Origin of the sequence: Novispirillum itersonii subsp. itersonii ATCC 12639 (assembly GCF_000381985.1) — a bacterium.
Taxonomy (GTDB): domain Bacteria; phylum Pseudomonadota; class Alphaproteobacteria; order Rhodospirillales; family Rhodospirillaceae; genus Novispirillum; species Novispirillum itersonii.
Genome location: NZ_KB907337.1, coordinates 475,791 through 590,436, shown reverse-complemented (window position 1 = coordinate 590,436; position 114,646 = coordinate 475,791). Strand labels below are relative to the sequence as shown.

Sequence of the window (114,646 nt, the reverse complement as noted above, 5' to 3'; positions counted from 1 at the left end):
TCCGCTGTCCGTGATGCTGGTGGTGCCGCTGGGCTTGCTGGGCGCGGTGGCGGCGGTGATGCTGCGCGACATGCCCAACGATATCTTTTTCAAGGTGGGGATGATTACGGTGATTGGTCTCTCTGCCAAGAACGCCATCCTGATCGTCGAGTTCGCCCGGCACCTGCACGCTCAGGGGAAGGGGCTGTCCGAGGCGGCGATCACCGCAGCACGGCTGCGTTTGCGACCTATCCTGATGACCTCTCTGGCGTTCGGCCTCGGCGTGGTGCCGTTGATGCTTGCCCGTGGTCCCGGTTCGGAAACGCAGAATGCGATCGGCACCGGGGTATTTGGCGGCATGGTCTGCGCCACCGTGCTGGCGGTGTTCTTCGTCCCCATCTTCTTCGTCTTTGTCATCGGCGGCCAGGAGAAGCTGCAAAGCTGGCGGCGGCAGAACGGTCACGCTGTTTCGGCAGGTCAGGATTAAAGCCATGCGTTTGATGATTGTTGCTCTGTCAGTCGCAGTCTCGGCCTGTTCCTTGACGCCCGATCCGGTCACGCCGGATCTGCCGGTCCCGCGCCACTACCCGACCCCAACCCGTGAGGATCAGGCCAGAGAAAATGCCGCCGATCTGGATTGGCGCTTCATGTTCGGCGATCTGCGTTTGCAGCGGATTATTGAACTCGCCCTGACGAATAATCGTGATCTGCGGTTAGCGGCGTTGAACGTCGAGGCCGTACAGGCGCAATATTCCATCCAGCGGGCGGCCCGGTTGCCCGCGGTCAGTGCCACGGGGGGCCTTAACCGTCAGCGGCTGGCCGCCGACCCCAAAGCTGACCCTGCAACAGCGGCACGAACCCAGACCCAGCACACTCTGGACATCGGCATCAGTTCCTTTGAGATTGATCTTTTTGGAAGGGCGCGGTCCCTGTCAGAGGCTGCCTTCGCCCGCTATCTGGCCAGCGAAGAAGGGTATCTGGCGGCTGAAATCACACTGGTCAGCGCGGTCGCGGACGCCTATTTCGCCGAACGTCTCGCTCAAGAGCAGTTGGATCTTGCCACCCAGACCCTGACTGACTGGCGGCACTCGCTGGATCTGGCGCATCGCCTGAAGGCGGCCAACCAAAGCAGTGCGCTGGATGTCGCCCAGGCAGAAGGGCAGGTCGCCACGGCCGAGGCTGATCTGGAAGGGCGTGCGCGTATGCTGGCACGGGCTGGCAACGCCCTGAGGCTCCTGGTGGGGGCTGAGCTGCCTGACGACCTGCCGCCAGCAGGGGGATTGGATGGAAAGGCGGTGAAAACCCGTCTTCCGCCCGGATTGCCATCGGACCTGCTGGTCCGTCGGCCTGATATTCGTCAGGCGGAACGGAATTTGATCGCTGCGAACGCCCATATCGGGGCTGCGCGCGCCGCCTTCTTCCCGAGGCTGTCGTTGACCTCGTCCCTGGGATACGCCAGCCCCGGCCTGAGTAATCTGTTTGACGGGACGCAGCGGGTATGGAGCTTTGCCCCCCAAATCTCTTTGCCCCTGTTCATGGGCGGCCAGCTCGAGGCCGAGCTGCGTCTGGCCGAAATCCGCAAATCCGAAGCCGTTGCTGAATACGAGCGGGTGATCCAAACCGCCTTTCGTGAGGTTGCGGACGGTCTGGCAGGCAGTGCCACCTATGACCATCAGATTGAGGCTCAGGACCGTGCCGTGGCAGCGGCAGAGCAGCGGGTTGCCTTGTCGACCTTGCGCTATCGTGCTGGTCTGGAGGGGCGTCTGGAAGTGCTGGATGCCCAGCGCCAGCTTTACGCGGCGCGCCAGATCCGGCTGGATCTGAAACGCGACGAGATCGGCAATGCCATCAGTCTGTACAAAGCGTTAGGCGGTGGCAGTGCATCAGCCGCCGAATGAAGGTGTACCGACCGGGAGCGAGCAGCAGACACCGGCCACCCCGCCTGACGGTGTCCGGCGAGGGGGCTGGTGTCTGTGTCTTCCCTGCCGTGAATATGGCAAAAATCAGGCGATGCCCTCTCTGATCACGACTCCGGCATGGACAACAGGGGATTCGATCTGTAGATAATGCTCTGGCATTGGTGCGTCTTTTTCTGGAGCAGTGTCACCATGGTCTGGACCGATGAGCGGATCGAGGAACTAAAGGTCTTGTGGGCCGAGGGCTTGACCACCGGCGAGATCGGCAAGCGCCTTGGGGTTTCCAAGAACGCTGTGGTCGGTAAAGCGCACCGGCTGGGGCTGAAGGGTCGCCCGTCCCCGATTAAAAAGGCTAAGCAGCCGCGTCAGGCTGCCGCCCCGGTAAAAGAGCCGGAACCGAAGATGAAAACATTGGTCGATCTGTCGGCCAATACCTGCCGCTGGCCGATCGGCGACCCGCGCGAACCGGGATTCCACTTCTGTGGGGCTCCGGCGATCCCGGGCAAGCCTTATTGTGCAACCCATGCTGCGGTTGCCTATGTCGGCGCGGGCAGCAACAACAAGCAGCAGCCGCAGCAGCCGCGGGATGACGACGCTGCGGAGAGTGCCCCTGCCGCCGTAAAGCCATAAGGCCAGCGGTCACCGACAAAAAGCTGCCATCCTGAGATGGCGGCTTTTTTAGTGTGCCGGATATCCTGTGTCAGCCCCGGTGGTGTCGCCGCCGGTCACGACGGCAGTGCGTCGCGCTCGACCGCTTCTTCCTGATCGAAGCGCAGGACGTCGATCCAGCGTTTGGCTTCCGGGGCGCTTTCAAAGCGTTCCACAAGCGTGCTTTCCCCGGTCGGGTCGATTTTGTAAACGGCCCAGGGGCGATCAGTATCGGAAGCGATCTTGCGGAATACATAGGTGCTCATGGTCAGCGTCCTTCAGTTGCCCTGATCCCATCCCCGCGCCAGAACAGGATGGGGGTAGAGGCAGGCGATTTCCAGCGCCCAAAGGTATAATCCTCAGAGGTCGTAGAGAGATTTCGGGCATTTCCGCCAAAAGCAGCGGTGGGATTAGGTCTGACGGCAAAGCAAAAGCGGCAGCACCGAGGGGAACGTGCTGCCGCTTTGCGGAGAAGGAGTCTTACGGAGGGGTCGACACAGTGATGTTCTGGTCTTCTTCAAATGTAAGGAAGTTTATAAACAGGTCAAGGAGGAAAACAGAAAAGGTGACTGTTTGACTCAGGTACTTGTTTTTCCCGATTATTCCCTATCTCTTCCATCCCGTGATCGGCGTCCGGCTTCAGGCATGCGGTATTGGGGTGATGTGCGGGAGTATCCTATTCCACAGGTCTTCTATTCCAGAGTCGCGGTCACGGGGTATCCTGCTCCTTCAGGGCGGCGAAGGCCGCCAGTGCCCGATCCCGCGCCCGCCCGTGGTCAATCATGGGCGGCGGGTAGGCCGGGCTGCGGAACAGATCCCCGTCTTCCGCCGGACGGTGTACGCCCTGCCGTTTGCGGGCCAGTTCCGGCACCCAGCGGCGGACATAGGCGCCGTCGGGATCAAATTTCTCGCCCTGCAACACCGGATTGAAGACCCGGAAGTAAGGGGCGGCATCGGCGCCGCAGCCGCTGACCCACTGCCAGTTGCCGGGATTGTTGGCCGGGCAGGCATCTACCAGCGTATCCCAGAACCAGTCTTCCCCCGCCGTCCAGGGGACCAGCAGATCCTTGACCAGAAACGACCCGACGATCATGCGGACGCGGTTGTGCATCCAGCCGGTGTGCCACAGCTCCCGCATTCCGGCATCGACGATCGGATAGCCGGTTTTACCCTGACACCAGACGGCGAAACCGGCGGGATCTTCCCGCCACGGAAAGTTCCGGAATTCCGGGCGCAGGGGCTGCAGGTGCAGATCGGGGGCCTGAAACAGGATGTGATGGTTAAATTCCCGCCATGCCAGTTCCCGCAGGAACGGCAGGCCGGAATCGCCGCTGAGGTGTTCGGTCACCTGCCAGACGCGGCGGGCGGAAATCTCGCCGAACCGCAGAAAGGGTGACAGGCGGGATGTGGCGGGGTCAGCCGGGAAATCGCGGCGGGCCCCGTATGTCAGGACCCGGCTTTGCAGAAAATCATGCAGCCGTTGATGGGCACCGGCTTCCCCCGGGGTCCAGGTGGCGCGCAGGCCGCCTGCCCAGTCCGGTCTGGTCGGCAGAAGGGCCCAATCTGATGGCACTGGGGCCGGTGGCACCGGAGCTGGCGGCACCGGGGCAGGGGCGCCGGGCAGGCCGGGGCCCCGCAGGCTGTCCGGTGTTGTCTGTGGGGCTGCCGGGCGGTGACTGGCCTGCAGGGCTTTCCAGAAAGGGGTGAACACCTTGAAGGCGCCACCGCTGCCGGTGCGGATCGCTTCGGGTTCCACCATCAGGTCGCTGGCGGTGATGCGGTGAGGCGTCCCCTGCCGGGCCAGTGCGGTTGCCGCCGTCTGGTCCAGGCGGCGCAGCCACGGGGTGTTGCCCCGGTTCCACACCACGCCCTGCACACCGGCGGCCGCAGCTTCCTGCGCCACCACGGTGGCAGCATCCCCGGCCCGCATCAGCAGGGGGATGCCACGGTCTGCCAGCGCGGCGGAAAGGGCGGTCAGGCTGTGGTGCAGCCACCATCTGGCGGCCCCCCCCAGCGGGCGACCGTCAAGGGCGGGATCAAGGACAAACAGCCCGATCACCGGCCCCTTGGCGGCAGCATCGCAGAGGGCCGGGTGGTCATCCAGCCGCAGATCATAACGGAACCATACCAAAACCGGCGCGGGGGCGGACTGTGTCATGGATCACCCAAAAGCTTCAGCCATATGTGGCAAAGCTTTACGGCATTTCACCGCCTTCGGTTCACTTATTTTGCCGGTTTCCCCTTATTTTGTTCCGGTTTTTTCGCCGGGGTCGCCGCCTTCAGGGTATCCAGAATTTTCCGGGCATCCGGCAGGGTCCGGTCGAAGGTGTCCTGCGGTGCGGTCATGATCCAGACATGCATCACCGGGGCGGCGGGGTTGGGCAGAAAGACCGCCCATTGCCGCAGCGGCACACCATCCAGCATAAAATCGACCACCGCCTGTCGGCCAAGGATGACCGAGTCTTCATTTTCCCACCGGAAGGGGGCTTCGCGCTGAATGACCACAGACTGCGCCGCGCCACGGATTTCGGTGACGTAGCGGGTAGCCATCTCCTGCGCTGCGGTGCCGGATGGGGTCGGTGCCGGTTTGGCATCCTTTTTCCCCTTATCGGCCTTTTCCGCTTTCGCCGGGGGCTCCGGGGCCTTGCGGTTCTGGATGCTGACTGAGGTGACTTCCTCGGCTTCTCCGGCGGGGGGGCGGAAAATCAGGGTGTAGCCTTCTGCCTTTTCCATCCGCCAGCCGTCGGGGTAGGTCAGGGTATAGCCGTAAGAAGGGTCAGCGAACGGTGCGGCCACGGCGGCGGGGGCCGCAGTGGCAAGGGCAAGCAGCAGGGTGGCGGCAGGCAGAGGGCCTGACAGACGGCGGATCATTCCGGGGTAACTCCGGTGGAACACGGTAAACAGGCTGGGGGCGGGGGGATCAGGCCAGCGGCGGGCGCGGCGGGGTCAGCGCGGTGCGCAGCCGGGTCAGCATCGCCTCCAGCGCTTCCGGCGTATAGGGTGTGGCCGGGACGGCCCCCCACACCGGGCGCGGCCATGCCGGATCAGTGCTGAAGCGGGCAATCACATGAATGTGCAGCTGCGGCACCATATTGCCGAGGGCGGCGACATTCATCTTTTCTGCCCCGGTGGCCGCCTGCAGCAGGCTGGAGGCCAGCGCCATCTCCTGCATCAGGCGGTTGCGGTCCGGCGGGGGCAGGTCGTGCATTTCCCGCAGGTCATCCCGCTGCGGGACCAGAATCAGCCACGGATAGGTGCTGTCGTTCATCAGCAGAACGCGGCACAGCGGCCAGACGGCAACAGGGACGGTATCTTTTTCCAGCTGCGGATGAAGCGGGACCATCGGATGTCCTTTTGAACTGGTCTTATAAAGGCAGGCTGCCTATGTTGGGTGCGCCCATGCTGGCGCATCTGCCGCCCGTGTGCAAAAGATTGTTACAGCACCTTGTTTAAAAAGCAGAAAGCCGGACTCCCGGCTGCTTTACAGGAGGGAACGGCCCGTGTCCGCTGCTCAGACGCCCCCATCATCGCAGGCTGCGGGTCTGCTGACGTCTCCGTGGGTGATGATGGTGATTCCGCCGCTGCTGTGGGCAGGCAACGCCGTGGTCGGGCGGCTGGCAATGGCGCAGATGTCGCCCTATGCCCTGTCGTTCTGGCGCTGGAGCTTTGCGCTGCTGTTGCTGCTGCCGTTCACCCTGCGCTCCACGCTGGCGCACTGGGGGGTGATCCGCGCCAACGCCCTGCACCTGATCTCGCTCGGCGTGCTGTCGGTCGGGGCCTACAATACCCTGCTGTACATGGCGTTGCAGACCTCGACAGCGGTGAATGTCACGCTGGTCGGGGCGGTGATGCCGCTGGTGATCCTGCTGCTGTCGCGCATTCTGCTGGGCGAGGCGCTGACGGTCTGGCGCGTCGCCGGGCTGGCGGCATCGTTCTTCGGGGTGGCGGTGGTGCTGGCCCGTGGCGATCTGTCGCGGCTGACCGCCCTTGATCTGCACCGGGGGGACGGGTTGATGCTGCTGGCGGTGCTGGCGTGGTCGGTGTTTTCAGTACGGATGAAGGCCCGGCCGCTGGGGCTGCCGCCGATGGTGTTTCTGACGGTGCAGATGCTGACCGGCCTGTGGGTGGCGGTCGGGGCCTACCTGTGGGATCTGGGCACCGGCGGCGGACAGGTGCCGATGACGCTGGAGGCGCTGTCGATGATCGCCTACACCGCCATTTTTGCCTCTCTCGTCGCCTTTCTGGCGTGGAACCGGGGGATTGTCCGTCTTGGGGCCAATCTGTCAGGCTTTTATGTCAACCTGATTCCGGTGTTTACAGCGGTTCTCGCTGTGCCGGTGTTGGGGGAGCCGCTTCAGGCCTATCACTTTATCGGCATGGGGCTGATTTTTGCCGGGATCGGTCTGGCGGCGGTCCGGGGGAAACAGCAGAAGGCAGAAGGCCGCTGACGGCGGCTTTTCCCCCGTTTAATGGTACAGAACGCCGGGCTGCCCGGGGTTGCTGCCGCCGTTTGACCAGTCAATCACCCGCACATCCTGATCCAGCCCGATCATGGCGATCAGGCCGCGCGGCTGGCCGGGCGGGCAGAAGACGGTCAGGTCATGGCCGGCGGCGCGCAGGCGCTGATTAAGGGCGATCAGAAGGCCGATGGCCGCCGCGTCGATGGTCGGCACGCCGCTGAGGTCGACGCACACATTCTGTTCCGGTGCATCGGAGATATCGACGAAGACCGGCAGGACGTCGTCCAGCGTGGTCATGGTCAGATCACCGTTGAGGACGGCGATCACTTCATCATGGCGGGTGAGGAGAGAGACCTGCATGGGGAAGGCTCCGGTGTCGGCGGGAGAGATGACCGGAGATAAGCAAAGGCCGTGCCATTTTCCCCTGATCCTCAGGGATCATCGGTAAAACACGCCATTTCAGACAATTACGCCCCCGGCTGGTGATCTGGCCGGGGGCGTTGCCGCTTTTGCGTCGCAGGATGCAAAGAAGAACGGATCAAAAATGCGAAAAAGCGATTATGCCGCCGCTCCGGACCCGTCGCGTCAGCGGTCAGGGGTGCGGATAGACCGCAGTGTCTGCAGGGTTTTCAGGCAGGCCCTGGCACATTCTGCCCCCTTGGACAGGAAATGATTGCCGAAGAAATCGAGATGATCGGTATGCCCGTGCATATGGTGCGGCGTCAGCACCATCGAGAATACCGGGATACCGGTATCAAGCTGCACCCGCATCAGGCCGTCGATCACGGCGTGGGCGACAAACTCATGGCGGTAGACCCCGGCGTCGATGATCATCCCCAGGGCGACAATGCCGTCGTAACGGTGGGTGACGGCCAGTTCCTTCACCAGCAGCGGGATCTCGAACGCGCCGGGGGCGTCGATGACCTCAATGCGGGTGGCAGGAATGCCGTTGCGCTCCATCTCTTCCAGAAAGCTGGTGCGGGCGTTGTCGAGCAGATCGCGGTACCACCCGGCCTGAACAAGGGCAAGGCGGGGCAGGTGGACGGTGTCGGTCATGATAGAAACCCGTGCGGAAAGAAGCTGTTGTCCCGGCCCCCATCGCAGCACGCCGCAGGCTGGCCCGCAAGCCGTAACTGCACGGTGGGGCCTGACGGTGGGCGGTGAAATAGTCCATTGGACAAGCACGCCTGCGTTGCCGTAAAGTCCGCAGACTTTTTACAGTGCCAGTCCCGAGTGGTTCAGAGGATTTTCCATGCGCCTGTCCCGTTATTTTCTGCCCGTCCTGAAGGAAACCCCGTCGGAAGCGCAGATCGTTTCGCACCGCCTGATGCTGCGCGCCGGGCTGATCCGCCAGCATGCCGCCGGGATTTATAACTGGCTGCCGATCGGGTACCGCGTGCTGCGCAAGATCGAGCAGATCGTGCGCGAAGAGCAGGACCGTTCCGGCGCCATCGAAATTCTGATGCCGACCATCCAGACCGCCGAAGTCTGGAAAGAGTCCGGCCGTTATGACGATTACGGCAAGGAAATGCTGCGGATCGTTGACCGCCACGACCGCGACATGCTGTACGGCCCGACCCACGAGGAAGTGGTGACCGATATCTTCCGGTCGATGGTCAAGTCGTACAAGGATCTGCCGAAGAATCTTTACCAGATTCAGTGGAAGTTCCGCGACGAGGTGCGCCCGCGCTTCGGCGTGATGCGGGGCCGCGAATTCCTGATGAAGGATGCCTATTCCTTCGATCTGGACGAAGCCTCGGCCCGCCGCGCTTATAACCGTATGTTCGTGGCCTACCTGAACACCTTCGCCCGTCTGGGGATGAAGGCGATTCCGATGCGTGCCGCCACCGGCCCGATCGGCGGCAATCTCAGCCACGAGTTCCTGATTCTGGCCGAAACCGGCGAAAGCGGCGTGTTCGTCCATAAGGGCATGCTGGAAAAGACCGTTCCGGCCAATGTTGATTTCGATGGCGACCTGCAGCCGATCGTTGACGACTGGACCAGCCTGTACGCCGCCACCGACGAAATGCACGACGCCTCGAACGAAGCGGAGCTGGGGGATAATCTGGTCTCCGCCCGTGGGATCGAGGTCGGCCACATCTTCTATTTCGGCACCAAGTACTCCAAGCCGATGGGCTGCAAGGTGGTCGGTGCCGACGGGCAGGATGTGGAACTGCACATGGGCTCTTACGGCATCGGCGTGTCGCGTCTGGTCGGCGCGATCATCGAGGCCAGCCACGACGACGCCGGGATTATCTGGCCGGAAAGCGTTGCCCCGTTCAAGGTCGGCCTGATCAACATCAAGCCGGGCGACGCCGCTACTGACGCCGTTGCGGAAGACCTGTACGCCAAGCTGGAAGCCGCCGGGGTCGAAGTGCTGTATGACGACCGCGCCGATGAACGGGCCGGGGCCAAGTTTGCCACCGCCGACCTGATCGGTCTGCCGTGGCAGCTGGTGGTCGGGCCGAAGGGCGTTGCCGCCGGTGTGGTGGAACTGAAGAACCGCCGCAGCGGCGAAAAGGTTGAGATGTCGGTCGAAGCGGCCCTTGCCAAGCTGACCGCCTGATCTCATCTGCCTTGGGGAAACGGGCCCGGTCAGCATTGCCTGACCGGGCCGTTTTCCTGAGGTCTGCGTTTGGTGTTAACCCCGGCACGACGGAGCGTGCAACCGATGATTTTTAATGCCTTTGAACGGATGGTGGCCGGCCGGTATCTGCGGGCGCGCCGGAAGGAAGGGTTCGTCTCCGTCATTGCCGGGTTTTCGCTGACCGGCATCGCCCTTGGTGTCGCCACCCTGATTATCGTGATGGCGGTGATGAACGGCTTCCGGCAGGAGCTGCTGGGCCGCATCCTTGGCCTGAACGGTCACGCGGTGATCACCGCCGCTGCCGGAACCCTGAGCGAAGCCGAAGTGCGGGAGATGATGCCCCGGATCAAGGCGCTGGACGGGGTGGTCAGCGTTGCCCCGGCGATTGAGGGGCAGGTGATGGCCTCCGCCGCCGGGAATGCCCGCGGGGCGATGGTCCGCGCGATGAGCGCCAAAGATATCGCCGACCGCAAAACCCTGTCTGACCATATCATCGACGGTTCGCTGACCGGCTTTGACAATGGCGACGGCGTGTTGATCGGCAGCCGCATGGCGCGGGGCTTTGACCTGAAGGTGGGGGATAAGATCACGCTGATCTCGCCCAAGGGCAACCCCACCGCTTTCGGCACCGTGCCGCGCATGCGCACCTATCCGGTTGCCGGTATTTTTGATGTCGGCATGTATGAATACGACAGTTCGTTCATCTATATGCCGCTGGCGGCGGCGCAGGCCTACTTCCAGATGCCGGGCCGTCTGTCGCACGTCGAGGTGCTGACCACCAACGCGGACAAGGCGCAGACCGTGCTGCGCGGGCTGTATGACCAGCTTGGGGCGTCGTATTACTTTTCTGACTGGACCCGATCCAACGCCAGCCTGTTCAACGCGTTACAGGTGGAACGCAATGTGATGTTCCTGATCCTGACGCTGATCATTCTGGTGGCGGCGTTCAACATCATTTCCGGCCTGATCATGATGGTGAAGGATAAGGGGCGTGATATTGCCATCCTGCGCACCATGGGGGCCAGCCGGGGCGCGGTGATGCGCATTTTCTTCCTGGCCGGGGCCAGTGTCGGCGTGACGGGCACGCTGGCCGGGCTGCTGCTGGGGGTCGCCTTCTGCGAAAACATCGAGGCGATCCGGCAGGGCCTGCAGAGCCTGACCGGGACCGAGCTGTTCTCGGCAGAGATCTACTTCCTGTCGCGGATGCCGGCACAGATTGACTATCACGAGGTGACGCAGGTGGTGCTGATGGCGCTGGGGCTGTCGTTTGCCGCAACCCTGTACCCAAGCTGGCGGGCGGCCCGCCTCGATCCGGTGGAGGCCCTGCGCTATGAATAACGCCGTACCGGCCCTGCATCTTCAGGGGGTGTGCCGCAGCTTCCAGCAGGGCGGGGCCCGTCTGGATGTATTGGTGGATGCTGGACTGACCATCGCCACCGGCGAGATTGTCGCGCTGGTCGGCCCGTCAGGGGCCGGGAAATCGACGCTGTTGCAGATCGCCGGCCTGCTGGAGCGCCCGGATGCCGGGGATGTGATCGTCGCCGGGCAGGCCTGCGCCGGGCTGAACGATGACCGCCGCACCGCCCTGCGGAAGGAGCATCTGGGCTTCGTCTATCAGTATCATCACCTGCTGCCGGAGTTTTCGGCGGCGGAAAACATTATTCTGCCGCAGATGATTAACGGCCGCAGCCGGAAGCAGGCGCGGGAACGGGCGATGCATCTGCTGGGCAGCATGGGGCTGGCCAAACGGGCCGATCACCGGCCCGGCCAGCTTTCCGGCGGGGAACAGCAGCGGGTGGCAATCTGCCGGGCGCTGGCCAATGCCCCGAAGCTGCTGCTGGCGGACGAGCCGACCGGCAACCTTGATCCGCAGACGGCGGACGGGGTTTTTGCCGAGCTGATGCGTCTGGTGCGGGAAGAAGGGCTGTCGGCCTTGATCGCCACCCACAACCCGGAACTGGCGGGACGGATGGACCGCCGCGTCACCCTGCGCAACAGCAAGGTGGTGACTCTTTAATCACGCGGGGGGAAGGCGGCAGATGGTGACGGTGCGCAAGGGGCTGCTGGCCGGGGTGGTGGTGGTGGCCGGGCTGCCGGGCGCCGCCCTTGCGGATGTCCGGCTGGACGGCACCCTGAAGGCGACGCAGGCCTGTGATGCCCCATCGGCGCGCAGCACCGGGCGGAACCCGGGGGAGATCCGTCTGGAGCCGGGGCGCAGTTACCCGGTGCGCGCCCGGAATAAAGACGGCGGCGACCTGCTGAAAATCCGCGTCGAAGGTGCAGATCCCGAGTTCCGCTGGGTGCCGGAAAGCTGTGGGCAGGTGGCAGTTGCGCCGCCCGCGCCGAAGGGGCAGCCCGCGGTCCAGCCCCCCGTGCAGCAGAAGGCCGATGCAGGGGGGCAGGGGGCCCTTGGCCGCCCGTTTTTTGACGCAAAAGACGAAGGCGCGAAAGATCCCGCCCCGGTGATGCCTGATCTCGATGCCTTTGACCGTGGGCTGTTGACCCTGTGCGGCCCCTGGGGCAGTCACCCGACCGCCGATTCTTTTGCCGCCATGCTGTTGACCGTCTTCCCGGACGAGGTACAGGCCCTGCGGCAGGCGCTGGATTTTGCGGTACGGACGCCGGGGGCGGAACCGGCCCTGTTCGTGCGCGAACTGACGGACCTGTGGTTTAAGGAAGGGGCCTTCCCGCATGTATTCTGCGGCGAGCCGGGCGAAAAAAGTCTGGGCGGGCTGCATTTTCAGGCCCGGTTTTTACAGGCGCAATGGGCCGGATGGGCCGGGCGCGCCGAGACCGGCTGTACGGCGCAGGCGGTATCGCCCCCGGTGTACAGCACCGGCGTCATTTACCGCAAACCCGGCGGTGGGGAAGGCAAGGCCTGCCCCAAAAGTTACCGCTACGGTCAGGGGGGCAGGGAGATTCTCATTGAAGCCACCCGGGCCTGGAAGCAGGCGGCGGACTGGGCAGGCCCGTCGGCACGGCTGGCCTGCCGGGCTAGCACCGCTGAGGGGCAGGCGGCAACGCTGGTGCTGAAAGACGGCGTGATCCGCACCTATTACCCGGTGGCGGTGCCGGATCTGAACGATCCCCGCTGCGACAGATCAGAGTAACCTGTTGGATCTGAAATGAAAAACGCCCCGCACGGAGCCTGCTCCGGCGGGGCGTTTCAGGATGACGGTGCCCTGAAAGCAGGGCCAGAAAAAAAGATGGGGAAGCGACCCCCTAAGTACGCTTCCCCATCGGGCCTGTCACCGGACTCCCCAGAACGATGACGGCGACCGTGAAACTCGTCGGTTTCGGTGCTTCACATCCAAAACCTTATGTCACCTAAGGTATTACATTGCCCTGTCACTGGCAAGCGTGTTTTTGCAGTGCAAACATCCTATGCAATACCTGCATAGGTATAGGTACCATAAAAGTTCCCCTGCCGTAAGGGATTTGTGCGTCAGGGTTGGGGCAGGGCCGGTTGCCTTCGCGGGCGGTCCGTGGCATCGTCCGCCTATGACTGACATGACTGCCGCCCCCGCTCCGTCCGCCTCGCCCGTTGGCATGCCTGCCGGCTTCGTGCATCTGCGCCTGCATTCGGCCTATTCGATGTCCGAAGGGGCGATCCCGCTGAAAAAGCTGGGAAAAACCTGCAAAGAGATGGGCATGCCCGCCGTGGCCCTGACCGATACGCGCAACCTGTTCGGGGCGCTGGAATTTTCGGTGACGGTGGCGGGCGATGGTATTCAGCCGATCATCGGCTGTCAGATTGCCGTGACCCGGGAAGAGAGCGGCGAAAGCCGGGGTGTCGCCGCCCGTGACCTGCGCGGGCCGGAGCCCGATGATCTGGTGCTGCTGTGTCAGGATGATACCGGCTATGCCAACCTGATGAAGCTGGTATCCAAGGCCTTCATCAGCAGTGACGGTATTTCCACCCCGCAGGTGTCGATGGACGATCTGGCCCGTTGGTCAGAAGGGCTGATCTGCCTGACCGGCGGGCTGGGTGGCCCGGTGGGCCGCCTGTTGCTGGACAACGATAAAGCCGGGGCCCGGCAGGCGCTGGAGCGGCTGGCCGGGCTGTTCCCCGGCCGCCTGTATGTGGAGCTGCAGCGTCACGAGCTGCCGGATGAGGAAAAGATCGAGCCTGATCTGATCGATCTGGCCTATGCGCTTGATCTGCCGCTGGTCGCCACCAACGACTGCTACTTCCCCGATGCCGAGATGTTTGAGGCCCACGACGTGCTGATCTGCATGTCGCAGAAGGTGACGATGTCGGTGTCGGAGCGCCGCCGCCTGACACCGCATCACTGTCTGAAGTCTCCGGCTCAGATGATCGAGCTGTTCCGCGATATCCCCGAAGCGGTCGAAAATACGCTGGTGATCGCCCAGCGGTGCGCGGTGATGGTGGAAAAGCGCAAGCCGATTCTGCCGCGCTCCTCCCGCGCCGCCGATTCTTCGGAAGAGCAGGTGCTGCGCCAGATGGCCGAGGACGGGCTGGAAAAGCGCCTTGCCATCCACGTTTACACCCCGGAGATGACCGACGGGCAGAAGGCCGAGGTCGCCAGACCCTACCGCGAGCGGCTGGAGTTTGAGCTGAACGTCATCATTCAGATGGGGTTCCCCGGTTACTTCATCATCGTGGCCGACTTTATCCAGTGGGCCAAGGATCACGGGATTCCGGTCGGGCCGGGCCGTGGCTCGGGCGCGGGATCGGTCGTGGCATGGGTGCTGACCATCACCGACCTTGATCCGCTGCGCTTCCAGCTGCTGTTCGAACGCTTCCTGAACCCGGAACGCGTGTCGATGCCTGACTTTGATATCGACTTCTGTCAGGACCGGCGCGGAGAGGTGATCGACTACGTGCAGGGCGCCTACGGGCGGGACCGCGTGGCACAGATCATCACCTTCGGGAAGCTGCAGGCCCGCGCCGTGCTGCGCAACGTCGGCCGCGTGCTGGAAATGCCGCTCGGCTACGTTGACAAGATCTGTAAGCTGGTGCCCAACAACCCGGCCAACCCGGTCACCCTGAAAGAAGCCATCGAGCAGGAGCCGCAGCTTCAGACCCTGCGCGACAGCGACCCGCAGGTGGCGCAGCTTCTGGCGATCGGTCAGCGGCTGGAAGGGCTGTATTCCCACGCTTCGACCCACGCCGCCGGGGTGGTGATCGGCGACCGCCCGCTGGATGAGCTGGTGCCGCTGTACCGCGACCCGCATTCCGACATGCCGGTGACCCAGTTCAATATGAAGTGGGTGGAAAGCGCCGGTCTGGTCAAGTTCGACTTCCTCGGCCTGAAAACGCTGACCGTGTTGCAGAAAGCGGTGGAGCTGCTGAAGGACCGCAATATCGAGATTGATCTGTCGGCCCTGCCGCTGGACGACAAAATCACCTACGAGATGCTCAGCCGGGGCGAGACAGCCGGGGTGTTCCAGCTGGAATCCCAGGGCATGCGCGATGTGCTGACCAAGCTGAAGCCCGACTGTCTGGAAGACATCATCGCGGTGGTGGCCCTGTACCGCCCCGGCCCGATGGACAACATCCCGTCTTATATTGCCCGTAAGCAGGGGCAGGAGACGCTGGATTACATGCACCCGAACCTGGAGCCGATCCTGAAGGAAACTTACGGGATCATGATCTATCAGGAACAGGTGATGCAGGCGGCGCAGGTGCTGGCCGGGTATTCCCTCGGCGGTGCTGACCTGCTGCGCCGGGCGATGGGTAAAAAGATCAAGGAGGAGATGGATCAGCAGCGGGCAATGTTCTGCGAAGGCTGCTCGGCCCGGGGCATCCCGGTGGAACAGGCGTCGATGATCTTTGATACCATCGCCAAGTTCGCCGGGTACGGGTTTAACAAGTCGCACGCTGCCGCCTATGCCTATGTCGCCTATCAGACGGCCTATCTGAAAGCCAATTATCCGGTCGAGTTCATGGCCGCGATCATGACCTACGATATGCAGAACACCGATAAGCTGGCAGCGTTTAAGGGAGAGCTGCAACGCCTGAAAATTCCGCTGCTGCCCCCTGACGTCAACCGCTCGGTGGTGCAGTTTTCGGTGGAATTCGGCGGGGACACCCCGCAGGGGGCGGTGCGCTACGCGCTGGCGGCGGTGAAAAACGTCGGCGAGGCGGCGATGCAGGCGCTGGTCGATACCCGCAGCGCCGGGGGGGCGTTCAAATCGATTCAGGACTTTGCCAAGCGGCTGGACCCCCGGGCGATTAACAAGCGGCTGCTGGAAAATCTGGTCCGGGCCGGGGCCTTTGACAGTCTGGAGAAAAACCGCGCCCGGCTGTTCGCCGGGATTGAGACCGTGCTGCGTCATGCGCAGGCGGCGGCGGAAGCCCGGTCTTCAGCGCAGGTCAGTCTGTTCGGCGGGGCGGATGAGACCCCGCGCTTTACCCTGCCGGACGGGGTGACATGGACCCGGACGGAAACCCTGAACGAGGAACGGGCCGCGATCGGTTTCTTCCTGTCAGCGCACCCGCTGGATGCCTATGCCACCACGCTGGCCCGTCTGGATGCGGTGAAATCGAGTGACCTGCTGACCTATCTGAAGAACGGCGGACAGTCCCCGGTGAAGATGGCGGCGATTGTCGGTGGCCGGAAGGAAAAGATCGGCAAGAACGGATCCCGCTATGCCTTCGTCACCATGTCTGATGCCGGCGGATCGTATGAGGCGATGTTCTTTTCCGAAGTGCTGTCGGCCAGCCGTGATCTGCTGGACTCCGGTCAGCCGCTGCTGGTCAGTATCGACGCCCGGCTGGACGGTGAGCAGGTCCGCCTGAATGGTCAGCATGTGGAGCTGCTGGACAACGCCGTCTCCCGTGCCACCAAAAAGGTGATGGTCTATTTTGATGCCCCGGAGGCGCTGGAGCCGCTGCGGCAGGTGATTGCCCGCGACGGGCGGGGCCACGGGCGCATCGTGCTGGTGGCCTGTACCGCGACGCAGGAAGTGGAGCTGCCGCTGAAGGATGGGTTCGCCCTCAGCGGGGCCACCATCGGGGCGCTGAAGGATGTCGGCGGCGTGCGGGAGATCCGTGAGATCTGATCCCTCTTGCCAAAGGCGTTTCATCGCGCTATTAACCCCGCCTCAACCACGCACACGGGTGCGCGGGTCGGTGCTTTTGTGCCGATCCATCCGGTGTCAGGGATGGCCCTGATAACACCGCCCCGTGGAGGCTCAACCGGAAAAGAGGACATCATGGCTCTTCCGACCTTTACCCTGCGTCAGCTCGTTGAAGCTGGCTGCCACTTCGGCCACAACACCCGCCGCTGGAACCCGCGTATGGCTCCGTTCCTGTACGGCGTGCGTGACGGCGTGCACATCATCGACCTGCAGCAGACCGTTCCGGCCCTGCAGCGCGCCATGGAAAAGGTCCGTGAAGTGACCTCCGCCGGTGGCCGCGTCCTGTTCGTCGCCACCAAGCGTCAGGCTCAGGAAGTCGTTGCCGAAGCCGCTCAGAAGTGCGGTCAGTACTACGTCAACCACCGCTGGCTCGGCGGCATGCTGACCAACTGGAAGACCATTTCCAACTCCATCCGCCGTCTGCGCGAGCTGGAAGAAATGTTCGCCAGCGGCGCTCTGCAGGGCTTCACCAAGAAGGAACAGCTGAACCTCTCCCGCGAGAAGGAAAAGCTGGACCGCGCCCTGGGCGGGATCAAGGAAATGGGCGGCCTGCCGGACGTCCTGTTCATCATTGACACCGTGAAGGAAGACCTCGCCGTTGCCGAAGCCAAGAAGCTGGGCATTCCGGTGGTCGCCGTTCTCGACTCCAACTCTTCGCCGGACGGCATCGATTTCCCGGTTCCGGGCAACGACGACGCCATCCGCGCCATTAAGCTGTACTGCGATCTGATCGCTGCCTCCGTTCTGGATGGCATTCAGGCTGAAATGTCCGCCGCCGGTGTGGACGTCGGTGCCGCCGTTGAAGCTCCGGTTGAGCCGGTTCTGGACGCTGGCGCCGCCAACTAAGGCGGTCCTGCTCCTGAGAATGGCGGCGGCTCCGGTCGCCGCCATTGCTTTAAGGGGGGGATTGGTGTGCGGATCGCCCGGCCAACCTGCCGGATGCCGGTCTGACAGACGACAAAACGCCCCCTGCAGGCTTTGAATTTTTATGACACTGGATCGGAAGCGGTTCTTTCCCCCGCAAAGGGTGGTAGGGTGCTGGCCGATCTGTCTCTTCAGGTGATCCGCGCGGATCACCGTAACGACCAAACACAAGAGGGTATTCTCATGGCCGAGATCACCGCTGCCCTGGTGAAGGACCTGCGCGAAAAGTCTGGCGCCGGTATGATGGACTGCAAAAAGGCGCTGGCCGAGACCGGTGGCGATCTGGAAGCCGCCATCGACTGGCTGCGTAAGAAGGGTCTGGCTGCCGCCGCCAAGAAGGCCGGCCGCGTCGCCGCCGAAGGTCTGGTCGCCGTTGCCGCCGCCGGTTCCAAGGCCGCTGTTATCGAGCTGAACGCCGAAACCGACTTCGTTGCCCGCAACGATCAGTTCCAGGCGCTGGCCGAAGGTATCGCCAAGGTTGCCCTGACCGTCGAAGGTGATGTCGAAGTTCTGAAGGCCACTGCCTTCCCGGGCTCTGACCGCACTGTCGAAGGCGAAGTCACCAACGCCATCGCCACCATCGGCGAAAACATGAACCTGCGCCGCTCGGTCTCCCTGTCGGTGGCGTCCGGCGTGGTCGCCTCTTACGTCCACACCGCTGTGAAGCCGGGTCTGGGCAAGATCGGCGTGCTGGTCGCCCTGGAATCCGAAGGCGACGCCGCGAAGCTGGAAGAAGTCGGCAAGCAGATCGCCATGCACGTGGCGGCTGCCAACCCGCAGTTCCTGGACGTTGCCAGCGTTGACACCGCGTCTCTCGAGCGTGAGCGCAGCGTGCTGGCCGATCAGGCCCGCGCTTCCGGCAAGCCGGAAGAAATCATCGCCAAGATGCTGGAAGGCCGTATTCGTAAGTACTACGAAGAAGTCTGCCTGCTGGAACAGCTGTTCGTGATCGACGGCGAAACCAAGATCTCCAAGGTCGTCGAAGGTCTGGCCAAGACCGTCGGCAAGCCGGTCGCCCTGAAGGGCTTCGTGCGCTTCGCCCTGGGTGAAGGCATTGAAAAGCAGGAAACCGACTTCGCCGCTGAAGTCGCTGCTGCTGCCGGTAAGGCGTAATCGGTCCTCACGGGCCGGATACCGGGGTGTGTCGCCGCACCCCGGTTTGGAACAAAAGGGGCGACACGGGACCGGATTTGTGTAAAATTCCGGGCCGGTGTCGCCCCTTCCGTACCCGCGGGGCGGCGTGCACCCATGCCGCCTGCGGTTCGGGCAGTGGACCTGTTCCGGTCTGTTGCCTTACCTTTTCAGCGCCGGTGCCGCGTCTGCGGCCCGCCTGTGGGCGCGTGACGCCCGTGGGTGGCATGCCGGCTGCCACATCGATCAGAAGGAATGTCCATGTCTGCACCGCTGGGTTATCGCCGCGTTCTCCTGAAGCTGTCCGGTGAAGGGTTGATGGGCTCCCGCGAGTTCGGGATGGACCGTGCCGTCATCGAAGCCACCGCCCGTGATGTGAAGGCTGTGGTGGATACCGGTGTTCAGGTGTGTCTGGTGATCGGCGGCGGCAATATCTTCCGGGGCGTCTCGGGGGCCTCGCAGGGCATGGACCGGACCAGCGCCGATTATATGGGCATGCTGGCGACGGTGATGAACGCGCTGGCGGTCCAGAATGCGCTGGAACAGATCGGCGTCGATACCCGCGTGCAGTCAGCGATTCCGATGTCGGCGGTGTGCGAACCCTATATCCGCCGCAAGGCGGTCCGCCATATGGAAAAGGGCCGGGTGGTGATTTTCGCCGCCGGGACCGGCAACCCGTTCTTCACCACCGATACCGCTGCCGCCCTGCGCGCGGTTGAGGTGAACTGCGACGCCCTGCTGAAAGCGACGCAGGTCGACGGCGTGTATACCGCTGATCCGAAGAAGGACAAGGACGCACGCCGGTATGAAACCCTCAGCTATACCGAGGTTCTCGCGAAGGATCTGCGGGTGATGGATGCGTCGGCGATTGCGCTGTCGCGGGAAAACCGCCTGCCGATTCTGGTGTTTAACATGCACGGCGATGGTGCCTTTGCCGGCGTGATGCGCGGCGAGGGCCGCTATACCATTATCGAGGAGAAATAATCGTGTCGGGTTCTGCTGCTGATTACGCGTCGGTAAAGAAAGACGTCAAACACCGGATGGACCAGACTGTCGAGGTCCTGAAGAAGGAATTCGCCGGTCTCCGCACCGGCCGCGCCCATGTCAGCCTGCTGGATCCGGTGATGGTTGAGGCCTACGGCCAGTCCATGCCGCTGCAGCAGGTCGGGACCGTCGGCTCGCCGGAACCGCGGATGCTGACGGTCAGCGTCTGGGACAAGGGTATGGTCAAGGCCACCGAAAAGGCCATCCGGGATGCCGGTCTGGGCCTGAACCCGATGGCTGACGGGCAGACCATCCGTGTGCCGATTCCGCCGCTGACCGAAGAGCGCCGTCAGGACCTGACCAAGGTGGCGTCGAAGTATGCCGAAGCCGCCCGCGTTGCCGTGCGCAATGTGCGCCGCGATGGCAATGATGCCCTGAAGAAGATGGAAAAGGACGGCAAGATCTCGCAGGATGAGCTGCATCAGTACTCTGCCGAGATCCAGAAGCTGACCGACGATACCATCAAGCATCTTGATGAGACGCTTGAGCACAAGCAGAAAGAAATCATGCACGTCTGACCTGCTGCCGGGGCAAGCTGTTCCGGCTTCCGGGAAATACGTTTGGCGGGCGGTGGCCATGGTCACCGCCTGTCGCGTCTGACGGGTTTTCCGGGCAGGCGGACTGTTTCGTCCTGCTCTGGGGATCCGGCCTTTTAAGCGTGGTGTAGGGTTCATGACCGTCAAAGCTTCTCTTTCGGTTCCGCCGCCATCTTCGGTTCCGCCGTTGCATGTCGCCATTATCATGGACGGCAATGGACGGTGGGCGAAGTCTCGCGGGCTGCCGAGGGTCGCCGGTCATAAAAAGGGGGCAGATGCGGTCCGGGCGGTGGTCGAGGCCGCCCCGGGCCTTGGGGTAACCCATCTGACCCTTTTTGCCTTTTCTTCCGAAAACTGGCGCCGTCCGGAAGAGGAAGTGTCTGCCCTGATGGGGCTGCTGCGTCTGTATATCCGCTCTGAACTCGGGCGGCTGGCGGAAAATGGTGTCCGCCTCAGTTTCATCGGGGACCGGGCCCGGCTTGATCCGGATCTGGTCAGCCTGATGGCCGATGCCGAGCAAAAGACCCGTAACAATCCGGGTCTGAATCTGATTATTGCTGTCAACTATGGTGGCCGGGCCGACATCGTGCAGGCCGCACGCGCTTTTGCCGCACAGGTTGCCGGTGGCCAGCGGACGGCGGATAGCCTGACGGAAGACGATCTCAGCGGTTTTCTGTTTACCGCCGGGCTGCCTGACCCTGATGTGGTGATCCGCACCAGCGGCGAGCAGCGGATCAGTAACTTCCTGCTGTGGCAGTGTGGTTACAGCGAGTTTGTGTTCACCGATACGCTGTGGCCTGATTTTACGCCACAGGAGCTGTCCCGCTGTCTGTCGCAGTTTCAGACCCGAGAGCGCCGTTTCGGCGCGGTTCCGGCTTAACGGGGACTGGCGATGCTGCGCACCCGAATTCTCTCCGCACTGGTGATGGGCCCGGTGGCTCTTCTGGCCGTCTGGGTCAATTCCCTCCTGTTTTCCTTACTGGCTGCGGTTGCCGCTGCGGTGATGGTGTGGGAATGGGACCGGATGACCCGGGGGCGCTTCAGTGTCGCCGGTCAGATTGCCGCCGCCGCCTCTGCCGCCGCTGCTGTTCTGGCCCCGGAAATGCCGTTCACCGCCCTCGGGCTGGTGTGGGTTTCCACTCTGACCACAGCTGCTCTCAGCCGCTCCGGCTGGCTGGCGATGGGCAGTCTGTATGTCGGGTTGCCGGTGATCGCCCTGTGCTGGGTGCGTGAGGCCGGAGGTGTTGAAACGCTGGTCTGGCTGCTTCTGGTGGTCTGGGCGACGGACAGCGGTGCTTATTTCTTTGGCCGGACCATTGGCGGACCGAAGCTGGCGCCCCGGGTCAGTCCTAACAAGACCTGGGCCGGGCTGCTGGGCGGTATGGCCTGTGCGGCGCTGATCGGTGGCACCGCCCCGCTGTGGGCCGGGGGCGGTAACGCATTGGCCCTGACAGCGTTTGCCGCCGTTCTGGCGGTCACGGCCCAGATCGGGGACCTGTTCGAATCTTCGATCAAGCGGCGGTTTAACGTAAAAGATTCCAGCCGGATCATTCCCGGGCATGGCGGTGTGCTTGACCGGGTTGACGGGCTGATTGCCGCTGCCCCGCTGGTGGCGCTGGCCGTTGTGGCGATGGGCGGCGGACTGGAGATGTGGCAATGAGCGGCGATGCGGATCAACGCAGCGTAACCGTCCTTGGCTGTACCGGGTCTGTCGGCTGCAGCACGGTTGACCTGCTGAAGCGTGACCCCGGCGCATACCGGGTAGAGGCGCTGGTCGGCAACCGCAACATTCCGCTGCTGGTGGAGCAGGCGCGGGCGCTGTCTCCGCGCTGTGTGGTGACGGCAGATGAAACCCAGCATCAGACGCTGAAGGATGCGCTGGCCGGAACCGGCATTGAGGTTGCCTCCGGCCGTCAGGCCGTGATTGAGGCGGCGGAGCGCCCCGCAGACTGGGTCATGTCGGCGATTGTCGGTGCCGCCGGGCTGGAGCCGACGCTGGCGGCGGCCCGCCGGGGTGCGGTGATTGGCCTTGCCAATAAGGAAACGCTGGTCTGTGCCGGTGATCTGATGATGCGGGAAGTTGCCCGTCACGGGGCCACCCTGCTGCCAGTCGATTCCGAGCATTCGGCGATTTTTCAGGTGTTCGATTTTGCGCAGGCCGACAGGGTTGAAAAGATCATCCTGACGGCTTCCGGCGGCCCGTTCCGGACCTGGAGCCGGGAGCAGATGGCTTCGGTCACTCCGGCGCAGGCGGTGGCGCACCCCAACTGGTCGATGGGCGCGAAAATCTCGGTTGATTCGGCGACCATGATGAATAAGGGGCTGGAGCTGATTGAGGCCCATCACCTGTTCGCCATGCCGGAACCGAAGATCGATATTCTGGTGCATCCGCAGTCGGTGATCCATTCGCTGGTATCCTACATCGACGGATCGGTTCTGGCGCAGCTGGGCGCGCCGGATATGCGCACCCCGATTGCCTATGCCCTCGGCTGGCCGCAGCGGATCAGCACGCCGTGCAAACGGCTGGATCTGGCAGAGGTGGCGCAGCTGACCTTTGAACAGCCTGATCCGCAACGGTTTCCGGCCCTGCGGCTGGTCCGCGAGGCCCTCCGCACCGGCGGGGCGGCCCCCACGCTGCTGAATGCCGCCAACGAAGTCGCCGTCGCCCGCTTTCTGGGGGGTGACATCGGTTTTCTCGACATTATCTCGGTGGTCGAGCAGGTTCTGTCCCGTCTGGGGGCCCCGGCGCTCGGGTCTCTCAGCGATGTGCTGGAGGCTGACGCGCAGGCCCGCCATGTGGCGGCTGAGCTCTGCGGTGCGCTTGGCGGGCAGGGATAATCCTTCCTTGGCCTTGCGCTCTCCGGCGGGATAGGCCACGCTGGGGCCCATTCCTGAAATTCCCCTGTGCCCGCTGGCTGTCTGCCGCTGCCGGGCCATAAAACGGATGCCTTAGCCTCATGGATCTGCTGTCCGGTCTGTGGACCTATCTTGTGCCGTTCCTCGTCATCCTGACGGTGGTGGTGTTCGTGCATGAACTTGGCCATTTTCTGGTCGCCCGCTGGAACGGGGTGAAGGTTGAGGTGTTTTCGGTCGGCTTTGGCCGGGAACTGGTCGGCTTCACCGACCGCCACGGGACGCGCTGGCGCCTTAGCCTGATTCCGCTGGGCGGATACGTGAAGTTTTTCGGCGACGCCAACGAAGCCAGCGCCCCCGGTGATGTCTCGCATCTGACGCCGGAAGAGCAGAAGGTTGCCTTTCCCTGCAAGCGGGTGGGGCAGCGTGCGGCGATTGTGTTTGCCGGTCCGGCTGCCAATTTTGTGTTTGCCATTGTGGTGTTTGCTGCCGTGTTCGCCATGTCTGGGCGTCCGTTCACCGCGCCGGTGATCGGCTCCGTCGTTGAAGGCAGCCCGGCACAGCAGGCCGGGCTCCGCCCCGGGGACACCATTGTCGCGATTGCCGGAATCCGCATCACCCGTTTTGAGGAAATCCAGCAGCTGGTGCCGCTGTATGGGGCGGAACCGATGACGGTCACGCTGGACCGCAACGGCGAGGAGGTGACGGTCACCACCCATCCGCAGATGCGTGAAACCAAGGATGGGCTTGGCAATGTCACCCGTATGCCGGTGCTGGGCGTGGCGGTCGGGGCGGGCAGCAGCCGGATGGAACGCCTTGAGCTGCACGAAGCGGTCGGTGAGGCGGTGCTGCAGACCTGGCGCGTCACCTCGGGCACGCTGGTTGCCTTCGGGCAGATGATCACCGGCAAACGGGGGACCGAAGATCTGGGCGGGCCGCTGCGCATCGCGGAGTATTCCGGTCAGGCAGCCCAGCTCGGGCTGATCAATCTGGTGATGTTTGTCGCGGTGCTGTCGGTCAATCTGGGTCTTATCAATCTGTTCCCCATCCCGGTTCTGGACGGCGGCCATTTGATCCTGTATGCCTTTGAGGCCCTTCGTGGTCGCCCCCTTGGGGATGCCGCACAGCAGATCGGATTGAAAATTGGTCTGGTCCTGCTATTAGGGATGATGATTTTTACGACGTGGAACGATATCCTTCGCTTCGTCAGCGGCTGAAGGCTGCGTTTCAACAGTCGCCTGTGATTGTACAAAGGGGGTTCCCTTGACTGGTTCGGGTCGTATCCGCGCGGTTCTTTTCGGTTCAGCAGCGATTTTTGGTCTGGTGTCATCGGCCGTTCCGGCCCATGCCCAGTCTTCGCTTGGGACTGTCTCCGTTGACAGTCGCCCTGTGGCGCAGCCGATGCCCGTCGCCGGCGAGGGGACAATTCAGGCGGTCGAGGTGCAGGGCAGCCAGCGTATCGAAGCGGATACCATCAAGGCCTATATGGGCCTGAAGGAAGGGGACCGCTATTCCCCCGATGCGGTGGACCGTGGGATCAAGGCGCTGTTTGCGACCGGCCTGTTTGCTGATGTCGCCATCGGCTTTCAGAATGACCGGATGCTCGTCAAGGTCACCGAAAACCCGATCATCAACCGCGTTGCCTTTGAAGGCAACAAGCGCATTGAGGATAAGGCCCTTCAGGGCGAAGTCCAGCTGAAGGCCCGTCAGGTTTACACCCGCACCAAGGTGCAGGAAGACGTTAAGCGCATCCTTGATGTTTACCGCCGCAGCGGCCGCTTTGCGGTGACGGTGGAGCCAAAGGTGATCCAGCTGGAACAGAACCGGTTGGATCTGGTGTTTGAGATCAACGAAGGGCCGTCGACCTATGTCCGGCGTATCGACTTCGTCGGCAACAAGCGCTACAGCGATTCCGCGCTGCGGGAAGTTGTGGCAACCCGCGAAGAGCGGTGGTACCGCTTCTTCTCCTCGGTCGATACCTACGATCCCGACCGTACCACCTACGACCGCGAACTGCTGCGTCGCTATTACCTGCGCAACGGTTATTCCGATTTCCGGGTGGTGTCTTCGGTGGCGGAGCTGACACCCGACCGCACCGGCTTCTTCATGACCTTCACGGTCGAGGAAGGGGAACGCTACAAGTTCGGCGATCTGAGTGTTGAGGTGAAGATCCCCGACGTGAAGCCGGAAGATCTGACCCCGTCGATCAAGGCCGTCAGCGGGGACTGGTACAACGCTGATCTGGTGGAAAACACCGTTCAGGCGATCACCGACCGCGTCGGGGCCCTTGGCTATGCTTTCGTTGACGTGCGCCCGCGGGTGAAGCGCGACAAGGCCAACAAGATCGTCAACATCGTCTTTGACGTGCAGGAAGGCCCGAAGGTCTTCGTGGAGCGCATCGACATTTCCGGCAACATGCGTACCCTTGACCGGGTGATCCGCCGTGAGCTGCAACTGGTGGAAGGGGATGCCTTCAACTCCGCCAAGCTGCGCCGGTCGCGGGATAAGATCCGTAACCTCGGGTATTTCGAAAAGGTCGATGTCACCAACGTTCCGTCGGAAACCGCGCCCGACCGCACCGTGGTGCAGGTGGATGTGCGCGAGAAGTCAACCGGTGAACTGTCGTTCGGGGTTGGCTGGTCGTCGTCTGACGGTGCGCTGTTCGACGTGACCCTGCGTGAACGGAACCTGCTGGGCCGTGGTCAGGATATCCGCCTGAAGGCGACCGTCGCTCAGCGGAAGTCAGAAATCGACCTGTCCTTCACCGAGCCGTACTTCCTTGACCGTCCTCTGGCGGCCGGGGTTGATCTGTTCGCGCGGGACCGCGACTACCAGAAAACGTCGTCCTACAACCTGAAGGATACCGGCGCGACCCTGCGCATGGGCTTCAACTATGACGAAAACTGGCGTCAGACTGTGCGGTATACGATCAGCCAGTCGGAAGTCAGCGACGTCAAGTCGACCGCCTCCCGCTTCGTGAAGCAGCGTGAAGGGGAATCCCTGCTGTCGATGGTCGGCCAGACCATTGCCTATGACCGTCGCGATAACGTCATTGAGCCGACGGACGGCTATATTGTCCGCCTGTCGACCGATGCCGCCGGGGTCGGTGGTGATGAAAAGTTTGTCCGTGCCACGCTTGATGCGGCCCATTATACCCCGCTGTTTGATGAAACCGTCCTGATGCTGCAGACGTCCTTCGGGGCGATTCAGGGGATGGGCGATGACGTTATGTTCATCCGCAACTATCAGCTGGGTGGTGAGAACCTGCGTGGCTTCCGGAATGGCGGGGCCAGCCCGCGCGATAAGGAAACCGGCGACGTTCTCGGTGGTAAGTGGCTGGGGACGGTCACAGCGGAAGTCCGCTTCCCGCTGGGTCTGCCGGAAGAGCTGGGCATCTCCGGCAAGGCATTCTCTGATGCCGGTGTGATCGGTAAGCCTGATGGTGTGGTGGATTCCGAGATCAATTTCTCCAGTGCGCTCCGTGCCTCTGCCGGTGTCGGTCTGGTCTGGAAGTCGCCGATGGGCCCGGTCAGCATTGATCTGGCGCAGCCGCTGATTAAGGAAAACTTCGATAAGGACGAAATTTTCCGCTTCAACTTCGGGACCCAGTTCTGATGTTGATGCGTCTGCTGATCGGAAAAGGGCGACCTGAAGGGGTTGCCCGTTTTCGAAGGGTTGCGGTGGTGTTGGCTGTCACGCTGTTGACGTTGCCCGCTGTACCGCAGATCGCTGGGGCGCAACCCAGTGTCGCGTCCCCCTCCGGTGGGATTGCGACGCCGCGCCCGGTGATCGGTGTTCTGGATCAGCAGCGGGTGATGGCTGAGTCTACGGCGGCACGCTCTGTCACCAGTCAGAAAGATAAGTTTCAGGACGTTTATCAGGCCTCGACCGCTGAGGAAGAGAAGCGCCTGCGCCTGCTGGATGACCAGCTTTCTGCTCAGCGGGGAACACTTTCCCCCGAGGCCTTTAATACCCGGATGACTGATTTTCAAAATCAGGTCAACGAGTTCCAGAAGCTGGTTCAGAGCAAGCGCCGCAATCTGGAGCGGGCCTATGCGCAGGCGATGACCGATGTGCAGGGTGCCGTTGTCCGCGTCACCGACGAAGTGGCGGCCGAACGGGGCATGAACATCGTGATCTATCGGTCCCAGGTCTTTTTGTTCGATCCGAAAATGGATATCACCGAAGAGGTCATTGCCCGTCTGAACCGGGTGTTTCCGGCTGCGACGATGACAGATCCGGAAAAATTGGGGGCGGAGAAACCGCCGGCGAAGAAGGGAGGGCGTTAAGTCATGGCGGACAGCCGTTTTTTCCGCAATGAGGGGCCGTTTTCCCTGCAACATCTTGCCGATGCGGTCGGCGCGGAGCTGCGGGCCGCCGACGGGCAGCGCATGGTGGCGGACGTCGCGCCGCTGTCCACGGCCGGGGCTGAGCATATTTCCTTCCTTGATAACCGCAATTACATCCCGCAGTTCGTCAGCAGCGTAGCCGGGGCGTGCATTGTGCACCCTGATCTGGCGGCGCAGGCTCCTGCCGGGATGGATCTGCTGGTGACCACGGAGCCCTACCGGGCTTATGCGATCATTGCCGCCCTGTTCTATCCGCGTCTCGCTGCGGTTCCGGGGATCCACCCGCGCGCGGTGGTCGATCCGACGGCGGTGATCGATCCGACGGCGCAGATTGATGCCGGTGCGGTGATCGGCGCCCGCGCTGAAATCGGCGCCGGGACGGTCGTCGGCCCCAATGCGGTGATCGGCGAAGGCGTGGTGATCGGCCCTGCCGGGTCTGTCGGGGCCAATGCCTCGGTCAGCCATACCGTTGCCGGGTCCAAGGTTCACATCTATCCGGGGTGCCGGATCGGGCAGGATGGTTTCGGCTTTGCCATGGGGCCGAAAGGCCACCTGAAGGTGCCGCAGCTTGGCCGGGTGATGATCGGCGATGACGTCGAAATCGGCGCCAATACCACGATTGACCGAGGTGCCGGGCCGGATACGGTGATCGGGTCAGGCTGCCGGATCGACAATCTGGTTCAGATCGGCCATAACGTGGAACTGGGGATGGGCTGCGTTGTGGTGTCGCAGGTCGGCATTTCCGGCTCGACCCGTCTGGGCCGTTTCGTGGTGCTGGGCGGTCAGGCCGGTGTGGCCGGTCACCTGACCCTTGGTGATGGTGTACAGGTGGCGGCACAGTCCGGAATCATGCGGGATATTGACCCGGGCACCACCGTCATGGGATACCCGGCAAAGCCGATCAAGGAATTCTGGCGGGAAATCGCCGCTCTCGGCAAGCTGGTCGCCCGTAAGCCGGGTGCGCCGAAAGCGTAAACCGGACCCTGAGAGCGTAAGACTGAGACATTTAAAGAAGACTGGTACTGGCGGATGAGCAACGACGTGAACACCGAGACCGCAACCCCGGACAACACCCTGCCGGATATCGGCATTGAGCGGATCATGGAAATGATCCCGCACCGTTACCCGTTCCTGCTGATCGACAAGGTGATCGACGTCCGGCTGAACGAAAGTGCTGTCGGTGTCAAAAACATCACCATCAACGAAAACTTTTTTCAGGGTCATTTCCCGCAGCGCCCGGTGATGCCGGGGGTGCTGATCATCGAAGCGATGGCCCAGACCGCTGCCGTTCTGGTGGTGGGGACCCTTGGCAAGGCGTCCGAAGGCAAGCTGGTGTACTTCATGAGCGTTGACGAAGCCCGCTTCCGCAAGCCGGTTGGCCCGGGGGACCGGCTGGAACTGCATGTGACCAAGGAACGGTCGCGCGGCAACGTCTGGAAGTTCAAGGCGCTGGCCAAGGTCGATGGCACATTGGTGGCCGAAGCGACTTACGCCGCGATGATTCTGGACAACTGAGCCGGTCTGCTCTGCCTGTCCTTCTGTTCTGATCCGGTTTCAGGGTTTTTAATGGCTCACATTCATCCCACTGCGGTCGTAGACCCCAAGGCACGTCTGGCGGATAGCGTCCGCATCGGCCCCTATTGCATTGTCGGCCCCGACGTGGAATTGGGCGAGCGGGTCGAGCTGATCTCCCACGCCGTTGTCGAAGGGCATACGGTTATTGGCGAGGGGACCCGTATTTTCCCCTTCGCTGCGATCGGTCAGATTCCGCAGGACCTGAAGTACAAGGGTGAGGCGGGCCGCCTTGAAATCGGGTCGGATGTGATTATCCGCGAACATGTGACCGTCAACATCGGCACCGAAGGCGGTGGCATGCTGACCAAGGTCGGCAACCGCTGCATGCTGGCGATCGGCTGCCACGTCGCGCACGACTGCATCATCGGCGACAGCGTGCTGGTGATGAACCACGTGCTGCTGGGGGGCCATGTGGTCATCGGTGATTACGCTGTGCTTGGCGGCGGCTCGGCGGTGCATCAGTTCGCCCGCATCGGCAAGCACGCGATGATCGGTGGCCTGTCCGGGGTGGAAAACGATGTCATCCCCTATGGCACCGTCATGGGCAACCGCGCCCGTCTGGAAGGCCTGAATCTGGTCGGCATCAAGCGGCGTGGGTATAGCCGTGAGGAAATCCACGGTCTGCGCAACGCCTATAAAGATCTGTTCCTGTCCTCCGATGATACGGTTCTGTCTGACCGGGTGCAGGCGGTGAAGGTCACCTATGCCGGGCTGTCCGCTGTCAAAGATGTGATCGACTTCATCGAGGCGGACTCTTCCCGCGCTCTGTGTCGGCCGGCGGCAGGGGGCCATGCCTCCTGACCCCGGGCTGCCTGATGCCGCCCCGCGTAAGCTGGGGCTGATCGCCGGGGGCGGGGATCTGCCCGCCCGGGTGATTGAGACCTGCCGGGAAACCGGCAGGCCGATTTTTGTTCTGGCACTGGAAGGCTTTACCGATCCCGGCTGCCTGACCGGGGTGGATCATGCATGGATCCGCCTTGGCGCCGCCGGAGAGGGCTTCCGCCACCTTCATACCCATCATGTGCAGGATATCGTTATGGTTGGTCCGGTCCGCCGCCCCAGCCTTGCCGACCTGCGCCCGGACTGGCGGGCCGCCCGGCTTTTTGCCCGGGTCGGATTGAAAGCGCTTGGCGATGACGGTCTGCTGCGGGCGGTGATCGCCGAGGTCGAGCAGGAAGGGTTCCGGGTCATCGGCGTTGATCAGATTCTGGGCGGGCATCTCGCCCGGCGGGGTGTGCTGGGGGCGGTGCAGCCGGATGAACAGGCGCTGGCCGATTTGCGGCACGGGGCTGCCGTGGCATTGGCCCTTGGCCGTCTGGATGTCGGTCAGGGGGTGGTGGTGCAGCAAGGCATCGTGCTGGCCGCCGAGGCAGTGGAAGGCACGGATGCCATGCTGTCGCGGTGCGCCGATCTGCGGCGGGATGGGCCGGGTGGTGTTCTGGTGAAAATGTGCAAGCCCCAGCAGGACCGTCGGGCGGATCTGCCGACCATCGGGCCGGTAACGGTGACGCGGGCCGCCGCCGCCGGGCTGCGGGGGATCGGGGTGCAGGCCGGTGCAGCCGTGCTGGTTGATATCAACGAGATCCGCCGTCAGGCGGATGCGCTGGGGCTGTTTGTTGTGGGCCTGACCGCAGAGGGAACGCCATGACGTCTGCCGATGATCTGTTGATCTGCATTATTACCGGCGAACCCTCCGGCGATCTGCTGGGCGCGCGGCTGATGGCGGCGCTGAAGCGGCGGTGCGGCGACCGCGTCCGCTTTATGGGCGTTGGCGGTGAAAGCATGGCGGCTGAAGGTCTGCAGACACTGGTCAATCAGTCTGATCTGGCGGTGATGGGCTTTCTGGAAGTGGTGCCGCGTATTCCGCTGGTGCTGCGGCGGGTGAGGGAGGTCGCGGCGGCGATTGCCGCCCGCAAGCCTGCCGTTGTGGTCACGATTGACAGCTGGGGGTTTACCAAGCGGGTTCAGCAGGCTGTGGCCCGTGACTGCCCGCAGATCCCCCGGGTACATTATGTGGCGCCGATGGTCTGGGCATGGAAAGAGAAGCGGGCGGAAGACGTTGCCCGCACGGTGGACCATCTGATGTGTCTGCTGCCGAACGAGCCTGCCTATTTTCAAAAACATGGCCTTGCCTGCACCCATGTCGGTCATTCGGTGATCGAAGGCGGGGCTGACTGTGGTGATGGTGCCGGGTTCCGTGAAAAGCATGGGATTCCGGCCATAGCGCCGGTACTGTGCGTGCTGCCGGGCAGCCGTCGCAGCGAAATCAGCCGCCTTTTGCCCCCCTTCGCCGAGGCGGTGGCGCTGATGGCCAAACGGGTCCCCGATCTGCGGGTGGTGATGCCTACGGTGGCCACCGTGGCGGCGGATGTGGAAAAAGCGGTTAAAGGCTGGGCTGTGCCGGTGACGGTGGTGCGGGGCGAAAAGGCCCGCTATGACGCGTTTGCCGCTGCTGATGCCGCAATGGCGGCATCCGGAACGGTCAGTCTGGAACTGGCGCTGGCGCGGGTGCCGCATCTGGTGGCGTACCGGGTGGCCCCGCTGACGGCCTGGCTGTTCCGGAAGCTCAGTAAGCTCCGATTCGTCAATCTTATCAATCTGCAGTTGGATCGTCTGGCCGTGCCCGAGCTGCTGCAAGAAGATTGCGCGCCGGGGCGTCTGGCTGAAACGGCGTTGCGATTATTGCGGGATGAGGCGGTCCGTACCGAGCAACGGCTTGCATTTTCGCAGGCACTCGCCCATCTGGGGGGCGGTGCTGACCTGCCCAGCGGGCGGGCTGCTTCTGTTGTGCTTGATTTTGCTGAGAAGAGGAAACCGGTATGAGCTTTCAGTTTTTGCACACGATGATCCGGGTGAAAGATCTGGAGGCATCCCTCGATTTCTACACCCGGCATCTCGGCATGCATGTTCTGCGCCGCACGGATTATCCCGATGGCCGCTTTACGCTGGCTTTCGTCGGGTATGGGCCGGAACAGTCCAATACGGTGATTGAGCTGACCCATAACTGGGATCAGCAGGACGCCTACAGCATCGGCACCGGATTCGGCCATCTGGCCCTTGGGGTGCCTGATATCTATGCCACCTGTGACGGCCTGCGGAAGGACGGGGTGAAAATCACCCGCGAGCCGGGGCCGATGAAACACGGGACGACGGTGATCGCGTTCATCGAGGATCCCGACGGATACAAGATCGAGCTGATCGAGAAAAAGTAAGAACAGCGGCGCGGGAGCGCCGCTTTTTTATTCCGGAAAGACGGAACAAACCCTGTTTTAAAGATCCGATTGTTCCTGACAAAGTTGCCTGAAAGGCGAGCGCGGGACTCAGGAATGGGATAGTATGGCGGTGCCCGTCTGGATAACCGCAAGAGGCTGGAAGATGAGAAAATCATATATTGTCATTGGTGTGACCGTGGTTGTCCTGGGCGGGGTGATCGGGTTTGCCAAGTTTCGGGAAAAGATGATTGCCGATTTTCTGGCGAATATGCCGGAGCCGACAATCTCTGTCTCGGCCGCTGCGGTCGGCACTGAAACCTGGATCCGTTCCATTCCGGCCATCGGCACGCTGGAGGCGGTGAACGGTGTGATGATCGCCAGTTCCCAGCCGGGGCTGGTCAAGACGATTCTGGCGCGCTCCGGGGCGACGGTAAAGGCCGGGGAACGGATCGTCGAACTGGATCACGAGGTGGAACTGGCCGATCTGAAGTCGGCGGAAGCCAAGGTCAGACTTGGCAGCCTGACGGTCAACCGCCTGCGGTCGCTGCGGATGTCTGATGCGACCTCTCAGGCCACGCTCGACGAAGCGGAAGCCAACCTGAACATGGCGGCGGCTCAGGCGGACTCGATCCGCGCGACCATTGCCAAAAAGATCATTACCGCCCCCTTCGACGGGGTGCTGGGGATTGTCAAAATTGACAAGGGCCAGTACCTGCAGGCCGGGGAAGCGATTGTGAATGTGCAGGATCTTTCTGAGCTGCTGCTGACCGCCACGGTGGAGCAGTCCGCCCTGCCGTCATTGCAGGTCGGGCAGGTGGTAAAGGCCCATCTGGCGCCGTACCCGCAGGAACAGTTCGCGGGGACCCTCAGCGCGATTGAGCCGCTGGTGGATACCAACGGTCTGGTGAAGATACAGGCCCGCTTCCCGAACCCCGACGGAAAGCTGCGCCCCGGCATGTTCGCCAAGCTGGATATCGAGATGGAAACCCGCGATGCGGTGATCACCGTGCCGCAGACGGCCATCTCCTATTCCCTCTATGGTGATTCTGTCTATGTCATCGGCAAGGATGACAAGGGCGACCTGCGGGTGGAGCGTCGTTCCATTACCGCCGGTCATCGCCAGAATGGCATGGTTGAAGTGCGGACGGGTATCAAGGCTGGCGAACAGGTGGTGACCACCGGCGCGCTGAAGCTGAACAACAAGTCCAAGGTGACGGTTGTCGAAGGGGCGACCCCGGAAGCCACGCCGAAAATCGGCGTGCAGTAAGGAAGGGGCGGCCCCATGCGTTTTACTGATCCATTCATCCGCCGTCCGGTTCTGGCCGTGGTGGTCAGCCTGTTGATCCTGCTGATGGGGCTGCGCTCCATTCAGGATATGCAGGTCCGCCAGTACCCGGAGCTGTCGAACACGGTGATCACGGTCACCACCACCTATGCCGGGGCAGATGCGGCCCTGATGCAGGGGTTCATCACCGATCCGATTCAGGCTGCGGTGGCCAAGGTGAACGGGGTTGATTACATCACCTCGAAAAGCTCGGCCAACATGTCGGTGGTCACTGCGCGCATCCGCCTGAACTTCGACCCCAATGCGGCGATGACAGACGTGATGGCGCAGGTGGCAGCGGCCAAGGCCGACCTGCCCAGCGGCGCTGAAGAGCCGGTGATTGATAAGAAATCCGGTTCCGGCATTTCTAACCTCTATCTGGCTTTTTACAGCTCCAGCCTGACCACGGCGCAGATTACCGACTATGTCAGCCGGGCGGTCAAGCCGCGCCTGTCGACCGTGCCGGGGGTGGCCGCCGTCAATCTGCTGGGGGCCCAGAAGTTCGCGATCCGCATCTGGCTGGATCCTGAGCGGATGGCCCAGCACGGCCTGAGTGCCGAGGCGGTGCAGTCCATTCTGCGCGCCAACAACTTTCAGTCGGCGGCAGGCAGCCTGAAGGGGTATTACGATACCCTGACGATTAAGGCGCAGACCGATATCTCTGACACCACCGCGTTCGAAAATCTGGTGGTGAAAACCACGGCAGACGGCGTTGTGCGCCTGAAGGATGTGGCACAGGTGACATTGGGGGCGGAAAGCACCAATACCACCGTGCTGGCCAACGGGAAGGAAGCGCTGTTCGTTTCGATCGATTCGACCCCGGACGCCAATCCGCTGTCGGTGGTGAAGGGCGTGCGGGAGGTTCTTCCTTCCATTGAAAATGACATGCCCCCGGCGATCAGTCTGGAAGTCAGTTATGACTCCACGGTGTTCATTCAGGAATCCATCAAGGAAGTGCTGAAGACCATCGCCGAAGCGGCGGTGATCGTGGTGGTGGTGATTTTCCTGTTCATGGGGTCGCTGCGGTCGGTGATCATCCCGATTGTCACCATTCCGCTGTCGCTGATCGGCGTCTGTGTGGTGATGCTGGCGATGGGGTTCTCGATCAACCTGATGACACTGCTGGCTTTTGTGCTGGCGATTGGTCTGGTGGTCGATGATGCCATCGTGGTGGTGGAAAACGTTCACCGCCATATTGAAGAGGGGAAAACCCCGTTCCATGCCGCCATCATCGGCGCGCGGGAAATTGCGACGCCGGTTATCTCCATGACGATCACGCTGGCGGCGGTGTATGCGCCGATGGCGTTTCTTGGCGGTCTGACCGGGGCATTGTTCAAGGAATTCGCACTGACCCTCGCCGGGGCGGTGACGGTTTCCGGCGTTATCGCGCTGACTCTGTCGCCGATGATGTGTTCCCGCCTGCTGAAGGCCCATGACGACAGCCGGATGGCTCAGCTGATCGACAAGTGGTTCACCGCCCTGTCAGATAAGTATGAACATCTTCTGGAACGGTCGCTGACCCGTCGGGGCAGCACGCTGTTTCTGGCCTTCATCGTGCTGTCGACTCTGCCGGTGATGTTCTTCTTCGCGTCGTCGGAACTGGCCCCGGCGGAAGATCAGGGGATTGTTCTGGCCCAGATGACCGGCCCGGCCACCGCCAACCCGGAATATATGGCTATGTACGGCCGTCAGGCCGGGCAGGTCTTTGACGGGGTGCCGGAGAAGGAAACCTACTTCCTCGTCAATGGCAGCGAAGGGGTCAGCGACGGTATTGCCGGGGTTATCCTTAAGCCGTGGGCCATGCGTGACCGGACCGAGCAGGCGATTTCAGAATCGCTTCAGGGCTCTCTCAATGCGGTGACCGGCCTGCAGATTTCGGCCTTCTCGCTGCCGCCGCTGCCGGGGTCTGACGGTCTGCCGATTCAGTTTGTGGTGTCGACCACCGCTGATTACGCCACCCTGTTCGGGGTGATGTCGCAGCTGGAAGAAGCGGCCCGCGCCAGCGGTCTGTTCATCTTCCAGATGTCTGACCTGCGGTTTGAGAACCCTGAGGTGGTGGTCACCATCGACCGGGACCGCGCCGGGAAGTATGGCGTGACCATGCAGTCGATCGGGAATGCCCTCGGGACTATTTTCGGGGCCGGGGAGGTCAACCGGATTGATCTGGAAGGCCGTGGCTACAAGGTGATCCCGCAGGCGGAACGTCAGTACCGTCTGGATCCGGAGCGGATTAACCAGATCCATGTCACCTCCGGCGATGGGTCTCTGGTGCCGCTGTCCAGTCTGGTGACGCTGGAACAGCGCACCCGCCCGAACAGCCTGAACCAGTTTAACCAGCTTAACGCCGCCACCTTTGCCGCCGTGCCGATGCCCGGTGTGTCGATGGGGGATGCGCTGGCGTTCCTGAACCAGAAGGGGAAAGAACTGCTGCCGGAAGGGTTCGCGGTTGACTATGCCGGTCCGTCGCGCCAGTTCGTCAAGGAAGGCTCGGCGCTGATGCTGACCTTCGTCTTCGCGCTGGTGGTGATTTATCTGGTGCTGTCGGCCCAGTACGAAAGCTTCCGTGATCCGCTGGTGATCATGACCTCGGTGCCGCTGTCGATGGTGGGGGCATTGATTCCGCTGGCGCTGGGGGTTCTGACGCTCAACATTTACACGCAGGTCGGGTTGATTACCCTGATTGGTCTGATCACCAAGCACGGGATTCTGATCTGCGAAGTGGCGATGGAAGAGCAGATCAAGCGCGGTAAGTCGAAGACCGAGGCGGTGGCCCATGCGGCAGCGCTGCGGCTGCGGCCAATCCTGATGACCACCGCCGCTATGGTCGCCGGGGTGATTCCGCTGACCATGGCCGCCGGGGCCGGGGCGGCCAGCCGCTTCTCTATCGGTGTGGTGATTGCCGGGGGCCTGACCATCGGCACCCTGTTCACCCTGTTCGTGCTGCCGGTGATCTACACCTTCCTGGCCGATGACCATCGTGCCAAGTACCGTGCGAAGCAGGAGCGGGAGGCCGGTCTGGGGCTGGAGGATGAGCATGCTCCGGCCGCTGACAAGCCGGAGGCACCGTCTGCGGTGTAAGCCGGGACTGTCTGAGACTGAAACAGAACGGGGTCGCCTGCGGGTGGCCCCGTTTTGCGTTTCCCCGGTGGCAACAGCGGGGTGTTCTGTGCCATACATGCGGCAGGGGGGCACCGGCCCCGGTTGGCTGCTCCTTGAAAAAGCAGGGCGGTTTTTCGGTTAACCGGATGCCCCTGAAACGGAAAATGCCCCAGAGCGGATGTATGATGGACTTCCATGCTGCTGTTGAAGGTTTTGGGCTGGGGGCCAGCCTGATCGTTGCCATTGGGGCCCAGAATGCTCTGGTGCTGCGGCAGGGCCTGCTGCGGGCCCATGTCGGCCCGATCGTGGCCTTCTGCGCTTTGACTGACGCGATTCTGATCGCTGCCGGTGCTGTCGGGCTGGGGGCGCTGATTCAGGCGGTGCCGTCGCTGCTGCTGGTGGTGACGTTCGGGGGCGCGGCTTTTCTGTGTTGGTACGGCATTTCCGCCGCCCGCCGGGCCCTGCGGCCCGGGGCGCTGCTGCCGACCGAAGAACCGGCCAGACCCCTGAAGGCCCTGTTGCTGACGCTGGCCGGGGTGACCCTGCTGAACCCGCATGTCTATCTGGATACGGTGGTGCTGCTGGGCAGTATTTCCGCCCGTTACAGCGGTGATGCCCGTCTGTCGTTCGTCATCGGGGCGATGGTGTCGTCCGGGGTGTGGTTCAGTGCGCTTGGCTATGGGGCCCGCCTGCTGACACCGGTCTTCCGCAATCCTCTGGCGTGGCGGGTGCTGGATGCCCTGATTGCGCTGGTGATGTGGTCTATCGCGGTCGGGCTGGGGGCGGAAGGGTTCCGGGTACTGGCCAGCGCCGGATAATCAGTGCCGGATAATCAGTCAAGGGTCTGCCGGTATCGCCGCAGGGCGATGAGGGTGGTGACCAGCAGAGTTACGGCCAGAATCAACAGTTCCTGCGCACTTTCACTGATGCCATTGCCCTTCAGCATCACCCCCCGGATGATCCGCAGAAAATGGGTCAGGGGCAGGATTTCGCCTAAACCCTGTGCCCACACCGGCATCCCCCGGAACGGAAACATAAAGCCTGACAGCAGGATTGAGGGCAGGAAGTAGAAAAAGCCCATCTGCATGGCCTGCATCTGAGTGCGGGCAATGGTCGAGAACGTATAGCCGATTGCCAGATTGGCGGCGATGAACAGGATGCTGGCCCCGGTCAGCAGCCCTAACCCGCCGAGCAGGGGGACGGCAAACACCCAGCGCGCCGCCAGCAGAATGATTGCGATCTGCAGATAGCCGACAGCGATATAGGGGATGATTTTCCCCAGCATCACCTCTGCCGGGCGCAGTGGCATGACCAGCAGGGTTTCCAGGGTGCCGCGCTCCCGCTCGCGGGTGACGGCAAGGGCGGTCATCATCACCATGGTCATGGTCAGGACCACTCCCATCAGGCCGGGAACGATATTGTACTGGGTGCTGGCCTCGGGGTTGTAGCGCCGGTGGACGCGCAGATCGAACGGGGCGGCCCGGGGGGCGAGAGAGGCCAGCGGACCGGTCAGATCCGGGGTCAGGGCATTTTGACCCAGCACGTTCAGGGTTGCCACCGCACCGGATGTTGCCGCCGGATCGGTGGCATCGGCCTCCACCAGCAGGGCGGGGCGGTCGCCACGCTGAAGCTGGCGGCTGAACCCGGCAGGGATGCGCACCACAAACTGGACCTGCCCGGTTTTCAGCATCATGTCGGCTTCGGCGTCGCTGTCCGGGGCGGCGATGACCGAGAAATAGCGCGATGCTTCCATGGCGGCGATGATGGCCCGCCCTTCCGGCCCGTGGTCGGCATCCAGCACCGCTGTCGGCAGGTGCCGGGGGTCTGAGTTGATTGCAAAACCGAACAGGATCAGCTGCATCAGCGGAATGCCGACCATCATCGCGAAGGTCAGGCGGTCCCGCCGCATCTGGATGAATTCCTTGACCATCATCGCCCACAGCCGGGCGGGGGAGAAGGCCGGGCGGCTCATGGTGCGCCTCCTGCATACGGGTCCTGCGACCGGGCCATCAGGTGGATGAACACATCTTCCAGCGTGGGCCGGTCTTCCTGCCAGATCAGTCCGGGCGTGGATTGCCATGGCGCAATCGCGGCCAGCAGAGCGCTGCGGCTGGCCCCTCCGACGTGCAGGGCTGACCCGAAAGCAGCCACCAGATCAACGCCGGGCAGGGCCCGCAGTGGGGCCGTCAACGTGGAAAGAGCGCGGGGATCGGTGCCGTCGGAGCGGACGGTGAAGGTGGTCAGCCCGGCGGAGGCGATCACATCAGCCACAGACCCCTGCGCCAGCAGATGACCATAGGCAATGTAAGCGATGGCATGGCAGCGTTCCGCCTCATCCATGTAATGGGTGGAGACCAGAACGGTCATTCCATCTGCGGCGAGATCGTGGATATTCTCCCAGAAGGCGCGGCGGGCTTTTGGGTCCACTCCGGCTGTCGGCTCGTCCAGCAGCAAAAGGCGGGGGCGGTGGAGAATGCACGCCGCCAGCGCCAGCCGCTGCTTCCAGCCCCCGGAGAGTTCACCGGCCAGCTGCTTCCGGCGGTCAGCCAGACCCAGCCGGTCAAGGGTGGCGGCGACCAGCGCCCGCCGCTGCGGAAGGCCGTGTACCCGGGCGACGAACTCGAGGTTTTCGGCGATGGTCAGATCCTCATAAAATGAGAATTTCTGAGTCATGTAGCCGATCTGCCGCTTAATCTCTGCGGCCTGTTGACGGATATCTAAGTCAAGGCAGGTGCCGGTCCCCTCATCGGGGGTCAGCAGGCCGCACAGCATCCGCAGGGTTGTGGTCTTGCCGGATCCGTTCGGGCCAAGAAAGCCGGCGATCTGCCCGGCCCCGACGGTCATGGTCAGGCGATCGACAACTGTTTTGGGGCCGAAGCGTTTGGTCAGTCCGCTGACGGAGATGGCGGGGGTCATCTGTTACCCTCCGCTGCGGGAGGGCAGTCTGACCACAACCGGCTGACCGGGGTGCAGCGGGGCGTCCCGGCGGTCAGGCACGGCATCGACCCGGAACACCAGTGTTGCGGTGTTGTCGCGGGAATACAGCACGGGCGGCGCATAACTGGCTTCCCCAGCGATAAAACGCACCCGGGCTGTCAGGCCGTCCGGGCAGCCATCGCAGCGGATGGACAGGGCCTGATCGGGCGACAGCCCGCTGATCTGCTCCGGCCCCAGATACAGGCGGATCTGCAGGCGGGCGGGATCAAGCAGAGTGACCACCGGTGCCGCAGCGGTGACGGTTTCCCCGGCCTGAAACAGCACATCTTCCACCCGTGCGGGGACCGGGGCGGTGGCGGTACGCTGCGACAGGGCCCAGTCTGCTGCCGCCAGATCAGCCTCTGCCGCCGTCACAGCCGCTTCTGCGGCGGCAATGGCGGCACTGCGGGCCCCTTCCTGCGCCTGTGCCAGACGGGCGGTCAGCTCGGCGATTTTGGCCCGGCTGCGGCTGGCGTCAGCTTCGGCTTTTTCCAGCAGGGCGCGGGCGGTGGCTTCAGTGCGGCTTAATCCGCGCTGGCGGGCCAGTTCGGCATCGGCCTGCCGGGCGTCGGCCACGGCCTGATCCCGCTGCGCCCGCAGGGCGTTCAGCTCCTGCGGGCGCAGGCCGGTCAGCAGATCATCCCGCTGGTTGCGGGCCTGCCCCAGACGGGCGGCGGCGGCATTGCGGCGGGCCTGCTCGGCCCGGTCATCCAGCCGGAACAGTGTGGCCCCGGCGGCCACCTCATCCCCGCGCCGGACATCCACCGCTGCCACCTGCCCGGCGGCAGGCAGGCCGACATGGATGCGGTCAGCTTCAACATATCCGGTGACGCTGCCGGTTTCGTCCTGACAGGCGGTGACGGAAAGCAGGAGAACCATCAGCGGGAAGAGGCGGCGCATCGTCATGGCTGGGGCTCCGGCTGTGCGATCAGACCATTCAGCAGCAGATCAACCGCCTGCCGGGCATATGTATCGGGGTCAAGGTGTCGCCCGGTTGCCGGGGCAATCGCTGTGTTCCACAGGGTCATCAGCAGAAAAGGGGAAAACAGGACCACCGGCTCCACCGTCAGCGGGCGGAATTCTCCCCGGCTGATCCCACGGTCCAGCAGGCGGCGGAGCAGGGCTACGGCCCGGCCAATCACTTCCTCCGCCCAGAAGGCCGCCAGCTCCGGGAAGGCTTCCGCCTCGGCCAGAATCAGTTTGGGCAGACGACCGGCGGCGGAATGGCCGAGAGTGACGGCCAGATGCACCAGCACCTGCCGCAGTAGCGTGGCCGATGGGACGGTGCTGTCCGCATGGGCCACCGTGTCATCCAGTGTCGCGACAAGGGGCAGAATGGTCTGGCGGACCATTTCTTTAAACAGGTCTTCCTTGCCGGAAAAATACAGATATAGCGTGCCTTTGGAGACCCCGGCCCGGGCTGCGACGGCATCAAGCCGGGTGGCGGCAAAACCGTTGCGGGTGAACTCCTCCAGCGCCGCAGTCAGGATCTCTGCCGGGCGGGCATGCTTACGGCGGCGGTTGCGGGGGGTGTCGGTCATCGGGCATCTTTTAATAACTGACTAGTCAGTTATTAAGGCGCGCGGCGGACGGACTTGTCAAGGCATGCCGGTTAACTGAACGGGCGGGCAAGGCCGCCGTGACCCCGGTACATAAAAAAACCGGAGGAAGCTGATGCTTCCTCCGGTTGGGGTCAGGTGTGTGTGTGGTGGATTGTTTTAACGTTTGGCGGTCCGGGACGGAATGCCGTTGGGCAGGCCAGCCAGTGTTTTTTCCATCCCGGCCCGGGCCGATTCAAACTTCTTCAGGTCAGCACCGGCAAGCTTGCGACCGGTGGGGAAGCGGACCCCCATTGGGTTAACCTGCTTGCCGCCCTGCAGAATTTCATAATGCAGATGGGGGCCGGTGGAGCGCCCGGTCGTGCCGACAAAGCCGATCACGTCCCCCTGTCTGACCCGGACACCGCTGGAGATGCCCTTGCCGAAGCCCGACATGTGGGCGTAAGCGGTTGCATATTCCGAGGTATGGCGGACCCGGACGTAATTGCCGTAGCTGCCATTGGGAGAGGCCATTTCAATGACCCCATCCCCGGCGGCATAGATCGGGGTGCCGGTGGGGGCGGCAAAGTCGACGCCCTTGTGCATGGTGGTATACCCCAGCACCGGATGATTCCGCGATCCGAAGCCGGAGCTGAGCCGTGCCCCGTTAATCGGGGTGCGCAGCAGCGCCTTGCGGATGCTTTCACCCTTGCTGTTGTAAAAATCTTCGGTTCCGTCCGGCGACTTGAAGCGGAACAGTGTGATGGTGTTGCCCGACAGCGTCATCGAGGCATAGACCAGATCACCGACTTCCACGGTTTCGCCGTTGGCGGTTGCCTTCCGGTTGAAGGCCAGCTCGAAGGTGTCGCCCTTCTGGATGTCGCGCTGAAAGTCGACATCGTAGGAGAAGATGCGGATAAATTCGTTCAGGGCCCCGTGCGGCACACCGGCCCCGATGGCGGCATCAAACAGGCTGCTGTTGATGCTGCCTTTAAAGCGGACCAGCTCTTCCGTCAGCTTGGCTTTCAGCTGGCTGGAGGAGAAGCCGTTATCCTCGCTGCGCGAGGTCAGGATCTGCACGCCGGGATTTGGGGTGAACGAAAAGCCCTGAAAGGCCTGCTCGCCGTCTTCGCCAATGGCAAAGGTCAGGGTCAGTTCGTCACCGGCACGCAGGGCACGGGGATTGTAGATGTCCTGCAGGGCTTCCACGGCGGTCAGGGCATCCTGACGGTCAACGCCCCCGGCGCCGAGAACGCTCATCAGCGTATCGCCGCGGCCGACTGTCACCACCCGGGTGCTGACGCTTTCCGCGTTGGCGGACGGGGCAATGGCAGCATCACCGGCCTGCAGCGAAACGGTCTGGATCGGGCCCTGCTGCTGATTGCGTGTCAGCGGGCGCGGCGGGGTGCGCGGGCCGGTCAGGCTGCGGGCGTCGCCGCTATTCTGGGCATGAGAGGGCGCGTCGGCACTATTGTCGGTCCCGGCGGAAGCGGTCTGCGTTCCTGCCGATTTCGGGCCTTCAGCGGCTTTCGGGGCCGGTGTGTGTTGTGCGGAAGCGGATTCCGGCGGGGAGTGGAGGACCGATGCCAGCAGCGCCACGGAACTGGCACCGCACACCATACCCAGACCCGCAAACAGTATCGGCTTGCAAAACCGCATCAAGGCCCCCGTCTCTGGCCGTCCCTGCCATACGTCTTTCTGGCCGGGCGTCGTGATCCTGGTGTCTGACCCCGGTATGCCGGTTGCCGCATTCAGGGTTCGGCCGGCAGGGGTCAGCTTGCTTGGGTTTGGCGAGTCGACCCGGCAAAACCAGACCAACACGACAGAAGAAGTGCGACGACAGAATGATGGCGTGATCCGGTGGGCTGTCAACCGCGATCGCCGGTAGTTTAGAAAGAAAATTCAGACCATTCAGACACAATCATAATTGTATGATTGCAAACTGTTTTGTAAGTGACTGAAATTTCTTAAAAACCCCCGGCGGGGCGGGCTTTCTGCCCCCGGTCGCCTGCTTTTGGCGTCGGTGCGCGGCATAGTACCGATCACGTCCCCGGTGTCCAGCCTTAATGCCGCCGAGTCTGGGAAAAAATATTCTTGACACTGTTTTTTATGTAACAGTGATGGCCGTCATCGCTTCAGCACAATTCCGGCGCGGTGGGTGACGGCCATCAGGGTATCGCGCATCAGGGCGCGCAGGGTGGAAAACCCACGCCGACGGTCATAGGTGCTTTCGTCCATATACAGGCTGCGGTTTATTTCGATCTGCAGACTGTGGACCCCGTTTTCCGGCTGGCCATAGTGACGGGTGATGAACCCCCCGGCATAAGGGGTGTTGCGCATGACCCGCCATCCGCCGCGCTCCAGCGCGGAGCGGGCGGCATCGGCGAGGGAGCGATGGCAGCTTACCCCATAGCAATCCCCCAGCACGAAGCCGGTCACCGGCGGGCCTGCCGGGACGGTGACAGACGGCATCGAATGGCAGTCAAGCAGCAGGCAATAGCCGAAGCGGGCCCGCGTTTCCTCGATCAGCCGCTGCAGGGCCTCATGATAAGGATGATACAGGCAGCGGATGCGGGCCTCGGCATCGGAGAATGACAGCTTGCCGCGGTAAATCGTATTGCCGTTGCCGACGATGCGGGCGATGGTGCCAAGCCCGGAGGCGACGCGCGGCGATGTGCTGTTGATGCCCGGCGGCAGCGGGGTGTCGAACATCTCGGGGTCGAGTTCCCACGCTTCGCGGTTCAGGTCGAGGTAGGCGCGTGGATAGGTGGCGCGCAGCAGCGGCGCACCAAGATCGGGGGCATCGGCCACCAGCTCATGCACATAACAGTCTTCCGACCGCCGGATCGCGGAGGGATCGAGCTGTGATGAGTCCAGAAAAGCCTGCGGGTAGTAGTCCCCCGAATGCGGGGAGGTGACCACCAGCGGCAGGGTCTGCTGCGCCGGACGGTCCAGCACAAAGGGGGGGCGCTCTTCCGCCGGGTGGAGCTGGGGAGATCCTGTTTCCATATCAGCACGCTACACCAAGGGCGCAATCCCTTCCAAGGGGGCAGCCGGGGAGAGCCTTCCGATTTCTGTCATTTTGAAAAAATACACTTTTTTGAAAAATACCTGTTGCCAGCATCGTTCAGGCTGAGTATAAAGCCGTCCTCGCAGCGACGAACCGCCGGTGACGGCGACGCGGAGCAAAGCGAAACGGGCGTGTAGCTCAGTGGGAGAGCACTGTGTTGACATCGCAGGGGTCGCAAGTTCAATCCTTGCCACGCCCACCATCAAAACCCCGAGGGAAACCTCGGGGTTTTGTCTTTTCCGCCCCACTTTCCATCCCCTTTGTCCGTTGCGCTTTTACGGCAGGCTCTGCCTGCGGGATGCGGCTAAAGGCGGTGGTTTGATAAAAAAATCAAAAAAGTGAAAAACAGGGCTTGCGCAGTTCGGCGAGGCTGGATATAAAGCCGCCCTCACGACGACGCAGACAGCGACCGGATGAAAAAGCAAAGCGCTTTCAGATGGTTGCGGAAAGTGCCGCCGAGAGAAACGGGCGTGTAGCTCAGTGGGAGAGCACTGTGTTGACATCGCAGGGGTCGCAAGTTCAATCCTTGCCACGCCCACCATCAAAACCCCGAGGGAAACCTCGGGGTTTTGTCTTTTGCCCTGAAGGTTTCCGGTGTCTGCTGTTCCGGTGTCTTCCGGGGCTAAGAATTTAACCGGGGCTAAGAATTCAAACAGAAATCCCCCGGCCCGGGGTGGCCGGGGCCGGGGGATGGTCTCGGATGCGCTTCCGGCGTGGACGGGGCAGCATCCGATTGGCTTACAGACCGCGGAACATCGGCCCCTGCGGAAAAGCGGTGATCGCCTCAGGTGGTTCAACGCCGGGCTGCACACGGCTGTCATCTTCCGGGGTGCCCCAGCGGCTGTGCAGTGGCAGGACACCGGCCCAGATCGGCAGGGCGTAATCCTCGGCATCATCAACCGGGGGGCCGTTCCGCACCTTGCAGGATGCCTCATCAAGGTCCAGCGCCAGCACGCCGGTGGCCTTAAACTCTTTCGGGTGCATCGGGCGCAGGGCGTCCCACCGCCCGGGGGTCAGGCTTTCGATCATCGCTTTCAGGGCGGCTTCCTTATGAACAGGGTCGTCGATCAGGCGCGGGCGGCCATGAACGACCACTGAGCGGTAGTTGACGCTGTGATTGAAGGCCGACCGGGCGATCACCAGTCCGTCAAGAATCGACACCGTGACGCAGACATCCTGCCCGGCTGCGGCGGCGATGGTGCGGCTGGTGCTGGCCCCATGCCAGTACAGGGTATTGCCGTCCCGCCATTGCAGGGTGGGGATCACCACTGGGCGACCGTCGATGATGTAGCCGACATGGCACAGGGGCATGGCATCAAGAATGGCGTGCAGCGTTTCCGCATCGTACCGGGCACGCTTGGCCCCCCGTTTTACAGTGGCGTGGGCGGAAGGGGGCAGGGTCTGATCGGTCATCGTCACGGGGTCCTTAAACAGGCAGCCGAAAAACAGGGGCAGGGGGGGGATCCGTCTCTGCCGTCCGCTGACTTTTGATCAAAACTGGCCTGTCAAAAAGATCCACTCTGCAATAATCTTTACAGACCAGTTTGAGCGGGGGGCAACGTGATGGGCGGGGCATGGATCGGGGTTTCTCTGGATCCGCAGGCAGACGCGCCGGTGTATGTGCAGCTGTATGAGCAACTGCGGGATCTGATCCTGCGGCGGGTTCTGCGGCGGGAAGAGCGTCTGCCGTCCAGCCGCCTGATGGCGGCGGAGCTTGGGGTCTCGCGGGCAACCGTGATCGCGGCCTACGATCAGCTGGTGGGGGAAGGCTATATCGCCGGGCGGGCTGGCAGCGGCATGTATGTCTGCCCGCTGCCGGAGGAGACCTTGACCGTTTCCGGTGCGGTGCCGCGCCCGGCTCCTGCGCCTGCCACGCCGCCGCGTGTCCGCCCGTGGGAAGAGGTGCCCGGCTGGCCGCCGCCGCTTCAGCCGGGGGAGCCTGATTGTCGTCTGTTCCCCGCCGCAGAGTGGAGCCGGGCGCTGGCGGGAAGCTGGCGCCGCCCGTCCCCCCGGGTGCTGGGGCATGGGGAAACGGTGTTCGGGGATCCGGCCTTACAGCAGGCACTGGCGCGGCATCTACAGGTGTGGCGGGGGATTGATGTGACCCCGGATCAGATCATCATCACCGCCGGGGCCGGGGATGGCATTGATCTGACCCTGCGGGCTTTCGTCGGACCGGGGGAGGGCGTGGTGCTGGAAAACCCCGGATATGCCCCGGCCCGGAACATGGTGACCGACCGGGGCGGGGTACCCCTTGATTGCCCGGTGGACAGCAGCGGTCTGTGTCTGGAGGGGTTGGCGGCCCTGCGGTGGGCGGCACCGGTGCGTCTGGCGATGGTGACCCCGTCCCGGCATTATCCGCTGGGGTACACGATGCCGTTGCCGCGCCGTCTGGGCCTGATCGACTGGGCCAGACAGCAGGGGGCGATGGTGCTGGAAGATGATTATGACAGCGAATTCCGCTATGGCGGGCGGCCCCTGGCGGCGCTGGCCTCGCTGGATCATGGGGCCCGGGTGATTTACCTCGGCAGTTTTTCGAAGGTCTTTGCCTCCGGGGTGCGGCTGGGCTATCTGGCGGTGCCCTTGGCCTCGGTGGAACGGTACCGGGCCTGCCTGCAGGCCACCGGCCCCCGGGCCTCTCTGGCCCTGCAACCGGCGCTGGCCGACTTTATGGACAGCGGGGCCTATGCCCGGCATCTGCGGCGGATGCGCCGTGTTTATGCCGACCGTCAGGGGGTTCTGTTACAGGCCCTGCAGGAGCACTGCGCAGACTGGCTGACCGTGCCGGAGGTGCAGCCATCGGGGATGCATGTGGTGGCCCGGCTGTCTGACCGGCTGATGCAGCGGTTGATTCAGGCCGGGCCGGTTCCGCCCGATCAGCAGATCGCAGACCGCTGCCGTACCGCCGGGGTGAGTGTCCGCGCTCTGTCCGGGTATTGCCGGAAACCTGTTCGCGAAAGTGGTATTCTTATCGGGTTTGCTGCCTATACCCCGCAGGAAATCAGAAGCGCAGCCGTTAAATTACGAATGATTCTTCTGTCGCTGGATTAAGCGGACTTTACCCGGTCTGTCTGGCGCGGTAGCTTTGGAGAGCTCAGGATATCGGATCCGCTGCTGCCTCTTGGGGCAGGCTGATCCCGTGCCGGGCTGCGCTTTTCGCATCAGGCCGTTCCGGACAGGCTGTGCGATCACGTCAATGGGGTGGGGATGCGGACACTTGATCTGCCGACAATGGCGCTGCTCAGCGTCTGTATCGGTATTGCCACGGTGATTCTGATGGGGGTGATCTGGCGTGCCAATGCGCGTATGCCCGGCCCGGCCCTCTGGTTTGTCGCCAGCCTGCTGTCGCCTGTGCTGGCTGGTGTCACCGTCCTGATCCGGGATGCGGAGACCGGGCCTTATCCCCCCCACTGGGGAATGGCCTATACATCGCTGGCGGCGTTGCTGTTCGTGCTGGTGATTGATGGTCTGATCCGTTTCATGGCAGCCGAGGACCGTCAGGCGGTTCCGGAACGGGCCTATGGGCGGACGTTTGCCTTCTGCACCGCCGCTGCTCTCAGCGGGCCGATTCTGGCCGGGCTGTTCAGCGATCCCGTCCTCCGGCAGACGGTGCAGGATGGTGTGCTGTTGCTGTTGGTGGCGGCAGCCCTGCTGCTGCTGCTGCGCGGGGCGGCGGATGTCAGTATCCCGATCCGTCTGTTCGGCTGTGTGGCCTTCCTGCTGGTGGGGGGGGCTCTGCTGTGGCGCTGGATCAACACGTATCACCTGCTGACCGGCGATCTTATGGTCGGGGACAGCCCGCGGACCCTGCAGGCCATTGATGGCACCGCCCAGTTTCTGTTCACCGTATGGTCGTTCTGGTGGACCTATGCGGTGGTGCTGATGGTGCTGAAGCGGTCTCAGGCCCGCATTGAGGCCCTGAGCCGGGAAGATGCGCTGACCGGCCTGCCCAACCGCCGCGAATTTGACCGGGTCTTTGAAGCGGCGGCGAAGCCGTTGCTGTCGGTGCCGGAACGCTCGGGGATCCGGGGGGCTCCGCTGCCGAAGAGTGTGCCCGGCTTTGCGGTCCTGACTTTTGACCTCGACGGCTTTAAGGAAATCAACGATACGATCGGCCACCTTGCCGGGGATGACTGCCTGATAGAGGTCGGGCGGCGGCTGAAACTGTTCTGCCGGTCCGGCGACCTTCCGGCCCGCTTCGGCGGTGATGAGTTTGTGGTGCTGTTGAAAGAGATTGTCACTGCCGAGGATCTGACTGCGGCGATGACCCGCCTTCAGGCGGCGGTGGAAGGCCCGGCGGTGACCCGGGACGGACAGACTGTGACCGTCCGTCTGAGTATCGGCGGCGCGCTGGTGCCTGCCGATGGCATCAACCAGACGGACGTGCTGCACGTTGCGGATCAGCGGATGTATCAGGCCAAGCAGCAGCGCCGCCGTCAGTCGTGGCCCCGTGCTGCAGCGGAGGAAACCGCATCGTGATCCGGTCGGTGTAAAAGGGGATTAGGGTGTTTTCAGTCGTTCTGCATCCGGCAACCCTTGCCATCACCAATGCGTTTATCAACATCGCATCGGTGGCGATGATGGTGATTGTCTGGCGGACCACCCCGGGAACCCGGGGACCGGGCTGCTGGATGATCGCCTCTATCGTCTGCATGACGGCGTATTCCAGCGGTATGCTCGGTATCTTTGATACCTACATCTGGAATGCGACGGTCAACGTTGCCACCATGACGCTGTTTTCCCTGTATTTTGAAGGGATCCTGCGGTTCAAGGGGATTGGCTCGATCAAAGGGCGCTGGCCGTGGTGGGCGGCGCTGTTTGTGGTGGTGGTGGTGGTGTCGGTGATCACAGCCCCTTACCCGCCCCGGCGCTACATGTTCAGCGACAGCTATTATCTGGTCCTGCTGCTGTCCGGGGCGCTGATTTTGCTGTATCGGCAGGACAGGGCCACCCGGGCGGCGGAAACCCTGTGCGCGGCGGTTCTGTTCTGCCTTGCCATCGGCTTTGCGATGCGCTGGAACTACACCCTGCGTCTGCTGCTGGGGGCGGGCGACCGGCCGCAGGCAGTGAATGAGCCGCTGTTCTTTACCTTCACGGTCTGGACCCTGCTGTGGATGACCGGGGCCGCTGCCCTTGTGCTGTACCGCAAACAGGGGGAGCTGGAAGCCCTGACCCGGCGGGATCCGCTGACCGGGCTGGCCAACCGCCGCCAGATGGATGCTCTGCTGGAAGAATCGTTTCTGGCGCTGGAGCGTAACGGCGAAGGCTTCGGGTTGGTGCTGTTTGACCTTGACCGTTTTAAGCAGGTCAACGACGTCAACGGCCATGCGGTCGGCGATGCCCTGCTGAAGGAGATCGGGGCCCGCCTGCAGGCAAGCTGCCGCGAGGGAGAACATCCGGCCCGTCTGGGGGGGGATGAGTTTGTGGTGCTGCTGAGTGATATCACCACCCGCGACCGCCTCGACCGCTTCATCGAACGCCTGCGGCTGTCGGTCTCCGGCACTGTGCTGCTGGAAGGTCGCCCGTTGCAGATCGAAATGAGTATCGGCGGTGTTCTTGCCCCGCAGGATGGCAGCAGCCAGACCGATCTGCTGCATGTTGCCGATACCCGGATGTATGACGATAAGCGCCGCCGCCGCAGCCAGTGGCAGCAGCTGGACTGGTCTGCCCCGCTGATCAAGTCCTGACCGCTGATGATCTAAAGCCGGGGCGCAAAAAAAGACCGGGCGGTCAGCAGACCGTCCGGTTTTTTCTGTCCTGCTGATCCGGTCAGGATCAGTCGATGCGGATGCCCCACAGGTCATAGTCGTCGGCATGCTCGACCCGCACGGTGACGATATCGCCGGGCTTGACCTCAGTATCCCCGTTGAGGAACACGCTGCCGTCGATTTCCGGCGCGTCGGCGGTGGACCGGCCAATGGCGCCGTCTTCGTCCACTTCGTCGATGATCACTTTCTGCAGGGTGCCGACCTTGGCCGCCATCTTGACTTCAGAAATCTGGCGCTGATGCTCCATAAAGCGGTGCCAGCGTTCTTCCTTGACGTCTTCGTCGATCTGATCGGGCAGATCGTTGGCGGTCGCGCCTTCCACCGGCTCGTACTTGAAGCAGCCGACGCGGTCGAGCTTGGCTTCGCTCAGCCAGTCGAGCATGAATTCAAAGTCTTCCTCGGTCTCACCGGGGAAGCCGACAATGAAGGTGGAGCGCAGGGTCAGGTCAGGACAGATATCGCGCCACTTGTTGATGCGGTCCAGCACCTTTTCCTGATTGGCCGGGCGGCGCATGGACTTCAGCACGTTCGGGCTGGCATGCTGGAAGGGGATGTCCAGATACGGCAGGATCTTGCCTTCGGCCATCAGCGGAATGACGGCGTCAACGCTGGGGTAGGGGTAAACATAGTGCATGCGCACCCATACCCCCATGTCGCCCAGTGCCCGCGACAGTTCCAGCATATTGGTTTTGATCGGGTTGCCTTTCCAGTCCGCCTCGGCATACTTGAGGTCAACGCCATAGGCGCTGGTGTCCTGCGAGATGACCAGAAGTTCCTTCACCCCGGCATTGACCAGCTTTTCGGCCTCGGCCAGCACCCGGTTGATCGGGCGGCTGACCAGATCGCCGCGCAGCGACGGGATGATGCAGAACGAGCAGCGGTTGTTGCAGCCTTCTGAAATCTTCAGATACGAATAGTGGCGGGGGGTCAGCTTGATCCCTTCCGGCGGCACCAGATCAACGAAGGGGTCATGCTGCGGCGGTGCGGCATCGTGCACGGCGGAGACGACAGCCTCGTACTGATGCGGCCCGGTGACGGACAGCACATTGGGGAACTGTTCGCGGATCAGTGTCTCGTCTTTGCCCATACAGCCGGTGACGATCACCTTGCCGTTTTCGGCCAGTGCCTCGCCGATGGCCTCCAGACTTTCCGCCTTGGCCGAATCGAGGAAGCCGCAGGTGTTGACGATCACCGCATCGGCCCCTTCGTAGGTGGGCGACACTTCATAGCCTTCGGCACGCAGCCGGGTCAAAATCCGTTCGGAATCGACAAGGGCCTTCGGACAGCCAAGGCTGACAATGCCGACGCGCGGCGCGGGGGCGATGGTTTTGGTCATCGGTGCGGGGTCCGTATGCTCAACAGGCAAAACCGCCTGCCGGGGCTCGGCGGCGGTGCTGCGGGGGTCAGTCAGATCATTGAGGCAGGAGGTACCCCCTTCCGCCCCGCTTGGCAAGAGGGGATGCGGCTCAGGCCTGTTCCGCCAGCCCGGCGAAGCGGGCCGGGCGGATCCGGGCTTCCTCCAGATCTTCGGCGCAGGCGTCGGATGACAGATAGGCCAGCTCCCGTTCCCGTGGCCAGCTCAGGCCGTCGCGGCTGTGCAGAAGATCGTCGCAGCGCCCGGGGTGGCAGTGGATCAGCGTCCGCCGGGATGGGGCGGTCAGCAGCCGCCGGAACAGCGGGCGGTAATCGCCCGCCATGAAAAAATCATAAAGACCCCGGAAACTGTCATTGCCCGCAAATCCGGCGCGGCGGGTGGCCCGGTCAAACGGCAGGGCCAGAGCCGACAGAATCAGCCCTTTGCCGGTTGCGGCACCATAGCGGCGCAGGCGGGGCGGGGATTCCCAAACCGAACGGATGTAAGGCCGCTGTGCCAGATGGCGGTAGCGCCGGGTCAGTTCATCAAGAAGGATCCCGCCGACCTGCGGGAAGCTGTGCACATGCTGGTGTCCGTCCACATAGTCGGGGGCTGCCCCCCAGACATCCTCAAAGGCGTCAAGCTGGGCGCGGATCTCGTCCCGCAGGGCCGGACCGGGCAGGCGGCGGGTCAGCGCCCGCGACAGCACCGCGCTGACCCCGGGCAGGCGCCCGCTCTCCGCCAGACCGGTGCAGGCGGTCAGCGGCGGCTGTTCGGTCAGGGTCAGATGCAGGCCGATGTCGGCAGGGTGGGACCGGGTCAGGGCCTTAAGCTCTGGCCCCTGCGTCCGCCAGTCCGGCAGGGTGGTCATCACGCTGGTGGCGCTGAGGCGGCCGGCGGCGATCAGCTCTTCAATCGCCCGGCTGACCCCCGGCGACAGACCGTAATCGTCGGCGCAGATGACAACCGGATGAAATCCGGGGGCCGAAATCACTTTTTTGATCATGGGGGGACTTCCGGTCTATGGCGGACGGATCAGGATCAAGGTATTAGAGAGGCCCCCGCCCGATGGCAAGATACCCGATAACAGGGTCAGGGCAGAGGGGGCGATTTTAAGACAGGTGCAACGTGGCTATTGCGTTGGATGGTGCCGTGACTGTGGCGTCTGAATCCTCGGGACAGGGGCCTTTCCTGTCCGTTGTCGTGCCCGTGTATAATGAGGGGGAAGCCCTGCACGCCCTGCACAGCCGCCTGACAGCGGTGCTGCGGCAGATGCCGGTTTCCCGCTGGGAGATCGTGCTGGTCGATGACGGCTCCCGCGATACCAGTTTCGAGGTGATCCGCGATCTGGCGGCAGCCGATCCGGCGGTGCGCGGCCTGCGCTTCGCCCGCAATTTCGGCAAGGAAGCCGGGATGGCGGCGGGGCTGCGGGCGGCGGCTGGCGATGTCGTGGTGTTGATGGACGGTGATCTGCAACATCCGCCGGAGCTGTTGCCTGAGATGCTGCAACGCTGGACTGACGGCGCGCAGATGGTGACGGCGGTCCGGCGGTCACGCCAGACGGACCCGACAACCCGGCGGCTGGCCAGCCGGATGTTCTACTGGCTGTTCCATTATGTGTCAGAAGTGGAGATCCCGGAAGGTGCGGGCGACTTCCGCCTGTTTGACCGGGCGGTGGTTGATGCGATCAACAGCCTGCCCGAACGGAACCGCTTTATGAAAGGCATCACCAGCTGGGTCGGCTTCCGGCAGGTTCTGATTGATTTTGAACCGGCGGAGCGTGTCGGCGGGCAGTCTGCATGGCCGTTCCTGCGGCTGTTCCGCTATGCGCTGGATGGGATTTCGGCGTTTTCGATGGTGCCGCTGCGGGTGTGGTCGATTGCTGGGGTGACGATTGCCCTGCTGTCGGTGATCTACGGCGGGTGGCTGGTGGTGCGGACCCTGATCTGGGGGATTGATGTGCCCGGTTATGCCTCGCTGATGGTGGCCGGGTTGTTTACCTCGGGGATTCAGCTGATCAGTCTGGGGGCTCTGGGGGAATATATCGGCCGTATTTTTAACGAAGTGAAAGGGCGTCCGCTTTACATTGTCGCCGATCGGGTCGGGCAGGACCCGCGATCGGACGCAAAGACGGAGACCCGGTCATGAAAACCCCGGATGGGATTCCCCTGTCCCCCGCCTGGCTGGCTGCTGCCCTGCGCTCGCTGACGGTGCGCGATTGTCTGATGATCGTGCCCTGGCTGGCTGTGGCATTCGTGCTGGCGACGTTTCCCCTGCATGGGGCCAGTAACGACGAACTGGTGCAGCACACCTATGGCGAGCTGCTGTGGCGCTATTATGCCTCCGGGATGACGGATCTGGCGGCGTTTTCGTACAAGAACCTCTACTTATACGGCGGTCTGTTCGACCTTCTGGCGGTGCTGCTGCAAAAAATCTTTCCGTTTGCCGATGTCTGGCATCTGCGGCACCTGCTGTCAGGGCTGATCGGCGTTGTCGGTCTGATCGGGACGTCGCGGGTGGCCCGCCTGCTGATGGGTGACCGCGCCGGGCTGACCGCCATGGGGCTGCTGCTGCTGACCGGCATGTGGTCTGGCGCGATGTTCACCCATACCAAAGATGTGCCGTTTGCCACGGCGATGATGTGGGCCCTGTATTATGCCCTGCGCTGTGCTGCCGTTCTGCCACGCCCGCCGCTGTCGCTGGTGCTGAAACTGGGGCTGGCGGTGGGGTGTGCCATCGGTCTGCGGGTCGGGGCGGTGCTGTCGGTCGGGTTTATCGGCACTGCGGTCCTGGGGGCGGTGCTGCTGCAGGCTGACGGTGTTCTGCCGCGCCTGCGCTTCCTTGGCCGCTCACTGGTGGCCCTGCTGCCGGGGCTGGCGCTGGCCCTGCTGATGATGGCGGTGTTCTGGCCGTGGTCGGTGCTGGCGCCTGACAACATTCTTAAGGCGCTCGGCACTTTCTCGCACTTCGCTTTCAGCATGACCACCATGGTCGATGGCACAGAGGTAGAGCTTGCCAACGTGCCGCGCTATTACCTGCCGATGTATCTGTCGGTAAAGCTGCCGGAAGCGACCCTGCTGGGGCTGGGGCTGGCGGTCGGGGTTTTCGGGCTGTGGCTGCGGCGGAAGGCCTGGCAGGGCCGGGATGGACACGCGACGGTGGCCCTGTGGGCGCCGGTGGTGTTTGCGGCGCTGTTCCCTGTGGTGTATGCCGCCCTCAGCCGCCCGCCGATGTACAACGGGATCCGGCATTTTCTGTTCGTGGTGCCGCCGTTGGTGGTGCTGGCCTGCGCCGGGTGGATGGGGGCTGTCAGCTGGGCCCGCAGCCAGCGTTGGCGTCAGTATGGCCTGCGCGGGGTTGCCGTCAGTCTGTTCCTGCTGGCGGCAGTGCCGCTGGCGATGATGCATCCCTATGGCTATGCCGGGTTTAACGGCTTTGTCGGCTGGCTGCCGGGGGCCTATGGCGCGTGGGAGACGGATTACTGGTCATCCAGCCTGCGGGAGGCCGGGCAGCGGCTGGAGGATATGGTTGAACCCCATACCCCGGGCGAACGCCGTCATCTGGTGGCGGTCTGTGCCGAAGGCTTCCAGATCAACGATGTTCTCGACCGCCGGTTTGAGATCACCCATGTCTGGGATGCGGCGGAATTTTACGTGTCTTCCACCCAGATGGGCTGCGATGACAGCCTGAGCGGAGCGGTGGTGGCCACGGTCAAACGGATGGGGGTGCCGCTGGCTGTGGTGAAAGACCGCCGTCCGCTTCTGGAGCGTCAGCAGCTTGCCAAAAGGGCCCCCGGCCCGTGAAGTGTTAAGGGGTAGGGCCCCCGGCCCGTGAAGTGTTAAGGGGCAGGGCCCCCGGCCCGTGAGGCGTTGATAAGGAACAGGGCGGCCCGTGTGGACCGCCCTGTTTTTACGTGTCTGTCCCGGTCTGCTGTCCGGCAGGAGGGATCAGGCAATCTCTTTCAGCACATCGGCAATGGTGCCGACGATGGTGTCAATCTGCGCCTTATCGACGATCAGCGGCGGGCTGAGGGCGATAATGTCGCCGGTGGTGCGGATCAGCACGCCTTTGTCATAGCACTTCAGGAACGCCTCAAACGCGCGGGCGGTCGGTGCCCCGGGGCGGGGTTCCAGCTCGATCCCGGCGACCAGCCCCATGTTGCGGACGTCGATGACGTGCGGCAGCCCCTTCAGGGAATGGACGGCATCTTCAAAGTACGGGGCCAGATCGGCGCAGCGCTTGAAGAGATCCTGCTCGCGGTAGACATCCAGGGTTGCCAGCGCGGCGGCGCAGGCCAGCGGATGGGCCGAGTAGGTGTAGCCGTGGAACAGCTCGATGGCATTTTCCGGGCCGTTCATGAAGGTATCGTAGATGCCCTTGCGGACAAACACGGCCCCCATCGGCACCGCGCCGTTGCTGACCCCCTTGGCGGTGGTGACGATATCGGGCATCACCCCGAAGTGATCGACCGCAAACGGCGAGCCCAGACGGCCGAAGCCGGTGATGACCTCGTCGAAAATCAGCAGAATGCCGTACTTGTCGCAGATGGCGCGCAGGCGTTCCAGATATCCCTTCGGCGGCATCAGCACGCCGGTTGACCCGGCCATCGGCTCGACAATCACGGCGGCGATGGTTTCGGCGCCATGCAGGGCGACCAGCCGCTCCAGATCATCGGCCAGCTCTGCCCCGTGTTCCGGCTGACCACGGCTGAAGGCGTTGCGGGCCGGGTCGTGGGTGTGGCGCAGATGGTCCACGCCCGCCAGCAGCGAGCCGAAGAAACGGCGGTTGTTGACGATACCGCCGACGGAAATACCGCCGAAGCCGACCCCGTGATAGCCGCGTTCCCGCCCGATCAGACGGGTGCGGGAGGCATCCCCCTTGGCACGGTGGTATGCCAGCGCGATTTTCAGCGCGGTATCAACGCTTTCCGAGCCGGAGTTGGTGAAGAACACATGGTCAAGGTCGCCGGGGATCATCGACACCAGCCGGGCCGCCAGCTCAAACGCCTTGGGGTGCCCCATCTGGAAGGCCGGGGCATAGTCCAGCTCCAGCGCCTGCTGCTGGATTGCCTCGACGATTTTCGGCTGGGCGTGACCGGCGTTGACGCACCACAGGCCTGCGGTCCCGTCGATAACCTGACGGTTATCGCTGGTGGTGTAATACATCCCCTCGGCCTTGACGAGCAGGCGCGGGTTGCTCTTGAACTGGCGGTTGGCGGTGAACGGCATCCAGAACGGGGCAAGATCGTTTGGTGTATTCAGGCTGTCGGGCATGGTGCGCTCCACGGGGTGGAAGAAAAAGGGGCAGACTGCCGGGCGGCGTACAGTCTCAGCCTCCACCTTGCGGTGTCTGCATATGTTTAACAAGACGTTTTCTTCTGGATGCCTAGTGTGTTGAAAAACATGAAAATGCACTGCATCATGTTAAAGATCATCAACGCCTGAAACGGGTCTGTATCAGAGAGAGGGACTGCCAATGGATGCCAGTGTCGGGGCCAGACTGCGGATGGTGCGGGAACGCCACGGTCTCAGCCAGCGGGAACTGGCCCGCCGGGCCGGGGTGACTAATGCCACGATTTCGCTGATTGAATCCGACCGCACCAATCCGTCCGTCGGGTCACTGAAGCGGGTTCTTGACGGCATTCCGATGGGGCTGGCGGAGTTTTTCGCGCTGGAAATGCCGGAAGAGGGGGCTGAGCGGGTGTTTTTTCCCGCCGCCGAACTGGTGGAGATCGGGCGCGGTAAAATCAGCTACCGGCAGGTTGGCACTGATATGACCCGGCGGGCGTTGCAGATCCTGCACGAACGCTATGCCCCCGGCACCGACAGCGGCAAGGTGCTGCTGAGTCATGAGGGCGAAGAGGGCGGCGTTATCATCAGTGGCCGGATGGAGGTGACGGTGGGCGAGCAGCGGCGCATTCTTGGCCCCGGTGATGCCTATCTGTTTGACAGCCGCATCCCCCATCGCTTCCGTAATATCGGGGATGAGGACTGCATCGTGGTTTCGGCCTGTACGCCGCCGTCCCTGTGACCCGTTTTTTCTGCGGTTTTCAGCGGCATCAGCGGTATTTTTCCCGGCGTTACCGCACCCTGTGCGCGGTAACCGGATGCCGGTGAATTTTTTTATCTCAGAGACGAAAATTTAATTTGCAATCAGGGTCGATGGATAATAAATCACCGTCAGTCCGTATTCGCACGTGCCCGTCGCTGCCGGACGCCCCGCTCTTCCGCCGCCTTAACCCGTTGAGGCCCTGCGGAAAATTCACTGTGGGATGGCAGCTTAAAGCAACGACGTAACGCGGCTTTTTTGGTCTCTGTCGGCTCTCCACAGGTCGGCGTTACTGAAGAGGCACTTTACTTCATTGCCAAGCGTGCGGATTGCACTCCCCAATCCGAAAAACCAACGCGCATGGGTAAACGTCCGGCAACCCCCGGGCGTCTGTGCGTTGGCCACGAACAGCAAGCACAACATGCCTTTATTCCGACGGCGCCGGAGCTGTCGGGATCCGGCCCGGTATTCGGCATTTCCACCAGCCGCCCCGGCCCCGGATGGCTTTCCGGTCCCCGACTTATCTTCACTGCTTCGTCAAGGGACGTGCTGCAATGACCGACCGTATTCAACAGTTCCTCGCCACCCGCCGACCGGAAGGCCCCTGCCTTGTGGTGGATCTCGATGTGGTGCGTCAGAACTATCAGGCTTTCGCCAGCTGCCTGCCGGAAACCCGCGTTTTCTACGCCGTTAAGGCCAATCCGGCCCCGCAGATCCTGTCTCTGCTGGCGGAAATGGGCTCGTGCTTCGACACCGCCTCGGTGCCGGAAATCGAAATGGCTCTCGCCGCCGGGGCGACCCCGGACCGTATCTCTTACGGCAATACCATTAAGAAAGAGCGTGACATCGCCCGTGCCTGGGGCATGGGTGTGACGATGTTTGCGTTCGATTCCATCGAAGAGCTGGAAAAAATCGCCCGCTCCGCGCCGGGGTCCCGGGTGTACTGCCGCATCCTGTTCGACTGCGAAGGCGCCGAATGGCCGCTGTCCCGCAAGTTCGGCTGCGCCCCGGAGATGGCGGTTGACCTGATGGAACAGGCCAAGCGTCTGGGCCTGAAGCCCTACGGCATCTCCTTCCATGTCGGCTCGCAGCAGCGTGACGTCACCACCTATGACCGCGCGCTGAGCATTGTCGGCAGCATCTTCCGCACCCTGTCTGACCGTGGCATCGAACTGTCGATGGTCAACATGGGCGGTGGCTTCCCGACCCGCTATCTGCGCGACATTCCCGCCGTGCAGGCCTATGGCGATGCCATCGAAACCGCGCTGCGCCGCCACTTTGGCAATAACCTGCCGGAAACCATCATCGAGCCGGGCCGGGGCATGGTCGGCAACGCCGGTGTCCTGCAGTCCGAAGTGATCCTGATTTCCCGCAAGTCCACCGCCGAAGGTGAACTGCGCTGGGTGTATCTGGATATCGGCAAGTTCGGCGGTCTGGCCGAGACCATGGACGAGGCGATCCGCTACCCGATCCGCACCCCCCATGACGGGGATGCCACCGAGCCGTGCATTCTGGCCGGCCCGACCTGTGATTCCGCCGACGTGCTGTACGAGAAGACCCCGTACCCGCTGCCGGTATCGCTGGAAATCGGTGACAAGGTGCTGTTCGAGGCCACCGGGGCCTACACCACCACCTACTCGGCGGTGGCGTTCAACGGCTTCGCCCCGCTGCAGTCGTTCTACATCTGATCCGACCCGCACCGTTTCTGTCTGCATTTTACGGGCACCCGGCCGCCCAGGCCGGGACTGGGCCAGGGAGGCCCACAGACATGATCCAGATTTCGCACGAAACCGCTGCTGATCACGCCGGTATCGAAACCCTGCTCGACCTCTGCTTCGGGCCGGACCGTCATCTGAAAACCTGCCAGCGGCTGCGCGACAGCCAGACCCCGGTTGACGGGCTGGCCTTCGTCATCCGTGATTCTGCCCAGCAGGTGATTGCCACCCTGCGGTTCTGGGCGATTGAGATCGGCGGCGAAACCCGTTCTCTGCTGCTGGGGCCGCTGGCGATCCATCCGCGCCTGCAAAGCCTTGGTCTCGGCTCGCGCCTGATCCGCTACGGGATCAATCAGGCGGCGTCGCTGGGGCATGGCAGCGTGGTGCTGGTGGGGGATGAACCCTACTACCGGCGTTTCGGATTCGAAGCCGGTCTGACGGCTGATATGGATCTGCCCGGTCCGGTGGACCGCGCGCGGTTTCTCGCTCTTGAGCTACGTCATGGCGCTCTGGCCGGTGCCCGTGGCATGATCGCCCCCGTTGATCAGGGGGCCGATCTGCCGCAGCTGGCGCTGTCGCCGGTGCTGTGCGTGTCCCCTTTCACCCCGTCTCGCTTGTGAGGTGCCCCGGCGGCCGGAACTTTTAAGGTCGCCGTACTTAAGGAGGTTGTTTGAATGAGTGAATGGAAGCGGCTTGTCCGTTTTGGTGGTCCGATTGTCATTATCGGTTTTGGCAGCATTGGTCAGGGCGTCTTGCCCCTGATTTTGCGTCACATCGACGCCCCGCGTGAGGCCATTACCATCATCGCACCCGACGACACCGGTCGGGGAATCGCAGACGCCGAAGGCATCCGTTTCCTTCAGACAGCCCTGACGCCGGAGACCGCGCGTGCCGTGCTGGAACCGCTTCTGGCCGGACAGAACGGCTTCATCGTCAATATGTCGGTGAACGTGTCATCCCTTGACCTGATCCGTCTGGCGCAGGAATGGGGGGCCCTGTACATCGACACCTGCATTGAGCCGTGGGAAGGCGGGTATACCGATACCAGCAAGACCGCGTCGCAGCGCTCCAACTACGCCCTGCGGGAAGAGGCGCTGGCATTGCAGGCGCAGTTTCCCGGCGGGAAGACGGCGGTCATGGCCCACGGTGCCAATCCGGGGCTGGTCAGCCATTTCGTCAAGCGGGCGCTGCTGACGGTTGCCGCCGACACCGGCGTTGCCGTCTCTGCCCCGTCCAGCCGGGCGGAGTGGGCGCAGCTTGCCCGCACACTGGGTATCAAGGGCATCCACATTGCCGAGCGCGATACCCAGACCACCGTCACCCCCAAGGTGCGCGGCGAATTCTGGAATACCTGGTCGATTGACGGTTTTGTCGGTGAAGGCATGCAGCCGGCGGAACTGGGCTGGGGCACCCATGAAAAGGGCCTGCCGGAAGACGGCTTCCGTCACGGCTTTGGCTGTGATGCGGCCATTTATCTGGGCCGTCCGGGTGCCAGCACCCGGGTGCGGACCTGGACTCCGATGGAAGGACCGTTCCACGGCTTTCTGATCACCCATAACGAAGCGATTTCGATCGCCGATTATCTGACGGTGCGTGATGGCGATGCAGTGGTATACCGCCCCACCGTGCATTACGCCTATCATCCCTGCGATGCCGCTGTTCTCAGCCTGCATGAGCTGTCCGGGAAGGAATGGTCGGAACAGCCGGTGTACCGCCTGCTGAATGAACAGTTGACCGAAGGCCGCGATGAGCTGGGCGTACTGCTGTTCGGTCATGCAAAGAATGCATACTGGTACGGGTCGCATCTGAGCGTGGCGGAAGCCCGCGAACTGGCCCCGTATCAGAATGCCACCGGCCTGCAGGTGACGGCAGCGGTGCTGGGCGGCATGGTGTGGGCGATCAACAACCCCGACGCCGGGCTGATGGAAGCCGACGAGCTGCCGCATGAGGATATTCTTGCGGTTGCGGCCCCCTATCTGGGGCCGGTGGTCGGTGAGTATACCGACTGGACCCCGCTGCAGGGCCGCGAAAAGCTGTTCCCGGAAGATGTCGATCACGATGATCCGTGGCAGTTCCGCAATGTCCGCGTCCGCTGACGGCCGCTGACGGAGAGTGTTGGGGCAGGGCGCCGGAGGTCATCCGGCGCCCTGTTCCGTTGTGGGCGGGGGAGTCGGGCGGATTGGTATTCCGGTACGGCATGCCTTCCGGTTTTGCGGATGCGCTGATGCCGGAATGTATAGTAAAGCATTTCAATCAGATATTTTCACTGCGACTGCGAAAATCCGCAACAATACTGGTGGAAAAAGCAGACTGATTTTGTTGTCTATTGCCAAGTCCCGGACAATAAACCCATAATCGTTATGCAAGATGAAATGACTGGCTGCAGACCGGAGCATTGTCTGACCCAAGAGATCCCGCCTGACTGAAGAAAACTCTCTGCCTTGAAAAGCTTAGGGTGCTTTCAGCCGCAGGGCCGGTGTCGAGAGTGTCTGACATGCCCCCTGAATGCTGTGGGGTCGGGCAGATCACTGAAATTTTTTCTGAAACATCAATGGCTTGCTGCGTTTCTCCGACGGTCGGGTGAAGCCTGCGGATCCGCACATCGCTTTCCCTGCCGTCGCCTTTGGGCAAAAGGGGGCTGGGCCGGTTTTTCCGGCACAGCCGCCGCCGGAAAGATCTGTGCCGGGGAGAAAAGATGCCATGAGACACGCTGATGGACTGACCCATGCCGCTGCGGTTCTGATCCGTGGCGGGCTGACCTCCGGGATGGTGGCGCTGCTGCTGGCCCTCAGCAGTTCTCCGGCACTGTCCGACGGGCAGCCGCAGCCATGGCAGGTCACGTTTCAGAAGGCCGCATCGCCGGTGATGGAACGGATAACGGCCCTGCACGATTACATCACGCTGGTGATGATCGGTGTGGTTGTGTTCGTTCTGCTGCTGCTGGCGGTTGTAATTGTCCGGTTCAACGCCCGTGCGAACCCGGTGCCGCGCACGTTCAGCCATAATACGGCGCTGGAAGTGGCCTGGACGGCGATCCCGGTGCTGATTCTGCTGGTGATCGCGGTGCCGTCCTTCAAGCTGCTGTATTACATGGACCGTACCAGCGAAGCCGATCTGACCCTGAAGGTCACCGGGCACCAGTGGTACTGGTCATACGAATACCCTGATCACAATCTCGCCTTTGACAGCTTCATGAAGGATGAGGCCTCGCTGGGGCCCAATGATCCGCGCCTGCTGGCGGTGGATAACGAGGTGGTGATTCCGGTCGGGGCCACGGTGCGGGTGGTGATGACATCGCAGGACGTGATCCATGCGTGGGCGGTTCCGGCCCTGGGGGTCAAGACGGACAGCATGCCCGGTCGCCTGAACGAAACCTGGATCCGCGCTGACCGCCCCGGCACGTATTACGGCCAGTGTTCTGAGCTGTGCGGGGTCAATCACGGCTTTATGCCGATTGCGGTGCGGGCGGTCAGTGATCAGGACTTTAAGATCTGGGTGGAAAAGACGCAGGCCCGCCTTGGCACCGGCGGCGGCAGCCTTCTGGCATTTCTGAAGCCATAAGCCAGCCCCGGGGCCCCGGCGGACAAGAGGGAAAGGAACGGTCATGCACAGCGCCACGCATCATGAGGAAGCCCATGCCGGTCATCCCCCACGGGTGACGGGCTGGCGGCGGTGGCTGTATTCCACCAATCATAAAGATATCGGCACCCTGTATCTGGTGTTTGCGGTGGTGGCCGGGGTCATCGGTGCGGCCATGTCAGTGCTGATCCGCATGGAGCTGCAAACCCCCGGTGTGCAGTTTTTCAGCGATGATTTTCAGCGGTACAACGTGTTTGTCACCTCGCACGGGCTGATCATGATCTTTTTCGTGGTCATGCCGGCACTGATCGGCGGGTTTGGCAACTGGTTCGTACCGCTGATGATCGGCGCGCCGGACATGGCCTTTCCGCGCATGAACAACATCAGCTTCTGGCTGTTGCCGCCGGCCTTTGTGCTGCTGGTGATGTCGGGCCTGACCGGACTGGGGCCGGGCACCGGCTGGACGATGTATCCGCCGCTGTCCACGCTGGGGCATATGGGGGATTCCGCCGTTGATCTGGGCATTCTGGCCCTGCATATCGCCGGGGTGGGGTCGGTGCTGGGGGCGATCAACTTTCTGGTCACCATCATCAATATGCGGGCCCCGGGCATGACCCTGCACCGTATGCCGCTGTTTGTGTGGTCGATGCTGGTGACGGCTTTTCTGCTGGTGTTCAGCCTGCCGGTGCTGGCCGGGGCCCTGACCATGCTGCTGACCGACCGTAATTTCGGCACCACTTTCTTTGATCCGGCAGGCGGCGGAGACCCGATGCTGTATCAGCACCTGTTCTGGTTCTTCGGTCACCCGGAAGTGTACATCATGATCCTGCCTGCTTTCGGGATCATCAGCCATATCATCTCGACCTTTTCGCGCAAGCCGGTGTTCGGCTATCTCGGCATGGCCTATGCGATGGTGTCGATCGGCGGTATCGGTTTTGTGGTATGGGCCCACCACATGTATTCAACGGGTCTGGATGTCAACACCCGGGCCTACTTTCTGGCTGCCACCCTGTGCATTGCCGTGCCGACCGGGATCAAGGTGTTTTCGTGGATTGCCACCATGTGGGGCGGGTCGATCACCTTTAAGACCCCGATGCTGTATGCCGTCGGCTTTATCTTTCTGTTCACCATCGGCGGTGTGACCGGGGTGGTGCTGGCCAATGCCGGGGTCGATATTGCCCTGCATGACACCTATTACGTGGTCGCGCACTTCCATTATGTGCTGTCGCTGGGGGCGCTGTTTGCCATGTTCGGCGGGTTTTATTACTGGATCGGCAAGATGTCGGGGCGTGAATACCCGGAACGCCTTGGTCAGATCCAGTTCTGGATCATGTTCACCGGGGTCAACCTGACCTTCTTCCCGCAGCACTTCCTCGGCCTGTCGGGCATGCCGCGCCGGATCCCGGATTACCCCGATGCCTTTGCCGGGTGGAATCTGGTGTCATCGGTCGGGGCCTATATCTCAGCCGCCGGGGCGCTGGTTTTCCTGCTGGTGGTCTGGCGGACCTTTGCCGCCGGGCGGCCGGTGGCGGCCAACCCGTGGGGCGAGGGGGCAACCACGCTGGAATGGACCCTGCCCAGCCCGCCGCCGGAACACTGCTTTGAAGAGCCGCCGGTTCTGGCGTCAACAGCGCCTCACTGAGGGTATGAGTTTGACAGTATGAATCTGCAACGATCCTGAGGGGATGGTGAAAGGGGCCTGTCATGCAGACCGTAGGTCGTGGCCGCAGCAATGGCCGTATCGCGCTTCTGTTCGCCGGGCTGGCCCTGGGGATGATCGGGGTTTCCTTCGCCGCCGTTCCGCTGTACCGACTGATCTGTGCAGTGACCGGGCTGGAAGGAACCCCGAAAACCGGCCCTCAGACCATGGCCTACATCGGGGTCGGCGGTCAGGCGGCGCAGGTGCGCCTGACCGTGCGGTTTGACGCCAACGTCGCGGGGGGAATGCCCTGGCACTTTACCCCGGAGCATCCGCAGCTTGCCCTGTTCGCGGGGGAGCCGGTGCTGGCGGTGTACCGGGCCACCAATACCGGCAGCAGGCCGGTGACCGGCACCGCCACCTTCAACGTTACCCCGATGAAGGCCGCGCAGTACTTTAATAAGATTGAGTGTTTCTGTTTTACCGAACAGACCCTCCAGCCGGGGCAGACGGCGGATATGCCGGTGCAGTTTTTCATTGATCCGGCCCTGCTGACCGACCCGCTGGTCAATGATGTGCGCACGGTGACGCTGTCTTACACCTTTTTCGAAAAGAAAAGCTGATCCCCGGCCCGTCAGGCCGGGCCGCAGACAGGGGAGACCCGACCATGAGTACAGCCGGTGTCCGCAAGCACCCTTTCCATATTATCGCCCCCAGCCCGTGGCCCGCGCTGGGGTCTCTGGGGGCCTTTGTGCTGGCCGTCGGGGCCGTGCAGTATTTTCATGGCAGCCCGCCGTGGCTGATGCTGGCCGGGGTCGGGCTGGTGCTGCTGACGATGCTGCTGTGGTGGCGCGATGTGATCCGTGAAAGCCGGATCGACCGGGCGCATACCGGGCCGGTGCGGACCGGCCTGCGGATGGGGATGGGGCTGTTCATCGGGTCAGAGGTGATGTTCTTCGTCGCCTTCTTCTGGGCTTATTTTCATAACGCCCTGCATATCGGCCCGGTCACGCAGGGGGTCTGGCCCCCGGCGGGGATTGAAACCGCCGATGCGTTCGGGCTGCCGCTGATCAACACCCTGATCCTGCTGACCTCCGGTGTGGTGCTGATGTGGGCGCGCGGGGGGATTGCCAGCGGGCAGCGGGGGCGGCTGGTCGGGGGGCTGGCGCTGACAGTGGCGCTGGGGGTGTGTTTTCTGGTGTTGCAGGCCATTGAATACGGCCATCTGGCCTTCCGGTTCCGCGATGGGATTTATCCGTCTGTATTTTATATGGCGACGGGGTTCCATGGGTTTCATGTCTTCGTCGGGGTCTGCATGCTCAGCGTGATGACCCTGCGGGCCCTGCGCGGTCATTTCGACGGCGACAGGCATCTGGGGTTCGAGTTTGCGGAATGGTACTGGCATTTTGTGGATGTGGTGTGGGTCTTCCTGTTTGTGTTCCTGTACTGGTGGGTGGCGGCCTGATCCCCTTTCCCTGAGGCGGATCAGAGAGTAAGAGAAAGGGGCCTCCGGCTGGTTCGGGGGCCCCTTTTTCTGTGCAGCGGAACCCGAGGATATGGACACCCGAGATCTGAGCAGCCCGGTGCTGAACTGGGCGGAGGACGGAACCCCGCGATCCGGGGTGTTTGGCGATGTCTATTTCAGCGTCGGTGATGGCATGGCGGAAAGCCGCTATGTCTTTCTTGACGGTGCCGGTCTGCCACAGGCATGGCAGGGGCGGGGCCGCTGGACGGTGGCGGAAACCGGCTTTGGTACCGGGCTTAACTTTCTGCTGACATGGCAGGCCTGGCGGGCTGACCCGCAGCGCTGCGGGCACCTGTCGTATTGCTCGGTGGAGGGGTTTCCGCTGCGGCAGGATGACCTGAGGCGGGCGCTGGCGCTGTTTCCGGCCCTGAGTGGTCTGGCGGAGGAACTGATCCGCCAGTGGCCCGCGCCGGTTCCGGGGGTCCATAGCCTTAGCTTTGACGGCGGGCGGGTGCGGCTTCTGCTGCTGTTCGGGCCGGTTCTGCCGATGCTGTCGGGGCTGATGGCGCGGGTGGATACATGGTTTCTTGACGGATTTGCCCCGTCGAAAAACCCCGACATGTGGGCCGCGCCGGTGCTGCACCGGGTGGCGGCGCTGTCGGCCCCGGGGGCACGGCTGGCGACCTTTACTGCCGCCGGTCAGGTCCGGCGGGATCTTCAGGCCCTTGGGTTTACGGTCCAGCGGCGCAAGGGCTTTGGCTATAAGCGGGAATGCCTGTCGGCAGTGCTGGAGGCCCCCCCGGAGCAGAAGGCCGGTCTGCCGTGGCTGGCCCTGCCGCCCGCCCTGCCGCCGGGGGCGCGGATTGCGGTGATCGGGGCCGGGGTGGCCGGGTGTGCCGCTGCCCGCGCCCTCCGCCGTGCCGGGTTTGATCCGCTGCTGGTTGACCGCCACGGGCAGGAGGGGCGGGAAGGCTCCGGCAATCCCTGCGGCCTGCTGAAGCCCCGGGTGACGCTGGACGGCGGTGTTCACGCCCGCTTCTATGGGGCGTCATTCCGGCACATGAAGCGTCTACTAGGAGATCTGGGGGAGGCGGTCGCCTTCTTCCCCGGCATCCTGACGGTCGCGCGGGAACAGGCGGATGAAGACCATCTGAAAGCGCTGGCGGCGGCGCTGCCGGAAGATATCGGTTATTGGGTCGATGCCGCGCAGGCCGGGGACCTGACCGGACTGTACGGCAGCCGGGGCGGGCTGTGGATGCCCGATGCCGGGGCGCTGCATCCGCCGGCTGTCTGCACCGCCCTGCGTGGCGACATCCCGCTGATAACGGCGGATGTGACCGGCCTGACCCCGGTTGACGGCGGCTGGCGGCTGGAAGCGGAGGGTATCGCCGCCGGTCTGGCCGCCGGGCCGGTCTTTGATGCGGTGGTGCTGGCCGCCGGGGCGATAACGCCGCTGCTGTGGCCGCAGGCTGAGGTGCCGATCCGGTCCAACCGGGGGCAGATCACCCTGATCAGCGATGCCGGTGATCTGCCCGCCGGGGCACTGTCCTTCGGCGGGTATCTGTCGCCCCGGGCCGCGCTGCCGGGCCTGCGGGTGCTGGGGGCAACCTATGACCGCTGGGGTGACCCGCGTCGCCCGGGGTGGGACGGGACGACCGATGCCGATGACGCCCGCAACATGCAGGTGGCGGAAGACAAGGTGCCGTTGTCGGTGCCGTGGGCCGGGCGTCCGGTTGTGGCCAGCCGGTCCAGCCTGCGGGCGACCATCGCCGACCATATGCCGGTGGTCGGCCCGCTGTTTGATGCCGTCCGCTGGCGCCAGATGTATGATGGCCTGCATCATGGCTGGCCGGTCTCGCGCTATCCGGCGGCGGAATGGGTGCCGGGCCTGTACGTGCTGGGGGCGCTGGGGTCACGCGGGTTCCAGACGGCGGCGCTGATGGCGGAAACACTGGCGGCACTGTGCGCCGGTCAGCCCCTGCCGCTGGAGGAGGACCTGTTCGCCGCAGTGTCTCCGGCCCGGTTCCTGCTGCGGGAGATGAAGCAGCCCCCGCAGCGGCGGGCCAGACAGAAACAGAAAACAGGAGGGCAGGCTTAACGCGGAGTGGTCAGGATCGGCAGAAAGTGGATGACGTACAGCACAAAGGCGGCCACCCAGGCAGCCCCGGCCACCAGCATGCCTTCCATATAAAAACCGGGCAGGGCAACCGGCACGACCACCCGCAGCAGCGCTGCCAGTGACACCAGCGCAAAGGCCGAGGTCAGGCCGGGGGAACTGCTGAGGGCCCGGCCGGTATGGCCAAGGGCAGCCCGGCACATCACCCCCAGCACCAGTGTTCCGGCGGCCCCGGTGGTCAGGGCGTGCAGCGATGCGGCTTCGGGCAGGAAGGAAAGGGCGGCCAGACCGCGCAGAAGGTAACCGACCCCCAGCCACAGGGCCCCGAGATGCAGCACCAGCAGCAGCGGCTCTGACCGCACCCGCCAGCCCTGCCACAGGGCCAGCCGCACCAGCAGCGCGACGGCGGCCAGCAATGCACCGGCGGCGGTCAGCATCGGCTGGGCGCTCAGGTCCCCGGCCAGAACAATCAGAATGCCGGTCAGGGCTGCCGGAGTCCACGGGACCATCGGCACCGCCGGGGGCAGCGGCAGCCCCTGGGCTGACAGCCAGTTGCGGGAAAAGGCCGGGGTGATCCGCCCGCCGATGACGGTCATCAGCAGGGTCAGCACATCCAGCGCCATCAGGCGGCCCGCCCGTCCACCATCCGTCAGGATTCCGGCCATGCCGAGATGGCTGAGGATCTGTGCCACCCACAGCAGGGCGATGACGGCAATCACCGCCATGTTCTGGCGTTTGCCACTGCGGATCACCGGCCCGGCAAGGGTGGTGACCAGCGCGGGCAGAAACAGCAGGTCCAGCCCGGCGACCACCGGGCCCGGCAGTGCTGCCGACGCCCATAAGGCGATCCGCCCGGCCAGCCACAGCCACACCAGCGCTGCCAGCCGCAGACCCGCAACCGGACGATGACCGGTCCAGTTGGGCACGGCGGTCAGCAGAAAGCCGCCGACAGCGGCCCCGGCAAACCCGAACAGCATCTCATGGGCGTGCCAGATGTAGGGGGGCGGGCTGACCGACAGGGTGACGAAGGTGCCCCCGGCATGGTGCACCCCCAGCCACACCAGCCAGAAAATCAGCGAAACTGCGGCATGCAGTCCGGCAGCCAGAAAAAACGGGCGGAACCCGCCGCTGAGAAAAGCGGTCAGCGACGGGCGGCGGTCAGCGGTGTAAACGCGGGCAGAGGCAGGCATGGCGGAGGGACCTGTACAGACAGAACCAAAAGTGACCTTCAGCCTGCGGCAGTGGCGCGCCGGTCACCTTGATGACGGTCAAGGCCGGGTTTAGGGTGAGGGGTAGGGTGTTTGTCCCGGCCCGGCGGTTGCCACCCCGCAGAGTCCGGACCGGGGATCTGTTCTGACTGATGCAGGAAGCCGCCATGACCCCGCTGGTGCTGGCCGTTCTGGTCTTTATCGCCGCCCATAGCCTTCCGGCATCGCCGCCGGTGCGGGCCGCATTGATCCGCCGGATCGGAAAACCGGCCTACATGCTGGCCTATTCCGCCCTGTCGCTGCTGCTGATCGTCTGGATCGGGGTGGCGTACCGGCAGGCACCCTATATCGGCCTGTGGGGGCCTGATCCCCGTCTGCACTGGGTGCCGCTGCTGGGGATGCCGGTGGTCTGTCTGTTGGTCAGTGCCGGGCTGGCGACGCCGAACCCGTTATCGCTGACCCTGCGGCGGTCTGCATCCGGTCAGACCGGCCAGACCGGTCTGACAACGCAGGTCCCGCCGTTGCTGCGGCTGTCGCGGCACCCGGTACTGCTGGGGCTGGCCCTGTGGGCCGGTCTGCACGGGGTGGCGAATGGTGACGTCGCCAGTCTGATCCTGTTCGGTCTGATGGGGGGGCTGGCGCTGGGGGGGATGGCGATGATGGATCTGCGCCGCCGCCGCCGTCTGGGGGATGCGGTGTGGTTGCCGCTGGCTGCCGCGGCCCCGCGCCTGAATCTTCTGGCCCTGCCGTCAGCCCTGCGGCCGCGCCGCCCGCTGCTGCTGGCCCTGCTGGCTGCGGCGCTGCTGTATGGCCTGCTGCTTCATGCCCATCAGCCGGTGATCGGTGTTTCCCCACTGCCGTGGTGAGTTTTTCTTGAAGGAACGCACTCCGTGCGCCATAGTCGGGGGCCTTTGCAGGCGCACGGCGTGCCTGTTCTCTGATGAGCTGTGTCGGATGATGTCTTTTCCTGTGGTGCCGCGTTCTCTGATGTCTGCCGCGATATGCCTGTCTGCCGTCCTGACGCTGATGCCGCAGGCGGCACGGGCGGATGATCTGCGTATTCCGGCGATCCGGATCGTCGGGTCGTCCAGCCTCTACACCATGACCACCGATGTGGCGGAACGCTTCGGGAAAGGCACCCGTTATCCGGCCCCGGTGGTGGAAAGCACCGGCACCGGCGGCGGCTTTAAGCTGTTCTGTGCCGGGGTCGGCTCTGACACCCCCGATGTGGCGATGGCCTCCCGCCCGATGACCGGGGCGGAAGAGCGCCGCTGTGCCGAAAATGGGGTGGAGCTGCCGGAAGCCCTGCCGCTGGGCACCGGCGGCGTGATTGTCGCGATGGCGGCAGAGGCCCCGTCTTACCCGCTGTCGCTGCGGCATCTCTGGCTGGCACTGGCGGCAAAAGTGCCGGTGGATGGCAGGCTGGTCGCCAACCCCTACCGCACATGGCGGCAGATTGATCCGGCGCTGCCGGATCTGCCAATTCAGGTCTATGGCCCGCCGCCGACCTCGGGGACCCATGATGCCCTGCTGGGGATGATTTTGGATGTGGCCTGCCATGAAGACCCGGCAATGGCGGCCCAGCCCCTGAAGGAGCGTCTTGCCACCTGCGAAAAGCTGCGCGAAGACGGCGTGTATATTCATGCCGGTGAGTCTGACGAGATGCTGTCGCGCCGCCTGCTGTCTAACCCGAAAGCGGTCGGCATTATCGGCTATCAGGTGCTGGACCAGCACCGGGGCCTTAAGGCGGCGACGCTCAACGGCATCACCCCGACGGCGGCAACCCTGTCTGACCGCAGTTATCCGCTGGTGCGGACCCTGTACCTGTATGTCAAAGGGGCGCACTTCAGCCGGACCCCGGGGCTGGGGCGTTTTGTCTCCACCTACCTGTCAGACCCGATGATCGGGCCCGAGGGTCGCCTGCCGGAACTGGGGCTGGTGCCACTGGCGGCCACGGCGCGGCAGGCTGCGGTGCAACGGGCCCGGGCCCTCGGGCCGGGGATTTAAGGCAGCCGCAAACAAAACGGGGCGGCCTGCGGGCGGGGGAACGCCGTTCTCCGCAGGTCGCCGTTCTGTCTTACGGCTTCAGTTCGTAGACCACGTTGGAGCCCCGGGATTCAAAGGCCACTTTCAGCAGGCGGTTCTGGTCATCAAACCAGAATGTGCGGACCAGATCACCGCTGACAGTGTATTTGCGGGCGCTGAAGCTGCGGCTGCCGATCTCTACCGTTTCTGTCTGCGGGCCGCTGGAACTGACCTTGTAGTCGGTGCCGTCAAAGGCTGACAGCAGCACCGGGGCTTTCAGGTTATCCATGTTCCATTGATTGTGGACCAGCGTTTCCGCCGGGCGGGACGAGGTGGCGCCGTCAGCGGTCACGGCCAGAGAGGTGCCGTCTGCTTTGGCGGTGACGGTATGCTGTTTGCCGTCGTCGTTGGTGCTGGCGGTCAGGGATTGCAGTCTGCCGCCTTTCCATACCTCGTGGGAGGAATGCTCAAACCGGAAAGCGGTGACGAACGCAATCTTCACCGCGATATCGGTCTTGATATCCACCTGAAGCTGGTCGCCCGCCGGGGCGAAACTGATCGAATGGTCGCCGATCGGCGATCCATCGCGGAAGACGGTATAGCGCCAGGTTCCGGCGGCGGGGTCAGCGGCAAGCGCCGGGGCGGCGGACAGGGCCGAAACCCCGATGGCGAAGGCCGTGCAGGCGGCGAACAGGCCGCGCCGGGCGGTGGCGCAGGATGCCATGATCATGGCTGTGTCCTTATTCTGACGGTGTGCCGGGCAGATTGGCCGGGCACTCTCCCTGTGGTGGAACAGGTCATCTTGACGTGACCTGTCACAAAGTGCGCCATAGGGCAGGAAAACCTGTCAAGCGTCAGAAGGGTGACGTAAGGGGATGTTGTGATGGAAAAGCGTTAGGATTTTCTGTCATCACTCTGTTTTGACGGATTTAACTCCGCCACGATCGGGCTGGCGGTCGGCATGGCGACAAAGCTGTTGCGGTCTTCCGGTAACGGTGCAGCCCGGCGCCGGAGTCGCCACTGGGTGAAGCCTGCCACCAGAATGGCGACAGCACCGGAATAGACAAACAGGCCCGACGGGCCCAGCGCCTGCATGGTCACGCTGGCCAGTGTCGGCCCGGCGGCGGAACCGACCGCCCACGACAGCAGCAGACCGCTGGTGGCGGGCACGATCTGTTCGGGCTGGCAGCGGTCTCCGGCATGGGCGACACAGATGGAATAGACCGACATCGACCCCGCCGCCCACAGGCCGAGCAGGATCCACGCCATCCACCCCGGCGCCCCCGGCCACAGCAGCGGCAGGGCTGCGGTGAGCAGACAGGCCAGCGCGGCGGCGATGGTGGCATAAACAATCACCCGGCGGCGGTCGGTGCGGTCAGACAGCCAGCCCAGCGGCCACTGCCCCAGCAGGCTGCCGACCTGAATCGCGGCCAGAAGCCCGGCGGAATAGACCGTGGTCAGGCCGATCTGTGCCCCCCAGGCCGGAACAATATTGATGGTGGCGGTATTGGTCAGCCCGGCGGCAAAGGCCCCGGTCACCGCCGCCGGAGCAATACGGAACAGGGACGGCAAGCCCATCGGCCGGGAATCCGGCAGGGTCGGGCTGCTCGACCGGGTGGAGGCCACCGGGATCATCGACAGAGAGATCAGGGCCGCCATCACCATCATCGGGCCGGGACCGGCAACCGGGGTCACCGCCAGCAGCAGCGGCCCGCCGATCAGGGCGACCTTGGTGGCGACCAGATACAGCGACAGCACCCGGCCCCGCTGGGCGGGCGGTGCCCGGTCGGTGATCCAGCTGTCAGCAACGGTATAGAGGACGGCCATACAGACCCCGGTGACACTGCGCAGGGCTGTCCACAGGGCGGCATCGACGGCGATGGCGAAAGACAGCACCATCACCGACAGGGCGGCAGCGGCAATGGCATAGGCGCGGATGTGGCCGACGGCCCGCACCAGCGTCGGGGCCATCAGGCATCCGGCCAGAAACCCGACCGAATAGCCGGTGGCCATGACGCCGACGCTGATGGCCCCCATCCCTTCTCCCACCATCCGCAGGGGTAAAAGGGCGGTCAGCACACCATTGGCCCCCTGTAGCAGGGTAACCCCAAGGACGACGGCGATGACGGACAGAAAGGCAGAATTCATAATGTATCCAAAGTATGCCGTCGGGTTGCGGGCGTAAAGCCTGAAACGGTGGCGGTAAGCGTCTGAAGCGGGGAGGCTATGCAGATTTACCGATACTCTTCGTTCTGGATCTGACGGTTAATGAAAGAGTTGCCTGCCGGTCGCCCTGCGGCCGGGCCTGCCGCTGTTGCCGACCTGCTGACGGAGATGACGTGAATGCTGTCTGATGCCCGTGCGGACAACCTTTATTACACCGCATCGCTGGCGGCCTTCGCCGACGATTACGCACAGGCCCGGCGTGATTTTCTGTTCGCCGTTGACGGGCAGGGGGCGACTGCGACCCATCACCGCCATCCGCTGACCGGCCCGCTGGCCGAGGCTTTGGCCTGTGACACCGTGTGGATTGGCCCCCGCGCCGCCCGCCGGGTGCTGGTGGTGATCTCCGGGACCCACGGGGCTGAAGGGTTCGCCGGATCGGCGGTGCAGACTGACTGGCTGCTGGGCAAAGGGCCGTCGATCCTGCCTGATGGCTGTGCGGTGCTGCTGGTGCATGCCATCAATCCGTGGGGGTTTGCGTGGCTGCGGCGCACGACCGAAGACGGCATCGACCTTAACCGCAATTTCGTCGATTTTTCTGCTCCCCTGCCGGGCGATGAAGGGTATGCCGAGCTGGCTGATGCGCTGATCCCCGATGCACTGATCGGTGAGCCGGTGTTCGAGGCGCAGGATGCGCTGGACCGTTACAGACTGCTGCATGGGCAGCGGGCCTATGAGAATGCGTTGACCAGCGGTCAGTACACCCATCCTTTGGGGCTGTTTTATGGCGGTGATGCCCCGACATGGTCGCGCCGCACGCTGGAAACCATTGCGCAGGACTACGATCTCGCCGGGCGGGCGGCGCTGTGTGTGATTGACCTGCATACCGGCCTTGGCCCGTTCGGGTATGGCGAGCTGATCAGTGATCACCAGCCGGAAGGGCGGTCGGCCTGGCTGGCCCGCCGCTGGTTCGGCCAGAGTGTGACCGAGGCGTTTCTTGGCACCTCAACCTCTGGCCCCAAGCGGGGGCTGGCAGACTATTTCTGGCATGAGGTCATCGAAGATCACGGCTGTATGCTGACGCTGGAATTCGGGACCTATCCCTTTGATGATGTGTTCGGGGCGCTGCGGGCCGATCACTGGCTGCATGCCCGCGTTGCCCGGGGCGAACAGACGCTGGACTGGTATGACCCCGATGTGCAGGCGGTGAAGAAGCGGATCCGCCGCGCTTTTTACCCCGATACCCCTGACTGGAAGGAAATGGTGCTGTTCCGTGGCCGTCAGGTGCTGCGGCAGGCCCTGACCGGTCTGTCTGTATGGCCGGGCTGACGCCGGTTGGCTGGCCGGGCTGAAATCCTCTGCCGGAGCAGCCATCCAGCAGCCCCTTGTCTTGCCGGGCCGGAGCAGGTAAAGCAGGGGGCAGACGGATACGGCCTGTTCCGCTCCGGCCCCCTCCTGACAACGACGGTCCCCGATGAATTACCGCCACGCCTTCCACGCAGGCAATTTTGCCGACGTGTTCAAACATGCTTTTCTGATGATGGCGCTGGAAACCCTGCGCGCCAAGGATAAGCCCTTTGTGGTGGTGGATACCCATGCCGGGATCGGCCTGTACGATCTGGCCGGAACGCAGGCCGGAAAAACCGGAGAGTGGGAGCAGGGGATCGGCCGCCTGATCGCCCGGGATGATCTGCCCGATCTGCTGAAGCCCTATGTGCAGGCCATCCGCGATCTTAACCCGGATGGTGGGCTGCGCTGGTATCCCGGCTCACCGTGGCTGGAAGCAAAGGCCCTGCGCCAGAAAGACCGCCTGATCGCCTGCGAGCTGCACCCCGAGGATGCCCCGGCGCTGGATCATAACCTGCGCCGCTTCGGCGGGGTGCGGGTGGAGAATGCCGACGGTTACGCCACCCTGAAAGGGCAGGTGCCGCCACCGGAGCGGCGCGGGCTGGTGCTGATTGATCCGCCGTTTGAGCGGACCGATGAAATCGAGGTGATTATCCGTGCCCTGCGCGGTGCGGTGAAGCGTTGGGCCAGCGGCAGCTATGCTGTCTGGTATCCGATTAAAGATCCGGCGGCGACCGCGGCGTTTCATGATGCGCTGGCCGGTCTGGCCGCCGATGGCGTGACTTCCGCCTGGGCGCTGGACCTGATGATCCGCCCGCCACGCTGGGCCGATAAGCTGAACGGTTGCGGCTTTGCCTTCATCAACCCGCCGTGGGGTGTGCTGAAGGCAGCAGAAACGGTAATGCCGTGGCTGACCGATGTGCTGGGGCAGGAACCCGGCGCCCGCTGGACGGCCCGCTGGCTGATCGGTGAAGGCTGAGACCGGCCTTACTCCGCCTGATACATTCCATTCCCCCCGACATCCCCCCTGATCTCTCATATTCCCGGACTGAGGAGGCCGCCATGACCGCCCGCTTTACCGAAACCCTGCACCCCGGCTATGCCCAGTCGCTGGACATCGACGGCGGCATGCTGGTCGATGAACGGTCGGAGTATCAGCATATCCAGATTTTCGACAGTGTGCGGATGGGCCGTACCATGGCGCTGGACGGGGTGGTGCAGATCACCGCCCGCGACGAGGCCAGCTATTCGGAAATGCTGACCCATGTGCCGCTGTTTGAACAGGCCGCGCCGAAGCGGGTGTTTATTGTCGGCGGCGGTGACGGTGCGGTGGCGGAGGAGGCCCTGAAGCATGACGGGGTCGAGGTGGAGATGTGCGAAATCGACGCCGCCGTTGTTGCCGCCTGCAAGACCCATTTTGCCCACGTCAACAACGGGGCTTTTGATCATCCGCGCTTCCGCCTGCACCTGCAGGATGCCTTTGCCTTTATGAAGCAGGCGGAAAACCGCAGCCGCTATGATGTGATCGTCGCCGACCGTCCCGATCCGGTCGGCCCGGCGGAAGTGCTGTTCCAGACCGAATTTTACGAACTGCTGCGGGATTCCCTGACCGATACCGGTGTGGTGGTCTTCCAGAATGGCGCGCCGCTGCTTCAGCCGGAAGAACTGACGGATACCCTGCGCCAGCTGCAGGCGGTGTTCCCCTACAGCGGTGTCTATCTGACCGTGACCCCCACCTATGTCGGCGGCTATATGGCCCTGACGTGGGCATCGAAGGGGACCCGCCTTGGCACCACCGGTCCGGCTGTGGTGGCGGAACGGTTCGCCCGGTCCGGCATCGTCACCGATCACTATACCCCGGCCCTGCATACCGCCTCTTTCGCCCTGCCGGCATGGATTGAACGGCTGCTGCCCTGATAGCGTTACCCTTATAACGTTACCCCGATAACGTTATCCTGATGATGGTGCCCCGGCAGATGGCGCCCCGGCAGATGGCGCCCCGGCAGATGGCGCAACGAAGTTCCGTCTGCCGGGCCCGGATCATGCCATTCCGGTTAAAAACATGTGAAAACTGTATTTAGGGCTTTACCCGGGGGCAGGGGTTGGGCATATACACCCCCTCGAAAGATTGCCCTAAGCACGGCTGCTCATCGGCCCATGGAGAGGTTTCTCCATGCAGAGCACGCACGGCGACCGGCTCTTCGATCGAATTTGTGCCTTGCGGGGCCATAAACCCGCCGGTCCGGTTTGGTTGGGAGTAGGAGCCATGAGCCCAGTGTTCACTTCCGCGCAGGAAGTTGTAAACACTCTTCGTCCCCGGGATCCCGTCCTGTGTGTCCGCCCCGGCGTTCTGGAGCAGAACGCACAGCGGATGATCGCGGCTTTTCCCGGTGATGTGTTGTATGCGGTTAAGTGCAACGCCGGTCAGCCGGTGCTGGATGCGCTGTATGCCGGGGGTGTCCGTCATTTTGACACCGCCACCATTGCCGAAGTGCGGCAGGTTTCTGACCGTTACGCCGATGCGGAATGCCACTTCATGCACCCGGTTAAAAGCCGGGATGCGATAGCCGAGGCGTATTTTGTCCATGGGGTCCGGTCCTTTGTGGTCGATCACCCCGACGAGCTTGACAAGATCCTTGATGTCACCGAAAACGCGGCGGACATGACCGTGTCGGTACGGCTGGAAATTCCCAACCGCAACGCGATGATGTCGCTGCACGGCAAATTCGGCGCGACCCCGGCGGAAGCCTCGGCCCTGCTGAAAAGTGTCGCCGCCAGCGGCAACCGCACCGGCCTGACCTTCCATGTCGGGTCGCAGTGCGTGGACACCGCCGCTTTCGCCCATGCCATCGACCTGTGCGGGACGGTGATCCGTCAGGCCGGAGTGTTGCTGGATGTGCTGGATGTCGGCGGGGGATTCCCCGGCTACTACACCGGCGAGGAGCCCGAGTTTGCTGCCTTTGTTGCCGCCATTGTATCGGGCTGCAAGCGCATCGGCCTGCCGGAAACCTGCCGCCTGCAATGCGAGCCGGGCCGGGCGCTGGTCGCCGATGCGGTTTCGGTGATTGCCCGTGTGGAGCTGCGCCGGGGCAGTAAGCTGTATATCAATGACGGTACCTATGGGTCTCTCGCCGAGCTGAAATATCTCGGCAACTGCTTCCCGATGCAGGTGGTGCGCCCGGAGGATGAAGGGCAGGCCACCGGGCCGCTGGCCGGTTTTGATCTGTTCGGCCCGACCTGCGACACCGTTGATACCATGCCGGGCCCGTTCTGGCTGGCTGATGATATCCGGGAAGGTGACTGGATCGAGATCGGGCGTCTTGGGGCCTATTCCTCGGCCCTGTCCACCCGTTTCAACGGCTGTGCGTCAGCAAAATGGGTCTGTGTCAGTGATGATGTGGTGCTGACCTCAACCCGGGTTGCATCGCTGGAAGAGCTGCGGCGCCGCGCCGCCTGATCCGCTTTTCGCTGAGAAGAGAGAGCCCGCACCGGGAAACCGGGGCGGGTTTTCTTATGGGTAATGGGTATTTTGTTTTTGTTTTGTTCTCATCCCGAATTGCCGGAGCCGGAGAGGTGTGCCATGCTGGCGTAAAGAGTCCTCGGGCAGGGAGTGAGGATAGATGGACCATAACGAGAACACGGCCAGTCTGCCGGAGCGGACGGTGGCAGGGCCGGATGGGCTGCCGCGCTGCCGGTGGTGCGCCGCCGCCCCGGAGTTTTTTGACTATCACGACCGTGAATGGGGGTTCCCGGTCGGGGATGACAGGCGGTTGTTTGAAAAGCTGTGCCTTGAAAGTTTTCAGTCCGGCCTGAGTTGGCGGACCATCCTCGCCAAGCGGGAAAACTTCCGTGCGGCCTTCCACGGTTTTGATTTTCAGAAGGTTGCCGCCTTCACGGAAGAAGACGTCGCCCGCCTGCTGGCCGATGCCGGGATTGTCCGTCATCGCGGTAAGATCGAGGCGGTGATCAACAATGCCCGCCGCGCCTGTGAGCTGGTGAAGGCAGAGGGGTCACTGGCCGCGTATATCTGGCGGTTTGAGCCGAAGGCGGAGGATCTGGGGGAGCCCCAGACGCAAAGCACGTCTCCGGCTTCCGTCGCGCTGTCAAAGGATCTTAAAAAGCGGGGCTGGGCCTTTGTCGGGCCGACCACGGTCTATGCCTTTATGCAGGCGATGGGGCTGATTAACGACCATGTGCCCGGCTGTACCGGGCGACAGGCGGCAGAACAGGCGCGGCAGCTATTTCAGCGCCCGCGATGACCATCGGGTACTCCCCGGGGGTATGTTGTATACCCCGGGGAGTATCTGGGGCCGGATTTTACTTCAGATAAGACCGCAGGACGGAGACCACCTGCTCCAGATCGTCGTGGCGCTGTTGGGGCGTGCGGTCTTCCGCCCCCAGATGGTCACGCATGTGGCCTTCCAGCACTTCAGCCATCAGGCCGTTGACGGCCCCCCGGATGGCGGCAATCTGCTGCAGGATTGCCGAGCAGTCAGTCCCGGCTTCCAGCGCCCGCTCAAGGCCTTCTGTCTGTCCCTTGATCCGGCGGACGCGGGCCAGCAGCTTCTTTTGGTCTTTGACGGTATGGGGCATCGCTTGACGGTCTCTGTGTTATAGGATACTGGGGTATAGTATATTTCGACATACTCCGGACCCGTACCATGCAGACAGAACAGCTTTTCGACAAGAGGCTCCATCACCATCCGGCTCCGGCAGGAACTCCGCTGGCGGAGCGGGCGACCCGCTGGGCACTGGGCCTGACCGTCGCCACCATGGTGGCGGAGATTGTGGGCGGCACCCTGACCGGGTCGATGGCTGTGCTTGCCGACGGCTGGCACATGGGCAGCCATGCCATCGCGCTGGGGATATCCGCGCTGGCCTACGCTCTGGCCCGGCGCTTTGCCGGATCGGGGCGCTTTGCTTTCGGGGCATGGAAGATTGAGGTGCTGGGCGGTTATACCAGCGCCCTGCTGCTGCTGGCGGTGGCGCTGGGGATGGCGGTGCAGTCCGTCGAAAAGGTGATGAGCCCGGATGTGGTGCTTTACGATCAGGCGATGGCGGTCGCAGTGACGGGGCTGCTGGTCAATCTGCTGTGCGGCTGGATCCTGTCCCGTCCCGGCTCCGGGCACCATCACCATCACCATCATGATCACACTCATCATCATGACCATCATCATAATCATGATCATCATCAGGGGGCGGGCGATATCAATCTCCGGTCCGCCTATGCCCACGTGATGGCGGATGCGGCGACGTCGGTTCTGGCAATTATTGCTCTTCTCGGCGGTAAGGTCTGGGGGCTGACGTGGATGGATCCGCTGATGGGCATCATCGGGGCTGCTCTGGTGCTGGTGTGGGCGTGGGGCCTGCTGCGCGATGCCGGGGCGGCGTTGCTGGATACTGCGGATGACAATCCTCTACTAGTAGAAAACTGCCGTCAGAGCATTGCTGCTGTGGACGGCGTGCAGGCGATCCATGATTTTCACCTGTGGCGCGTCGGGGCTGATGACCACGCCTGTGCGGTCTCTGTCGCCGTACAGGCTGGGCAGGGGGAGCAGGTGGTACAGGCAGTACACCGGCGGCTTGCCGCACTGGGTGGGGTGTCTCACCTTACGGTGGAGGTCTGGGGGGCGGGGCGTTGACAGGCCGCAGGTTGGGCTTGACCGGCGGGCTGTATCCGTGATCCTCTGACCCCATGAGCTATGACCTGATCCGCCGCTGGATGCAAACTGCGCTGGGGCCCCTGCTGGGGGCCGCTGGGGTCGCATATTTCCTGTTTCACGCCGTGCAGGGTGACCGTGGCCTGTTCGCCTGGTGGCAGCTCCGGCAGGAAATCACCAAGGCAGAAGCCCTGCACCAGACCGTGGCCGCCCGCCGGAAGGATCTTGAAAACCGGGTGTCGCTGATGCAGCCGGAAGCGATGGACCCCGATATTCTGGAAGAACGCGCCCGGGTGATGCTGAATATGGGCTATCCGGGTGAAAAAGTGATCCTGCTGCCGCCTGACGCCGGGGCAGAAAAAGACACCCCGTGATTCGACCGCCCGTTTCGGGGGCCGCTGAAGATCTTTAAAACCCCGCTCCACACGGCGGGGTTTTGTTTTTTTTCTGTCTGTGTGGATGCGATTGAGGATTTTCATAAAAATTTCCGCACTGCACAGATTATTGTGCATAAGTTTCTGATCTGGTTTCCATATGGATATAAAATTACTTCGCCTGCGGGTAGGTTTTTGCGGAAAGTGTTGGTTTTTCACGCTTTAACCAAAAAGCGGTTAAAATATTATTGTGCATTGCGATACAAGCACTTAGCTGCATTTTCTGACTTGCAACCGACGCCGGTTCGCATACTGTGACGGTGTTGGCACCTGCTGGAGCAGGCTTGCCCCGTTACGCTCGCCCTGACCGGGATCACCGCGTCTTCGGACCGATCCTCCGTCTTTTAATGCAAGCCTGTCGGGGTCTCTGTCTGCTGAGAAAGCCGGGCCATCCAGATCCTGTCCGCCGCGGGCTCCCCGCCGGACGCTGTCGTTGAGTCTCAAGCCCCCAGATACGGAGGGACCATGGCTACCACACCCCGTCGCAAACCCCGTTCCGCAAAATCTTCCGAAGTGCCGGATACTGAAGAGCTGGTCCGCTACTACCGCGACATGCTGCTGATCCGCCGCTTTGAAGAAAAGGCGGGGCAGCTTTATGGCATGGGCCTGATCGGTGGCTTCTGCCACCTGTACATCGGGCAGGAAGCGGTGGTTGTCGGCATGCAGGCCGCAGCGCTTGACGGTGTTGACACCGTCATCACCAGCTACCGTGACCATGGCCATATGCTGGCCTGTGGTATGGACCCGAAGGGTGTGATGGCCGAGCTGACCGGCCGCATCGGCGGCTATTCCAAGGGGAAGGGCGGCTCGATGCACATGTTCTCGCTGGAGAAGGGCTTCTTCGGCGGTCACGGCATCGTCGGCGCGCAGATTCCGCTGGGCACCGGTCTGGGCTTTGCCCATCAGTACTCCGGCGACGGCGGCGTCTGTTTTGCCTACATGGGTGACGGTGCGGTCAACCAGGGGCAGGTTTATGAATCCTTCAACATGGCCGCGCTGTGGAAGCTCCCGGTGGTCTATGTGATCGAAAACAACAAGTACGGCATGGGCACCAGTGTCGAGCGCGCCTCGGCCTCCACCGCCCTGTACCAGCGCGGCACCGCCTACGGCATTCCGGGGGCCCCGGTTGACGGTATGGACGTGCTGACCGTGCGCGACGCCGCCCTTGAGGCCGCCGAGCATGCCCGCTCCGGCAAGGGCCCGTATATTCTGGAAGCCAACACCTACCGTTACCGTGGTCATTCCATGTCTGACCCGGCCAAGTACCGCAGCAAGGAAGAAGTCTCCAAGATGCGGACCGAGCATGACCCGATCGACCAGCTGAAGTCCAAGCTGCTGGAGCTGAACGCGATCGATGAAGCCGGTCTGAAGGAGATCGACCGCGAGGTGAAGGTGATCGTCACCGAAGCTGCCGAGTTCTCGCAGAACAGCCCGGAACCGGATCCGTCGGAACTGTACACCGACATTCTGGTCGACGCCTGAGAACGCTGGCCCCTTCTTCCCAAGGACGAAACACCATGCCGATTACCGTACTGATGCCGGCGCTGTCGCCGACCATGACCGAAGGCAAGCTGGCCAAGTGGCTGAAGAAAGAAGGCGACGCCATCGCCGCCGGTGACATCATCGCCGAAATCGAAACCGATAAGGCGACGATGGAATTTGAAGCCGTCGATGAAGGCGTGCTGGGTAAAATTCTGGTGGCTGAAGGCACCGAGGGCGTGGCCGTGAACGCCGCCATCGCCGTGCTGCTGCTGGAAGGCGAAGATGCCTCTGCCGCGGATACCGCCGCTGCTCCGGCCCCGGCGGCTGCCGCCCCGGTTGCCGCCGCCCCGGCCCCTGTCGCCAGCGCCCCTGTCGCCAGCGCCCCTGTCGCCAGCGCCCCTGTTGCCAGCGTTCCGGTTGCCAGCGCCCCTGCCGCCGCTGCCCCGGTGGTGACCGGTGCGGTTGAGCCCTTCCAGCCGGAAGTGCTGACCACCACCGCGTACACCCTGACCGACATCCCGGAAAAGACCTACGACAAGTTCGTGCGGATGACCGTGCGCGAAGCCCTGCGCGACGCCATGGCCGAAGAAATGCGCCGTGACGATGCCGTGTTCCTGATGGGTGAGGAAGTCGCCCAGTATCAGGGTGCCTACAAGGTGTCGCAGGGCCTTCTGGATGAGTTCGGCCCCCGCCGCGTGATCGACACCCCGATCACCGAAATGGGGTTTGCCGGTCTGGCCACCGGCGCGGCCTTCAAGGGTCTGCGTCCGATCGTGGAGTTCATGACCTTCAACTTCTCCATGCAGGCGATTGACCACGTCATCAACTCGGCGGCCAAGACCCTGTACATGGCCGGCGGCAAGATGGGCTGCCCGATCGTGTTCCGTGGCCCGAACGGGGCCGCTGCCCGCGTCGCGGCCCAGCACTCCCAGTGCTATGCCTCGTGGTATGCCCACTGCCCGGGCCTGAAGGTGCTGGCCCCGTGGTCGGCCGCCGATGCCAAGGGCCTGCTGAAGGCCGCGATCCGGGATCCGAACCCGGTGGTGTTCCTCGAAAACGAGATCCTGTACGGTCAGAGCTTCGATGTGCCGGATGATCCGGATTTCGTGCTGCCGATCGGCAAGGCCAAGATCGAACGCGCCGGGAAGGACGTGACCATCGTCACCTATTCCCGCATGGTCGGGACCTCGCTGGAAGCGGCGGAACTGCTGGCGGCGGAAGGCATTGATGCTGAAGTCATCAACCTGCGTACCATCCGCCCGCTGGACGTGCCGACCATTCTGGCCTCGGTCAAGAAGACCAACCGCTGCATCAGCGTTGAAGAAGGCTGGCCGTATGCCGGTATCGGCTCGGAAATTTCCGCCGTCGTCACCGAATCTGCCTTCGACTACCTCGATGCCCCGGTCCGCCGTGTCACCGGTATCGACGTGCCGATGCCCTATGCCGTGAACCTCGAAAAGATGGTTCTGCCGGACGCCAAGCGCATCGCTGATGCCGCCAAGGCCGTCTGCTACAAGGCCTGAGCGCGAGAGGACTGAAACAATGGCTCAAAACATCCTGATGCCGGCCCTCTCGCCGACCATGACCGAGGGCAAGCTGGCGAAGTGGCTGAAGAAGGAAGGCGACAGCGTCGCCGCCGGGGACGTCATCGCCGAAATCGAAACCGATAAGGCGACGATGGAATTCGAAGCCGTCGATGAAGGCGTGATCGGCAAAATTCTGGTGGCTGAAGGCACCGAAGGCGTGCAGGTCAACGCCCCGATTGCCATTCTGCTGGAAGAGGGCGATGACGCCTCTGCCGCTGTGGCCCCGGCTGCTGCTGCTCCGGCGGCTGCTCCGGTTCCGGTCGCCCCGGCCCCGGTTGCTGCTGCCCCCGTGGCTGCGGCTGCCCCGGTTGCGGCCCAGCCGGTGCCGATGGGCGCTTATGGCACCCGCCTGTTTGCCAGCCCGCTGGCCCGGCGGATTGCCAAGAATGCCGGTCTGGACCTGACCAAGGTTGCCGGGTCCGGCCCGCGTGGCCGTATCGTCAAGCATGACGTTGAAGCCGCACTGGCGGCTGGCGTCGGTAAGGCTGCTCCGGCGGCCCCGGTCGCTGCTGCTCCGGCTGCTGCTCCGGCCCCGGTGGCGGCAAAGCCGGCCCCGGCGCTGAAGCCGATGCCGTGGCAGAGCTACACCGAACATGCCAACACCGGCATGCGCAAGACCATCGCCCGCCGTCTGGCGGAATCGAAGCAGACCGTGCCGCATTTCTACCTGTCGGTGGATATCGAGCTGGACGGCCTGCTGGCCCTGCGCAAGCAGCTGAATGACCGCCCGGGCGCGGACTATAAGCTGTCGGTCAACGACTTCGTCATCAAGGCCTGCGCGCTGGCCCTGAAGAAGGTTCCGGCCGCCAATGCCATGTGGACCGATGAAGCGATCCTGACCTTCGACGAGGTGGATGTGTCGGTGGCGGTGGCGACCGAAGCCGGGCTGATCACTCCGGTGATCCGCAATGCAGACCGCAAGGGCCTGTCCACCATCTCGAACGAGATGAAGGGTCTGGCCAAGAAGGCCCGCGACGGCAAGCTGAAGCCGGAAGAGTTCCAGGGCGGCGGCTTCACCATCTCCAACCTCGGCATGTATGGCATCAAGACCTTCTCTGCCATCATCAACCCGCCGCAGAGCTGCATTCTGGCGGTCGGTGCCGGTGAAGAGCGCGTGGTGGTGCGGGATGGCGCCGTGGCGATCCGTCAGATGATGACCGTCACCCTGTCGGTCGATCACCGGTCGGTTGACGGTGCCGTCGGTGCGGAATTCCTCGGTGCGCTGAAGCCGCTGCTGGAAGATCCGATCCAGCTGATGCTGTGATCCGGGCGTTGAAGGAGATCATTTAATGTCTGATACCTCTTTTGACGTCATCGTGGTGGGCGCGGGCCCCGGCGGCTATGTGGCCGCCATCCGCGCCGCCCAGCTGGGCCTGAAGACGGCGGTGGTGGAGCGTGAGCATCTGGGCGGCATCTGCCTCAACTGGGGTTGCATTCCGACCAAGGCGCTGCTGCGTTCTGCCGATGTGTACCGCACCTTCAAGCACGCCAAGGACTATGGCCTGAGCGTGCAGGGGGCCTCGTTCGATCTGGATGCCATCGTCAAGCGGTCGCGTGGCGTTGCCTCGCAGCTGTCCGGCGGCGTCAAGCACCTGCTGAAGAAGAACAAGGTCACCGTCTTCGACGGTCAGGGCAAGCTGGCGGGCAAGGGCACCGTCGCCGTCGAAAAGGACGGCAAGGTGACGTCGCTGGCCGCGAAGCACATCATTCTGGCAACCGGTGCCCGCGCCCGCGTGCTGCCGGGGCTGGAGCCGGACGGGAACATCGTCTGGACCTACAAGAATGCTCTGGTCCCCAACACCATGCCGAAGTCTCTGCTGGTGGTCGGCTCCGGCGCGATCGGGATTGAATTCGCCAGCTTCTACCACGCCCTTGGCGCGGATGTGACGGTGGTGGAAGTCATGGACCGCATCGTTCCGGCGGAAGACGAGGAAATCTCCGGTCTTCTGAAAAAGTCGCTGGAAAAGCAGGGCCTGAAGATCATGACCAAGGCCGGTGTGAAGGGGATCAAAACCTCTGCCACCAATGCTGTGGTCAGCGTCGAGCAGAACGGCAAGGTGCAGGATATCACCGTTGACCGCGTCATCCTCGCCGTCGGCATTCAGCCGAACGTCGAAGGGATCGGTCTGGAAGGCACCAAGATCCGTCAGGACCGTGGCTTCATCATCACCAACGAGTGGTGTGAAACCGACGAGCCGGGCGTTTATGCCATCGGTGACCTGACGCAGGGCCCGTGGCTGGCCCACAAGGCCAGCCATGAAGGCGTGATCTGCGTCGAGAAGATCGCCGGGGTTAAGGGTGTGCATCCGCTCAACCGGGCGACCATTCCGGGCTGCACTTACTGCCACCCGCAGGTGGCATCGGTTGGCCTGACCGAGAAAAAGGCCAAAGAGGCCGGTTACGAGGTCAAGGTCGGGCGCTTCCCGTTTGTCGGTAATGGCAAGGCCATCGCGCTGGGGGAACCGGAAGGTCTCATCAAGACGGTGTTTGATGCCAAGACCGGCGAGTTGCTGGGCGCGCATATGATCGGTGCCGAAGTGACCGAGCTGATTCAGGGCTATGGCATTGCCAAAACCCTTGAAACCACTGAAGAAGACCTGATGCATACGGTATTCCCGCATCCGACCCTGTCGGAAATGATGCATGAATCCGTACTTGACGCCTACGGGCGGGCCATCCATTTCTAATGCCGGTCGGGGGCGGGGCTGTCTGGCGCCGCCCTCTTCGGCACAGGAATGATGTGCAATAAAAAAGTGCTGCCCTTTGGCAGTAAAGGTGAGGACCGCATGACCACAGTTGATACGCACTCCGCCGAAAAGCCGGTTCAGCGCAAGCCGGACTGGATCCGGGTGAAAGCCCCGACCTCGAAGGAATACGCGGAGACGCGGGCACTGATGCGGTCCAAATCCCTGCATACGGTGTGTGAGGAAGCCGCCTGCCCGAACATCGGGGAGTGCTGGAAGCGTAAGCACGCCACCATGATGATCATGGGCGAGATCTGCACCCGGGCCTGCCGTTTCTGCAACGTCAAGACCGGTAAGCCGAACCTGCTTGACCCGCGTGAGCCGGAAAATGTGGCTGAAGCGGTTGCCAATATGGGCCTGAACCATGTGGTGATCACCTCGGTTGACCGCGATGATCTGGACGACGGCGGCGCAGCCCACTTCGCCAAGGTCATCCGTGCGGTGCGGGCGGCCAGCCCGAACACCACCATTGAGGTGCTGACCCCCGACTTCCGGCATAAGGACGGTGCGTTGCAGGTGGTGGTCGAGGCCCGGCCCGACGTTTATAACCATAACCTTGAGACCGTGCCGCGCCTGTACAACGCCATCCGCCCGGGTGCCCGCTATTTCGGGTCCCTTCAGCTTCTGGCGAAGGTGAAAGAGCTGGATCCGACGATTTTCACCAAATCCGGCATCATGGTCGGTCTGGGTGAAGACCGTCAGGAAGTGCTGAACCTGATGGATGATCTGCGCGCCGCTGACGTCGATTTTATGACCATCGGCCAGTACCTGCAGCCGACCCCGAAGCATGCGACGGTCGAGCGCTACGTCACCCCCGATGAGTTTGCCGATTATGCCACCATGGGGCGGGCCAAGGGGTTCCTGCTGATTTCCTCCACGCCGCTGACCCGGTCATCGTACCATGCGGACCGCGACTTCGCGACGCTGCGGGAAAACCGCCGCAAGCAGCTGGAAGAGAAGGCCGCGCAGGGCTGAAGCCCCGGGGCCGGATGATTAATCCTTGACGGAATCAGGGCTTCGGCGGTATGTCGCCGGAGCCCTTATTCTTTAGACACGACGTTCCGGGACAGGTCATGCCGACACACGCCGAAAAGCGGAAGCTGCCCTATACGCAGGCCCAGTTGTTTGCTCTGGTGGCCGAGGTGGAAAAGTACCCTGAGTTTCTGCCGTGGTGTCAGGCTGCGCGCATCCGCAAGCGGGATGGCGATGTCTTCTGGGCTGATCTGGTGATCGGCTTCAAAATGGTGAAGGAACGGTTCACCTCCCGCGTGGCCCTCAGCGCGCCATCGCGCATTGATGTCACCTATACCGAAGGGCCGTTCCGATACCTTAACAATCATTGGGTCTTTGAAGAGGATCCCGACGGCAGCGGGACCTGGATCGACTTTTATGTCGATTTCGAGTTTCGCTCTGTACTGCTGCAGAAGCTGATGGGGCCGCTGTTTGGCGAGGCTGTCACCCGGATGGTGGCGGCCTTTGAGTCCCGGGCCCGCGCCCTGTATGGATGAGGGAGCGGTGCAAACTGCATATGAAGGTGTGGCTTTGATTCATCTTCATACGCAGTTTGCAAAAAATTAAAGATACGCTGAAACTTTAGAAAAGCTTCGCAATATCCTGAAGAGGATCAATTTTTAATCTTCTAAGACTTCAGCGATGAGGGACAGCGCCATCGCGACGGCCTGAAGCCTGACGCTCTGCCGGTCGCCGGGAAAGACCGGGGCGCAGTGCAGGTGATGACCATCTTCCCGCATGGCGGCGATATGCACCAGCCCGACCGGCTTTTCCGCAGTGCCGCCGCCCGGACCGGCAATGCCCGAGACTGCGACAACCACACCGGCAGAGCTGTTCTGCAGGGCCCCGCGTGCCATCTCCAGCACCACTTCCTGACTGACCGCCCCGTGGCGGCGGATCACGGACGGGGCGACGCCAAGCAGGTTCTCCTTGGCATCATTGGCATAGGTGATGAAGCCGGCCTCAATGACATCAGATGACCCGGCCACGGCGGTCAGGCAGCCGATAATCAGGCCGCCGGTGCAGGATTCTGCGGTGGCCAGCCGGATACCGGCGGCGCGGCACCGGTTCAGCACGGTCTCCGCCTGCTGGATCAATGCATCGGGAAACATGATGTACCCATAGTTTATGAATGGATTATCGGAAGACCATAGCGGACAAAGGCCCATAGGGCCAGTGCCGAATAACCGGCGGCGACCACATCATCCAGCATGATGCCAAGCCCGCCGCCAACCCGGCGGTCCGCCAGACTGACCGGAAACGGTTTGGCGATGTCAAAAAGCCGGAAGGCGAGGAACCCTGCCGTGTAGGCAACCGGATCGAGAGGGGCAACGGCCAGCGTCAGCCAGACGCCGACAACCTCGTCGATCACCACCGCGCCGGGGTCGTCGCGGCCGGTGGCCTGCGCGTAGGCGGCAGAAACCGGGATACCAACCACAAACAGCAGGATGGCTGCGGCGGCGAGAACGGGCCCGGCCAGATCCGGCCCGGCGGCAAAAGCGATCAGCGCCGCAAACGGCACCGCACCGAGGGAGCCGATGGTGCCGGGGGCCTTCGGCGACAGGCCGCAGCCGAACCAGGTTGCCAGCAGGGTGACCGCAGGCCCGGCCTTCCGCTGACTGACCCCGGCGGGCGGTATGGGGTGGGAATCGGGGCTGGCACCAGCGGGCATCAGTGTATCCTGATTAAAAAAGCAGAGTGCAAACGCTTGCGACACAAGCAGGAAACCTTTTTCTTGCGCGCGGCGCTTCAGGAGGGATAGGTTTACCCCGCTCCTCAACTGCGGGGAATAGGGAAAATCGACGGCATCGGCCTGTCTGTGCGGGGTACATTAAGGCACGGATCGGCGCGGGTGCGCGGTTTACATTGGTGCCTGCCTCTGTGCCGGGGGTGGGCGGGGGATGCTGTTTCGCCCTGAACGCCGGTTTTCCGGGCGCAGGGGCCGCAGATGGGTACGTGTCGGTCGCGGGCAGGCAAAAGTCCGCGGAAGTGATAACGGCGACCGGAAAATGCCTTGTGTGCGTGATGCGGGGGTGATCACCCTGCAGGCGTGGGAGCGATGGGGCATGGATGGTCGGCAACAGCAAGGCAATGCATGTCGATTTACGATCCTCGGGACCGCAATGTTGGACGGGTGGCCCTGCTTTTCCGGAGGATGTTTCCGGAACGGCAGATGATCCTGCGGAGCGAAAACGGATTGCGGACGATCCGGCTGTCTCCGGCGGTGCAGGTTATCACGCTGGGCGTGGTCTCTCTCCTGTTGGGCTGGGGTGCTTTTGCAACAACGGCGATGGTGCGACAGCAGACCCTGATCGCACATCATCAGGCTGGTCGTGTGGCGGCGGAAACAGCGTACGAGGGGTTGCTGGCGCAGGTATCCGTTTACCGGAACAAAATTTCCGATGTGACGGCGGATCTGGAGCGGAATCACGCCCGGGCTGTGCAGCTTGCCAAGTCCGACACTGTGGCTGCCCCGGTGAAGGATGCACGGAAACCCGAGGTAAAGCCTGAGGATAAGGGCGCGCGCGCCGATCAAACCCCCGGGCAGACCCCCGGAGCCGTCGATCCCGCCGTCAGCCGCGAACTCTATCAGACCCATGCCCAGCGCGAGCGCGAGGCGCTGTACGGCGAGCTGGCCCGTCTGGATACCGAGATGGCCTCTCTGGCCCAGCGGGCGGCAATGGAAAAGGCGCTGGACGGCGTTGAGGTGCAGCTGAAAAAAGTCACGCTGGAGCGTGATCTGGCCATGGGCGAACGGGATCAGGCCCGGACCCGGGTCAAAGAGCTGGAAGGCCGTCTGGTCGGGATGGAAGAGCAGCAGCTTGCGCTGGTGCAGAAGTTCACCAATCTGGCCACCGACCGCTCTGCCAAGCTCCGCGCTGCGGTCAGCAAGGCCGGACTGAACCCGCAGGATATGCTGGATGATCAGGGCGAGGGACCCGGCGAGAAGGATGGGCAGGGGGGGCCGTTCATTCCGGCTGAGCTGGGGGTTTCCACGAGCAGTCCGGTGGTGAAGGAGACGCTTGGGGCGCTGAACAGCAAGGTGCTGCACATGACGTCCCTGCAGGCACTGGTCGATGGTCTGCCGCTGGCCTCCCCGCTGGAAGCACAATGGCATGTCACCAGCGGGTTTGGGGGCAGGGATGACCCCATCAACGGCTCTGCTGCTATCCATGAGGGAATGGATATGTCAGCGGAGTATAAATCTCCCGTCTATGCAACGGGTTCCGGAAAGGTTATATACGCTGGGTGGCGTGGACGATATGGCCGGTTGGTCGAAATTGACCATGGGAACGGCCTGAAGACGCGGTATGGGCACCTGAACCGGGTGCTGGTGAAGAAGGGGGAGCAGGTGGACAGAACGTCCCTGATCGGGCTCCTGGGGAACAGCGGTCGGTCGACCGGCGCTCATCTTCATTACGAGGTGATTGTTAACGACAAACCGCGCAATCCGGACAGATTCATCAAGGCGGGAAGCAATGTTTTCGAAAGCTAGCAAGTCGCATGCCGTGGACCGTCAACAGGCGTCGGGCCGTCCTGTTCCGTCTATCATCAGCGCCGATCTGTCCATCACCGGGGATCTTGCGAGTACCGGCGAAATCCAGATCGACGGCACCGTCGAGGGCGACATTGAATGTACCGTGCTGATCGTTGGGGTTAACGGCAGCGTGACGGGCGAAATCAAGGCTGAGACGGTGCGGCTGCATGGCCGTGTGACCGGACAGGTGCGGGCCACCACAGTATTTCTGGCCGCAACGGCCCGCATGACCGGCGATGTGATGCATGAAAGTCTGGCAATTGAGCCGGGTGCCTTCATGGAAGGCCATTGCCGCCGGATGACGGATAAGAGCGCTGCGGCGCTGGAAACCCGCAAGGGGGACCTCAAGCTTTCCGACGCCACCAAATCCGGCGATAAGCTGAATGGTCTGCTGAGCGATAAATCGGTTGCGGCTGCCACCTGACCACATCCCTTTTTGTTGTAGCCGGTTTTAGTGTGGCTGGCAGAAGAGCGGTTTTGCCAGCCTGATCCCCTAAGAGATTTTCGGTGGCCTCTGACCCGGTCAGGGTGCCAGGTATTTTTTCTCAAAAACGAAAGGGTTTACCCGGCCGGAGATGACCCCTGTTCTGCTGAAGCGCCTCCTTTTAAGAAAGGGGTGGGCTTCAGCAGGAACAGGCGGTCTGTCATCCGTCAGCGCAGATCGCTGCTCAGACGCAGGCTGCGGTCGCCATGCCCAAGCCGGAAGCGGTACACCTGTACCCCTTCCAGAACGCGCTGGACATAGTTGCGGGTTTCCGTGAAGGGGATCGCTTCAATCCAGTCGATGATGTCGATTTCGCCGACACGCGGATCGCCGAATTCCTTGACCCACTTGGCAGGTCTGCCCGGCCCGGCATTGTATCCGGCGATGGCCATCACGTATGACCCGCCGAAACGGTCCACCAGATCAGCAAGATAAGACGACCCGAGGCGGACGTTGTACCGCGGTTCCGCCGTCAGGCTGGCTTCCTGAAAGCCGACCCCCAGTTTTCCGGCAACGCCCTTGGCGGTAGCGGGCATCAGCTGCATCAGGCCTTTGGCCCCGACGCGGGAAACGGCGGTAGAGGAGAAATTGCTTTCCTGACGGATGATGGCCAGGGTCAGGGCGGCCTCCGGGCTGTCTGGCAGATCGAACCCCGGCAGCGGATAGGCGATATCCAGATTGATATGCCCCTTCAGGGCTGCTTTGCGCGACAGGGCAACGCCGGTCTCAATGCCGCCGACCGCGCGGCCGAGTTCCAGCGCCAGCGTACGCTGGCCGGGGGTCGGGGCGTCTTCCACCAACCGGGTGGAAAACAGCAGAATGTCGCGGTTGCGGTCCAGTTCCCCCAGCGCCTGTACGATCTTCACCAGCGGATTGCGGTTAAAGGCGGCGCGGTCATCGGCAGACGGCAGCGGCGCGGCGGGCAGAGTCAGCGGCTGGCGCAGTTTTTCTGAGGCGAGCTGACCATAGAAGGTGGTGCCTTCGTCTGCGGCCTTCTGATAGGCGGCGCGGGCCTGTTCGGTCATTCCCAGCGCCTCTGCGGCCCGTCCATGCCAGTATGCCCCTCGGCCAACGCTGATGGTGGTGGAGACCGCGCCTTCAAATGCCCGGAAGTGGGCAAGGCCCGCCTTGGCATCCTTCAGATGCCGGAAGACAATCCATCCGGCCAGCCATTCGAGTTCGGCATAGGTGGCGCCGCTGCTCAGGCGGTGGCGGCGGGCAACATCATAGGCCTGAGAGATCAGGCCCTGTTCCAGCAGGTTGCGGCTGATGATCAGCCGCTCCTTCCCCCAGCGTTCGGGGTAGGCTTTATCGGCCCCCGGGCTTTTCAGCAGGGTGACCGCATCCTGATCCATATCTTTCTTCCGCCGCCACTGAATGCGGTCGAACAGCAGGCCGGGATCAGCCGCAAGGGAAGCCGGAACTTTCTTCACCAGCGCATCAACATTGCCCTTGCCGTCCTGAAAGGCGAGCCGGGCCTGAATCAGGGCTTTATATCCGGCGTCCACCTGTTCCATCATCTCGCGGGCGTCGGATGTGCGGCCCTCCCAGAGGGCAACATCAGCGCGCTTCTGGTGGTCTGCCTTAGTAAAATTACCGCCAAACTCTGACAAAAGCTTCTTTTTGTCGGGTGTTGACATAGATTCATTATGCCAGGCTTCCTGCGCGACGGCGATCGCCTGCTGGCGTTTGCCCTGCGTATCCAGCGCGATGGCATACATCAGCTTGCCATGTCCGGTGCGTGGCGGATTGGCGGTGAACCAGTCGATCACCTCGCGGGCGGACTCCTGTCCGGTCAGCACCTCTTCGGCCCGGCGTTTCAGGGTTGCCATTTCCGGCCAGCCGGGATGATCGCCGATGAAGTCACGCAGGGCAGAAAAGGACGGTGTGTTGCCTGCTGCTGCCAGTGACCGCCCGAGGATAACATCCCGCAAAACCGGTGACCGTGCCTGATCGGCCCATTGTTCTGCCCGGCCCCATTGCCCGGACTCAGCCGCGTCAAAGGCATTGGCATAGGCCTGCCGGTCATTGTCCGACAGGACGGCGGCCTGTGCTGTGGCGGTCAGGAAGGCCGGGGCAGCGCCGATGCCGGTGCTCAGGGCGGGTGCGATCAGCAGGCTTCCCCCCAGAAGCGGAATCAACAGGGCCCGGCTGAGGACAGGCCGGGACAGGGTCGGCAAAAACTTGGGGGGCATGGCGCGCAGACGGTCAGTCATGTCAGCTCCGGTTGCAGGGGGCTGCTTCAGTAAAACAGAATAAACTGGCCCGAGTGTACCTGTGCCGCCCCGGCAGGAAAAGGGGGCAGCCGGTCCAGCGGGCCAGTTATGATGGGGCGGGGAAGGCTCAGTGCCGGGCGCGTTCCACGGAATTGACTTCCGGGGCGGCGCGAAGGGCGGCAATGATGTTGATCAGGTGCTTGGCATCCTTCACGTCGATATCCACGATCATGTCGTAAAAATCGGTGGTGCGGTTGGTTACCTTCAGGTTGGTGATGTTGCCCATGTTCTTGGCAATGATCGTCGACAGGGTGCCAAGGCTGCTGGGCTCATTCGACACCACCAGATTAACGCGGCCGATGTAATTGTGGTTGCTGCCGTCCACATCCCACGCCAGATCCAGCCACCGCTCCGGCTGTTCGGAAAACTGGCTGAGCTGGTCGCAGTCGATGGTGTGGATGGTCACACCGCGCCCGGTGGCGACAATGCCGACAATCCGATCCCCCGGCAGCGGATGGCAGCAGCGGGCATAATGCAGGGCCATTCCGGGGATCAGCCCCTTGATCGGCACGGCATGACGGGCAGGCTGCCCATCCTTGTTGCGGGCAACCGGCGAGCGGTTGATGACGGTGTCCGGGGTGGCCGGGGCCGCTTTGGCCATGCGGATGCCGGGATAAACAGCCAGCACCACTTCGCTGGCTGTCAGGTGGCCCAGCCCGACTTCGGCCAGAATATCGTCAGTACTGTCGACTTTGAACTTTTTCAGGACCCCCTGAAGGCCCTTTTCCGTCAGGTCATAACCCTCGGCCTTGAAGGCCTGTGACAGAATTTTCCGCCCAAGATCAATATGCTGGTCGCGCTGCTGGTTGCGGACATACCGGCGGATCCGGGCCTTGGCCTTCCCCGAGGCGACAAAGCGTTCCCATTCCGGGTTGGGGGTCTGCTTCGGGCTGGTGATGATCTCGACCTGATCGCCGTTGCTCAGCTCCGAACGCAGCGGCACCATGCGGCCGTTGACGCGGGCACCGACACAGGTATCCCCGACCTGAGTGTGGACCGCATAGGCAAAGTCAACCGGGCAGGCCCCGCGCGGCAGGGCGTACAGATCCCCCTTGGGGGTAAAGCAGAACACCTGATCCTGGTACATCTCCAGTTTCGTGTGTTCCAGAAACTCTTCGGGGTTGTTGGTATGCTCCAGAATTTCCAGCAGCTCCCGCACCCAGCGGTACTGCTTGCCCTCTGTCTGCGGTCCCCCGGCAGTGGTTTCCGAGTTGCCTTTCTGCTTATAGCGCCAGTGGGCGGCGACCCCCATTTCCGCCACGCCGTGCATTTCCTGCGTGCGGATCTGGATTTCGATGCGGTGCTGCTCCGGCCCGATCACGCCGGTGTGCAGCGACTGATAGCCGTTCGGTTTGGGGGTGGAGATATAATCCTTGAAGCGCCCGGGCACCATCGGAAAGGCCGAATGCAGCACGCCAAGGGCCCGGTAGCAGTCTTCCAGCGATGGCACCATCACCCGGAAAGCCATGATGTCGGAAAGCTGCTCGAACGCCACATCTTTGCGCTGCATCTTGCGCCAGATGGAATAGGGCGTTTTTTCCCGGCCCGACAGGGTAGCCTCCACCCCTGAGTCTTTCAGGGTGGCGCGCAGTCTGTCCATGATCCGGTCGATCAGGCTGCTGCCCTGTTCTTCCAGATACCGCAGCCGGGCCATGATGGAATCGCGGGCATCGGGATGCAGTTCCGCGAAAGCGTTTTCCTCAAGCTCGGTCTTAAATTCCTGAATGCCGATACGTTCGGCCAGGGGCGCATAGATTTCAATGGTTTCCAGCGCAATCCGGCGGCGTTTTTCCGGCTTTTTGATGTAATGCAGCGTGCGCATATTGTGCACGCGGTCTGCCAGCTTGACCAGCAGGATGCGGATATCCTCGCTCATCGCCAGCAGCAGCTTACGGAAATTTTCTGCCTGCTTGGTGTGGTCGGACTGTAGCTGAAGGCGGGTCAGCTTGGTGACGCCATCGACCATCTTCGCCACATGCTCGCCAAACAGCGAGCGGATCTCTTCATAAGTGGCGTCTGTATCTTCGATCGTGTCATGCAGCAGGGCAGTGATGATGGTGGACGCATCAAGCTTATAATGCGTCAGGATCCCTGCCACTTCCACCGGATGAGAAAAATACGGGTCCCCGCTGGCGCGGAGCTGTGCCCCATGCTTCTGCACCGCATAGACATACGCACGGTTGAGGGCATCTTCATCCGCGTTAGGGTCATAGGATCTGACCCGCTCAACCAGTTCGTATTGGCGCATCATTCGTGGGGCATCTCCGTGTTTGTATGCTGTCTGACTCTATAGTGACGGCGGAAAGCGTATCCTGCAAGAGCTTGAAAATAAAAAAGCCGGGCGACATGCACCCGGCTTTTTTCATTCGACCCTGTACGGCGCTGAGCCGGTCAGGATTACTCTTCGGTTTCCATCGGGCCGGAGTCCGGCTCGTCCTGGATGGTCAGGGTGTCGTCATCGGCGTCGTTGACGACCATGGCGCTGAGTTCGCCAACCACGTCAAGGGACAGATTGTCGAAATCGTCTTCTTCCGGCTCGTCCACTTCAACGTGCTTCTGCAGGCTCTGCACCACGGCTTCGCGCAGAACTTCAACGCTGACGGTTTCGTCAGCGATTTCACGCAGGGAAACGACCGGGTTCTTGTCGTTGTCGCGGTCCACGGTCAGGGCGCCGCCGGAGGAAATTTCGCGGGCACGCTGGGCAGCCAGCAGCACCAGATCGAAGCGGTTGGGAACCTTGAGGACGCAGTCCTCGACGGTAACTCGAGCCATAGGGGAAACTCCCGGAACCTGGACGCAGGAATATATTGCAAGAGGCGCTGTATACCCTCAGTTCCGCCAAAAGGCAAGCCCGCATCCTGTTAATGTTATTCTTCAGCCGCGCGGCGGATTGCGGCCGGGGCGCGGTCGGCGGCGGGCAGGGCGTTCAGCAGGGCTTCCGCCGTCTGGCCAAGGCCGGGATGGACCCAGCCGGGGGCGAAATCGCACAGCGGGGCCAGCACAAAGGCCCGCTGGTGCAGGCGGGGGTGGGGCAACACCACTGCCCCGTCCAGGCGGCGGTCATCATAGGCGATCAGGTCAAGGTCGATCACCCGGGCGGCATTGGTGACGGTACGCACCCGCCCCATCTCTGCCTCCACCGCATGCAGGCGGGCCAGCAGGGCTTCGGGCGGCAGGGTGGTTTCAATCTGCGCCACGCCGTTGACATACCACGGCTGGTCAGAGACCGGGACCGGTGCGGTCTCCCACCAGCCGGAGCGGGTGAGGATCTGAATGTCACCGTCAGCCTCCAGCCGGGTCAGGGCAGACTGGCAGGCCTGTTGCGGGGTGCCAAAGCGGCTGGGCAGATTGGCGCCGACGGCGACCAGTTTCATGGTGGTGTATTTTCCCTGTGATCGTTAATAGCGTGTGCCGGAGGGGTGATGCGGCAGAAAATACTGTCTATCAGCGGTACAGGAGGATGAAAAGAGGGGTCTCCGGCCTTGACCGCGTGCCTTTGATCCCTATAACAGAAGAAGCCTTCTGTAGTGAAGAAGGGGCCCGGGCCGAGAGGCGGGGCTGTCTGATGATCCGCCCGGGATTTTGATTGGGGCGGCAGATGGCATCCGCAAAGCCCGGTTTTATTGTGGCGCGCCACTCCTCCATGGTCCCCCGATCTGTTTTGTGGGCCCCTGACCGGGACGCCGCCGTTTTTCGGAAACCTGTTTTCGCAAACAATGCATATTGCGCCGGAGTTAAAACATGATCTTCTATCCGCAGGAAAAGATTGCCCTTTTCATTGATGGGGCCAATCTTTACGCCGCTGCGCGGTCTCTGGGATTTGATATTGATTACAAGCGCCTGCTGGATCTTTTTGCCGCTAAGGGGCAGCTTATCCGCGCCTTTTATTATACGGCGCTGGTGGAGGATCAGGAGTATTCGCCGATCCGCCCGCTGGTCGACTGGCTGGATTACAACGGCTACACCATGGTCACCAAACCGACCAAAGAATTTACTGATGCCACCGGCCGCCGCAAGGTCAAGGGCAACATGGATATCGAGCTGGCCATTGATGTGATGGAAATGGCCGAACATGTTGACCACATCGTTCTGTTCTCCGGTGATGGCGATTTCCGCCGTCTGGTGGAGGCGGTGCAGCGCAAAGGCGTGCGGGCGACCGTCGTTTCGACGATAAAGTCCCAGCCGCCGATGGTCGCTGACGAACTGCGCCGTCAGGCTGACAGTTTTCTGGAGCTTCAGATGCTGGAGCCGGTGATCGCCCGCCAGAACTATCGGGTCAATCATGAAGACCGCAGCGACCGCCCGGCTGTGGTGGTGTCTGCGGCCACTGCCCAGCCTGCCGCTGATGACGCGGTCTGAGGGACGTGATGTCTGCTGCGGTTTCTTTCTCCGGGCCGGGGCGTGACTGCGCCCTGTGTCCGCGTCTGGCTGATTTCATTGCCGGACACCGGGCGGCGCAGCCGGATTGGCACAACGCCCCGGTGCCGTCTTTCGGGCCCCTGACCGCCGGGCTGCTGGTGGTTGGGCTGGCCCCCGGCCTGCGGGGAGCCAACCGCACGGGGCGGCCCTTTACCGGGGATTACGCCGGAGAGCTGCTGTATCCTGCACTGCTGAAGTTCGGTCTGGCTGACGGGCAGTTCCGGGCTGATCCGCAGGATGGTCTGCGTCTGCTGTCGGCGCGGATCACTAACGCGGTGCGTTGTGTGCCGCCCGAAAACAAGCCGACCCCGCTGGAGCAGAAAACCTGCCGTCCTTTCCTGAAGGATGAGATTGCGTCAATGCCGCGTCTGCGGGTGATTCTGGCTCTTGGCCGGATTGCCCATGATGCGGTCCTCAGTACGCTTGGCCTGCGCAAGGCTGACTATGCTTTTGCCCACGGAGCGCGGCATAGCCTGCCGGGCGGTCTGGTTCTGGCTGATACCTACCATACCTCCCGCTATAACGTGAACACCGGCCGTCTGACGGTTGAGATGTTCGAGACCGTTATGGCCGGCCTTCTGCCTGCCTTGCAGAAAAACGCGGGATAAACAGATCCGCCGTGGCGGGCGGTACGGTGCTGTCAGTCGCCGTACCGCTCCTGTTTCCACGGGTCACCCCGCATATGATAGCCGCGCGCTTCCCAGTAACCGGGCTGATCGCGGTCCATCAGTGTGATGTGCCGCAGCCATTTGGCGCTTTTCCAGAAATACAGATGGGGCACCAGCAGCCGCACCGGGCCGCCGTTCTCGCGGGGCAGGGGCTTGCCATTCCAGCTATGGCAGATCAGCACATCGTCGCGGTCAAGATCTGTCAGGGCCAGATTGGTGGAATAGCCGTCAAAGCCGCGCAGCATGGCATGGGTTGCCCCGGCCTTAGGCTGCATCTGCCGCAGCACATGCCGGAAGGAAACCCCGGTGAAGGTGTTGTCGTAACTGCTCCACGCTGTCACGCAATGGATGTCAGCCGTGAGGGTGGTCTGGGGTTGACGGAGCAGATCGTCCCAGGACCAGCGCAGCGGTGTGGCGACCAGACCGCCAGTGGTCAGGGACCAGTCCCGTGGGACCAGATTAGGCTGGGTCCCAAGATCAAGGATCGGCAGGCCTGAGGTCAGATGCTGGCCGGGGGGCAGGCGGGAAGGGCCGGAGGCGGCAGAGACCATCCCGCGCCGGTTTTCGGCCCAAGTGGTTTTTGTGGCAGTCAGTTTTGTCGGTGGCGGAGGATCTGTTGGCATCGGCAGGCTCACTGGCGTGGGGTCATCTATGACAGTGCCACAGAGCTGGCGAAGATCCAGCCCGGAACGGAGGGGATCACGCACCTGTGATGCAGACAGAAAAAAGGCATGGTCCCAGACGGGCCATGCCTTGATTGCATGCGCGGGCAAGGGCAGGCGGTCAGCCTTTATCCCGCATCAGGCGCTGCTTTTGGCGGTTCCAGTCGCGTTCCTTGATCGACTCACGCTTGTCGATCTTGTTTTTACCTTTAGCCAGCCCGATCTGCACCTTGGCGATGCCGCGGTCGTTGAAGTACAGCGACATCGGCACAAGGGTCATTCCGTCACGGGCAACGGCCAGCAGCAGGCGCCGCAGCTCCCGCCGGTGCATCAGCAGCTTACGGGGACGGCGGGTTTCATGGCTGAACGGGCTTTTGGACTGATATTCCGGGATATAGGCATTGTACAGCCAGATTTCCGGCGTATAGCTGTCCTTCCGGCCGGCAAAGGCTTCGGCAACGTTGGCGCGGCCGTGCCGCAGGGACTTTACTTCAGTCCCTGTCAGCACGATCCCGGCCTCGAAGGTCTCGATGATCGAGAAATCATGACGGGCGCGCCGGTTTTGCGCGACGGTGCCCGTGGTAATGAGGCCGCTGCCAGACATAACGTACAGATAAACCTTTGTTTTACGGGTTACAGAAGCCCGGCCTGTTCCAGGGCGGCGCGCACTTTGGCGCGGGCCCCTTCCGATGCGGGCAGCATCGGCAGGCGGACATAATCACTGCACTTACCGAGCAGGCTGGCGGCGTACTTCACCGGGGCCGGGCTGGTTTCGCAGAACATGGCATCATGGACCGCCATCAGGCGGTCACGGATTTCAAACGCCTTTGCATAGTCCCCGGCCGCCCAGGCATCGTGCAGATCGCCACACAGGCGCGGCGCGATGTTCGAGGTGACGGAGATGCAGCCGTGGCCGCCCTGCGCGAGGAAGGCGGTGACAGTGGCGTCTTCACCGGACAGCTGAATGAACTCAGTCCCGATCACCACGCGGGTGCGCAGCGGGCGGGCGAGGTCAGCGGTGGCATCCTTGACGCCGACGATGCGCGGCAGGTCTGCCAGACGCTTCATCGTCTCAACCGACATATCAACAACGCTGCGGCCCGGAATATTATACAGGACCAGCGGAATGTCGGTGGCATCATGAACCGCCTTGAAGTGCTGATACAGCCCTTCCTGCGTCGGTTTGTTGTAATAGGGAACCACCAGCAGCGCCGCATCGGCGCCTGCTTCCTGCGCATGGCGGGTCAGGTCAATGGTTTCGTGGGTGCTGTTGGCACCCGACCCGGCGATCACCGGCACCTTGCCTTTAGCCACTTCGATGCACAGTTCCACGACCCGTTTGTGCTCGTCATGACTGAGGGTAGGAGACTCCCCGGTGGTGCCGACCGGCACGACGCCGTCTGTGCCTTCGGCGATCTGCCAGGCGACAAAGTCCTGGAAGGCCTTGGCGTCAATAGCACCGTCTGCGGTGAACGGGGTGATGAGGGCTGTAATGGACCCTTGCAACAGCATGGTGAACTCCGTTGGGTCGTGGAGTGGTGGTTGAAGGGGATGAACAATAAACATGCCGGGGGGCAGGGGCAAGCGGAAGCTGGGGGTGGGCCGGGTGTTTGTGGGGTGTCTGCCTGCGTTGGTGTCTGCCCCGGCAATCGCCGCCGACGATGGGTGGTGCCGAAATAACCGGGGTTTCCCCTGTTCCTGCGGATTTGACGCAAATTGGTGCCGGTGGGTGGTTGCAGGCGCGTAAAAGTCATGTAAAAGGAAAGCCGAGAAGGGCTGTATTTCCACCCGGTAAGCGCAGGTGATTCCGATGACCATTAAATCCGTGGCCCGTGCCATGCTCGTTGCTGCCTCTCTGTCGGCGGTTGCCGTTCCGGCTCTGGCGTCCTCGGGGGATTGTATGTCGGCCTCGGACCGGACCGCTGTGCAGATCCGTCAGATGCATGTGCAGCTGATGGTGGCCGCGCTGAAGTGTGATGATGGCACCGGCATGCGTGATACCTACGGCGCTTATGTCAACAAGCATAACTCTGTGCTGTCGGGCAATGCGCAAAGCCTGCGCTCCCTGTTCCAGAAGGCTTACGGCGGCGACAGCTCCCGTCAGTTTGACCGTTTCATCACCCGGCTTGCCAACGATGCTTCCAATCAGGCGCAGACCCAGCTCGGGTACTGCGAAACCAATATGGAGCTGCTGCAGAAGGCGGCGTCGCTGCCGGCTAATCAGGTCGATGATCTGGCCCGCGAAACCATCGCCTTCCCGGCAGAGGTTGGCCGCTGCGTGAAGACTGAGCAGCGGAAGGCTGAAGCCCCGAAGAAGTCCCCGGAAAAGCCGGTCAAGGTGGCGGATGCCTCCAAGACCCCGCCGAAGGATGCCAAGGCCAAGACCGAGGCAAAGCCCGCCGCCAAGCCTGCTGCGGAGCAGCAGAAGAAGACCCAGTAAGCAGCTTGCCTGTCTTTCTCTGGGGGTATGTCAAAAGGGCCATCCATCATGGGGTGGCCCTTTTGCTTTTGTTTGACGATTGAGGGTGCGGGAAAAACACAGCGGCCCCGCTCAGGGAGTGGGGCCGCTGCATACATTATTGTCCGCTCTTTCTGAAAGCGCCCCGGGATGATCCGGTCAGTGCTGATCAGAAATCCACGCAATCCGCAGAATATTGGTGGTGCCGGGGGTGCCGAACGGAACCCCGGCGATGATGACCACCCGTTCCCCGGCATGGGCAAATTCATCGCGGTGGGCGAGGCGGCAACCGCTCTGGACCATATCAGCGAAAGAGGAAATATCGGCGGTGACCACGCCGTGAGCCCCCCAGACCAGCGCCATCCGTCGGGCGACCTTAATGTCGGCGGTCAGGCTGAGGATGGGCACCGGCGGGCGCTGGCGGGCGGCCCGCAGGGTGGTGGAGCCTGAAGAGGTAAAGGTGACAATGGCCTTGGCGCCGATGGTGGCGGAAACCTGCCGGGCCGCGGCGCAGATGGCATCCGCGGCGGTGGTTTCCGGCTCTTCGGCGCGGGTTTCCATGATCCGCTTGTAGTAGCTGTCCCGCTCCACGCTGCAGATGATCTTGTTCATGATCGACACGGCTTCCAGCGGATATTTGCCGGAGGCTGTTTCGGCGGACAGCATGACAGCGTCAGCACCGTCATAGACGGCGGTGGCAACGTCAGACGCTTCGGCGCGGGTCGGGGCCGGGGCATTGATCATGCTTTCCAGCATCTGGGTGGCGACCACCACCGGCTTGCCCTGATGGCGGCAGGTTTCGATAATCCGCTTCTGCAGGATCGGCACCACTTCCGGCGGGCATTCCACGCCCAGATCACCACGGGCGACCATGATGGCGTCGGACAGTTCAACGATTTCGTCAAGGAAGTCGATGGCCTGCGGCTTTTCCAGTTTCGACAGAATCAGGGCCCGCCCGGCAACCAGCTTGCGGGCTTCGGCAACGTCTTCCGGCCGCTGCACAAAGCTGAGGGCGACCACGTCAACGCCCAGCGACAGGCCGAACTCAAGGTCGCTGCGGTCCTTATCGGACAGGGCGGAAATCGGCAGGGCTTCACCCGGCACGTTCAGGCCCTTACGGTCAGACAGCGGGCCACCGGTCAGAACGCGCACGTTGGCATAATCAGCGCCGTGGTGTTCCACCCGGACGCGGATCTTACCGTCATCGAGCAGCAGCTCGGTCCCCACCTGAATCACGGCAAAGATTTCCGGGTGCGGCAGGCAGACGCGGGTTTCGTCACCGGGCGTCTTATCCATGTCGAAACGGAATTCCTGACCGGGGGCCAGTTCGATCTTACCGGCGGCAAACTGGCCGACGCGCAGCTTCGGCCCCTGCAGGTCAAGCAGAATGCCGATCGGACGCCCGATCGAGGCTTCCACCTGTCGGATCATCTCATAGCGGGCGCGATGATCGTCATGGGTGCCGTGACTGAAGTTCAGCCGGAAGACGTCGGCGCCAGCGCGGAACAGGGCTTCAATGGCCTGCGGTGTAGAGCTGGCGGGGCCGAGGGTGGCAATGATCTTGGCGTGGCGGTCGCGCTTCATGGGGTGGTTCTAAGTCCGTTTCCAGTGAGCAGTCAGCGGTGGCGATCAACGGCGTACCAAGGGGGCATCTCAGGGTGCTGGCCGTGGTGTCCACTGCAGGTAATTTTATTACATGTTGTATCAATGTCTTAGCAGATAAACCCTCCGCTGGCGAGCTGCCCGTTGGGGTGGGCGGTCGTTTCTCGATTTTGCTTATATTGGTATAAATTGTTTAATTTCAATTGGATATTTGCCTTTCTTGGAAAATGGTGTCACCGAAAATTCGCAGAAAAACAGTCGGGAGCGGTGTAATAATATTACGGATGATCAATTTTGATCAAAATCGAACATCAATTCAAACAAAAGGAACCTATCCGCGTGGGTGGGTGGCACAGGGGTGTAATCCGTTCTCCCTCTTGCTCCGGGGCGGAACACATTTTACACAGGGTGGGAACGGCTCCCCGCCTGTTGTGGCAGAGGATATCATATTTTCTCAGGGTCCGGCGTTTTCCCCCGGCCCCGAATGCAGGAAGCGTGTTTCATGAACGGTCCGTCCTTATCCGCCCATCCCGCCGCCCCGTCTCTTCTGGCAGAGGATGAGCCGCAGCCTTTTGAGGTGCTTTGCCCGGAAGGGGCGGCGCCGCTGCTGCTGGTCTGCGACCATGCCAGCCGCCGGGTCCCCCGGGCGCTGGGAGATCTGGGGTTAACGCAGGATGAGCTGAGCCGCCATATCGGCTGGGATATCGGCGCGGCGGATGTGACCCGGAAGCTTTCGGCGCTGCTGAATGCTCCGGCGGTGCTGTGCCAGTATTCCCGGCTGGTGATTGACTGCAACCGTCAGCCCGGAGATCCCACCTCGATCCCGCCGGTGTCTGATACCACCCCGGTGCCGGGCAATCAGGGCCTGAGTGAAGTGGCGGAGGAAGCCCGGACCGCTGAAATCTTCTGGCCGTATCACCGCGCGATCGGCGATACGCTGGCCCATATCTGGCGGCGTCAGCCGCAGACGCCGCCGGTGATTATTTCGGTACACAGTTTCACCCCCTGCATGCGCAGCGGTCAGCCCCGCCCGTGGCACCTCGGTTTTCTGTTTAACCGGGATGAGCGCCTGACGCAGGCGATGGCGGAAGGATTCCGGCAGGCTTACCCCGAGGTGGTTTTCGGCCTGAACGAGCCCTACAGCGGCAAGGACAGCGCCTATACGATGGATGCCCACGCCACAGCCGCCGGACTGGCCCATGTCGGGCTGGAAATCCGGCAGGATCTGATCGGCGATGATGCCGGTACAACCCTGTGGGCCGGGCGTCTGGCGACGGTGCTTGATCCGCTGCTCGGGCGCGGCGATCTTCATCAGGTGGTTCACTTCTGAGGGTACGCTGATGCACGCCGAGCCGCGCTTTACCGTCGGGATTGAGGAAGAGTATTTTCTGGTCAACCGGGCAACCGGCGAACTGGCGATCGACCCGCCGGAAGGGATGCCTGAAGAATGCGGGCAGTCGATTGACTTCGGCACGTTCAGCCCGGAATTCCTGCGCTCGCAGCTGGAAGTCGGGACCCCTGTCTGTACAACGGTCGGCGAAGCCCGCCGGGCCCTTGGCAAGCTGCGGCACCGGGCGATTGAGGTCTGTGGCCATTATGGCCTGACCCCGGTGGCGGCTTCCACCCATCCGATTGCTCAATGGGATTCTGTCAAGCATACCGATGGGGAGCGTTATAATGCTCTGTCGCAGGATCTGCAGGCCCCGGTCCGGCGGCTGCTGATCTGCGGTATGCATGTGCATGTCGGGATCGAAGACCCTGATCTGCGCATCGATCTGATGAGTCAGATGAGCTATTTCCTGCCGCATCTGCTGGCGCTGTCAACCTCATCACCGTTCTGGCGGGGCCGGAACACCGGGCTGAAAAGCTACCGGCTGTCGGTCTTTAAGGAGCTGCCGCGCACCGGCCTGCCGGAACAGTTCCATAGCTGGGGGGAATACCAGCGCCATGTGAATGTGTTGGTTGAAGCCGGGTTGATACAGGATGCCAGCAAGCTGTGGTGGGATGTCCGCCCGTCCTGCCGGTTTCCGACGCTGGAAATGCGGATCAGTGATGTCTGCACCACCGTTGATGACGCGGCGGCTGTCGCAGCCCTGTATGTCTGCATTCTGCGGATGCTGTGGCGCCTGCGGCGGTCGAACCAGCGCTGGCGGATGTATGCCCATATGCTGGTGGAAGAAAACCGCTGGCGGGCCCAAAGGTATGGCACTGATGAGGGGCTGGTCGATTTTGGGAAAGGGCGGATCGTGCCCTATGCGGATCTTCTGGAGGAGCTGTTCCAGCTGATCGGGGAGGATGCCGAGGCCTTGGGCTGTCAGGCGGAGCTGAACGGATGCCGGACCATTTTACAGCGTGGAACCAGCGCGCACCGGCAGGTGGCGGTCTATCAGGCGGCGCTGGCCGCAGGGCGGAATGATGCCGAGGCATTGCAGGCGGTCGCCGAGTTTTTGATCGCTGAAACCGGGCGGGATCTGCTGCTGTGATTGTTATCCTTGACCCCGGCGGCGGGTTGAGGTTTACACGGGATTGAAATTCGAGACCCGCGCATAAAGGGATATAAAATGGAAACCATGGACAACTCGGCTGCGGAGCAGCTGCGTTCCATCATTGAGCGCATCGAGCGCCTTGAAGAAGAAAAAGCCAATATCGCCTCTGACATTAAAGATGTTTATTCAGAGGCAAAATCAATGGGTTATGATACGAAGATCATCCGGAAGGTCATCAGCCTGCGCAAGAAGCAGCCGCATGAACTTGAAGAAGAAGAGCAGCTGCTGACCCTGTATCGCATGGCGATCGGGATCTGACAGACAGGCCGATACTGGGGTGCCGGAAAAGGGGCCGATCTGATGGATCGGCCCCTTTTTGGTGTCAGGGATCTGAACTCTGACAGGCTCATCCTCAAAATGAAAAACCCCGCCGAAGCGGGGTTTTCCACAGTCAGAGACCAGAGCGTCCGAATTACTTCGGCAGCTTGATTTCGACGCGACGGTTCTGCGGCTCGCGCACGCCGTCCTGGGTCGACACCAGCGGAATGCTCTCGCCCTTGGCGGACACGTTGATGTCCTTCGCCGAAACGCCCTGCTTCACCAGGAAGGCCAGAACGGCGTCAGCGCGCTTCTGGGACAGCTTCTGGTTATAGGCGTCGGAGCCGGAACGGTCAGCGTGACCGGTCAGATCGACGGAGGTCAGCTGGCCCTTCTTAATGGCGGCAGCGGCTTCGGTCAGAATCGCCACGGCTTCCGGGGTCAGGTCAGACTTGTTGAAGTCGAAGAACACGATGTAGTTCTTCGGCGGCGGAGCAACCTTCGGGGCCGGAGCCGGAGCCGGGGCCGGAGCCGGGGCAGCAGCCGCAACCGGGGCCGGAGCCGGGGTGTTGAAGCGGTAGGTCAGACCGACCAGCACAGCATGCTGCTTGTACTCGGCATCGAACTTCTCGCCGGTGGTGGCGGTCACGTCGTAGTCGGTGGTGGCGAAGTAACGATACTGGCCCTTCAGGGTCCAGTTGTCGTCCAGGTCATAGCCGACACCGGCGAAGCCCTGATAGGCGAACTGCCAGTTGTTTTCGTCTTTGGACGTAAAGGTGCCGACCCGGCCACCGTCAACCATCACGTCAGCGGCACCGATACCGGCACCGATAAACGGATGGAACTTGCTGTCCGGCATCAGGTCGTAAACGACGTTGGCCATGGTGGAGAACGAGGACACGTCACCGCTGGAATCAACAGTGGTGCCGCTGCTGTTCTTCACGGCATCAACACCGTTGGTGCGGTACCCGAGTTCGCCTTCGAGCTTGAAGCGGCCGAAGGAATACCCCAGCTGACCGAGAACAACCGGACCCCAGTCGAATTCGCTGGTGAAGCTCTGACCGGCGATGGTGCTGTCAGAATCTTCCAGATAGCCGAGGCCGACATCGGCACCCAGATACCATTCGGCCTGGGCGGCGGCCGGCAGAGCGGCGAGTAGACCCGCCGTAACCAGAACCTTAATGGAACGCATAGTGGTAACTCCCCACGCGGAACGTCGAAAACTGAAGCCATCTTAAAGATGCAGACCCGAGATACAAGGAAAACGCGGACATAGGGGCTGCGCCTCTATCAACTTTTCACCATCTGTTGCTGCCATGCAACAGTGCTGGTGCGCTTTTGCCCATCGGGCGGTGTAAGGCCGGGCTGGACAGGCGGGCAACGGTACAATATCTCTGCGTCTCAGGATATTTGCGTCTCTGACGCTTTCCGGATTGTCCGCCTGCGCGGAGGGTAATGCGGACTGCGCGGAGAGGATGGAGTTTCGGCCCTTTAAGATCCGGTTCAGCATAATCTGGGCAGGGTCGTATCGCAGGCGCGTCCTTGGGGGCGTGCCCCGGGGAAGGGCCGGGCAGAACGGAGGATGGTCGCGTGTCGGAAAAGTTGCGCCTTGGTGTCAATATTGACCATGTGGCCACAGTGCGGAATGCCCGTGGCGGAATTGCCCCTGACCCGGTCCGGGCAGCGCTTCTTGCCATTGATGCAGGGGCTGACGGAATCACTGCGCATCTGCGCGAGGATCGCCGGCACATTATCGACAGCGATATTACCCGGCTGATGGATGCAATTTCCCGTCCTTTAAATTTTGAGATGGCGGCGACCCGTGAAATGATGGAGATTGCGCTGAGGCATCGGCCGCATGCATGTTGTCTGGTTCCCGAGAAAAGGGAAGAGCGGACGACTGAGGGCGGTCTGGATGTGATCGGCGGGCGTGACCGTCTGGCGCCGATGGTGGCAGAGCTGGCTGCCGCCGGGATCCGTGTTTCTCTGTTCATTGAGGCGGACCCCCGGCAGCTTGATGCCGCCCGCGCCATTGGCGCGCCGGTGGTGGAGCTGCATACCGGCAGTTACTGTGATGCTCCGGAAGGGACGGAGCGTGACCGGGAGCTCGGCAGGATTGTCCGTGCCGCCGCCCATGCTGAGGCAATCGGGCTTGAATGTCATGCCGGGCATGGCCTGAGTTATGATACTGTCGGGCCGGTTGCGGCGATTCCGACCATCCGGGAGCTGAACATCGGTCATTTTCTGATCGGGGAAGCGATTTTTGTCGGCCTGCCGGACGCGATCGCCGGGATGCGCCAGCGGATGGATCTGGCCCGGCAGGGTGTTGAGGGGGCATAATCCCCGGCCCGTCCCCCGCATGTCCGGGGCAGAGACTTTAAAAACGGTTCCGGCGGTTTGCCGGGTTGTGTGGTTGGAACAAGAGCAAGAGAAGCGATCAGGATGTCGAGCAAGAAACCCGGCGGTATCGGGGAAACCATTCGGACGGTGGTGTATGCGGTTGTCGTCGCCCTGCTGGTCCGGACCGTCGCCTTCGAGCCGTTTAATATCCCGTCAGGGTCGATGATTCCGCATCTTTTGATCGGCGATTATCTGTTTGTTTCTAAATACTCTTACGGTTACAGCCGCTTCTCCCTGCCGTTTGGCGTTCCCGGTTTTGAAGGCCGGGTGCTGGAAAGCGCGCCGGAGCGGGGCGATGTCGCGGTGTTCAAGCTGCCGCGCGATACCGGTGTTGATTACATCAAGCGGGTGATCGGCCTGCCGGGTGACCGGGTGCAGATGAAGGGCGGCCGCCTGTTCCTGAACGGGGCGGAAGTGCCGCGGGAGCGGATCGAGGATTATGTCTACGTCGACCCGCGCGGCAACGTCTTGCGGTTCGCCCAGTATGTGGAAACGCTGCCGGGGGATATCCGTCACCGCATCATCGAAGTGACCGATCATGGCCCCTATGATGATACCCCGGAATATACGGTTCCGGCCGGGCATTACTTCATGATGGGCGATAACCGCGACAATTCGGCTGACAGCCGGGCGGATGTCGGGTTTGTGCCGGTTGATAATTTTGTCGGCCGCGCGGAAGTTCTGTTCTTCTCAACCAATGGTGCCGCGCGCATCTGGGAACTGTGGAAGTGGCCGTCGTCGATCCGCTGGGAGCGGCTGTTCAACAGCCTGCGCAAGGGCGGTGATCTGGGGCAGGCCCCGCAATGAAGCAGTCTCTGGCTCCGCTGGCGGAAGCCCTTGGGCATACGTTTTCTGATCTGTCCCTGCTGCAGCTGGCGGTGACGCACCGCAGTTATGGCAATGGCCGGGGCAGCAGCCATAATGAACGGCTTGAGTTTCTCGGCGACCGGGTCCTGGGTCTGGTGATTGCCGATCTGCTGTACAGCCGCTTTCCGGATGAGGCGGAAGGGGCGCTGGCCCGCCGCCATGCCGCGTTGGTCCGGAAGGAATCCCTCGCCCGCGTCGCGGAAAAGATCGGTCTTGCCGCTTTTCTGCGGATGTCGCGGGGGGAAGAGGATGCCGGCGGGCGCTGCAATGCCGGTCTGCTGGCCGACGCCTGTGAAGGGGTGATCGGGGCGCTGTATCTGGATGGTGGGCTGGCCCCGGCGCAGGGGTTCATCCGCTCGCACTGGGTGGCCCTGCTGGAAGAAAGCGCTGCCCCGCCGAAGGACGCCAAAACCGCCCTTCAGGAATGGGCGCAGCAGCGCGGGTTGCCGCTGCCGGAATACAGCACGTTGGAAACATCCGGGCCGGATCATAGTCCGGTCTTTAAAATTCAAGTGAGCGTTAAGGGCTATCCCCCTGAAAATGCTTCAGGAAACTCTAAGAGGGTGGCGGCTCAGGTCGCGGCTCAGGCCCTGCTGAAAAGGTTGATGTCATGACCGGTCTTCAAGAACAACAAGAACAGCAACGGTGTTCGTTCGTCGCCGTCCTCGGCGCCCCGAACGCCGGTAAGTCCACGCTGGTCAATGCCCTTGTCGGCACCAAGGTGACCATTGTGTCGCACAAGGTGCAGACCACCCGCACCCGGGTGCGCGGCGTCTGCATGCGCGGCAAAACCCAGATTGTGTTTATTGACACGCCGGGTATCTTCCGCACCGCCAAGCGGCGGCTGGAACGGGCGATGATCTCTGCTGCCTGGGGCGGTCTGGCCGATGCCGACCACGCCATGCTGGTGGTTGATGTGCAGCGCGGGGTCAGTGATGACACGCAGGCCATCATCGACCGGATGAAGGAAGAAGGGCAGCGCGACATCATTCTGGTGCTCAACAAGGTCGATCTGGTGGAACGGTCGACCCTGCTGGCTCTGGCTGCCAGCCTGAATGAGGAAGGTATTTTCGGTGAGGTGTTCATGATCTCCGCCCTGAAAGAGGACGGGATCGGGGCTCTGCTGGATTATCTGGGCTCCAACGCCCCTGCCGGGCCGTGGATGTTCCCCGAAGATGAGGTCTCTGACCTGCCGCAGCGCCTGCTGGCTGCCGAGCTGACCCGCGAAAAGGTGTTCCTGCTGCTGCATCAGGAACTGCCGTATAGCATTGCGGTGCATACCGACAGCTGGGAAGAGCGTACCGATGGATCCGTGAAGATCCAGCAGACCATCGTGGTCATGCGGGACAGCCAGCGGATGATCGTGCTGGGCAAGGGTGGGGCGAAGATCCGTTCCATTGGTGCCGCCGCCCGCGAAGAGCTGGAAAACCTGCTGGAGCGTCGGGTGCATCTGTTCCTGCATGTCTCGGTTCAGGAAAACTGGACTGATGACCGGGGCCATTACGGTGAATGGGGCCTCGACTTCGACGTCTGAGGGCCGGATGAGGGCCGGATGAGAGGTTGCCATGGAATGGCGTGACGCCGGAATTGTCCTGCGGGTGCGCCGTCATGGGGAAGCCCATGCCGTGGTTTCGGTGCTGACATCATCCCATGGCCGCCAGTCCGGTCTGGTCCGGGGGGGCGGAAGCCGCCGCTCCCGTGCCCAGCTGGAGCCGGGGACCATTGGCGTTGCTGACTGGCGGGCCCGGCTGGAAGACCAGCTCGGGACCCTGAGTTTTGAGCCTCTTGAAGCGATCGCTCCTGATCTTCTGTCTGATCCTGACCGCCTTCTGGCCCTGTCATCCGCCTGTGCGGTGCTGGAAAGCACGGTCACGGAGCGGGTGCCGGTACCTGACCTGTACGATGCCACGCTGGCGCTGCTCTCTGCCCTGCGGGACGGGACACCGCTGGAAGTGTATGTGCAGTGGGAGATGGCCCTGCTGACCGGGCTTGGCTTCGGGCTGGATCTGACCTGTTGCGCGGTCACCGGCACGGCAGCGGATCTGCGCTATGTCTCCCCCCGTACCGGGCGGGCGGTTTCTGAGGCCGGGGCCGGTGTTTACCGCGACCGGCTTCTGCCATTACCGGCGTTTCTCAGGCCAGACTGTCTGCTGTCCGGCCCGGCGGACCGGCTCAGTCTGGGTCAGGGGCTGTCCCTGACCGGCCACTTCCTGCGCCGCCATGCCCTGCTGCCGGGGCGGCAGGATCTGCCGGAGGCCCGCGCCATGCTGATCCACCGGCTGGCGGGGCGTTCCGGCGGCGACGGGGCATAATTTTGCCGCTTCGGCGAAGAAAGTTTGCGTCCCCGATTGACGGGACACATCGGGAACAGACTATATAGTGCGTTTTTGAAAGGGCAGGGCGACGCTGCGTCGTGCTGCCCGATGTGATGTGATGATGTGTGAATGAGGGGCATCCAATGACCACTGCGCAGCCCAGAGACGAAATCCGTCAGCAGCCGCTGAAGGATGCACTGTCGGAACGGTATCTGGCCTATGCCCTGTCTACCATCGTCTCCCGGTCGTTGCCCGATGTGCGGGATGGCCTGAAGCCGGTGCACCGCCGCCTGCTGTTCGCCATGCGCCTGCTGAAGCTTGATCCGGCGGCAGGGTTCAAAAAGTGTGCCCGCGTGGTCGGGGATGTGATCGGTAAATACCATCCGCATGGCGACGTGGCGGTCTATGATGCTCTGGTCCGTCTGGCGCAGGACTTTGCGGTACGGTATCCGCTGATTGAAGGGCAGGGGAACTTCGGCAACATCGACGGCGACAGCGCGGCGGCGATGCGATACACCGAAGCCCGCCTGACCGAGGTGGCGATCGCCCTGATGGACGGCCTTGATGAGGATGCCGTCGATTTCCGCGCCACGTATGACGGTGAAGAGGAAGAGCCGCTGGTCATGCCGGCGGCTTTCCCCAACCTTCTGGCCAATGGCGCCACCGGTATTGCGGTGGGGATGGCCACCAACATTCCCCCCCACAATGCGGGGGAGCTGTGTGATGCCCTGCTGCATGTGATCCGCGAGCCGGACTGTGCCGATGATGCCCTGCTGGCCTATGTCAAGGGCCCGGATTTCCCGACCGGCGGCATTCTGGCCGAAAATGCGGAGGCGGTGCGCGAGGCCTACGCCACCGGGCGCGGCAGCTTCCGGCTGCGGGCACGGTGGGAGGTTGAGCGGATGTCGCACGGCCTGTTTCAGGTGGTGGTCACCGAAATCCCCTATCAGGTGCAGAAGTCAAAGCTGATTGAAAAAATCGCTGACCTGCTGAATGCCAAAAAGCTGCCGCTGCTGTCTGACGTGCGCGATGAATCCGCCGAAGACGTGCGGATTGTGCTGGAGCCGCGCAACCGCACCGTCGATCCGGATCTGCTGATGGAGCATCTGTTCCGTCAGACCGATCTGGAAATCCGCTTTGGTCTGAACATGAACGTTCTGGGCGGCGACGGCATTCCCCGGGTGATGAGCCTGAAGCAGGTCCTGCGGGCCTTTCTCGATCACCGGCACGAGGTTCTGCTCCGCCGGTCCCGCCACCGGCTGGGGAAGATTGATCACCGTCTGGAGGTGCTGGGCGGCTACCTGATTGCCTACCTCAATCTCGATGAGGTGATCCGCATCATCCGGGAAGAGGATGAGCCGAAGGCTGCCCTGATGAAAGCGTTTGGCCTGACCGATGTGCAGGCTGAGGCGATCCTGAATATGCGCCTGCGGTCCCTCCGACGTCTGGAAGAGATGGAAATCCGTACCGAGCATGACGCTCTGGCTGCCGAGAAGGCGGATCTGGAGGCATTGCTGGGCGATGAGGCCCGCCGCTGGCATGTGATCAGTGTGCAGGTGAAGGAGTCGAAGAAGAAGTTTGGCCAGCACACGGCCCTTGGCCGCCGCCGGACCGATATCACCGATGCCCCCAGTGGGGTGGTGGTGCCGCTGGAGGCGGTGATCGAGAAAGAGCCGATCACCATTCTGCTGTCTGAGAAGGGCTGGATCCGTGCCGTCAAAGGCCATACCGACGATCTGGATGACGCCAAATTCAAAGACGGTGACCAGCTTAAGTTGACGGTCAAAACGTTTACCACCGATAAAATTTTGGTGCTGGGGACCAATGGCCGCTTTTACACCCTGACCGGGGAGCGGGTGCCGCGCGGGCGCGGCTTTGGCGAGCCCCTGCGCCTGATGATTGATCTGCCCAATGATGCGGATGTGGCCAAGTTTCTGGTCCACCGTCCGGGGCGGCAGCTTCTGCTGGCCAGCAGTGCCGGGCGCGGTTTCCGGATCGCTGAGGATGATGTTGTTGCCCAGACCAAAGCGGGCAAGCAGATCATGACGCTGGGGGATGAAGGGGAGGTCGCCGCCTTCTGCCTGCCGGTGGAAGGGGATACGGTCGCCATCATCGGTCAGAACCGGAAGCTGCTGGTTTTCGCGCTGGATGAGGTGCCGGTGATGGCCAAGGGGCGCGGCGTTATCCTGCAAAAATATAAGGATGGCGGCGTTTCTGACATTAAAGTGTTCACGGTCGCATTCGGCCTGAGCTATCTGCGGGGTGAGCAGATCCGTACAGAAAATGACCTTGGGCCGTGGCTGGCGGCGCGGGGCACACAGGGGAAGCTACCCCCGACCGGCTTCCCGCGCAGCAACCGGTTTGACGGGTAAGACAAGTGTTTTTTTGACATGCCTCGGCTGCTTTTTCGATGATGCTGTCTGGAAAAGTGGTCTGACCATGTGTATACAGGGTGGATCTGTTGGTGATCCGCGACGGAAA

General features: G+C 62.8%; 101 protein-coding genes, 2 tRNA genes and 1 pseudogene (1 of these 104 running past the window's edge). 73 read left to right on the top strand and 31 right to left on the bottom strand.

Annotated elements, in window-relative coordinates; genetic code table 11:
* From G365_RS19995 to G365_RS0102725, 3 genes and pseudogenes are all read left to right on the top strand, one after another.
* A pseudogene (locus G365_RS19995) lies at positions 1-466 on the top strand (efflux RND transporter permease subunit) (its annotated part extends 1,835 nt beyond the left edge of the window); the annotation flags it as partial.
* A gap of 4 nt (positions 467-470) precedes the next feature.
* Complete coding sequence (locus G365_RS0102730; RefSeq protein ID WP_019643969.1) at positions 471-1,877, top strand: efflux transporter outer membrane subunit; 1,407 nt, start codon at positions 471-473, stop codon at positions 1,875-1,877.
* 210 nt (positions 1,878-2,087) lie between these two features.
* Entirely contained in the window at positions 2,088-2,525 is a 438-nt protein-coding gene (locus G365_RS0102725; RefSeq protein WP_019643968.1) for a GcrA family cell cycle regulator, read from the top strand.
* A gap of 95 nt (positions 2,526-2,620) precedes the next feature.
* Here the strand turns inward: G365_RS0102725 and G365_RS0102720 are convergent, their stop codons facing one another.
* From G365_RS0102720 to G365_RS0102705, 4 genes are all read right to left on the bottom strand, one after another.
* The gene (locus G365_RS0102720) at positions 2,621-2,809 is read right to left on the bottom strand and encodes a hypothetical protein (protein ID WP_019643967.1); all 189 of its coding nucleotides are present in this window, start codon (positions 2,807-2,809) and stop codon (positions 2,621-2,623) included.
* A gap of 443 nt (positions 2,810-3,252) precedes the next feature.
* The gene (locus G365_RS0102715) at positions 3,253-4,701 is read right to left on the bottom strand and encodes a cryptochrome/photolyase family protein (RefSeq protein WP_019643966.1); all 1,449 of its coding nucleotides are present in this window, start codon (positions 4,699-4,701) and stop codon (positions 3,253-3,255) included.
* Positions 4,702-4,766: 65 nt separating this feature from the next.
* On the bottom strand, positions 4,767-5,414 hold the full coding sequence (locus G365_RS22605) for a PsbP-related protein (protein ID WP_019643965.1): 648 nt from the start codon (positions 5,412-5,414) through the stop codon (positions 4,767-4,769).
* A 49-nt stretch (positions 5,415-5,463) separates the two neighbouring features.
* Positions 5,464-5,886: an HIT domain-containing protein gene (locus G365_RS0102705; RefSeq protein WP_019643964.1), complete on the bottom strand. Its 423-nt coding sequence runs from the start codon at positions 5,884-5,886 to the stop codon at positions 5,464-5,466.
* A gap of 157 nt (positions 5,887-6,043) precedes the next feature.
* Between G365_RS0102705 and G365_RS0102700 the strand changes: the two genes are divergently transcribed.
* On the top strand, positions 6,044-6,991 hold the full coding sequence (locus G365_RS0102700; RefSeq protein WP_019643963.1) for a DMT family transporter: 948 nt from the start codon (positions 6,044-6,046) through the stop codon (positions 6,989-6,991).
* Positions 6,992-7,009: 18 nt separating this feature from the next.
* On the opposite strand, the gene G365_RS0102695 is transcribed toward G365_RS0102700, so the two are convergent.
* Together G365_RS0102695 and G365_RS0102690 are read right to left on the bottom strand one after the other, a co-directional pair.
* Positions 7,010-7,363, bottom strand: coding sequence for an STAS domain-containing protein (locus G365_RS0102695; RefSeq protein ID WP_019643962.1), 354 nt, complete (start codon positions 7,361-7,363; stop codon positions 7,010-7,012).
* 225 nt (positions 7,364-7,588) lie between these two features.
* Positions 7,589-8,059 carry a 6,7-dimethyl-8-ribityllumazine synthase gene (locus G365_RS0102690; RefSeq protein ID WP_019643961.1) on the bottom strand — a complete coding sequence of 157 codons (471 nt, stop codon included), beginning with the start codon at positions 8,057-8,059 and terminating at the stop codon, positions 7,589-7,591.
* A gap of 196 nt (positions 8,060-8,255) precedes the next feature.
* Here G365_RS0102690 and proS point away from each other — a divergent pair, with 196 nt between their 5' ends.
* From proS to G365_RS0102570, 24 genes are all read left to right on the top strand, one after another.
* The gene (gene proS, locus G365_RS0102685; RefSeq protein ID WP_019643960.1) at positions 8,256-9,569 is read left to right on the top strand and encodes a proline--tRNA ligase; all 1,314 of its coding nucleotides are present in this window, start codon (positions 8,256-8,258) and stop codon (positions 9,567-9,569) included.
* A gap of 105 nt (positions 9,570-9,674) precedes the next feature.
* A complete protein-coding gene (locus G365_RS0102680; RefSeq protein ID WP_019643959.1) occupies positions 9,675-10,928 on the top strand; it encodes a lipoprotein-releasing ABC transporter permease subunit in 1,254 nt (417 codons plus the stop codon).
* A complete protein-coding gene (locus G365_RS0102675; protein WP_019643958.1) occupies positions 10,921-11,607 on the top strand; it encodes an ABC transporter ATP-binding protein in 687 nt (228 codons plus the stop codon). The genes G365_RS0102680 and G365_RS0102675 overlap by 8 nt, the downstream gene beginning before the upstream one ends.
* A 22-nt stretch (positions 11,608-11,629) precedes the next feature.
* Complete coding sequence (locus G365_RS22600) at positions 11,630-12,700, top strand: EndoU domain-containing protein (RefSeq protein ID WP_019643957.1); 1,071 nt, start codon at positions 11,630-11,632, stop codon at positions 12,698-12,700.
* Between the two features lie 391 nt (positions 12,701-13,091).
* Complete coding sequence (gene dnaE, locus G365_RS0102665; protein WP_019643956.1) at positions 13,092-16,619, top strand: DNA polymerase III subunit alpha; 3,528 nt, start codon at positions 13,092-13,094, stop codon at positions 16,617-16,619.
* A 153-nt stretch (positions 16,620-16,772) separates the two neighbouring features.
* Positions 16,773-17,543: a 30S ribosomal protein S2 gene (gene rpsB, locus G365_RS0102660; protein ID WP_019643955.1), complete on the top strand. Its 771-nt coding sequence runs from the start codon at positions 16,773-16,775 to the stop codon at positions 17,541-17,543.
* A 261-nt stretch (positions 17,544-17,804) separates the two neighbouring features.
* Positions 17,805-18,734 carry a translation elongation factor Ts gene (tsf, locus tag G365_RS0102655; protein WP_026345037.1) on the top strand — a complete coding sequence of 310 codons (930 nt, stop codon included), beginning with the start codon at positions 17,805-17,807 and terminating at the stop codon, positions 18,732-18,734.
* A gap of 279 nt (positions 18,735-19,013) precedes the next feature.
* The gene (pyrH, locus tag G365_RS0102650) at positions 19,014-19,736 is read left to right on the top strand and encodes a UMP kinase (RefSeq protein ID WP_019643953.1); all 723 of its coding nucleotides are present in this window, start codon (positions 19,014-19,016) and stop codon (positions 19,734-19,736) included.
* Positions 19,737-19,792: 56 nt separating this feature from the next.
* Positions 19,793-20,314 carry a ribosome recycling factor gene (frr, locus tag G365_RS0102645; RefSeq protein ID WP_019643952.1) on the top strand — a complete coding sequence of 174 codons (522 nt, stop codon included), beginning with the start codon at positions 19,793-19,795 and terminating at the stop codon, positions 20,312-20,314.
* A 154-nt stretch (positions 20,315-20,468) separates the two neighbouring features.
* Positions 20,469-21,212, top strand: a complete 744-nt coding sequence (locus G365_RS0102640) for an isoprenyl transferase (protein ID WP_019643951.1) — start codon at positions 20,469-20,471, stop codon at positions 21,210-21,212.
* A 12-nt stretch (positions 21,213-21,224) separates the two neighbouring features.
* The gene (locus G365_RS0102635) at positions 21,225-21,992 is read left to right on the top strand and encodes a phosphatidate cytidylyltransferase (RefSeq protein ID WP_019643950.1); all 768 of its coding nucleotides are present in this window, start codon (positions 21,225-21,227) and stop codon (positions 21,990-21,992) included.
* Complete coding sequence (locus G365_RS0102630; protein WP_019643949.1) at positions 21,989-23,170, top strand: 1-deoxy-D-xylulose-5-phosphate reductoisomerase; 1,182 nt, start codon at positions 21,989-21,991, stop codon at positions 23,168-23,170. The genes G365_RS0102635 and G365_RS0102630 overlap by 4 nt, the downstream gene beginning before the upstream one ends.
* Before the next feature lie 119 nt (positions 23,171-23,289).
* Entirely contained in the window at positions 23,290-24,402 is a 1,113-nt protein-coding gene (gene rseP, locus G365_RS0102625; RefSeq protein ID WP_019643948.1) for an RIP metalloprotease RseP, read from the top strand.
* Positions 24,403-24,448: 46 nt separating this feature from the next.
* Positions 24,449-26,800, top strand: a complete 2,352-nt coding sequence (bamA, locus tag G365_RS0102620) for an outer membrane protein assembly factor BamA (protein WP_019643947.1) — start codon at positions 24,449-24,451, stop codon at positions 26,798-26,800.
* The gene (locus G365_RS19980; RefSeq protein ID WP_019643946.1) at positions 26,800-27,474 is read left to right on the top strand and encodes an OmpH family outer membrane protein; all 675 of its coding nucleotides are present in this window, start codon (positions 26,800-26,802) and stop codon (positions 27,472-27,474) included. The genes bamA and G365_RS19980 overlap by 1 nt, the downstream gene beginning before the upstream one ends.
* 3 nt (positions 27,475-27,477) lie before the next feature.
* Entirely contained in the window at positions 27,478-28,509 is a 1,032-nt protein-coding gene (gene lpxD / locus G365_RS0102610; protein ID WP_019643945.1) for a UDP-3-O-(3-hydroxymyristoyl)glucosamine N-acyltransferase, read from the top strand.
* A 54-nt stretch (positions 28,510-28,563) separates the two neighbouring features.
* A complete protein-coding gene (gene fabZ, locus G365_RS0102605) occupies positions 28,564-29,049 on the top strand; it encodes a 3-hydroxyacyl-ACP dehydratase FabZ (protein WP_019643944.1) in 486 nt (161 codons plus the stop codon).
* A gap of 51 nt (positions 29,050-29,100) precedes the next feature.
* Positions 29,101-29,910: an acyl-ACP--UDP-N-acetylglucosamine O-acyltransferase gene (gene lpxA, locus G365_RS0102600; RefSeq protein ID WP_019643943.1), complete on the top strand. Its 810-nt coding sequence runs from the start codon at positions 29,101-29,103 to the stop codon at positions 29,908-29,910.
* Entirely contained in the window at positions 29,900-30,757 is an 858-nt protein-coding gene (locus G365_RS0102595) for an LpxI family protein (protein WP_019643942.1), read from the top strand. The genes lpxA and G365_RS0102595 overlap by 11 nt, the downstream gene beginning before the upstream one ends.
* Positions 30,754-31,932, top strand: a complete 1,179-nt coding sequence (lpxB, locus tag G365_RS0102590) for a lipid-A-disaccharide synthase (RefSeq protein WP_019643941.1) — start codon at positions 30,754-30,756, stop codon at positions 31,930-31,932. The genes G365_RS0102595 and lpxB overlap by 4 nt, the downstream gene beginning before the upstream one ends.
* Positions 31,929-32,321, top strand: a complete 393-nt coding sequence (gloA, locus tag G365_RS0102585; RefSeq protein ID WP_019643940.1) for a lactoylglutathione lyase — start codon at positions 31,929-31,931, stop codon at positions 32,319-32,321. The genes lpxB and gloA overlap by 4 nt, the downstream gene beginning before the upstream one ends.
* A gap of 163 nt (positions 32,322-32,484) precedes the next feature.
* Complete coding sequence (locus G365_RS0102580) at positions 32,485-33,588, top strand: efflux RND transporter periplasmic adaptor subunit (protein ID WP_019643939.1); 1,104 nt, start codon at positions 32,485-32,487, stop codon at positions 33,586-33,588.
* Between the two features lie 15 nt (positions 33,589-33,603).
* The gene (locus tag G365_RS0102575; RefSeq protein ID WP_019643938.1) at positions 33,604-36,723 is read left to right on the top strand and encodes an efflux RND transporter permease subunit; all 3,120 of its coding nucleotides are present in this window, start codon (positions 33,604-33,606) and stop codon (positions 36,721-36,723) included.
* A gap of 203 nt (positions 36,724-36,926) precedes the next feature.
* Positions 36,927-37,562, top strand: coding sequence for a LysE/ArgO family amino acid transporter (locus G365_RS0102570; protein ID WP_019643937.1), 636 nt, complete (start codon positions 36,927-36,929; stop codon positions 37,560-37,562).
* A 14-nt stretch (positions 37,563-37,576) separates the two neighbouring features.
* Here the strand turns inward: G365_RS0102570 and G365_RS0102565 are convergent, their stop codons facing one another.
* The 6 genes from G365_RS0102565 to G365_RS0102540 all read right to left on the bottom strand — a co-directional run bounded on the left by G365_RS0102565 (position 37,577) and on the right by G365_RS0102540 (position 44,267).
* Entirely contained in the window at positions 37,577-38,716 is a 1,140-nt protein-coding gene (locus G365_RS0102565; protein ID WP_019643936.1) for an ABC transporter permease, read from the bottom strand.
* Entirely contained in the window at positions 38,713-39,660 is a 948-nt protein-coding gene (locus tag G365_RS0102560; RefSeq protein WP_019643935.1) for an ABC transporter ATP-binding protein, read from the bottom strand. The genes G365_RS0102565 and G365_RS0102560 overlap by 4 nt, the downstream gene beginning before the upstream one ends.
* Positions 39,661-39,663: 3 nt before the next feature.
* Positions 39,664-40,626, bottom strand: a complete 963-nt coding sequence (locus G365_RS0102555) for an HlyD family secretion protein (RefSeq protein ID WP_019643934.1) — start codon at positions 40,624-40,626, stop codon at positions 39,664-39,666.
* Positions 40,623-41,261 carry a TetR/AcrR family transcriptional regulator gene (locus tag G365_RS0102550; protein ID WP_019643933.1) on the bottom strand — a complete coding sequence of 213 codons (639 nt, stop codon included), beginning with the start codon at positions 41,259-41,261 and terminating at the stop codon, positions 40,623-40,625. Before G365_RS0102550 ends, G365_RS0102555 begins: the two co-directional genes overlap by 4 nt.
* A gap of 177 nt (positions 41,262-41,438) precedes the next feature.
* Positions 41,439-42,917 carry a M23 family metallopeptidase gene (locus G365_RS0102545; RefSeq protein ID WP_019643932.1) on the bottom strand — a complete coding sequence of 493 codons (1,479 nt, stop codon included), beginning with the start codon at positions 42,915-42,917 and terminating at the stop codon, positions 41,439-41,441.
* 468 nt (positions 42,918-43,385) lie between these two features.
* Positions 43,386-44,267, bottom strand: a complete 882-nt coding sequence (locus tag G365_RS0102540; protein ID WP_019643931.1) for an N-formylglutamate amidohydrolase — start codon at positions 44,265-44,267, stop codon at positions 43,386-43,388.
* A 188-nt stretch (positions 44,268-44,455) separates the two neighbouring features.
* Between G365_RS0102540 and G365_RS0102535 the strand changes: the two genes are divergently transcribed.
* Both G365_RS0102535 and G365_RS0102530 read left to right on the top strand, forming a co-directional pair.
* A tRNA-Val gene (locus G365_RS0102535) sits at positions 44,456-44,530 on the top strand.
* Positions 44,531-44,794: 264 nt separating this feature from the next.
* Positions 44,795-44,869: transfer RNA gene (locus tag G365_RS0102530), tRNA-Val, on the top strand.
* A gap of 197 nt (positions 44,870-45,066) precedes the next feature.
* On the opposite strand, the gene G365_RS0102525 is transcribed toward G365_RS0102530, so the two are convergent.
* Positions 45,067-45,741 carry a pyridoxamine 5'-phosphate oxidase family protein gene (locus tag G365_RS0102525; protein ID WP_019643930.1) on the bottom strand — a complete coding sequence of 225 codons (675 nt, stop codon included), beginning with the start codon at positions 45,739-45,741 and terminating at the stop codon, positions 45,067-45,069.
* Between the two features lie 150 nt (positions 45,742-45,891).
* On the opposite strand from G365_RS0102525, the gene pdxR reads away from it, so the two are divergent.
* From pdxR to G365_RS22590, 3 genes are all read left to right on the top strand, one after another.
* Positions 45,892-47,379 (top strand): MocR-like pyridoxine biosynthesis transcription factor PdxR, encoded by a 1,488-nt coding sequence (gene pdxR / locus G365_RS0102520; RefSeq protein ID WP_019643929.1) that lies wholly within the window; start codon positions 45,892-45,894, stop codon positions 47,377-47,379.
* Between the two features lie 156 nt (positions 47,380-47,535).
* A complete protein-coding gene (locus tag G365_RS22595) occupies positions 47,536-48,807 on the top strand; it encodes a GGDEF domain-containing protein (protein ID WP_019643928.1) in 1,272 nt (423 codons plus the stop codon).
* Between the two features lie 26 nt (positions 48,808-48,833).
* Positions 48,834-50,015 carry a GGDEF domain-containing protein gene (locus G365_RS22590; protein WP_019643927.1) on the top strand — a complete coding sequence of 394 codons (1,182 nt, stop codon included), beginning with the start codon at positions 48,834-48,836 and terminating at the stop codon, positions 50,013-50,015.
* A gap of 88 nt (positions 50,016-50,103) precedes the next feature.
* Here the strand turns inward: G365_RS22590 and rimO are convergent, their stop codons facing one another.
* Both rimO and G365_RS0102500 read right to left on the bottom strand, forming a co-directional pair.
* The gene (rimO, locus tag G365_RS0102505; protein ID WP_019643926.1) at positions 50,104-51,432 is read right to left on the bottom strand and encodes a 30S ribosomal protein S12 methylthiotransferase RimO; all 1,329 of its coding nucleotides are present in this window, start codon (positions 51,430-51,432) and stop codon (positions 50,104-50,106) included.
* Positions 51,433-51,562: 130 nt separating this feature from the next.
* Positions 51,563-52,456 carry a ChbG/HpnK family deacetylase gene (locus G365_RS0102500; protein WP_019643925.1) on the bottom strand — a complete coding sequence of 298 codons (894 nt, stop codon included), beginning with the start codon at positions 52,454-52,456 and terminating at the stop codon, positions 51,563-51,565.
* A gap of 122 nt (positions 52,457-52,578) precedes the next feature.
* Between G365_RS0102500 and G365_RS0102495 the strand changes: the two genes are divergently transcribed.
* Together G365_RS0102495 and G365_RS0102490 are read left to right on the top strand one after the other, a co-directional pair.
* On the top strand, positions 52,579-53,598 hold the full coding sequence (locus G365_RS0102495) for a glycosyltransferase family 2 protein (RefSeq protein WP_211217646.1): 1,020 nt from the start codon (positions 52,579-52,581) through the stop codon (positions 53,596-53,598).
* Positions 53,595-55,253, top strand: a complete 1,659-nt coding sequence (locus G365_RS0102490; RefSeq protein WP_019643923.1) for a hypothetical protein — start codon at positions 53,595-53,597, stop codon at positions 55,251-55,253. Before G365_RS0102495 ends, G365_RS0102490 begins: the two co-directional genes overlap by 4 nt.
* Positions 55,254-55,397: 144 nt before the next feature.
* Here G365_RS0102490 and G365_RS0102485 read toward each other — a convergent pair whose 3' ends face one another.
* Entirely contained in the window at positions 55,398-56,723 is a 1,326-nt protein-coding gene (locus G365_RS0102485; protein WP_019643922.1) for an aspartate aminotransferase family protein, read from the bottom strand.
* Positions 56,724-56,925: 202 nt separating this feature from the next.
* Here G365_RS0102485 and G365_RS0102480 point away from each other — a divergent pair, with 202 nt between their 5' ends.
* From G365_RS0102480 to mnmC, 9 genes are all read left to right on the top strand, one after another.
* Positions 56,926-57,480, top strand: coding sequence for a cupin domain-containing protein (locus G365_RS0102480; RefSeq protein WP_019643921.1), 555 nt, complete (start codon positions 56,926-56,928; stop codon positions 57,478-57,480).
* Positions 57,481-58,052: 572 nt separating this feature from the next.
* On the top strand, positions 58,053-59,186 hold the full coding sequence (locus tag G365_RS0102475; protein ID WP_019643920.1) for a type III PLP-dependent enzyme: 1,134 nt from the start codon (positions 58,053-58,055) through the stop codon (positions 59,184-59,186).
* 80 nt (positions 59,187-59,266) lie between these two features.
* Entirely contained in the window at positions 59,267-59,833 is a 567-nt protein-coding gene (locus G365_RS0102470; protein ID WP_019643919.1) for a GNAT family N-acetyltransferase, read from the top strand.
* Positions 59,834-59,887: 54 nt separating this feature from the next.
* Entirely contained in the window at positions 59,888-61,309 is a 1,422-nt protein-coding gene (locus tag G365_RS0102465; RefSeq protein ID WP_019643918.1) for a homospermidine synthase, read from the top strand.
* A gap of 604 nt (positions 61,310-61,913) precedes the next feature.
* Complete coding sequence (gene coxB / locus G365_RS0102460; protein WP_019643917.1) at positions 61,914-62,774, top strand: cytochrome c oxidase subunit II; 861 nt, start codon at positions 61,914-61,916, stop codon at positions 62,772-62,774.
* A gap of 43 nt (positions 62,775-62,817) precedes the next feature.
* A complete protein-coding gene (gene ctaD, locus G365_RS0102455; protein WP_019643916.1) occupies positions 62,818-64,434 on the top strand; it encodes a cytochrome c oxidase subunit I in 1,617 nt (538 codons plus the stop codon).
* Between the two features lie 62 nt (positions 64,435-64,496).
* A complete protein-coding gene (locus G365_RS0102450) occupies positions 64,497-65,054 on the top strand; it encodes a cytochrome c oxidase assembly protein (protein ID WP_019643915.1) in 558 nt (185 codons plus the stop codon).
* Between the two features lie 44 nt (positions 65,055-65,098).
* On the top strand, positions 65,099-65,896 hold the full coding sequence (locus tag G365_RS0102445; protein WP_019643914.1) for a cytochrome c oxidase subunit 3: 798 nt from the start codon (positions 65,099-65,101) through the stop codon (positions 65,894-65,896).
* Between the two features lie 91 nt (positions 65,897-65,987).
* Positions 65,988-67,994: a bifunctional tRNA (5-methylaminomethyl-2-thiouridine)(34)-methyltransferase MnmD/FAD-dependent 5-carboxymethylaminomethyl-2-thiouridine(34) oxidoreductase MnmC gene (gene mnmC, locus G365_RS19965; protein ID WP_019643913.1), complete on the top strand. Its 2,007-nt coding sequence runs from the start codon at positions 65,988-65,990 to the stop codon at positions 67,992-67,994.
* On the opposite strand, the gene G365_RS0102435 is transcribed toward mnmC, so the two are convergent.
* Positions 67,991-69,202 carry an NnrS family protein gene (locus tag G365_RS0102435; protein ID WP_019643912.1) on the bottom strand — a complete coding sequence of 404 codons (1,212 nt, stop codon included), beginning with the start codon at positions 69,200-69,202 and terminating at the stop codon, positions 67,991-67,993. The genes mnmC and G365_RS0102435 overlap by 4 nt on opposite strands.
* 170 nt (positions 69,203-69,372) lie before the next feature.
* On the opposite strand from G365_RS0102435, the gene G365_RS0102430 reads away from it, so the two are divergent.
* Together G365_RS0102430 and G365_RS0102425 are read left to right on the top strand one after the other, a co-directional pair.
* Complete coding sequence (locus tag G365_RS0102430; RefSeq protein WP_019643911.1) at positions 69,373-70,086, top strand: NnrU family protein; 714 nt, start codon at positions 69,373-69,375, stop codon at positions 70,084-70,086.
* 88 nt (positions 70,087-70,174) lie between these two features.
* Entirely contained in the window at positions 70,175-71,227 is a 1,053-nt protein-coding gene (locus G365_RS0102425; protein ID WP_019643910.1) for a substrate-binding domain-containing protein, read from the top strand.
* Positions 71,228-71,297: 70 nt separating this feature from the next.
* On the opposite strand, the gene G365_RS22585 is transcribed toward G365_RS0102425, so the two are convergent.
* Both G365_RS22585 and G365_RS0102415 read right to left on the bottom strand, forming a co-directional pair.
* Positions 71,298-71,975 carry a DUF6134 family protein gene (locus tag G365_RS22585; protein ID WP_019643909.1) on the bottom strand — a complete coding sequence of 226 codons (678 nt, stop codon included), beginning with the start codon at positions 71,973-71,975 and terminating at the stop codon, positions 71,298-71,300.
* 164 nt (positions 71,976-72,139) lie between these two features.
* Entirely contained in the window at positions 72,140-73,393 is a 1,254-nt protein-coding gene (locus G365_RS0102415; protein ID WP_019643908.1) for an MFS transporter, read from the bottom strand.
* 195 nt (positions 73,394-73,588) lie between these two features.
* Here G365_RS0102415 and G365_RS0102410 point away from each other — a divergent pair, with 195 nt between their 5' ends.
* From G365_RS0102410 to G365_RS0102390, 5 genes are all read left to right on the top strand, one after another.
* Positions 73,589-74,737: a M14 family metallopeptidase gene (locus G365_RS0102410; RefSeq protein WP_019643907.1), complete on the top strand. Its 1,149-nt coding sequence runs from the start codon at positions 73,589-73,591 to the stop codon at positions 74,735-74,737.
* A 145-nt stretch (positions 74,738-74,882) separates the two neighbouring features.
* Positions 74,883-75,734, top strand: coding sequence for a 23S rRNA (adenine(2030)-N(6))-methyltransferase RlmJ (locus G365_RS0102405; protein WP_019643906.1), 852 nt, complete (start codon positions 74,883-74,885; stop codon positions 75,732-75,734).
* An 83-nt stretch (positions 75,735-75,817) separates the two neighbouring features.
* Complete coding sequence (speE, locus tag G365_RS0102400; RefSeq protein ID WP_019643905.1) at positions 75,818-76,672, top strand: polyamine aminopropyltransferase; 855 nt, start codon at positions 75,818-75,820, stop codon at positions 76,670-76,672.
* Between the two features lie 349 nt (positions 76,673-77,021).
* Entirely contained in the window at positions 77,022-78,212 is a 1,191-nt protein-coding gene (locus G365_RS0102395; protein ID WP_026345028.1) for a type III PLP-dependent enzyme, read from the top strand.
* A 163-nt stretch (positions 78,213-78,375) separates the two neighbouring features.
* Positions 78,376-79,014, top strand: coding sequence for a DNA-3-methyladenine glycosylase I (locus G365_RS0102390; protein ID WP_019643903.1), 639 nt, complete (start codon positions 78,376-78,378; stop codon positions 79,012-79,014).
* A 58-nt stretch (positions 79,015-79,072) separates the two neighbouring features.
* Here the strand turns inward: G365_RS0102390 and G365_RS0102385 are convergent, their stop codons facing one another.
* Positions 79,073-79,348 carry a metal/formaldehyde-sensitive transcriptional repressor gene (locus tag G365_RS0102385; RefSeq protein WP_019643902.1) on the bottom strand — a complete coding sequence of 92 codons (276 nt, stop codon included), beginning with the start codon at positions 79,346-79,348 and terminating at the stop codon, positions 79,073-79,075.
* Between the two features lie 68 nt (positions 79,349-79,416).
* Between G365_RS0102385 and dmeF the strand changes: the two genes are divergently transcribed.
* From dmeF to G365_RS0102345, 8 genes are all read left to right on the top strand, one after another.
* Positions 79,417-80,397 carry a CDF family Co(II)/Ni(II) efflux transporter DmeF gene (gene dmeF / locus G365_RS0102380; protein ID WP_019643901.1) on the top strand — a complete coding sequence of 327 codons (981 nt, stop codon included), beginning with the start codon at positions 79,417-79,419 and terminating at the stop codon, positions 80,395-80,397.
* Between the two features lie 53 nt (positions 80,398-80,450).
* The gene (locus G365_RS19955; RefSeq protein WP_019643900.1) at positions 80,451-80,789 is read left to right on the top strand and encodes an FtsB family cell division protein; all 339 of its coding nucleotides are present in this window, start codon (positions 80,451-80,453) and stop codon (positions 80,787-80,789) included.
* A 525-nt stretch (positions 80,790-81,314) separates the two neighbouring features.
* Positions 81,315-82,331 (top strand): pyruvate dehydrogenase (acetyl-transferring) E1 component subunit alpha, encoded by a 1,017-nt coding sequence (pdhA, locus tag G365_RS0102370; protein ID WP_026345025.1) that lies wholly within the window; start codon positions 81,315-81,317, stop codon positions 82,329-82,331.
* Positions 82,332-82,366: 35 nt separating this feature from the next.
* A complete protein-coding gene (locus G365_RS0102365; RefSeq protein ID WP_019643898.1) occupies positions 82,367-83,854 on the top strand; it encodes a pyruvate dehydrogenase complex E1 component subunit beta in 1,488 nt (495 codons plus the stop codon).
* Between the two features lie 19 nt (positions 83,855-83,873).
* Positions 83,874-85,181, top strand: a complete 1,308-nt coding sequence (locus tag G365_RS0102360) for a pyruvate dehydrogenase complex dihydrolipoamide acetyltransferase (RefSeq protein WP_019643897.1) — start codon at positions 83,874-83,876, stop codon at positions 85,179-85,181.
* Positions 85,182-85,206: 25 nt separating this feature from the next.
* Positions 85,207-86,604: a dihydrolipoyl dehydrogenase gene (gene lpdA / locus G365_RS0102355; RefSeq protein WP_019643896.1), complete on the top strand. Its 1,398-nt coding sequence runs from the start codon at positions 85,207-85,209 to the stop codon at positions 86,602-86,604.
* A gap of 99 nt (positions 86,605-86,703) precedes the next feature.
* Positions 86,704-87,636 carry a lipoyl synthase gene (gene lipA / locus G365_RS0102350; RefSeq protein ID WP_026345024.1) on the top strand — a complete coding sequence of 311 codons (933 nt, stop codon included), beginning with the start codon at positions 86,704-86,706 and terminating at the stop codon, positions 87,634-87,636.
* 98 nt (positions 87,637-87,734) lie between these two features.
* Positions 87,735-88,169, top strand: coding sequence for a type II toxin-antitoxin system RatA family toxin (locus G365_RS0102345; protein ID WP_019643894.1), 435 nt, complete (start codon positions 87,735-87,737; stop codon positions 88,167-88,169).
* Between the two features lie 123 nt (positions 88,170-88,292).
* Here G365_RS0102345 and G365_RS0102340 read toward each other — a convergent pair whose 3' ends face one another.
* Together G365_RS0102340 and G365_RS0102335 are read right to left on the bottom strand one after the other, a co-directional pair.
* Entirely contained in the window at positions 88,293-88,784 is a 492-nt protein-coding gene (locus tag G365_RS0102340; RefSeq protein WP_019643893.1) for a CinA family protein, read from the bottom strand.
* 14 nt (positions 88,785-88,798) lie between these two features.
* Positions 88,799-89,344: a phosphatidylglycerophosphatase A family protein gene (locus G365_RS0102335; RefSeq protein ID WP_019643892.1), complete on the bottom strand. Its 546-nt coding sequence runs from the start codon at positions 89,342-89,344 to the stop codon at positions 88,799-88,801.
* Positions 89,345-89,731: 387 nt separating this feature from the next.
* Between G365_RS0102335 and G365_RS24275 the strand changes: the two genes are divergently transcribed.
* Both G365_RS24275 and G365_RS0102325 read left to right on the top strand, forming a co-directional pair.
* On the top strand, positions 89,732-91,168 hold the full coding sequence (locus tag G365_RS24275; protein WP_081628400.1) for a peptidoglycan DD-metalloendopeptidase family protein: 1,437 nt from the start codon (positions 89,732-89,734) through the stop codon (positions 91,166-91,168).
* The gene (locus G365_RS0102325; RefSeq protein WP_019643890.1) at positions 91,152-91,634 is read left to right on the top strand and encodes a bactofilin family protein; all 483 of its coding nucleotides are present in this window, start codon (positions 91,152-91,154) and stop codon (positions 91,632-91,634) included. The genes G365_RS24275 and G365_RS0102325 overlap by 17 nt, the downstream gene beginning before the upstream one ends.
* A gap of 227 nt (positions 91,635-91,861) precedes the next feature.
* On the opposite strand, the gene G365_RS0102320 is transcribed toward G365_RS0102325, so the two are convergent.
* The 4 genes from G365_RS0102320 to folK all read right to left on the bottom strand — a co-directional run bounded on the left by G365_RS0102320 (position 91,862) and on the right by folK (position 97,344).
* Positions 91,862-93,910, bottom strand: a complete 2,049-nt coding sequence (locus G365_RS0102320; protein ID WP_019643889.1) for a lytic transglycosylase domain-containing protein — start codon at positions 93,908-93,910, stop codon at positions 91,862-91,864.
* Positions 93,911-94,037: 127 nt separating this feature from the next.
* Positions 94,038-96,221, bottom strand: a complete 2,184-nt coding sequence (locus G365_RS0102315) for a RelA/SpoT family protein (RefSeq protein ID WP_019643888.1) — start codon at positions 96,219-96,221, stop codon at positions 94,038-94,040.
* Positions 96,222-96,367: 146 nt separating this feature from the next.
* Positions 96,368-96,742, bottom strand: a complete 375-nt coding sequence (gene rpoZ, locus G365_RS0102310; protein WP_019643887.1) for a DNA-directed RNA polymerase subunit omega — start codon at positions 96,740-96,742, stop codon at positions 96,368-96,370.
* A gap of 95 nt (positions 96,743-96,837) precedes the next feature.
* The gene (folK, locus tag G365_RS0102305; protein ID WP_019643886.1) at positions 96,838-97,344 is read right to left on the bottom strand and encodes a 2-amino-4-hydroxy-6-hydroxymethyldihydropteridine diphosphokinase; all 507 of its coding nucleotides are present in this window, start codon (positions 97,342-97,344) and stop codon (positions 96,838-96,840) included.
* A 367-nt stretch (positions 97,345-97,711) separates the two neighbouring features.
* Between folK and G365_RS0102300 the strand changes: the two genes are divergently transcribed.
* Both G365_RS0102300 and G365_RS0102295 read left to right on the top strand, forming a co-directional pair.
* A complete protein-coding gene (locus G365_RS0102300; RefSeq protein ID WP_019643885.1) occupies positions 97,712-98,329 on the top strand; it encodes a LabA-like NYN domain-containing protein in 618 nt (205 codons plus the stop codon).
* A gap of 8 nt (positions 98,330-98,337) precedes the next feature.
* Positions 98,338-98,997, top strand: coding sequence for a uracil-DNA glycosylase (locus tag G365_RS0102295; protein WP_019643884.1), 660 nt, complete (start codon positions 98,338-98,340; stop codon positions 98,995-98,997).
* Between the two features lie 32 nt (positions 98,998-99,029).
* Here the strand turns inward: G365_RS0102295 and G365_RS0102290 are convergent, their stop codons facing one another.
* The 3 genes from G365_RS0102290 to dapA all read right to left on the bottom strand — a co-directional run bounded on the left by G365_RS0102290 (position 99,030) and on the right by dapA (position 101,228).
* On the bottom strand, positions 99,030-99,608 hold the full coding sequence (locus G365_RS0102290) for a sulfite oxidase-like oxidoreductase (RefSeq protein ID WP_019643883.1): 579 nt from the start codon (positions 99,606-99,608) through the stop codon (positions 99,030-99,032).
* A 232-nt stretch (positions 99,609-99,840) separates the two neighbouring features.
* On the bottom strand, positions 99,841-100,323 hold the full coding sequence (gene smpB, locus G365_RS0102285; protein ID WP_019643882.1) for an SsrA-binding protein SmpB: 483 nt from the start codon (positions 100,321-100,323) through the stop codon (positions 99,841-99,843).
* A gap of 29 nt (positions 100,324-100,352) precedes the next feature.
* Positions 100,353-101,228 (bottom strand): 4-hydroxy-tetrahydrodipicolinate synthase, encoded by an 876-nt coding sequence (dapA, locus tag G365_RS0102280; RefSeq protein ID WP_026345020.1) that lies wholly within the window; start codon positions 101,226-101,228, stop codon positions 100,353-100,355.
* Between the two features lie 301 nt (positions 101,229-101,529).
* On the opposite strand from dapA, the gene G365_RS0102275 reads away from it, so the two are divergent.
* Positions 101,530-102,159: a hypothetical protein gene (locus G365_RS0102275; protein WP_019643880.1), complete on the top strand. Its 630-nt coding sequence runs from the start codon at positions 101,530-101,532 to the stop codon at positions 102,157-102,159.
* Positions 102,160-102,336: 177 nt separating this feature from the next.
* On the opposite strand, the gene pyk is transcribed toward G365_RS0102275, so the two are convergent.
* Positions 102,337-103,761: a pyruvate kinase gene (gene pyk / locus G365_RS0102270; protein ID WP_019643879.1), complete on the bottom strand. Its 1,425-nt coding sequence runs from the start codon at positions 103,759-103,761 to the stop codon at positions 102,337-102,339.
* 520 nt (positions 103,762-104,281) lie between these two features.
* Between pyk and G365_RS0102265 the strand changes: the two genes are divergently transcribed.
* The 3 genes from G365_RS0102265 (at position 104,282) to G365_RS0102255 (ending at position 106,583) form a co-directional block, all read left to right on the top strand.
* A complete protein-coding gene (locus G365_RS0102265; protein WP_019643878.1) occupies positions 104,282-105,109 on the top strand; it encodes an N-formylglutamate amidohydrolase in 828 nt (275 codons plus the stop codon).
* Between the two features lie 10 nt (positions 105,110-105,119).
* Positions 105,120-106,262: a carboxylate-amine ligase gene (locus tag G365_RS0102260; RefSeq protein ID WP_019643877.1), complete on the top strand. Its 1,143-nt coding sequence runs from the start codon at positions 105,120-105,122 to the stop codon at positions 106,260-106,262.
* A gap of 78 nt (positions 106,263-106,340) precedes the next feature.
* Entirely contained in the window at positions 106,341-106,583 is a 243-nt protein-coding gene (locus tag G365_RS0102255; RefSeq protein ID WP_019643876.1) for a DUF2312 domain-containing protein, read from the top strand.
* 154 nt (positions 106,584-106,737) lie between these two features.
* Here the strand turns inward: G365_RS0102255 and G365_RS0102250 are convergent, their stop codons facing one another.
* Positions 106,738-107,775, bottom strand: a complete 1,038-nt coding sequence (locus G365_RS0102250) for an OmpA family protein (protein ID WP_019643875.1) — start codon at positions 107,773-107,775, stop codon at positions 106,738-106,740.
* 398 nt (positions 107,776-108,173) lie between these two features.
* Between G365_RS0102250 and G365_RS0102245 the strand changes: the two genes are divergently transcribed.
* The 6 genes from G365_RS0102245 (at position 108,174) to parC (ending at position 114,537) form a co-directional block, all read left to right on the top strand.
* Positions 108,174-108,923 (top strand): pyridoxine 5'-phosphate synthase, encoded by a 750-nt coding sequence (locus tag G365_RS0102245; RefSeq protein WP_019643874.1) that lies wholly within the window; start codon positions 108,174-108,176, stop codon positions 108,921-108,923.
* Between the two features lie 102 nt (positions 108,924-109,025).
* Entirely contained in the window at positions 109,026-109,790 is a 765-nt protein-coding gene (gene lepB / locus G365_RS0102240) for a signal peptidase I (protein ID WP_019643873.1), read from the top strand.
* A complete protein-coding gene (rnc, locus tag G365_RS0102235) occupies positions 109,787-110,464 on the top strand; it encodes a ribonuclease III (protein ID WP_019643872.1) in 678 nt (225 codons plus the stop codon). Before lepB ends, rnc begins: the two co-directional genes overlap by 4 nt.
* Positions 110,461-111,384, top strand: coding sequence for a GTPase Era (era, locus tag G365_RS0102230; protein WP_019643871.1), 924 nt, complete (start codon positions 110,461-110,463; stop codon positions 111,382-111,384). Before rnc ends, era begins: the two co-directional genes overlap by 4 nt.
* Positions 111,385-111,415: 31 nt before the next feature.
* Positions 111,416-112,162 carry a DNA repair protein RecO gene (gene recO, locus G365_RS0102225; RefSeq protein ID WP_019643870.1) on the top strand — a complete coding sequence of 249 codons (747 nt, stop codon included), beginning with the start codon at positions 111,416-111,418 and terminating at the stop codon, positions 112,160-112,162.
* A gap of 146 nt (positions 112,163-112,308) precedes the next feature.
* Complete coding sequence (gene parC, locus G365_RS0102220; protein ID WP_019643869.1) at positions 112,309-114,537, top strand: DNA topoisomerase IV subunit A; 2,229 nt, start codon at positions 112,309-112,311, stop codon at positions 114,535-114,537.
* The last annotated feature ends 109 nt before the right edge of the window (positions 114,538-114,646 follow it).

Coding starts and splice junctions, on each gene's coding strand:
- G365_RS0102730 (WP_019643969.1), top strand. CDS start 471: ATGCGTTTGATGATTGTTGCTCTGTCAGTCGCAGTCTCGGCCTGTTCC.
- G365_RS0102725 (WP_019643968.1), top strand. CDS start 2,088: ATGGTCTGGACCGATGAGCGGATCGAGGAACTAAAGGTCTTGTGGGCC.
- G365_RS0102720 (WP_019643967.1), bottom strand. CDS start 2,809: ATGAGCACCTATGTATTCCGCAAGATCGCTTCCGATACTGATCGCCCC.
- G365_RS0102715 (WP_019643966.1), bottom strand. CDS start 4,701: ATGACACAGTCCGCCCCCGCGCCGGTTTTGGTATGGTTCCGTTATGAT.
- G365_RS22605 (WP_019643965.1), bottom strand. CDS start 5,414: ATGATCCGCCGTCTGTCAGGCCCTCTGCCTGCCGCCACCCTGCTGCTT.
- G365_RS0102705 (WP_019643964.1), bottom strand. CDS start 5,886: ATGGTCCCGCTTCATCCGCAGCTGGAAAAAGATACCGTCCCTGTTGCC.
- G365_RS0102695 (WP_019643962.1), bottom strand. CDS start 7,363: ATGCAGGTCTCTCTCCTCACCCGCCATGATGAAGTGATCGCCGTCCTC.
- G365_RS0102690 (WP_019643961.1), bottom strand. CDS start 8,059: ATGACCGACACCGTCCACCTGCCCCGCCTTGCCCTTGTTCAGGCCGGG.
- proS (WP_019643960.1), top strand. CDS start 8,256: ATGCGCCTGTCCCGTTATTTTCTGCCCGTCCTGAAGGAAACCCCGTCG.
- G365_RS0102680 (WP_019643959.1), top strand. CDS start 9,675: ATGATTTTTAATGCCTTTGAACGGATGGTGGCCGGCCGGTATCTGCGG.
- G365_RS0102675 (WP_019643958.1), top strand. CDS start 10,921: ATGAATAACGCCGTACCGGCCCTGCATCTTCAGGGGGTGTGCCGCAGC.
- G365_RS22600 (WP_019643957.1), top strand. CDS start 11,630: ATGGTGACGGTGCGCAAGGGGCTGCTGGCCGGGGTGGTGGTGGTGGCC.
- dnaE (WP_019643956.1), top strand. CDS start 13,092: ATGACTGACATGACTGCCGCCCCCGCTCCGTCCGCCTCGCCCGTTGGC.
- rpsB (WP_019643955.1), top strand. CDS start 16,773: ATGGCTCTTCCGACCTTTACCCTGCGTCAGCTCGTTGAAGCTGGCTGC.
- tsf (WP_026345037.1), top strand. CDS start 17,805: ATGGCCGAGATCACCGCTGCCCTGGTGAAGGACCTGCGCGAAAAGTCT.
- pyrH (WP_019643953.1), top strand. CDS start 19,014: ATGTCTGCACCGCTGGGTTATCGCCGCGTTCTCCTGAAGCTGTCCGGT.
- frr (WP_019643952.1), top strand. CDS start 19,793: ATGGACCAGACTGTCGAGGTCCTGAAGAAGGAATTCGCCGGTCTCCGC.
- G365_RS0102640 (WP_019643951.1), top strand. CDS start 20,469: ATGACCGTCAAAGCTTCTCTTTCGGTTCCGCCGCCATCTTCGGTTCCG.
- G365_RS0102635 (WP_019643950.1), top strand. CDS start 21,225: ATGCTGCGCACCCGAATTCTCTCCGCACTGGTGATGGGCCCGGTGGCT.
- G365_RS0102630 (WP_019643949.1), top strand. CDS start 21,989: ATGAGCGGCGATGCGGATCAACGCAGCGTAACCGTCCTTGGCTGTACC.
- rseP (WP_019643948.1), top strand. CDS start 23,290: ATGGATCTGCTGTCCGGTCTGTGGACCTATCTTGTGCCGTTCCTCGTC.
- G365_RS19980 (WP_019643946.1), top strand. CDS start 26,800: ATGTTGATGCGTCTGCTGATCGGAAAAGGGCGACCTGAAGGGGTTGCC.
- lpxD (WP_019643945.1), top strand. CDS start 27,478: ATGGCGGACAGCCGTTTTTTCCGCAATGAGGGGCCGTTTTCCCTGCAA.
- fabZ (WP_019643944.1), top strand. CDS start 28,564: ATGAGCAACGACGTGAACACCGAGACCGCAACCCCGGACAACACCCTG.
- lpxA (WP_019643943.1), top strand. CDS start 29,101: ATGGCTCACATTCATCCCACTGCGGTCGTAGACCCCAAGGCACGTCTG.
- G365_RS0102595 (WP_019643942.1), top strand. CDS start 29,900: ATGCCTCCTGACCCCGGGCTGCCTGATGCCGCCCCGCGTAAGCTGGGG.
- lpxB (WP_019643941.1), top strand. CDS start 30,754: ATGACGTCTGCCGATGATCTGTTGATCTGCATTATTACCGGCGAACCC.
- gloA (WP_019643940.1), top strand. CDS start 31,929: ATGAGCTTTCAGTTTTTGCACACGATGATCCGGGTGAAAGATCTGGAG.
- G365_RS0102580 (WP_019643939.1), top strand. CDS start 32,485: ATGAGAAAATCATATATTGTCATTGGTGTGACCGTGGTTGTCCTGGGC.
- G365_RS0102575 (WP_019643938.1), top strand. CDS start 33,604: ATGCGTTTTACTGATCCATTCATCCGCCGTCCGGTTCTGGCCGTGGTG.
- G365_RS0102570 (WP_019643937.1), top strand. CDS start 36,927: ATGATGGACTTCCATGCTGCTGTTGAAGGTTTTGGGCTGGGGGCCAGC.
- G365_RS0102565 (WP_019643936.1), bottom strand. CDS start 38,716: ATGAGCCGCCCGGCCTTCTCCCCCGCCCGGCTGTGGGCGATGATGGTC.
- G365_RS0102560 (WP_019643935.1), bottom strand. CDS start 39,660: ATGACCCCCGCCATCTCCGTCAGCGGACTGACCAAACGCTTCGGCCCC.
- G365_RS0102555 (WP_019643934.1), bottom strand. CDS start 40,626: ATGACGATGCGCCGCCTCTTCCCGCTGATGGTTCTCCTGCTTTCCGTC.
- G365_RS0102550 (WP_019643933.1), bottom strand. CDS start 41,261: ATGACCGACACCCCCCGCAACCGCCGCCGTAAGCATGCCCGCCCGGCA.
- G365_RS0102545 (WP_019643932.1), bottom strand. CDS start 42,917: ATGCGGTTTTGCAAGCCGATACTGTTTGCGGGTCTGGGTATGGTGTGC.
- G365_RS0102540 (WP_019643931.1), bottom strand. CDS start 44,267: ATGGAAACAGGATCTCCCCAGCTCCACCCGGCGGAAGAGCGCCCCCCC.
- G365_RS0102525 (WP_019643930.1), bottom strand. CDS start 45,741: ATGACCGATCAGACCCTGCCCCCTTCCGCCCACGCCACTGTAAAACGG.
- pdxR (WP_019643929.1), top strand. CDS start 45,892: ATGGGCGGGGCATGGATCGGGGTTTCTCTGGATCCGCAGGCAGACGCG.
- G365_RS22595 (WP_019643928.1), top strand. CDS start 47,536: ATGCGGACACTTGATCTGCCGACAATGGCGCTGCTCAGCGTCTGTATC.
- rimO (WP_019643926.1), bottom strand. CDS start 51,432: ATGACCAAAACCATCGCCCCCGCGCCGCGCGTCGGCATTGTCAGCCTT.
- G365_RS0102500 (WP_019643925.1), bottom strand. CDS start 52,456: ATGATCAAAAAAGTGATTTCGGCCCCCGGATTTCATCCGGTTGTCATC.
- G365_RS0102490 (WP_019643923.1), top strand. CDS start 53,595: ATGAAAACCCCGGATGGGATTCCCCTGTCCCCCGCCTGGCTGGCTGCT.
- G365_RS0102485 (WP_019643922.1), bottom strand. CDS start 56,723: ATGCCCGACAGCCTGAATACACCAAACGATCTTGCCCCGTTCTGGATG.
- G365_RS0102480 (WP_019643921.1), top strand. CDS start 56,926: ATGGATGCCAGTGTCGGGGCCAGACTGCGGATGGTGCGGGAACGCCAC.
- G365_RS0102475 (WP_019643920.1), top strand. CDS start 58,053: ATGACCGACCGTATTCAACAGTTCCTCGCCACCCGCCGACCGGAAGGC.
- G365_RS0102470 (WP_019643919.1), top strand. CDS start 59,267: ATGATCCAGATTTCGCACGAAACCGCTGCTGATCACGCCGGTATCGAA.
- G365_RS0102465 (WP_019643918.1), top strand. CDS start 59,888: ATGAGTGAATGGAAGCGGCTTGTCCGTTTTGGTGGTCCGATTGTCATT.
- coxB (WP_019643917.1), top strand. CDS start 61,914: ATGAGACACGCTGATGGACTGACCCATGCCGCTGCGGTTCTGATCCGT.
- ctaD (WP_019643916.1), top strand. CDS start 62,818: ATGCACAGCGCCACGCATCATGAGGAAGCCCATGCCGGTCATCCCCCA.
- G365_RS0102450 (WP_019643915.1), top strand. CDS start 64,497: ATGCAGACCGTAGGTCGTGGCCGCAGCAATGGCCGTATCGCGCTTCTG.
- G365_RS0102445 (WP_019643914.1), top strand. CDS start 65,099: ATGAGTACAGCCGGTGTCCGCAAGCACCCTTTCCATATTATCGCCCCC.
- mnmC (WP_019643913.1), top strand. CDS start 65,988: ATGGACACCCGAGATCTGAGCAGCCCGGTGCTGAACTGGGCGGAGGAC.
- G365_RS0102435 (WP_019643912.1), bottom strand. CDS start 69,202: ATGCCTGCCTCTGCCCGCGTTTACACCGCTGACCGCCGCCCGTCGCTG.
- G365_RS0102430 (WP_019643911.1), top strand. CDS start 69,373: ATGCAGGAAGCCGCCATGACCCCGCTGGTGCTGGCCGTTCTGGTCTTT.
- G365_RS0102425 (WP_019643910.1), top strand. CDS start 70,175: ATGATGTCTTTTCCTGTGGTGCCGCGTTCTCTGATGTCTGCCGCGATA.
- G365_RS22585 (WP_019643909.1), bottom strand. CDS start 71,975: ATGATCATGGCATCCTGCGCCACCGCCCGGCGCGGCCTGTTCGCCGCC.
- G365_RS0102415 (WP_019643908.1), bottom strand. CDS start 73,393: ATGAATTCTGCCTTTCTGTCCGTCATCGCCGTCGTCCTTGGGGTTACC.
- G365_RS0102410 (WP_019643907.1), top strand. CDS start 73,589: ATGCTGTCTGATGCCCGTGCGGACAACCTTTATTACACCGCATCGCTG.
- G365_RS0102405 (WP_019643906.1), top strand. CDS start 74,883: ATGAATTACCGCCACGCCTTCCACGCAGGCAATTTTGCCGACGTGTTC.
- speE (WP_019643905.1), top strand. CDS start 75,818: ATGACCGCCCGCTTTACCGAAACCCTGCACCCCGGCTATGCCCAGTCG.
- G365_RS0102395 (WP_026345028.1), top strand. CDS start 77,022: ATGAGCCCAGTGTTCACTTCCGCGCAGGAAGTTGTAAACACTCTTCGT.
- G365_RS0102390 (WP_019643903.1), top strand. CDS start 78,376: ATGGACCATAACGAGAACACGGCCAGTCTGCCGGAGCGGACGGTGGCA.
- G365_RS0102385 (WP_019643902.1), bottom strand. CDS start 79,348: ATGCCCCATACCGTCAAAGACCAAAAGAAGCTGCTGGCCCGCGTCCGC.
- dmeF (WP_019643901.1), top strand. CDS start 79,417: ATGCAGACAGAACAGCTTTTCGACAAGAGGCTCCATCACCATCCGGCT.
- G365_RS19955 (WP_019643900.1), top strand. CDS start 80,451: ATGAGCTATGACCTGATCCGCCGCTGGATGCAAACTGCGCTGGGGCCC.
- pdhA (WP_026345025.1), top strand. CDS start 81,315: ATGGCTACCACACCCCGTCGCAAACCCCGTTCCGCAAAATCTTCCGAA.
- G365_RS0102365 (WP_019643898.1), top strand. CDS start 82,367: ATGCCGATTACCGTACTGATGCCGGCGCTGTCGCCGACCATGACCGAA.
- G365_RS0102360 (WP_019643897.1), top strand. CDS start 83,874: ATGGCTCAAAACATCCTGATGCCGGCCCTCTCGCCGACCATGACCGAG.
- lpdA (WP_019643896.1), top strand. CDS start 85,207: ATGTCTGATACCTCTTTTGACGTCATCGTGGTGGGCGCGGGCCCCGGC.
- lipA (WP_026345024.1), top strand. CDS start 86,704: ATGACCACAGTTGATACGCACTCCGCCGAAAAGCCGGTTCAGCGCAAG.
- G365_RS0102345 (WP_019643894.1), top strand. CDS start 87,735: ATGCCGACACACGCCGAAAAGCGGAAGCTGCCCTATACGCAGGCCCAG.
- G365_RS0102340 (WP_019643893.1), bottom strand. CDS start 88,784: ATGTTTCCCGATGCATTGATCCAGCAGGCGGAGACCGTGCTGAACCGG.
- G365_RS0102335 (WP_019643892.1), bottom strand. CDS start 89,344: ATGCCCGCTGGTGCCAGCCCCGATTCCCACCCCATACCGCCCGCCGGG.
- G365_RS24275 (WP_081628400.1), top strand. CDS start 89,732: ATGGGGCATGGATGGTCGGCAACAGCAAGGCAATGCATGTCGATTTAC.
- G365_RS0102325 (WP_019643890.1), top strand. CDS start 91,152: ATGTTTTCGAAAGCTAGCAAGTCGCATGCCGTGGACCGTCAACAGGCG.
- G365_RS0102320 (WP_019643889.1), bottom strand. CDS start 93,910: ATGACTGACCGTCTGCGCGCCATGCCCCCCAAGTTTTTGCCGACCCTG.
- G365_RS0102315 (WP_019643888.1), bottom strand. CDS start 96,221: ATGATGCGCCAATACGAACTGGTTGAGCGGGTCAGATCCTATGACCCT.
- rpoZ (WP_019643887.1), bottom strand. CDS start 96,742: ATGGCTCGAGTTACCGTCGAGGACTGCGTCCTCAAGGTTCCCAACCGC.
- folK (WP_019643886.1), bottom strand. CDS start 97,344: ATGAAACTGGTCGCCGTCGGCGCCAATCTGCCCAGCCGCTTTGGCACC.
- G365_RS0102300 (WP_019643885.1), top strand. CDS start 97,712: ATGATCTTCTATCCGCAGGAAAAGATTGCCCTTTTCATTGATGGGGCC.
- G365_RS0102295 (WP_019643884.1), top strand. CDS start 98,338: ATGTCTGCTGCGGTTTCTTTCTCCGGGCCGGGGCGTGACTGCGCCCTG.
- G365_RS0102290 (WP_019643883.1), bottom strand. CDS start 99,608: ATGGTCTCTGCCGCCTCCGGCCCTTCCCGCCTGCCCCCCGGCCAGCAT.
- smpB (WP_019643882.1), bottom strand. CDS start 100,323: ATGTCTGGCAGCGGCCTCATTACCACGGGCACCGTCGCGCAAAACCGG.
- G365_RS0102275 (WP_019643880.1), top strand. CDS start 101,530: ATGACCATTAAATCCGTGGCCCGTGCCATGCTCGTTGCTGCCTCTCTG.
- pyk (WP_019643879.1), bottom strand. CDS start 103,761: ATGAAGCGCGACCGCCACGCCAAGATCATTGCCACCCTCGGCCCCGCC.
- G365_RS0102265 (WP_019643878.1), top strand. CDS start 104,282: ATGAACGGTCCGTCCTTATCCGCCCATCCCGCCGCCCCGTCTCTTCTG.
- G365_RS0102260 (WP_019643877.1), top strand. CDS start 105,120: ATGCACGCCGAGCCGCGCTTTACCGTCGGGATTGAGGAAGAGTATTTT.
- G365_RS0102255 (WP_019643876.1), top strand. CDS start 106,341: ATGGAAACCATGGACAACTCGGCTGCGGAGCAGCTGCGTTCCATCATT.
- G365_RS0102250 (WP_019643875.1), bottom strand. CDS start 107,775: ATGCGTTCCATTAAGGTTCTGGTTACGGCGGGTCTACTCGCCGCTCTG.
- lepB (WP_019643873.1), top strand. CDS start 109,026: ATGTCGAGCAAGAAACCCGGCGGTATCGGGGAAACCATTCGGACGGTG.
- rnc (WP_019643872.1), top strand. CDS start 109,787: ATGAAGCAGTCTCTGGCTCCGCTGGCGGAAGCCCTTGGGCATACGTTT.
- era (WP_019643871.1), top strand. CDS start 110,461: ATGACCGGTCTTCAAGAACAACAAGAACAGCAACGGTGTTCGTTCGTC.
- recO (WP_019643870.1), top strand. CDS start 111,416: ATGGAATGGCGTGACGCCGGAATTGTCCTGCGGGTGCGCCGTCATGGG.
- parC (WP_019643869.1), top strand. CDS start 112,309: ATGACCACTGCGCAGCCCAGAGACGAAATCCGTCAGCAGCCGCTGAAG.